General features: G+C 38.6%; 107 protein-coding genes, 3 pseudogenes and 1 other annotated feature (2 of these 111 running past the window's edge). Of the genes and pseudogenes, 35 read left to right on the top strand and 75 right to left on the bottom strand.

Annotated features, from left to right (window positions below):
• Positions 1-82, bottom strand: partial view of a solute symporter family protein gene (locus BN997_RS01620; RefSeq protein WP_042529062.1) — the 5' end (the start) only. It extends 1,460 nt beyond the left edge of the window; 82 of the gene's 1,542 nt are visible here — the first part of the coding sequence; the start codon lies at positions 80-82; its stop codon lies beyond the left edge, outside the window.
• Positions 83-341: 259 nt separating this feature from the next.
• Positions 342-731, bottom strand: coding sequence for an RDD family protein (locus BN997_RS01615; protein WP_042529060.1), 390 nt, complete (start codon positions 729-731; stop codon positions 342-344).
• Positions 732-976: 245 nt separating this feature from the next.
• Between BN997_RS01615 and BN997_RS01610 the strand changes: the two genes are divergently transcribed.
• Positions 977-1,864: a fructose bisphosphate aldolase gene (locus BN997_RS01610; protein ID WP_042529058.1), complete on the top strand. Its 888-nt coding sequence runs from the start codon at positions 977-979 to the stop codon at positions 1,862-1,864.
• A gap of 56 nt (positions 1,865-1,920) precedes the next feature.
• Here BN997_RS01610 and BN997_RS01605 read toward each other — a convergent pair whose 3' ends face one another.
• Both BN997_RS01605 and BN997_RS01600 read right to left on the bottom strand, forming a co-directional pair.
• Positions 1,921-3,360 carry a YfcC family protein gene (locus tag BN997_RS01605; protein ID WP_042529056.1) on the bottom strand — a complete coding sequence of 480 codons (1,440 nt, stop codon included), beginning with the start codon at positions 3,358-3,360 and terminating at the stop codon, positions 1,921-1,923.
• A 105-nt stretch (positions 3,361-3,465) separates the two neighbouring features.
• Complete coding sequence (locus BN997_RS01600) at positions 3,466-4,617, bottom strand: M20 family metallopeptidase (protein ID WP_042529054.1); 1,152 nt, start codon at positions 4,615-4,617, stop codon at positions 3,466-3,468.
• Positions 4,618-4,912: 295 nt separating this feature from the next.
• On the opposite strand from BN997_RS01600, the gene BN997_RS01595 reads away from it, so the two are divergent.
• Positions 4,913-5,500: a LysE family translocator gene (locus BN997_RS01595; protein WP_042529051.1), complete on the top strand. Its 588-nt coding sequence runs from the start codon at positions 4,913-4,915 to the stop codon at positions 5,498-5,500.
• Between the two features lie 228 nt (positions 5,501-5,728).
• Here BN997_RS01595 and BN997_RS01590 read toward each other — a convergent pair whose 3' ends face one another.
• The 4 genes and pseudogenes from BN997_RS01590 to BN997_RS01575 all read right to left on the bottom strand — a co-directional run bounded on the left by BN997_RS01590 (position 5,729) and on the right by BN997_RS01575 (position 10,351).
• A complete protein-coding gene (locus BN997_RS01590; protein WP_042529049.1) occupies positions 5,729-6,676 on the bottom strand; it encodes a nucleoside hydrolase in 948 nt (315 codons plus the stop codon).
• 1 nt (position 6,677) lies between these two features.
• Positions 6,678-7,618, bottom strand: a pseudogene (locus BN997_RS01585) (nucleoside hydrolase).
• Between the two features lie 132 nt (positions 7,619-7,750).
• Positions 7,751-9,334 carry a BCCT family transporter gene (locus tag BN997_RS01580; RefSeq protein ID WP_042529047.1) on the bottom strand — a complete coding sequence of 528 codons (1,584 nt, stop codon included), beginning with the start codon at positions 9,332-9,334 and terminating at the stop codon, positions 7,751-7,753.
• A gap of 156 nt (positions 9,335-9,490) precedes the next feature.
• Positions 9,491-10,351, bottom strand: coding sequence for an oxidoreductase (locus BN997_RS01575; protein ID WP_042529044.1), 861 nt, complete (start codon positions 10,349-10,351; stop codon positions 9,491-9,493).
• A 103-nt stretch (positions 10,352-10,454) separates the two neighbouring features.
• Between BN997_RS01575 and panB the strand changes: the two genes are divergently transcribed.
• From panB to BN997_RS23030, 6 genes are all read left to right on the top strand, one after another.
• Positions 10,455-11,267 (top strand): 3-methyl-2-oxobutanoate hydroxymethyltransferase, encoded by an 813-nt coding sequence (gene panB / locus BN997_RS01570; RefSeq protein ID WP_042529042.1) that lies wholly within the window; start codon positions 10,455-10,457, stop codon positions 11,265-11,267.
• On the top strand, positions 11,264-12,124 hold the full coding sequence (gene panC / locus BN997_RS01565; protein WP_042529040.1) for a pantoate--beta-alanine ligase: 861 nt from the start codon (positions 11,264-11,266) through the stop codon (positions 12,122-12,124). Before panB ends, panC begins: the two co-directional genes overlap by 4 nt.
• Entirely contained in the window at positions 12,117-12,500 is a 384-nt protein-coding gene (panD, locus tag BN997_RS01560; protein ID WP_042529038.1) for an aspartate 1-decarboxylase, read from the top strand. The genes panC and panD overlap by 8 nt, the downstream gene beginning before the upstream one ends.
• A gap of 210 nt (positions 12,501-12,710) precedes the next feature.
• Positions 12,711-13,085 (top strand): YbaN family protein, encoded by a 375-nt coding sequence (locus BN997_RS01555; RefSeq protein WP_244882318.1) that lies wholly within the window; start codon positions 12,711-12,713, stop codon positions 13,083-13,085.
• Positions 13,086-13,147: 62 nt separating this feature from the next.
• Positions 13,148-13,600, top strand: a complete 453-nt coding sequence (locus BN997_RS01550) for a DUF2269 family protein (protein ID WP_042529036.1) — start codon at positions 13,148-13,150, stop codon at positions 13,598-13,600.
• A 109-nt stretch (positions 13,601-13,709) separates the two neighbouring features.
• Positions 13,710-13,883: a hypothetical protein gene (locus tag BN997_RS23030; protein WP_175296991.1), complete on the top strand. Its 174-nt coding sequence runs from the start codon at positions 13,710-13,712 to the stop codon at positions 13,881-13,883.
• 1,301 nt (positions 13,884-15,184) lie between these two features.
• On the opposite strand, the gene BN997_RS01540 is transcribed toward BN997_RS23030, so the two are convergent.
• Together BN997_RS01540 and BN997_RS01535 are read right to left on the bottom strand one after the other, a co-directional pair.
• Positions 15,185-16,429 carry a dicarboxylate/amino acid:cation symporter gene (locus BN997_RS01540; protein WP_244882317.1) on the bottom strand — a complete coding sequence of 415 codons (1,245 nt, stop codon included), beginning with the start codon at positions 16,427-16,429 and terminating at the stop codon, positions 15,185-15,187.
• Positions 16,430-16,802: 373 nt separating this feature from the next.
• Positions 16,803-17,579 (bottom strand): MurR/RpiR family transcriptional regulator, encoded by a 777-nt coding sequence (locus BN997_RS01535; protein WP_042529032.1) that lies wholly within the window; start codon positions 17,577-17,579, stop codon positions 16,803-16,805.
• 129 nt (positions 17,580-17,708) lie between these two features.
• Here BN997_RS01535 and pfkB point away from each other — a divergent pair, with 129 nt between their 5' ends.
• From pfkB to BN997_RS01515, 4 genes are all read left to right on the top strand, one after another.
• Complete coding sequence (pfkB, locus tag BN997_RS01530; RefSeq protein WP_042529030.1) at positions 17,709-18,629, top strand: 1-phosphofructokinase; 921 nt, start codon at positions 17,709-17,711, stop codon at positions 18,627-18,629.
• A 17-nt stretch (positions 18,630-18,646) separates the two neighbouring features.
• The gene (locus BN997_RS01525; RefSeq protein ID WP_042529027.1) at positions 18,647-20,542 is read left to right on the top strand and encodes a fructose-specific PTS transporter subunit EIIC; all 1,896 of its coding nucleotides are present in this window, start codon (positions 18,647-18,649) and stop codon (positions 20,540-20,542) included.
• Entirely contained in the window at positions 20,539-21,477 is a 939-nt protein-coding gene (lacD, locus tag BN997_RS01520) for a tagatose-bisphosphate aldolase (RefSeq protein ID WP_042529025.1), read from the top strand. Before BN997_RS01525 ends, lacD begins: the two co-directional genes overlap by 4 nt.
• Positions 21,478-21,655: 178 nt before the next feature.
• Positions 21,656-22,159 (top strand): hypothetical protein, encoded by a 504-nt coding sequence (locus tag BN997_RS01515; RefSeq protein ID WP_042529022.1) that lies wholly within the window; start codon positions 21,656-21,658, stop codon positions 22,157-22,159.
• 185 nt (positions 22,160-22,344) lie between these two features.
• On the opposite strand, the gene BN997_RS01510 is transcribed toward BN997_RS01515, so the two are convergent.
• Complete coding sequence (locus BN997_RS01510) at positions 22,345-23,565, bottom strand: MFS transporter (RefSeq protein ID WP_042529020.1); 1,221 nt, start codon at positions 23,563-23,565, stop codon at positions 22,345-22,347.
• Positions 23,566-23,632: 67 nt separating this feature from the next.
• Positions 23,633-23,887 (bottom strand) — a binding site (T-box leader).
• Between the two features lie 215 nt (positions 23,888-24,102).
• On the opposite strand from BN997_RS01510, the gene BN997_RS01505 reads away from it, so the two are divergent.
• Positions 24,103-25,065: an L-lactate dehydrogenase gene (locus tag BN997_RS01505; RefSeq protein WP_042529018.1), complete on the top strand. Its 963-nt coding sequence runs from the start codon at positions 24,103-24,105 to the stop codon at positions 25,063-25,065.
• Positions 25,066-25,120: 55 nt separating this feature from the next.
• Here BN997_RS01505 and BN997_RS01500 read toward each other — a convergent pair whose 3' ends face one another.
• The gene (locus tag BN997_RS01500; protein WP_042529017.1) at positions 25,121-25,888 is read right to left on the bottom strand and encodes a 2OG-Fe dioxygenase family protein; all 768 of its coding nucleotides are present in this window, start codon (positions 25,886-25,888) and stop codon (positions 25,121-25,123) included.
• 331 nt (positions 25,889-26,219) lie between these two features.
• On the opposite strand from BN997_RS01500, the gene BN997_RS01495 reads away from it, so the two are divergent.
• Together BN997_RS01495 and BN997_RS01490 are read left to right on the top strand one after the other, a co-directional pair.
• Complete coding sequence (locus BN997_RS01495; RefSeq protein ID WP_042529014.1) at positions 26,220-26,963, top strand: spr1630 family ClpXP-sensitive toxin; 744 nt, start codon at positions 26,220-26,222, stop codon at positions 26,961-26,963.
• Positions 26,964-26,987: 24 nt separating this feature from the next.
• Positions 26,988-28,184 (top strand): spr1629 family repressor/antitoxin, encoded by a 1,197-nt coding sequence (locus BN997_RS01490; protein ID WP_042529012.1) that lies wholly within the window; start codon positions 26,988-26,990, stop codon positions 28,182-28,184.
• A gap of 100 nt (positions 28,185-28,284) precedes the next feature.
• Here the strand turns inward: BN997_RS01490 and BN997_RS01485 are convergent, their stop codons facing one another.
• From BN997_RS01485 to BN997_RS01370, 24 genes are all read right to left on the bottom strand, one after another.
• Positions 28,285-29,262: a Gfo/Idh/MocA family protein gene (locus BN997_RS01485; RefSeq protein ID WP_042529010.1), complete on the bottom strand. Its 978-nt coding sequence runs from the start codon at positions 29,260-29,262 to the stop codon at positions 28,285-28,287.
• Entirely contained in the window at positions 29,259-30,272 is a 1,014-nt protein-coding gene (locus BN997_RS01480; protein WP_042529007.1) for a Gfo/Idh/MocA family protein, read from the bottom strand. The genes BN997_RS01485 and BN997_RS01480 overlap by 4 nt, the downstream gene beginning before the upstream one ends.
• A 23-nt stretch (positions 30,273-30,295) precedes the next feature.
• On the bottom strand, positions 30,296-31,108 hold the full coding sequence (locus tag BN997_RS01475; RefSeq protein ID WP_042529005.1) for a carbohydrate ABC transporter permease: 813 nt from the start codon (positions 31,106-31,108) through the stop codon (positions 30,296-30,298).
• 14 nt (positions 31,109-31,122) lie between these two features.
• Entirely contained in the window at positions 31,123-32,043 is a 921-nt protein-coding gene (locus BN997_RS01470) for a carbohydrate ABC transporter permease (RefSeq protein ID WP_042529003.1), read from the bottom strand.
• Positions 32,044-32,075: 32 nt separating this feature from the next.
• Positions 32,076-33,338 carry an ABC transporter substrate-binding protein gene (locus tag BN997_RS01465; RefSeq protein WP_042529001.1) on the bottom strand — a complete coding sequence of 421 codons (1,263 nt, stop codon included), beginning with the start codon at positions 33,336-33,338 and terminating at the stop codon, positions 32,076-32,078.
• Between the two features lie 247 nt (positions 33,339-33,585).
• On the bottom strand, positions 33,586-34,569 hold the full coding sequence (locus BN997_RS01460; RefSeq protein ID WP_042528999.1) for a Gfo/Idh/MocA family protein: 984 nt from the start codon (positions 34,567-34,569) through the stop codon (positions 33,586-33,588).
• Positions 34,570-34,578: 9 nt separating this feature from the next.
• A complete protein-coding gene (locus BN997_RS01455; RefSeq protein ID WP_042528997.1) occupies positions 34,579-35,403 on the bottom strand; it encodes a sugar phosphate isomerase/epimerase family protein in 825 nt (274 codons plus the stop codon).
• 10 nt (positions 35,404-35,413) lie between these two features.
• A complete protein-coding gene (locus BN997_RS01450) occupies positions 35,414-36,649 on the bottom strand; it encodes an ROK family transcriptional regulator (protein ID WP_042528995.1) in 1,236 nt (411 codons plus the stop codon).
• A 460-nt stretch (positions 36,650-37,109) separates the two neighbouring features.
• Complete coding sequence (gene tnpC / locus BN997_RS01445) at positions 37,110-38,666, bottom strand: IS66 family transposase (protein ID WP_052484861.1); 1,557 nt, start codon at positions 38,664-38,666, stop codon at positions 37,110-37,112.
• A gap of 97 nt (positions 38,667-38,763) precedes the next feature.
• Positions 38,764-39,120: an IS66 family insertion sequence element accessory protein TnpB gene (gene tnpB, locus BN997_RS01440; protein WP_042528993.1), complete on the bottom strand. Its 357-nt coding sequence runs from the start codon at positions 39,118-39,120 to the stop codon at positions 38,764-38,766.
• Positions 39,121-39,572: 452 nt separating this feature from the next.
• On the bottom strand, positions 39,573-40,466 hold the full coding sequence (locus tag BN997_RS01435) for a dihydrodipicolinate synthase family protein (RefSeq protein WP_042528991.1): 894 nt from the start codon (positions 40,464-40,466) through the stop codon (positions 39,573-39,575).
• A 12-nt stretch (positions 40,467-40,478) separates the two neighbouring features.
• Positions 40,479-41,243, bottom strand: a complete 765-nt coding sequence (locus tag BN997_RS01430) for a creatininase family protein (RefSeq protein ID WP_042528989.1) — start codon at positions 41,241-41,243, stop codon at positions 40,479-40,481.
• Between the two features lie 12 nt (positions 41,244-41,255).
• The gene (locus tag BN997_RS01425) at positions 41,256-42,227 is read right to left on the bottom strand and encodes a threonine ammonia-lyase (RefSeq protein WP_052484860.1); all 972 of its coding nucleotides are present in this window, start codon (positions 42,225-42,227) and stop codon (positions 41,256-41,258) included.
• A 13-nt stretch (positions 42,228-42,240) separates the two neighbouring features.
• A complete protein-coding gene (gene thrC, locus BN997_RS01420) occupies positions 42,241-43,425 on the bottom strand; it encodes a threonine synthase (RefSeq protein WP_042528986.1) in 1,185 nt (394 codons plus the stop codon).
• Positions 43,426-43,429: 4 nt separating this feature from the next.
• Positions 43,430-44,608 carry a M20 family metallopeptidase gene (locus BN997_RS01415; protein ID WP_052484859.1) on the bottom strand — a complete coding sequence of 393 codons (1,179 nt, stop codon included), beginning with the start codon at positions 44,606-44,608 and terminating at the stop codon, positions 43,430-43,432.
• Positions 44,609-44,625: 17 nt separating this feature from the next.
• Positions 44,626-45,702, bottom strand: a complete 1,077-nt coding sequence (locus BN997_RS01410) for an alanine racemase (RefSeq protein WP_042528984.1) — start codon at positions 45,700-45,702, stop codon at positions 44,626-44,628.
• Positions 45,703-45,721: 19 nt separating this feature from the next.
• Positions 45,722-46,993: a TRAP transporter large permease gene (locus tag BN997_RS01405; protein WP_042528982.1), complete on the bottom strand. Its 1,272-nt coding sequence runs from the start codon at positions 46,991-46,993 to the stop codon at positions 45,722-45,724.
• Positions 46,971-47,486 (bottom strand): TRAP transporter small permease, encoded by a 516-nt coding sequence (locus BN997_RS01400; protein ID WP_052484858.1) that lies wholly within the window; start codon positions 47,484-47,486, stop codon positions 46,971-46,973. Before BN997_RS01400 ends, BN997_RS01405 begins: the two co-directional genes overlap by 23 nt.
• A gap of 71 nt (positions 47,487-47,557) precedes the next feature.
• Positions 47,558-48,583, bottom strand: a complete 1,026-nt coding sequence (locus BN997_RS01395) for a TRAP transporter substrate-binding protein (protein WP_042528980.1) — start codon at positions 48,581-48,583, stop codon at positions 47,558-47,560.
• 81 nt (positions 48,584-48,664) lie between these two features.
• Positions 48,665-49,126 carry a RidA family protein gene (locus BN997_RS01390; protein WP_042528979.1) on the bottom strand — a complete coding sequence of 154 codons (462 nt, stop codon included), beginning with the start codon at positions 49,124-49,126 and terminating at the stop codon, positions 48,665-48,667.
• Between the two features lie 120 nt (positions 49,127-49,246).
• Positions 49,247-50,008, bottom strand: a complete 762-nt coding sequence (locus tag BN997_RS01385; protein WP_042528977.1) for an IclR family transcriptional regulator — start codon at positions 50,006-50,008, stop codon at positions 49,247-49,249.
• 92 nt (positions 50,009-50,100) lie between these two features.
• On the bottom strand, positions 50,101-51,264 hold the full coding sequence (locus BN997_RS01380) for a pyridoxal phosphate-dependent aminotransferase (protein ID WP_042528975.1): 1,164 nt from the start codon (positions 51,262-51,264) through the stop codon (positions 50,101-50,103).
• The gene (locus tag BN997_RS01375) at positions 51,264-51,914 is read right to left on the bottom strand and encodes a bifunctional 4-hydroxy-2-oxoglutarate aldolase/2-dehydro-3-deoxy-phosphogluconate aldolase (RefSeq protein ID WP_042528974.1); all 651 of its coding nucleotides are present in this window, start codon (positions 51,912-51,914) and stop codon (positions 51,264-51,266) included. The genes BN997_RS01380 and BN997_RS01375 overlap by 1 nt, the downstream gene beginning before the upstream one ends.
• Positions 51,915-51,933: 19 nt before the next feature.
• A complete protein-coding gene (locus BN997_RS01370; protein ID WP_042528972.1) occupies positions 51,934-52,878 on the bottom strand; it encodes a sugar kinase in 945 nt (314 codons plus the stop codon).
• 490 nt (positions 52,879-53,368) lie between these two features.
• Here BN997_RS01370 and BN997_RS01360 point away from each other — a divergent pair, with 490 nt between their 5' ends.
• The gene (locus BN997_RS01360; RefSeq protein ID WP_042528968.1) at positions 53,369-53,800 is read left to right on the top strand and encodes a pyridoxamine 5'-phosphate oxidase family protein; all 432 of its coding nucleotides are present in this window, start codon (positions 53,369-53,371) and stop codon (positions 53,798-53,800) included.
• A 121-nt stretch (positions 53,801-53,921) separates the two neighbouring features.
• Here the strand turns inward: BN997_RS01360 and BN997_RS01355 are convergent, their stop codons facing one another.
• Positions 53,922-54,254, bottom strand: a complete 333-nt coding sequence (locus tag BN997_RS01355; protein ID WP_042528966.1) for a YflT domain-containing protein — start codon at positions 54,252-54,254, stop codon at positions 53,922-53,924.
• Positions 54,255-54,967: 713 nt separating this feature from the next.
• On the opposite strand from BN997_RS01355, the gene BN997_RS22815 reads away from it, so the two are divergent.
• Genes BN997_RS22815 through BN997_RS01345 form a run of 3 tightly spaced genes read left to right on the top strand, consistent with a single transcriptional unit; the run spans position 54,968 to position 57,883 of the window.
• Positions 54,968-55,381, top strand: coding sequence for a hypothetical protein (locus tag BN997_RS22815; protein WP_052484857.1), 414 nt, complete (start codon positions 54,968-54,970; stop codon positions 55,379-55,381).
• Positions 55,294-56,421 carry a Na+/H+ antiporter NhaC family protein gene (locus BN997_RS01350; protein WP_139088979.1) on the top strand — a complete coding sequence of 376 codons (1,128 nt, stop codon included), beginning with the start codon at positions 55,294-55,296 and terminating at the stop codon, positions 56,419-56,421. Before BN997_RS22815 ends, BN997_RS01350 begins: the two co-directional genes overlap by 88 nt.
• 34 nt (positions 56,422-56,455) lie before the next feature.
• Positions 56,456-57,883, top strand: a complete 1,428-nt coding sequence (locus BN997_RS01345; RefSeq protein WP_042528964.1) for an amidohydrolase family protein — start codon at positions 56,456-56,458, stop codon at positions 57,881-57,883.
• A 90-nt stretch (positions 57,884-57,973) separates the two neighbouring features.
• Here BN997_RS01345 and BN997_RS01340 read toward each other — a convergent pair whose 3' ends face one another.
• Both BN997_RS01340 and BN997_RS01335 read right to left on the bottom strand, forming a co-directional pair.
• Complete coding sequence (locus BN997_RS01340; protein ID WP_042528962.1) at positions 57,974-58,816, bottom strand: aldo/keto reductase; 843 nt, start codon at positions 58,814-58,816, stop codon at positions 57,974-57,976.
• Positions 58,817-59,449: 633 nt separating this feature from the next.
• Positions 59,450-60,346, bottom strand: coding sequence for a macrolide 2'-phosphotransferase (locus BN997_RS01335; RefSeq protein WP_042528961.1), 897 nt, complete (start codon positions 60,344-60,346; stop codon positions 59,450-59,452).
• Between the two features lie 450 nt (positions 60,347-60,796).
• Between BN997_RS01335 and BN997_RS23410 the strand changes: the two are divergent.
• From BN997_RS23410 to BN997_RS01290, 9 genes and pseudogenes are all read left to right on the top strand, one after another.
• Positions 60,797-61,084 (top strand): annotated as a pseudogene (locus BN997_RS23410) (ATP-binding cassette domain-containing protein); the annotation flags it as partial.
• Between the two features lie 511 nt (positions 61,085-61,595).
• Positions 61,596-62,387 (top strand): DeoR/GlpR family DNA-binding transcription regulator, encoded by a 792-nt coding sequence (locus tag BN997_RS01325; RefSeq protein WP_042528958.1) that lies wholly within the window; start codon positions 61,596-61,598, stop codon positions 62,385-62,387.
• A gap of 18 nt (positions 62,388-62,405) precedes the next feature.
• Positions 62,406-63,227: a BtpA/SgcQ family protein gene (locus BN997_RS01320; protein WP_042528956.1), complete on the top strand. Its 822-nt coding sequence runs from the start codon at positions 62,406-62,408 to the stop codon at positions 63,225-63,227.
• Positions 63,228-63,285: 58 nt separating this feature from the next.
• Positions 63,286-63,564 carry a PTS sugar transporter subunit IIB gene (locus tag BN997_RS01315; protein WP_042528953.1) on the top strand — a complete coding sequence of 93 codons (279 nt, stop codon included), beginning with the start codon at positions 63,286-63,288 and terminating at the stop codon, positions 63,562-63,564.
• Positions 63,565-63,584: 20 nt separating this feature from the next.
• Positions 63,585-64,928 carry a PTS galactitol transporter subunit IIC gene (locus tag BN997_RS01310; protein WP_042528951.1) on the top strand — a complete coding sequence of 448 codons (1,344 nt, stop codon included), beginning with the start codon at positions 63,585-63,587 and terminating at the stop codon, positions 64,926-64,928.
• Between the two features lie 43 nt (positions 64,929-64,971).
• Complete coding sequence (locus BN997_RS01305) at positions 64,972-65,460, top strand: PTS sugar transporter subunit IIA (RefSeq protein WP_052484855.1); 489 nt, start codon at positions 64,972-64,974, stop codon at positions 65,458-65,460.
• Between the two features lie 24 nt (positions 65,461-65,484).
• Entirely contained in the window at positions 65,485-66,168 is a 684-nt protein-coding gene (gene rpe, locus BN997_RS01300) for a ribulose-phosphate 3-epimerase (RefSeq protein WP_244882316.1), read from the top strand.
• Positions 66,165-67,259, top strand: coding sequence for a M42 family metallopeptidase (locus tag BN997_RS01295; RefSeq protein ID WP_042528949.1), 1,095 nt, complete (start codon positions 66,165-66,167; stop codon positions 67,257-67,259). Before rpe ends, BN997_RS01295 begins: the two co-directional genes overlap by 4 nt.
• Before the next feature lie 9 nt (positions 67,260-67,268).
• Positions 67,269-68,060 carry a Cof-type HAD-IIB family hydrolase gene (locus tag BN997_RS01290; RefSeq protein ID WP_042528946.1) on the top strand — a complete coding sequence of 264 codons (792 nt, stop codon included), beginning with the start codon at positions 67,269-67,271 and terminating at the stop codon, positions 68,058-68,060.
• A gap of 319 nt (positions 68,061-68,379) precedes the next feature.
• Here BN997_RS01290 and BN997_RS01285 read toward each other — a convergent pair whose 3' ends face one another.
• Both BN997_RS01285 and BN997_RS22045 read right to left on the bottom strand, forming a co-directional pair.
• The gene (locus tag BN997_RS01285) at positions 68,380-68,856 is read right to left on the bottom strand and encodes an IS30 family transposase (protein WP_052484854.1); all 477 of its coding nucleotides are present in this window, start codon (positions 68,854-68,856) and stop codon (positions 68,380-68,382) included.
• Between the two features lie 32 nt (positions 68,857-68,888).
• Complete coding sequence (locus BN997_RS22045) at positions 68,889-69,095, bottom strand: helix-turn-helix domain-containing protein (protein WP_052484853.1); 207 nt, start codon at positions 69,093-69,095, stop codon at positions 68,889-68,891.
• A gap of 347 nt (positions 69,096-69,442) precedes the next feature.
• Between BN997_RS22045 and BN997_RS23025 the strand changes: the two genes are divergently transcribed.
• Positions 69,443-69,685 carry a hypothetical protein gene (locus BN997_RS23025; protein ID WP_175296990.1) on the top strand — a complete coding sequence of 81 codons (243 nt, stop codon included), beginning with the start codon at positions 69,443-69,445 and terminating at the stop codon, positions 69,683-69,685.
• A 174-nt stretch (positions 69,686-69,859) separates the two neighbouring features.
• Here the strand turns inward: BN997_RS23025 and BN997_RS01275 are convergent, their stop codons facing one another.
• From BN997_RS01275 to tnpB (BN997_RS01220), 12 genes and pseudogenes are all read right to left on the bottom strand, one after another.
• On the bottom strand, positions 69,860-71,305 hold the full coding sequence (locus BN997_RS01275; RefSeq protein ID WP_139088977.1) for a glycoside hydrolase family 1 protein: 1,446 nt from the start codon (positions 71,303-71,305) through the stop codon (positions 69,860-69,862).
• 15 nt (positions 71,306-71,320) lie between these two features.
• Positions 71,321-73,213: a beta-glucoside-specific PTS transporter subunit IIABC gene (locus BN997_RS01270; RefSeq protein ID WP_042535638.1), complete on the bottom strand. Its 1,893-nt coding sequence runs from the start codon at positions 73,211-73,213 to the stop codon at positions 71,321-71,323.
• A 25-nt stretch (positions 73,214-73,238) separates the two neighbouring features.
• Positions 73,239-74,075, bottom strand: coding sequence for a BglG family transcription antiterminator LicT (gene licT / locus BN997_RS01265; RefSeq protein WP_042528940.1), 837 nt, complete (start codon positions 74,073-74,075; stop codon positions 73,239-73,241).
• Between the two features lie 253 nt (positions 74,076-74,328).
• The gene (locus BN997_RS01260) at positions 74,329-75,597 is read right to left on the bottom strand and encodes a cytosine deaminase (protein ID WP_042528938.1); all 1,269 of its coding nucleotides are present in this window, start codon (positions 75,595-75,597) and stop codon (positions 74,329-74,331) included.
• Complete coding sequence (gene codB / locus BN997_RS01255; RefSeq protein ID WP_042528936.1) at positions 75,587-76,861, bottom strand: cytosine permease; 1,275 nt, start codon at positions 76,859-76,861, stop codon at positions 75,587-75,589. The genes BN997_RS01260 and codB overlap by 11 nt, the downstream gene beginning before the upstream one ends.
• A 330-nt stretch (positions 76,862-77,191) precedes the next feature.
• Positions 77,192-77,722: a DinB family protein gene (locus BN997_RS01250; protein ID WP_042528934.1), complete on the bottom strand. Its 531-nt coding sequence runs from the start codon at positions 77,720-77,722 to the stop codon at positions 77,192-77,194.
• A gap of 74 nt (positions 77,723-77,796) precedes the next feature.
• On the bottom strand, positions 77,797-78,810 hold the full coding sequence (locus BN997_RS01245; RefSeq protein ID WP_042528932.1) for a sugar kinase: 1,014 nt from the start codon (positions 78,808-78,810) through the stop codon (positions 77,797-77,799).
• Positions 78,803-79,555: a 2-dehydro-3-deoxy-phosphogluconate aldolase gene (gene dagF, locus BN997_RS01240; RefSeq protein ID WP_374705753.1), complete on the bottom strand. Its 753-nt coding sequence runs from the start codon at positions 79,553-79,555 to the stop codon at positions 78,803-78,805. The genes BN997_RS01245 and dagF overlap by 8 nt, the downstream gene beginning before the upstream one ends.
• Positions 79,555-80,661 carry a DgaE family pyridoxal phosphate-dependent ammonia lyase gene (locus tag BN997_RS01235; protein ID WP_042528928.1) on the bottom strand — a complete coding sequence of 369 codons (1,107 nt, stop codon included), beginning with the start codon at positions 80,659-80,661 and terminating at the stop codon, positions 79,555-79,557. Before BN997_RS01235 ends, dagF begins: the two co-directional genes overlap by 1 nt.
• Positions 80,615-81,742: an amidohydrolase/deacetylase family metallohydrolase gene (locus BN997_RS01230; RefSeq protein ID WP_042535636.1), complete on the bottom strand. Its 1,128-nt coding sequence runs from the start codon at positions 81,740-81,742 to the stop codon at positions 80,615-80,617. Before BN997_RS01230 ends, BN997_RS01235 begins: the two co-directional genes overlap by 47 nt.
• A 253-nt stretch (positions 81,743-81,995) precedes the next feature.
• A complete protein-coding gene (locus tag BN997_RS01225) occupies positions 81,996-83,123 on the bottom strand; it encodes a M20 peptidase aminoacylase family protein (RefSeq protein WP_042528926.1) in 1,128 nt (375 codons plus the stop codon).
• A gap of 237 nt (positions 83,124-83,360) precedes the next feature.
• Positions 83,361-84,533: pseudogene (gene tnpB / locus BN997_RS01220) on the bottom strand (IS200/IS605 family element RNA-guided endonuclease TnpB).
• Between the two features lie 229 nt (positions 84,534-84,762).
• On the opposite strand from tnpB (BN997_RS01220), the gene BN997_RS01215 reads away from it, so the two are divergent.
• Positions 84,763-86,178 carry a YfcC family protein gene (locus BN997_RS01215; RefSeq protein WP_042528924.1) on the top strand — a complete coding sequence of 472 codons (1,416 nt, stop codon included), beginning with the start codon at positions 84,763-84,765 and terminating at the stop codon, positions 86,176-86,178.
• Between the two features lie 123 nt (positions 86,179-86,301).
• On the opposite strand, the gene BN997_RS01210 is transcribed toward BN997_RS01215, so the two are convergent.
• Genes BN997_RS01210 through BN997_RS01185 form a run of 6 tightly spaced genes read right to left on the bottom strand, consistent with a single transcriptional unit; the run spans position 86,302 to position 91,199 of the window.
• Complete coding sequence (locus BN997_RS01210) at positions 86,302-87,000, bottom strand: GntR family transcriptional regulator (RefSeq protein WP_052484852.1); 699 nt, start codon at positions 86,998-87,000, stop codon at positions 86,302-86,304.
• A gap of 16 nt (positions 87,001-87,016) precedes the next feature.
• Positions 87,017-88,300, bottom strand: a complete 1,284-nt coding sequence (locus BN997_RS01205; protein ID WP_042528923.1) for a TRAP transporter large permease — start codon at positions 88,298-88,300, stop codon at positions 87,017-87,019.
• Positions 88,297-88,755, bottom strand: coding sequence for a TRAP transporter small permease (locus BN997_RS01200; protein WP_042528921.1), 459 nt, complete (start codon positions 88,753-88,755; stop codon positions 88,297-88,299). The genes BN997_RS01205 and BN997_RS01200 overlap by 4 nt, the downstream gene beginning before the upstream one ends.
• Before the next feature lie 15 nt (positions 88,756-88,770).
• Positions 88,771-89,751: a DctP family TRAP transporter solute-binding subunit gene (locus BN997_RS01195; protein WP_052484851.1), complete on the bottom strand. Its 981-nt coding sequence runs from the start codon at positions 89,749-89,751 to the stop codon at positions 88,771-88,773.
• A gap of 21 nt (positions 89,752-89,772) precedes the next feature.
• Positions 89,773-90,567, bottom strand: a complete 795-nt coding sequence (locus BN997_RS01190; RefSeq protein ID WP_042528919.1) for a carbon-nitrogen family hydrolase — start codon at positions 90,565-90,567, stop codon at positions 89,773-89,775.
• 2 nt (positions 90,568-90,569) lie between these two features.
• Positions 90,570-91,199, bottom strand: a complete 630-nt coding sequence (locus tag BN997_RS01185; protein WP_042528917.1) for a DUF2848 family protein — start codon at positions 91,197-91,199, stop codon at positions 90,570-90,572.
• A gap of 268 nt (positions 91,200-91,467) precedes the next feature.
• Between BN997_RS01185 and BN997_RS01180 the strand changes: the two genes are divergently transcribed.
• On the top strand, positions 91,468-93,069 hold the full coding sequence (locus BN997_RS01180; protein WP_042528916.1) for an FMN-binding glutamate synthase family protein: 1,602 nt from the start codon (positions 91,468-91,470) through the stop codon (positions 93,067-93,069).
• A 225-nt stretch (positions 93,070-93,294) separates the two neighbouring features.
• Here the strand turns inward: BN997_RS01180 and BN997_RS01175 are convergent, their stop codons facing one another.
• Positions 93,295-94,374, bottom strand: a complete 1,080-nt coding sequence (locus BN997_RS01175; protein WP_042528914.1) for a tartrate dehydrogenase — start codon at positions 94,372-94,374, stop codon at positions 93,295-93,297.
• A gap of 292 nt (positions 94,375-94,666) precedes the next feature.
• Here BN997_RS01175 and BN997_RS01170 point away from each other — a divergent pair, with 292 nt between their 5' ends.
• Positions 94,667-95,581: a carbohydrate kinase family protein gene (locus tag BN997_RS01170; protein WP_042528912.1), complete on the top strand. Its 915-nt coding sequence runs from the start codon at positions 94,667-94,669 to the stop codon at positions 95,579-95,581.
• 103 nt (positions 95,582-95,684) lie between these two features.
• Here BN997_RS01170 and BN997_RS01165 read toward each other — a convergent pair whose 3' ends face one another.
• The 6 genes from BN997_RS01165 to BN997_RS01140 form a co-directional block, all read right to left on the bottom strand.
• On the bottom strand, positions 95,685-96,374 hold the full coding sequence (locus tag BN997_RS01165) for a copper homeostasis protein CutC (protein WP_042535630.1): 690 nt from the start codon (positions 96,372-96,374) through the stop codon (positions 95,685-95,687).
• Positions 96,375-96,811: 437 nt separating this feature from the next.
• Positions 96,812-97,606 (bottom strand): phosphonoacetaldehyde hydrolase, encoded by a 795-nt coding sequence (gene phnX / locus BN997_RS01160; RefSeq protein ID WP_042528910.1) that lies wholly within the window; start codon positions 97,604-97,606, stop codon positions 96,812-96,814.
• The gene (gene phnW, locus BN997_RS01155; protein WP_042528908.1) at positions 97,603-98,697 is read right to left on the bottom strand and encodes a 2-aminoethylphosphonate--pyruvate transaminase; all 1,095 of its coding nucleotides are present in this window, start codon (positions 98,695-98,697) and stop codon (positions 97,603-97,605) included. Before phnW ends, phnX begins: the two co-directional genes overlap by 4 nt.
• A gap of 84 nt (positions 98,698-98,781) precedes the next feature.
• The gene (locus BN997_RS01150; RefSeq protein ID WP_139088975.1) at positions 98,782-99,765 is read right to left on the bottom strand and encodes an extracellular solute-binding protein; all 984 of its coding nucleotides are present in this window, start codon (positions 99,763-99,765) and stop codon (positions 98,782-98,784) included.
• Between the two features lie 9 nt (positions 99,766-99,774).
• A complete protein-coding gene (locus tag BN997_RS01145; RefSeq protein ID WP_042528906.1) occupies positions 99,775-101,400 on the bottom strand; it encodes an ABC transporter permease subunit in 1,626 nt (541 codons plus the stop codon).
• On the bottom strand, positions 101,393-102,145 hold the full coding sequence (locus BN997_RS01140; RefSeq protein WP_042528904.1) for an ABC transporter ATP-binding protein: 753 nt from the start codon (positions 102,143-102,145) through the stop codon (positions 101,393-101,395). The genes BN997_RS01145 and BN997_RS01140 overlap by 8 nt, the downstream gene beginning before the upstream one ends.
• A gap of 247 nt (positions 102,146-102,392) precedes the next feature.
• Here BN997_RS01140 and BN997_RS01135 point away from each other — a divergent pair, with 247 nt between their 5' ends.
• Positions 102,393-103,157, top strand: a complete 765-nt coding sequence (locus tag BN997_RS01135) for a DeoR/GlpR family DNA-binding transcription regulator (RefSeq protein ID WP_042528902.1) — start codon at positions 102,393-102,395, stop codon at positions 103,155-103,157.
• A gap of 63 nt (positions 103,158-103,220) precedes the next feature.
• On the opposite strand, the gene BN997_RS01130 is transcribed toward BN997_RS01135, so the two are convergent.
• From BN997_RS01130 to BN997_RS01100, 7 genes are all read right to left on the bottom strand, one after another.
• Entirely contained in the window at positions 103,221-103,637 is a 417-nt protein-coding gene (locus tag BN997_RS01130; protein ID WP_139088973.1) for a hypothetical protein, read from the bottom strand.
• On the bottom strand, positions 103,600-103,800 hold the full coding sequence (locus BN997_RS01125) for a hypothetical protein (protein ID WP_042528898.1): 201 nt from the start codon (positions 103,798-103,800) through the stop codon (positions 103,600-103,602). Before BN997_RS01125 ends, BN997_RS01130 begins: the two co-directional genes overlap by 38 nt.
• A 272-nt stretch (positions 103,801-104,072) precedes the next feature.
• Positions 104,073-106,469 carry a penicillin acylase family protein gene (locus BN997_RS01120; protein WP_425311610.1) on the bottom strand — a complete coding sequence of 799 codons (2,397 nt, stop codon included), beginning with the start codon at positions 106,467-106,469 and terminating at the stop codon, positions 104,073-104,075.
• Complete coding sequence (locus tag BN997_RS01115; protein ID WP_042528894.1) at positions 106,466-106,732, bottom strand: hypothetical protein; 267 nt, start codon at positions 106,730-106,732, stop codon at positions 106,466-106,468. Before BN997_RS01115 ends, BN997_RS01120 begins: the two co-directional genes overlap by 4 nt.
• Positions 106,722-107,645, bottom strand: coding sequence for an RsiV family protein (locus BN997_RS01110; RefSeq protein WP_042528892.1), 924 nt, complete (start codon positions 107,643-107,645; stop codon positions 106,722-106,724). Before BN997_RS01110 ends, BN997_RS01115 begins: the two co-directional genes overlap by 11 nt.
• A gap of 235 nt (positions 107,646-107,880) precedes the next feature.
• Positions 107,881-109,206 (bottom strand): 6-phospho-alpha-glucosidase, encoded by a 1,326-nt coding sequence (locus tag BN997_RS01105; RefSeq protein WP_042528890.1) that lies wholly within the window; start codon positions 109,204-109,206, stop codon positions 107,881-107,883.
• Between the two features lie 24 nt (positions 109,207-109,230).
• Positions 109,231-110,820, bottom strand: a complete 1,590-nt coding sequence (locus BN997_RS01100) for an alpha-glucoside-specific PTS transporter subunit IIBC (RefSeq protein WP_042528888.1) — start codon at positions 110,818-110,820, stop codon at positions 109,231-109,233.
• Positions 110,821-110,971: 151 nt separating this feature from the next.
• On the opposite strand from BN997_RS01100, the gene BN997_RS01095 reads away from it, so the two are divergent.
• The gene (locus BN997_RS01095; RefSeq protein ID WP_042528886.1) at positions 110,972-111,730 is read left to right on the top strand and encodes a MurR/RpiR family transcriptional regulator; all 759 of its coding nucleotides are present in this window, start codon (positions 110,972-110,974) and stop codon (positions 111,728-111,730) included.
• 107 nt (positions 111,731-111,837) lie between these two features.
• On the opposite strand, the gene BN997_RS01090 is transcribed toward BN997_RS01095, so the two are convergent.
• A complete protein-coding gene (locus BN997_RS01090; protein WP_042528885.1) occupies positions 111,838-112,833 on the bottom strand; it encodes a zinc-dependent alcohol dehydrogenase family protein in 996 nt (331 codons plus the stop codon).
• 316 nt (positions 112,834-113,149) lie between these two features.
• The gene (locus BN997_RS01085) at positions 113,150-114,358 is read right to left on the bottom strand and encodes a hypothetical protein (protein ID WP_244882315.1); all 1,209 of its coding nucleotides are present in this window, start codon (positions 114,356-114,358) and stop codon (positions 113,150-113,152) included.
• 393 nt (positions 114,359-114,751) lie between these two features.
• Between BN997_RS01085 and BN997_RS01080 the strand changes: the two genes are divergently transcribed.
• Positions 114,752-115,343: the 5' portion of a MurR/RpiR family transcriptional regulator gene (locus BN997_RS01080; RefSeq protein WP_042528881.1), read on the top strand. 278 nt of this gene lie beyond the right edge of the window; only the first 592 of its 870 coding nucleotides appear in the window; the start codon lies at positions 114,752-114,754; the stop codon falls past the right edge of the window.

The raw sequence follows: 115,343 nt of genomic DNA, 5'->3' as shown, positions 1-115,343 counted from the left end.
TGCTTTGCCTCGCCGCCCAATAGGTAATAATCAGGGTGCAAATAACAATGCAGAGAAAGAAGAGCAGATAGGTAATGTTCATAGATTCACCTTCCATTTTCAAGGTAGCTATTTCACAGAATGACTCTATTGCTAACCTGATTGGTAACGTTTCAAAATATGTAAAAATTGTTTAAATTTCATCTTTTCATTTACTATAAATTGTATATTATGCGAGAAGAGAAGTAAAGGTATGCTTATCGGCTGATAACGTGTATTTTATTCAAATAAAAACCCAATAATATCCGCTTATTTCAAGCTTTATTATCGGGCCTTCACTCTATATTTTTTTGTTCAAATAATTATACTTCCTTCATCTTGACTCCAGCCGAATGGTCATAAGGAAATTGACTGCCATCCTTTCCTTCAAACTTTTCCCGATTCTTCCAATATCCGAATGTGCCCACCGTATCACGATACGCCATCCGTTTGATAATCTGACTTCCAGTTAAATCCCCGCCGTCTGTACGCTCCAGCTTTACCCCGGCTGCCCTGTGGCCCAGCGTCTGCCCGCCGCATTTTAACTGTGCGTATTCCAATGACCACATAATCAGCGTCGGGTTGACTAAATTAAAGAATACCGGGCTCTTGATTTTCTTTTCCAATAGACTCTCTGTTGCCAAAGTAACTGTTGTGGATACGGTTAAATCAATTAGATAAGCTTTCAACCTTTTTTTCGTGATAGCCTGCATCTTAACCACCTCTTTTCTTTTTATCCTATTAAAAGACTTGGAAGGTGTCTATTTTTAACTCCATTGCTGGCCTTCAAGAAAAAATATATGTTATTTTTGATAGCGTAAAGCTCCTTCTTATGCCTTTCCTTTCACGCAAAATACTATAATCTATCATTAATTAGTGCTACAATAGAAGTTGAGAGTTACTTCAGACTATTTTTTAATAGCCGATTATTGGCTCAACTAAAAAAGGAGTGAAAGTGATGCAGCAAAATCAATTAGAAAGAATGAAAAATGACAAAGGATTTATAGCAGCACTGGATCAAAGTGGAGGAAGTACACCAAAGGCTTTGGCTGCCTATGGAATCCCGGAAAACGCCTATCAGGGCGAAGATGAAATGTTTGACCTAGTTCACGAAATGCGGACAAGAATTATTACATCACCTTCCTTTAATGCCGATCAAATTATTGGCGCGATTCTTTTTGAACAAACGATGGACCGTAAAATCGAAGGAAAGTACACCGGCGATTATCTCGCTGAGGAAAAAGGAATTGTCCCATTCTTAAAAGTCGACAAAGGCCTTGCAGAAGAAGCAGACGGCGTTCAGCTGATGAAGCCAATCGATAATTTACAAGAAACATTAGAGCGTGCCAACGATCGTCATATTTTTGGTACAAAAATGCGCTCTGTGATTAAAGAGGATAACCGGGAAGGTATTAAAAAAGTGGTCGACCAGCAATTTGAAATTGGAAAACAAATCATTGCTGCCGGACTGGTACCGATTATTGAACCGGAAGTAGACATTCACAGTCCTTCTAAAGAAGACAGCGAAGAAATTTTAAAAGCAGAGATTTTAGAGCATTTAAACCAGCTTGATTCGGATCAGTTGGTTATGCTTAAGTTATCCATTCCAACACAGAATAATTTATATAGAGAATTAATTGATCACCCGAATGTTGTCCGGGTTGTTGCATTATCTGGTGGTTATTCTACAGATGATGCAAATGCGAAGCTAAAAGACAATAAAGGACTTATTGCCAGCTTCTCCAGAGCATTAAGTCAGGATCTAAACGCAAATCAATCTCAAGAAGAATTTGATGCAGCATTGAAAAAAGCGGTTGATTCTATCTATGAAGCTTCTATTTCTTAAGAATTAAAAAAAGGTTATGAGCAGACATTTTAGTTAACTGCTCATAGCCTTTTTTATTAACTCGTCCAAATAAACATATGCACGATGGTAAGAATAATCCCGCCGGCAAGATAGGATAGGAGGACCCATGGAATAATCCAGCGGAACCAAGTAGTCCATGGAATTTTAGCAATTGCCAAGGAAGCCATCAATACTCCCGATGTAGGCGTAATCGAGTTGGATATCCCATCCCCCAATTGGAAGGCCATTACCGCAGTCTGTCTGCTTACCCCGGTAAGGTCGGATAATGGTGTCATAATCGGCATGGTTAAAGCAGCCTGTCCGCTCCCTGATGGCACTAAGAAGTTTAGAATACTCTGGAATACATACATCCCTATCGCAGAAAAAGCCGTAGGAAGCTGGCTTACCAGATTGGATGCCGCAAATAGAATCGTATCAATCGTATTACTTTCCTCTAAAACAACTAAAATCCCGTAAGCAAAACCGACAACTAACGCTCCGACAATCAGCTCTTTACAGCCGTTGATAAAGGATTCGGCAATTTGATTCACACGCAGCTTGCCGACAAAACCGGCAATCACTCCCATAATTAAGAACAGCGAAGCAATCTCCAGAATAAACCAGTCAAAATAAATTACTCCGATAGCCAAAATAATAATCGTTGCTACTAATAATCCAATAATAACAGCTTGTCTGCCTGTCAGTTTTTTATATTGTCCATCTAAAGAATCATCCAAATTTCTTTGTTTATCAATCTTGTACATTAAGCTTTTCTCTGGATTTTTCTTTACTTTTTTCGCATAAATCATAACAAAAGCTATACTAAATGCAACAAAAATAATCCACATAGCAAAGCGTATCCCCATGCCAGAGAATGTCGGCAGCTCGGCAATCCCTTGTGCTACCCCGACTGTAAATGGATTCATAAAGGATGCTGTAAAACCTGCGCCAGAGCCGATAATAACCATAGCCGCTCCAGTTAAAGAATCAAAGCCTAATTTCATTGCTAACGGAACTAAAATCATAATAAATGGAATCGTTTCTTCTGACATCCCAAACGTCCCGCCGCCCAAAGCAAATAGCGTCATGATAACAGGAATCAGATATATTTCTTTATCCGCCATCTTCATTGATAGATTGGCGAGCCCTGTTTCGATTGCTTTCGTTGCATTTAAAATACCAAAAGCACCGCCCACAATAAAAATAAAGAAAATAATGTCTGCGCTTTGCGTCATTCCTTTATGTACCGTTTGAAAGACTTCAAAGAATCCAGTCGGGCTTCCTTCTGCTTCATGATATGTGTCATTAATAACAACCGTTCTTTCAGTCCCATTGACGACAGTTGTTTCCCGTTCGTATTCTCCAGCTGGAATAAAGTATGTCATTACCGCTGTAATAATAATCAGCCCAAACATGAGAGCAAAAACATGCGGAAATTCCCATTTTTTCTTCTGCTTCTGAGAGTTCTCCTCCGCCGTATTTACATTTCCGCTCATAGTAACCTCTCCTTTTGCCTGTTTTTAAAATAAAAAACAGGCAGTTTACTACTTTGTTAAAGAAATAAACTACCTGTTACAATGAGACCTTACCTCATTCTACCCTTACCGATTTTCAAATTCTTGTTTAATCGCATGTAGTAAATCTTTGTTGACTATAATATCATACCCAGTATGTGCCAAAGCCAGTACTGCATCATGAATTGCTGCTTCCCCATCTGGCGTGATTGTTTTTTCTGCAAACTCCTTCGTATGAAAAACAAGACCCGGCTCATTTAAACCGGCAAACGGATGGATCGATGGAACAACCTGACTGACATTCCCCATATCTGCTGACCCTGTCGCCGGAACAGCCGGATATACAGGATTCACACTATACGACTTCATATGCTTCGTAAATGTGTCTGACAGCGCTTGGTTTGTAATCATATTATCGTAGCTTAGCTCATAGTTGGAAATCTCTACCGAAGCGCCTGTCATCAAGCAAGCTCCTTCCGCAATATTTCTTACCTTCTCTCCAAGCTCATCCACCAGCTTCCGTTCATTGGCACGGATATAAAATTGTGCTGTAGCTTCTGCAGGTACGATGCCTGCTGCTTCTCCGCCTTTCGTGATAATGCCATGGATTCGCACATCATCCGGCACATGCTCCCGAAGCGCGTTTATCCCATTAAATAATTGAATCACAGCATCAAGAGCATTGATTCCCTGCTCCGGGGATGCCGCTGCATGGGCTGCTTTTCCTGTAAAATCAAACTGAAGGGCATCCATGGCCAGCATCGGACCGCTTTCAGAGGATACATCGGCGCCATGCACCATCATCGCGACATCAATATCTTCAAACGTCCCCTGCTCGCTCATCGGCACTTTTGCACCGCTTGTTTCCTCTGCAGGCGTGCCTAAGACAACGACCTTCCCGCCAATTTCTTCTATATGCTGACGTAGTATGACACCAGCTCCTACAGCAAACGCAGCAATTAAATTATGCCCGCAGCCATGTCCGATGCCAGGAAGCGCATCATATTCTGCCAAGTAAGCAATGGTCGGCCCCGGCTTACTGCTTGTATACTCCGCGCGAAAAGCAGTCGGCCGGTCAACAATGCCTGTCTCTACTTCAAAATCATAAGACTTTAAATAATTAACCAGTAACTTCATTGATTCAAATTCTTGATCTCCCAGCTCTGGATTCTCATATAATTGATTGCTGATTTGAATCAGCTCTTCTTGGATAGCTTCATAGTTTTTCTCTAATGACATTTGCTGATAAACCTCCTCATACTGAAAAAAACATTATATCACAAATGTATTTTCATGCAAAAATATGTGTTATTATGCATTATAACATAGTTCAAAAAAGAATGGTCGAAAAACAGAGAAATAGGCTGTTTATTTTTTATTATTTTTAAAGAGAAGCCGTGCTCTGATTATGTTTATTCAAGAAACAGTCCATAGAGGAACCTTTCCAAAATATGCAATAAAAGCCTGTATTTTTTGATTTTAATTATGTATAATAAGTTTTATTCTGACTCATTTTTAAAGGAGCTATTCATCCATGCCTATTTTGCCTTTTCTTACATTTGTTTTTGTCAGTAGCTTTACCCCTGGTCCAAATAATTTTATGGCCATCTCTTTCGCAAACCGCTATGGATTTAGAAATACCATATCCTTTTGTATAGGGGTAGGAGCAGGCTTCTTTCTTATCGCTTTACTTTGCAGCTTTTTCAATCGGGCACTTATTGAAGTCCTGCCAGTTATTGAAACACCGTTAAAATTTGCAGGTGTATTCTATATGCTCTATTTAGCTTATAAAACATTTACCAGTTCAGGAAGCAAGCAGGAATCTTCAGCCAAAGCAGATAAAAATCTGTTTATCATTGGTACACTGATTCAATTTATAAATCCCAAAGCGATTCTCTATGGCATTGCCGTTGTGTCTACATTTCTGCTGCCCTATTACCAATCCTATTTCAGCTATATCCTATTCTGTCTTTTCTTAGGGATTGTCGGTATTTGCAGCTCAATTACCTGGAGCCTGTTTGGTTCTGTTCTTCACAATTTCTTAGACCGTTATCAGAAGGTCTTTAACATAGTTATGGGCTTATTGCTTGTATATAGCGCTTTTGCTATTTTGATAGGATAAACCATTACCAGCCTTGCATCATCTTCTCTCTTTAGTACAATGATAGTAAGAACATACATCAGAGCGAGGAGAATGATTATGAAAAGAGCTATCCGGCTTATTTTGGGCTTCTCACTGGGAGTACTGATCTATTTTTTAATTTTTAATTAACCGCCCTTGTACATCGTTTTTACTGTAATGAAAAAGCCACGTCTCTCTCCTGAAAGACGTGGCTTTTTCATTACTTATCTACTTAATCGTCCCTAAAACATTTAACAAATTCTTCTTAAATCGTTCACGATCCACTGCTTCACAAACACGGACATTGGGCGCTTTCTCCAGACGGTTATTGATATCCACCAGACTGTAACCTCTGGTAAGCTCACCCTTTGTTTCGACATCTACATAATAATCATGCGCTTCCGTCATAATACGCTCATCTGCCGCAATCGCCACTAACAATGTATCCGGATGCGTTGTCCCATTCAGCCGGTGTACAGATTTATTAAACTGCATCACCACTTGATTAATATCTATAAAAAATTGGGAACCAGCTGTTTCCAGACCGGCAATTTCCGCATGGTCCTCGTCATCCATGATGGAATAATCGATACACATATCCCAGCCAACCATTGTAATCGGAATGCCTGAATGCAGGACAAGTCTTGCCGCTTCCGGATCCACATAGAAATTATACTCCGCTGCCGGTGTGATATTCCCTAATGTATTATTCGTACCGCCCATGATATAAATATGCGGAATATCCTTGATAATCGAAGGGTCCTTCTTGATGGCCATTGCAATATTCGTTAGCGGCGCAATCGCTAATAAACTCACTTCTCCCGAATATTCTTTTACTTTCTCAATGATAAAATCAACCGCATGTCCTTCCTCCGGACGCTGTGCTGCCTTTGGAAAATGCGCACCGCCCATACCATCATCGCCATGAACGTCTTCTACAGTCCGGTGCTTTTCCTGCCCTGTTGCAAGCAACGGCCGTTCCAGACCTTTATAGACAGGAACCTTCTCTTCCGGATTAGCGACCTGAATCGTATACAGCGCATTTTCCACCTCTTGATTAAACTCCACATTTCCGCCGGTTATCGTTACACCCTCCACTTTAAAATGATGCATTGCGGTCAAAAGGGCAATCGTGTCATCCCCGGCTGTATCAGTATCAATAATGATTTTTCTCATCTTATTTCTCCTGTCTGGCTAATGCTGTAATATAATCAAAGAACGCATCCCGGTCCACTTCATAAACAAACCGAACAGGGCGTCCAGCCTCTGAAATTTCTGTTTTTCCCTGACTGGCTCCGTTCGGGTGAACAATACTCTTCACTTCTTTTTTCTTCACCAGATCCGGTTTTCCAATCGTTGCAGTCGTCAGAACATCCCACAGGAAGTAAGTTGAATTTGTTTGAAAATGCACGAGCGGTGGTACCATTGCATAGCACTGTCCAAGGAAATCAATCCCGATATCCCGGCGTTCAGCAGCCCAATTATCTCTGACATCGGTCGTCAGCGGAACCATATTCGTGCTTTCCAAAGCAATTAAGTCAATCTCAATCGAGCTGTCCCATACCTTTTTCACAGCCTCTGGATCCCAGAAGGCATTCCATTCGGCAGTTCCATCATGCTCCGGCTCTTCCACATTTCCATTTTCTAAGAATGTTCCGCCCATCCAGACAAGCTTCTCAATTTTTTCTTCGATATCTGGAGCGATTTCCAAAGCTCTTGCTAAATCGGTCAATGGGCCGACAAACACAAGCGTTACTTTTCATCACTCTTACGAAGCACATTCACCAAATGCTCGTGTGCCGCTTCTTCTGCAAGCTTTGCTTCTATCTTTCCAGACTCATTTAATAGTGGCAGGGCATCTACAAAGAATGCATGCATACGCCAGTCTTTTGGAAAGTCATTTTTGCCGCGGGAAGTGGATGCAGCCACTTCTACATCCTGTCCTTTTCCAAAACGGTCAATAATTTTACGGCTCGCATATACAGCAGGCTCTAAGTAGCAGTCAGCCGGAATAACGCCGACACCAGCCAGCTCCACATCTTCCATTTGTAGTAATAAAAACAGGGAAATTAAATCATCTACTCCGCCGTCATGGTTTAAGTAAACTTTCTTTTGCATAGCTAAACTCCTCTTTGACTAAAGTTTCAAGAGCAACCAACGTACCCAGGCTCTTTACCACCTAGCATACCATGACTCAACAAAAGATTATATTTTTTTGAAGAACCGATTCGTACATTTTCTCCTTGCTGGTTAATCCTTTTGTTGGGTGGTAGAATACCTTGCTTTCCGGACATTTTTCACCCAGGCACGGTCCTCGTCCATCATTTTCTTTGCTGCAAAGACTGTCAGAATCTGAATAATAATAATCGGTATTCCCATCAGTCCCGAAAGCACTTCCAGCGGAGATAAGCCGCCTACACTCATCAGCGTCAAAGCAAGAACCGTAATCAGCACTGCTACTAAGATTCGTAATGATTTATACGGTGTAGACTTTGACATATCCTGATTAGACATATAGGTTGCTACGGTATAGGTTGTTGAATCTAATGTAGTAATCAGGAATATCGTCGCGATAACCGTAAAAAGAATCAGAACAATCGCTGAAATCGGCAGCGAACTCAAGACAGCCGGAATCGATGCTTCAATTCCTTGATTCTGCACAATATCCAGCACTGGCAAGATATCTGTCACTTGTCTGTGAACACTTAATCCGCCAAGAACTCCTGTCGCAAGCCAAGATAACAGCATAGGCGCCATCAGATATGTCAAAATCATTTCTTTTATCGTTCTGCCTTTCGACACAATCGCTGCAAATACACCGTGAAGCATAGCCCAGGTTGCATTATAAGCAAACCAGAAAACAGTATGACTCTCAATATGTGTCCCGCCTTCTAAATCCAGCGAATTCGTATATAGTGAAAAATTCATATAATTAGAGATTAAATAGCGTAAGGAATCTGAAAAGAAATTCATGATAAAGATTCCCGGTCCAATGACAATAATCAGGACAGCAAAAGCTCCTGCCAGATACATATTCCATGTGCTTAATCGTTTGATGCCTTTATCAATCCCGACATAAGCACTGATGGAGAAGCCCAAGACCCATACCAATGTAACAATAAGAGTAAAAGGAAAGGTGACGTCGATATTCAATAGTTCTGCCAGGTTATACGTAACAATCGGTGTACCAAGACCTAAGGTCACTGCACCTCCGGCCAAAATACTGACTAAGAAAAGAACGTCAAGGACAATACCGCCAATTCCGTCTGTAAATTTGTCACCGAATATCACGCGGCACGCTTCTGAAATACGCATTCTCGGTTTCTTCCGGACATACAGCAGATACCCCATTGCCGGGGCTACCATCACAAAGACGGCAAAGGTCTGGAAGGTCCATAAAAACATACTGTAGGAATTCCCGGCAAGAATCGCTTCCATCGATCCCGCATCCAGACCAAACGGCGGATCATTCGCAACCTCGCTCCATTGCGTCAAACCTGTCCGCATAACGGTTGAACCAAGACCCATGGCAATTAAAATAGATGCATATTCAAATAAGCTGTATCTCGGTTTCTGTGCCGGATCACCTAAAACTACTTTTCCATACTTAGAAAATGAAAATAACAATGCAGCTATCACAATGAGAAAGGCGTACCATAAATACCCCCACTTAAAGGTATCCACTAATGTATTAAAAATATTATCCAATAATTCCATGGACTCGCTCGTGTACATTGCAAATAAGGCACTGATAATCGCTATAATTACGATAGAAGGGATAACAATTTTCTTCTCAACGAAGCTTTTTTTCTTCTGCCGTTTCGGCACGTCCATTTTAATTTCTCCTCTCTGTTACTTTTTGATTAGAAATATATTTATTAAGATGGCGTTTGCGTTCACGTCTATGTAATTCCACAGAAGAAAAATTCCAAAACCTACGTATGGCAAAAAAATCACGTTACCATATTTTGGTTAATATATTGATTCATTTTATCCCCTCATCTCACTTGCCAGCAATAAACTGTATACTGCATCTAAACAGGGTGTATCCAAGCCGTACGTTTGACTTTTTTCATATAAATACCCTTGTATATAAGCTGTCTCCATTGTTTTTCCGGCTATAATATCATAATACATACTTGTCCCCATATACGGCGGGTATCCGGCATAGATGCGCATGATCTCCTCTGTAATCCCCTCTTGAAAATGAATCTCCTCTGCCGCAGCAATAGCTATGCCTTCCTGAATTAATCGTTTACATAAATGCTGTATTTTTTCCTCTTCTAAAATAAGCGCTGTATTTCTGCTGAGTGCAGTAACAGAATTGATTGCGAGATTAACAAGGAGCTTATACCAAACCTCATAACGATAATCCGGGCTTAATCGGATGTCGAGATTACTTGCGGCAATCCCTTCTTTTAATTTTTTCGTCACTGGATTCTCCGGTAAAATTAAGATTCTGTCACGAAAATGGGTAACAACCTTCTCTTTCTTCTGTCCGCTAATATAGACAACCGCCTGGTATGCATTGGGGATGTGAAATTTATCCAACTGTCCATAACCATTTTGACAAAGAATACATACTGTATTTTCATGCGTCAGCTTATCTAAATAAGGTATAATCCCCTCCAGCTGCGTTCCTTTCACAGTGATAAATAAATAGTCAAACACTGTTTCCGCTTCAGAAATAGCTTCGACAGGAAAAGCAGCCGTTTCCGATGCGGACGCTCTTTCTATATAAACTTCCCCTGCTTTCCTGCCCAAAAAAGTCACCTGATAGCCGCTGGTATGTAATGATTCCCCGATAACAGAACCAACGGCACCTGGACCAATAACTCCAAATGTATCCATTTTTAATCCTCCACCTTTTCCTCAAGCTAATAACTTGCCATTGTGAATCTATACAGATAATTTTATAATAAGAAGAACAATAAAAATAGTAGGTGATTTAGAAGTGAAATTCCTTCATGATTTCATGAACATGAAAAGTAACGGAGAAAAAATGACAATGCTTACAGCGTACGACTACCCAAGCGCGAAGCAGGCAGAGCAGGCTGGAATAGAGACGATTCTTGTCGGAGACTCTCTCGGCATGACCGTCCTTGGCTATGAAAGCACCGTCCAGGTGACGATGCAGGACATGAAACACCACGCGAAAGCCGTACGCAGAGGCGCAAGAGATACCTTTATGGTCGTAGATATGCCCTTTGGAACAGTTGGTGTAGATGATAAAACAGATATGGAAAATGCAGTGGAATTATATCAAGAAACAAATGCGAATGCATTGAAAATGGAAGGAGCTCATACTGCTCCCTTAATCAAAAGATGCACCCAAAGCGGCATCCCGGTCGTTGCTCATCTCGGACTGACGCCGCAGAGCTTCGGTATCACCGGCTATAAGCTTCAGGCAGCATCCAAAGAAGCAGCTGAGGAGCTTATTGCAGATGCCAAGCTGATGGAACAAAGCGGAGCCGTGATGCTGGTATTAGAAGCTATCCCAAGTGACCTGGCAGCGACCATCACAAAAACGTTATCCATTCCAGTTATCGGCATTGGCGCCGGGGCAGATACAGATGGACAGGTCCTTGTTTATCATGATGTGTTAAACTATGGCGTCGACCGCAAACCAAAATTTGTGAAGCGTTATGGAGACTTTACAACAGGTGTAGATGCATTAAAAGCTTATCATGAAGAAGTAAAAGCAGGATTGTTCCCTTCCCCTGAGTTTACGTATAAGAAACAAATTATGGATGAGGTAGACGCATGACGCAACGAATTACAACAATACAAGAAATGAACGCTATCATACGAACATTAAAAAAAGAACAAAAGCAAATCGGTCTGGTACCTACAATGGGCGCCCTACATGATGGCCATTTAACGATGGTAAAAACCTCGTTGAAAAACAATGATGTCACCGTCGTCAGTGTATTTGTAAACCCGCTTCAATTTGGCCCGAATGAAGATTTTGATGCCTATCCCAGAGATATCGAGAGTGACCAGGCAAAACTAGAACCGCTTAGTGTTGATTATGTATTTTATCCAAGTGTAGAGGAGATGTATCCGGACCCGCTGGCTATTTCCTTAAAGGTAAACCGCATGGCTGAAGTGCTGGAAGGAGCAAATCGTCCAGGACATTTCGACGGCGTTGTAACGGTCGTCAATAAGCTGTTCAATATCATTCGTCCCGATTTCGCTTATTTTGGTAAAAAGGATGCCCAGCAGCTTGCCATTATTGAAAAAATGGTTGCCGATTTTAATCACCCCATCGAAGTTATCGGTATTGATACGATACGGGAAGCAGACGGTCTTGCCAAAAGCTCCCGCAATGTCTATTTAACCGAACAGGAACGAAAAGAGGCCGTTCACTTATACCAAAGCTTAATCAAAGCAAAAGAATTGTATGACACCGGCGAAAGAAACAGCGCGGTTTTGATTAATACCATCCAAGCCCATCTAACCAAAAACACTTCTGGGAATGTAGAGGATATTGCTGTCTACAGTTACCCGGAGTTAGTGGAGCAGCCGCAAATCACCGGTCAGATTTTTATATCCCTGGCTGTGAAATTTTCCAAAGCCAGATTGATTGATAACATTATTTTAAAAGGAGACAACCATGATTAGAACAATGATGAATGGCAAGATTCACCGCGCACGCGTGACCGAAGCCAACTTAAATTATGTCGGCAGCATCACGATTGATGCCGACATTTTAGATGCTGTTGATATCCTGCCAAATGAAAAAGTGGCTATTGTAAACAATAACAATGGGGCACGCTTGGAGACCTATGTCATTGCCGGCGATCGCGGGAGCGGAAAAATCTGCTTGAACGGTGCAGCAGCCCGGCTCGTACAGATTGATGATGTGATTATTATTATCTCTTATGTGCAGTTAGATCAGGATGAAGTAAAAACACATACACCTAAAGTGGCTGTGATGAATGAGAAGAATGAAATTGTGGAATTGATTGAAGAGAAGGAAAATCAGCTGGTTTTATAATTGCTGCTTTGAAGGATTTGCCGATTGGTAAGTCCTTTTTTTGCAGTTACTTCACATTTCCCAGAGTCCTCTAGAATCTACACAAATTAGTCATTTTATTTTCCTTCACAGGCAGGAATTATATTGTAAAATAGAAGTAATCTCTTATGAAAAAACGTATTGGCTGCTGTTCTTGGCAGCATTTCATTTAAAGCTGAAGTAGGTGTTATGATGAAAAAAGCATTTTTTGTCAGCTGTGGATCCTTATCACTGGGACTGGGTATCATCGGTATAATTTTACCCCTATTACCTACGACACCATTTTTATTATTATCTGCAGCATGTTACGCGAAAAGCTCAGAAAGATTATATCATTGGCTGCTTGAAAATAAATATTTTGGCTCTTATATCAAGAATTACCGCGCAGGAAAAGGCATCCCATTAAAAGTAAAAATCACTGCTGTATCGGTTTTATGGTTATCCTTATCCTTTACCATCGTTTTTGTTGTTCCACTCGTTGCCGTAAAAATCCTGCTTGCACTGATTGGAGCCTACTTTACAGGATTTATCCTGAAACAAAAAACACTTCAAAAGCATGCTGTCTAGAAATGGCGTACCTGTTGCCATAAAGGATGGCATGCTGTTTGTATTTGGAGGTGACAGACAGTATGACATTTTATGAAATACTCGTATTTATACATATCTTTTCTGCCATTTTAGGGATGGGACCTGGTTTTGTGATGACGCCAATTGCTAAAAAGGCTTCTAACATGACAGAACTGCGGCATGCGTATGCCCTCCGTAACAAATTGCATCAATTCGTCATGATTGGCGGTACCTTGTTACTCGTTACCGGATTATGGATGGGGTTTTTAAATACATACCTCTTTCAGCAAGGATGGTTTTGGATCAGCCTCATTCTTTTTTTACTTGCTCTCGTGTCTGGTCCGACGGTATTAGTTTCCAGCTCTAAGCCGATTAAGGCATTGTTGAAGGAGCATAAAGGAGAAGACATTCCAGCAGAATACTTCATTTTGTCTAAACGGCTATTTTTTTATGAGCATCTTATCAATACGCTGTTTTTAATTATTATTGCATTGATGATTACCAAGCCTTTTTGAGTTTTATAGAAAAGGGGGTATTTTTCTATCTGACTGGGATTTCCTCAGTCTTTTTTCATGTTTGAAAAAGGAAAGATGCGGGGTACTTTTATATAAAAGGAGGTATATAGTGGGAAAAAGTATAAAGATAACTCTATCCGCTGTCATTTTAATTGGAATCATCGGCGCCGTTTATTATTTCTTTTACTACACTTCAAACATGACAATGGATGAAGTCATTTATGAAGAAAGCATCGACAGTAATGAAGACGGTCTGGATATGGAAGCAGGATGGTTTGATTAAAAACTTTAAAGCCATGGGGCATAACCGTATTGCTTTAAATATGTATAACATCAAAAGAAGAAAATAATCTTAAATACTTCTTTTGATTGGGTTTGTATATATTAATAAAGGGAAGTAAATAAAAAGGATTAATTTAAAGAGGGAACATGTATCGCCTATTTAAGGACGCTTGCAAAAATATTGTGCGGTGCAATCATAGGATTTACATTACTTCTCATCTATCATTGGTTGACTGACCTGGCGCTTGCTCTTCAAGACACAGTAACGACCGGGATTATTGCTATAGTTTTAATTTCTATTATAGGAATAATTTATACATTTATAAAAAATAAAGTTACTGATTAGCTTTTTTCATGAATTTCCCAATAGTTAATGTAAATGAATAAAAATTTAATTTTAAGACTGTAAACCCCAACTCTATTTACACCTATTCTTTTTAAATCACCAACTATTAAATTTTCATGAATTAAGAAGGAACTGCTACACAATCGGTTACCCTGATTATGCAAAAGCCCCTTCTTCTAAAAATAATTCTACAGTCGCTTTAACAATTCCGCCGGTTCCACCAGTTACAATAGCAATTTTCCCATCTAGTTTACCACTCATTTGGATGCCTCCATAAAATGATTCCTATCGTTTCACCGTAACACTTCACAAATATTCCTACAAATAGTAAGGGTTCTATCAGCTTCATCTTGAGCAAGTATCATCTTGAATGAAATGCAATCAATTTACAGAGAATAATTAGAGGGTATACAATAAAAATAGGAAAACATTTAACTTCTTGGACAAAGTTATAACGAATCACTTGAATAGGAGAGGATTTCACATGAAGTCTACTTCAGAAAATAAATTACAAGGAAGCAACAATCGCTCCTTTCTGCTCTATTTCATCATAACGGGATTTATCACCACCATCTTATCTTTCTTTTTCATGGGGAGAGCTATTGCTGAGGGAGATAATGATTATTTTGGCCTGAATTTCTTTTTACTCATTGCTGTCTGGGGTTTGGGAGCAATTTTATACTATTTATTTAAAATTAAAAGAGTCGGCCTCTTTATTTCAATCCTTCCCATTGTTTTTTATATATGCAGGTTTATACTCTCTTTTTTCATATAAAGTGAAACTGCAATCAGCGGGGTTTTCTTTTCATCCCCCACTGCGATAAAATATACCGTCGACTTTATAAAGGAAAAGCAGCGTACTCTCTATTGGGAGTACGCTGTTTTTCCACACTACTTCTTCTTAAAACAATTCCTGAGAAGATACAGATAAGTGAAGAAGGTTTTATTCTATATTCCTAGCCCTTCACTTGCTTGTTCTCTCTCCGCTTTTCCCGTTCAGATAAAATATACGCACATGCCGCATCTCCAGAGATATTAAGAGATGTTCGCAGCATATCAAGAATACGGTCGATACCAATAATTAATGCGATACCCTCCACAGGCAGACCGACCTGATTCAGCACCATGGCCAGCATGATCAAACCAACTCCCGGCACACCAGCCGTACCGACACTTGCTAAGGTAGCAACAAGCACGACCATTAATAGATCAACCATCGTAAGCGGCAAATCATATACCTGGGCAATAAATACGGTCGCAACAGCCTGCATAATTGCCGTACCATCCATATTAATGGTTGCTCCCAGCGGCTGGACAAAGCTGCTGATTTCTTTCTTTACACCAAGATTTTCTTGTGCAGCTTTTAAAGATACAGGAAGCGTTGCATTGGAACTGGCTGTGCTAAATGCTACTGTCATCGCAGGAAAGAAGCCTTTATAGAATGTAATTGGATTCCTTCGCCCCAAGAACCAGATAGCCAGAGAGTAAATAAGCAACGCATGTAGAAGCAGCCCTGCAATAACGGTTAACATATAACTTAACATGGAATCAACTGCATCCAGTCCGGCACCGCCAATTGCTGATGCAATAAGCGCAAAAGCACCATATGGAGCAAATCGCATTATCAGCATAACAAGCCAGCCTAAAATATCGTTTGCTTGTTCAAATAAGTTAAAAATACCTTTTGTCTTTTCATTTAAATAAGCTAAGGCCACCCCGATAAACACGGCAAAGGCAATAATTTGCAGCATCTCTCCAGCAGACATAGCCGCTATCGGATTAGCCGGAATGATACTAACTAATGTTTCCATAATCGGCGGTGCCTCGCTCGGTGTAAAGTCACCCAGGTTAGATGTTTCAAATATACCCGTTCTCCCTGGCTTTACCAGGTAAGCTAATGCTAAACCGATACTGATGGCAAACGCCGTAGTTGTTAAAAAGAAAGTAATCGTAAAAACACCGATTTTCCCCAATTTTGCCGGCTCGCCTAGACCTGCCGTCCCCAAAACAATGGACACAAATACCAACGGGACAACCAGCATCATAATGAGATTAATAAATATTTGACCAACCGGGTCCAGCACATATCTGTCCAAAGGACCAAAAAAACTTTCAGGAGCAAATGTCAGAGCCATCCCGGCCACGGCACCAGCTACTAATGCGATAAGTATATTTCTGGTTAGGTTGTTAGCTTTCATCATCAGACACCCTCTCTAATCAAATTGAACTCCACAAAAAAGAAAGCGCCTATCATAAAATAAAAAGCTAAATGATTCCATTTAAAGCCTATCACCTGAAACAGTCGCTGCCAGATTCAACTAATGACTACATAAAGTATTAAAATTTGTTTCCATATAACAAAAAAAATGTAGCCTCACTCTAGATGACGAGTGTTTCTACATTTTATGAATATCTTTTGTCATATATTCCGGTTCTAATCATTAACATTTAGAAAATGCTTATCTGCTCTCCAATGGTTTTTATTAATATAAAACATTAACCAATCTGATTCACGAGTTTTTTAAATTATTCAGCTTATACTGGATTGTTACTACTCCAGTTCCCCCCAAAAAACTACTTAAACCGAATCACATAAGCATCCAGAAATATCCGGGCCAGAACCTGCAGCGGCAGACGCGAACGCACCTCATAGTCCGGGAAAAAGCTCTGCTTCGACTTATAGCCCAGCAAATTAATATCACATAACTGAAACAGACTGCTTTCCTTATTTGTCGTCAGCAAAATCGTTTTTACATTATTTCGCTTGCAAAATTGTGCCGCTTCTACTAATTCTTCTGTTTCCCCATTTAGCGATACAAAGATAACTAAATCATCACGCGTAAACTTTTTCGATTTAATACGAATAATATTCGGGTCGGTATGCTCTTCACAATGCTTTTCCAGCAGCTGCAGCTTTACCGCCATCTCATTGGAGATATGCTCCGAGAAGCCTCTGGCAAATATCGTAATTTTTTTACTATATTTAACTGCAACTAAAGCATCTTCGATAATGGAGGAATCCAGATAATTAATGGTATTCGTTACTTCCTCCTGATTCTTGAAAATAGCAGATTGGATTTGAGAATCAATATTTTTTATTTTCTCCAATGCTCCCGGGAATTGCTGTGACTTCTCAGAAACAAATTGAAATTTAAAATCTGTAAACCCCCGATAGTGGAGTTTTTTCATGCATCGGACAATCGTGGATGTGGAAACATTTGCTTTCTCACTTAACTGGGTGATGGAAATCTCCCCCATTGTCGCATGATGTGATTCAATATAATCCAATAAATGCTTGTCACTGCTGCTTAATTCATTGTAATAATGCTGAATCCGCTGTTGGAAATTCACGCTTAACACCCGCCCTTTTCAAATATCCTTTTGAAATCTTTTTCATCTATTTTCTAACTATACCACATATAATGCAAACATTTTCATTTCATGACGTGTCATACTTTAAGTAAGGAAGGATGATGAACCATGATTTATACATGCACGTTAAATACAGCGATTGACATGTTCATCGAAATGGAAGATTTTCTTCCGGATAAGGTGAACCGAAGCATATACGATGAATTCCAGCCAAATGGCAAAGGAGTCAATATATCCATTATTTTAAAAAAGCTTGGCGTCCCCTCGACAGCTATCGGTTATATAGCAGGGTTCAGCGGGCATTATATTCAGGATGAACTAAACCAAATGAATATCGACACTGATTTTACGGAAGTTGATGGTGTCACAAGAATTAATGCATTTGTAAAATCCAATCAGGGTGAGTACAAAATTGTTAATGGCGGTCCGGAAATTACAGATGTAAAAATTGATGAATTAATAACTAAAATTGCCGGATTTACAAAGGATGACGTGTTATTTGTGTCAGGCAGCCTGCCGAAGGGCGTAAATCCATCCATTCTGGTTTCCATCGCAAAGCATGCTTCTGATATTGGATTTCGATTGATTTTAGATATAAGTCATCCGATCTTAAGTGAATTAGTTCACTACCGGCCTTACTTGATCAAACCGAATGACGAAGAGCTGCAAGCCCTGTTTCCAGAGGAGGAACTCGACTCAGAACAAGCAATATTGAGAGCAGCTCAAAAATTAGTAGATCAAGGCTGTCAAAATATATTAGTTTCTCTGGGAGGCGAAGGTGCTTACTTTGTTAATAAAGACACAATGCTCTACTGTCCAGCACCAAAGGGGGAGGTCGTGAACACCGCCTGCTCTGGCGATACGATGCTGGCTACCTTTTACAGCACCTTACAGACAAGTTCCCCCGAAGCAGCATTGAAAAAAGCTGTAGCGGCAGGTTCTTCAACGGCTTTCCGCTCTGGATTAACCGATTTTGAGGATGTCGATCAATTGATGCAAAACTTAAAAGTACAAGTAGTAACCATTTAAAAGAAAGGATGAACATCATGACATATCGTTTTTTAGGCGTTACTGGCTGTCCAACAGGAATTGCGCATACGTTTATGGCTGCGGAAGCACTTGAAAAAACAGCAGCAGAAAAAGGCGTTTCCATCAAAGTCGAAACACATGGACAAAGAGGAACAGAAAATCAGTTTACTGCTCAAGAAATCAAAGACGCAGAAGTCATTATTATTGCTGCAGATAAAAACGTGGATATCGACCGTTTTCATGGCAAAAAAGTAATCAATGTTTCCGTTTCAAAAGGTATTAAAAACCCTGAGGAATTAATAGATAGAGCTATATCGGGGAATGTAGCGGTCTATAAAGGATCTGGGGAAACCACTCAATCAAATGGCGACAGCAATCAAGAATCAGCCAGCATATGGCATCAGCTTTATGTACATCTGATGAATGGTGTCAGCCATATGCTTCCTTTAGTTGTTGCCGGCGGGGTGATGATTGCTGTTTCCTTTATGTTTGGAATTTATTCAGCTGACCCTGAATCGTCTCAATATAATGTTATTGCCGAACAAATGAATACCATCGGCGGATTAGCAATGGGATTGATGGTTCCTGTTTTAAGTGCTTATATTGCACAATCCATCGGTAATCGACCCGGCCTTATTATTGGTTTTATTGTCGGTATGATTGCTGATACAAACGGCACCGGATTTTTAGGAGGAATTGTTGGCGGCTTCTTAGCTGGAGGCCTTGTTTTACTGCTTATGAAAGCACTAAAGAACCTGCCAAAATCATTAGATGGTTTAAAAGCTATTTTTTTAATTCCGGTTCTCGGTATCTTTATCGGCGGATTTGCGATGTGGTATCTGTCTGTTCCGATGGAAGCAATCAACCAGGGAATGATGGACTTCCTAAGCAGTTTCCAGGATTCTAACCCGATCTTATTAGGGTTGATTGTAGGTATTATGAGTGCATTTGATATGGGCGGCCCCGTCAATAAAGCGGCCTATGTAACAGGTACAGCACTTCTGGCACAAGGTAATTTCTTATTTATGGCAGGTGTTTCTGCGGCGTGTATCGTTCCGCCGCTCGCAACCGGATTCTCGGTATTATTTGCGAGACGCAGCTATAACCAGGCAGAAGCAAGTGCCGGCTATGTCAACTTTCTATTAGGTTCAACGCATATTACAGAAGGCGCGATACCTTTTGCAGCAAAACGTCCGTTTACCATTATCCCAATTATCATGGTAGGTTCTTCTATCGCTGCCATGCTGACGTATATGTTTAAAGTAGAAGTCCCTGCACCGCATGGCGGATTTATCGTTCTGCCTGTTGTCACTCATGCCTTCTTATGGGTCTTGGCAATTCTGATTGGTGCGGTGATTTCCGGATTCTTAATGGCATTAGAACAAAAAAGACATCAACGAAAAAGCAATCCTGAGCAAGCGGCTGCGCCAGTACAACAAGAAACACCTGCGCCACGTGAACAGGGGGAGCTTTTAGAAACAAACCAAATTTATCTGCAGCAAAAGCTTCACTCAAAAGAGGAGGTTCTGGCGTTTATAGCAGATAAAGCTGCAGCATTAAATATTGCAACAGATGCAGAAAAAGCAGCAAGCGGTCTGCAAAAAAGAGAAGCAGAAGGCTCGACAGGTATGGAAAACGGAATCGCTATTCCTCATGTAAAAAGTGAAGTAATCCAACAAGCAAAATTAATGGTCGTTCAATTGACAGAAGGCATTGATTGGCCTGCAATGGACGGAAAACCAACAGACTTTGTTATCAGTATTCTCGTACCAGATGGAAGCAGCAACGAACATTTAGATATCTTATCGGCTCTTTCCAGAAAACTGATGAATCAAGATTGTATTAACCAGCTAAAAGCTTCTCAATCCGAAGCGGAGATAAAAGAATTATTACTTGGAGGCGTTAAAAAATGAAAAATTTAAAAAAACTCATAAATGATCAGGGGATTATTTCTGCACTTGCTATTGACCAGCGTGGTGCACTAAGAAGAATGATGGGCGAGGATATTTCCGGCGAGCAGATTTCAGCCTTCAAACAGATTGTTTCTGAAGAACTGACTCCTTACGCTTCTTCTATCCTGCTTGACCCTGAATATGGATTAGCAGCAGCAAGGAAAAGAGATGAAAATTGCGGATTAATATTGGCTTATGAACAAACAGGCTACGACAAACAAGAGCCTGGACGTTTTCCGGATTTAATTCCGAATTGCTCTGTCAAAAACCTGAAAGCTGCAGGCGCTGACGCAATTAAATTATTGATCTATGTGGATGTAGATGAAAGTAAAGAAATCAATGAAGCTAAAGAAGCTTTTGTAGAACGCGTCGGCAGTGAATGTGTCGCAGAGGAGATTCCATTTTTCTTAGAAATTCTTACCTATGATGATTCGATTGGCAATGAAAAGGGATTGGAATTTGCTAAAGTAAAACCGAAAAAAGTGATTGAAGCAATGAAACGCTACAGCGAGTCAAGATTTAACGTGGATGTGTTAAAAGTAGAGGTTCCTGTCAATATGAACTTTGTGGAAGGCTATGCAGAAGGAGATACAGCTCAAACCCAAGCGGAAGCAAAAGCTGTTTTCAAAGAACAGTCTGAAGCGACCAGCCTGCCATTCATCTTTTTAAGTGCAGGCGTTACACCGGAATTATTCCAGGAAACATTGCGTTTTGCCAAAGAAGCGGAATCTGCCTTTAACGGTGTTCTATGCGGCAGAGCAACTTGGAGCGGCGCAACATCTGAATTCAAAAACGTGGATGGAGAAGCTGCTGCGAAATGGCTGCAGACAGAAGGCATTAAAAATATTCAGGAACTGGATAAAGTGGTTCAAGAAACAGCTACATCTATTTCCTAACAAAGGTAGAAAAAGCTCAGTGTGCACACTGGGTTTTTTCGTCATATCCTTTCTGCTTCTTATTGATAGTATGTTATTATTCAGTTTGTTGCATGCTACTAACGATGGAATGATATTATCGCACGTGTTAAACGGATCATTTTGATTTTTGAACTTCCTATTATAAGGAGCGGAATCCATGCCTAAAAAATACATTATTATCAGCAGCATCCTTGCTGTTATCATCATTATCCTGCTTGCACTTATTTTCTTCTTTAAAATATCCTTTACTTCCCTGCCAACAAATCTGCCCGTTGTTTTAACAGAAGTTCTGACCACGGAAGGGGAACGGAGACATGTTGATTCGATTCGTCTTACAAAATCGGACTCCAGTCACTTAGATAGCGATGAGCCTGTACAATCAGAGAATGAGAAAGAAATTGTATTGGATCAATCAAATGATATCACCCGAATGCTGATTGAAGATGTCCATATTTATCAGGGCGGACGGATTACAAGCGACAGCCCGGAATATACCGCAGAAATGAACCTGTCTGATGGAGATACGCTCTATCTATACCTCTCCAATGAATACATACGGGTTGTTCCGTCAGATCAGGAAGGAAGGCTATACAAAGTATTGGATACGGAAAATGCTGTTTATGCCTATTTTCACGCTTTCTTTGAAGAAGACGAAGGCTAGTTTGCTCGGCTGCGGCATAATCGATGTCTTCTTTTCTGTGACCAGTCTTATTGAATATATCGAATGAAGGTCCCTGCATAAGCAAATAATGATATGTTTATACCGGTTTCCCCTCTTTGTACGAGGTAATTATAATGTTATTTTAATTACCTCGTACACCATTACTTGCAGAAAAAACAAATATATTACCCTTCATTTAATTGATAATATTTTCTTTTCTTCTTTCCTTGCACCAGCATATTGGAGAATAGACCCAGACCTAAAAACAAGAACGAACCCACGATATAAACCAATCTAATGTCCATCATTTCAGCTGCTATTCCAATAATTAATGTCAACAATATAATACATGCCGCTTCGATTAGTCCAAAAATCGTTGAAAAACGCCCCATAATCTCTACAGGAATATTATTTTGATAAAAGGTCAGGAAGCCCGTGTTGGCAAAAGAAAGCGCAAATGTCAGCAGGAAGAAACCGATTGCTGCTGTTGTAAAATCTGTTGAGAAAGCAAAAAACAAATAACCAGCGGGCGTACCTATTACCCCGAGCCCCATCAGCATATTAATTTTTAAGTACTTTGCAAACATTGCATTTATCAAAGAACCAGCTATAATCCCTGCGCCCGCAATACTAACTAAAAAGCCATAGGTGCTTTCATCCAACAATAGCACCTCTATTGCAAAAGCTGCCTCTAACGAGTCCAGCCCTGTCATAAAAACTGTTACGCCCCCAAACAGAATATAAATCAAGGTAATATATTTGTGATTGCCGCTATATGCAAGGATCTTCTTCCAATCCTGGATGACAGAATGGATATCGATTCTATCACTTATTTTTCCCTGTTCATGCAAATTGGGAAGGAAAAGGATTATCATGGCAGAAATACATAATGCAGCAGCATTTATAAATATAGCTAAGGAAGGACTGCCGACCATAAACAATGCCCCTGCAATCGACGGTCCTAAAATAAACCCGCAGGAATTAATAAAGTTACGAAGGGCATTGAACCGCTGACGGTCTCCTTTTGGAACCAATTTGGTCATGTAGACAATAGAGGCCGGCTCAAACACCGCACTGGCTACATTAATTCCAAATACCAACACATAGATGAGCAATAAGGAATCTAAAAAAGGAAGTATACCTATAAGGCCTGCCCGAAATACATCTAATCCAATCATCATGTTCTTTTGATTCCAACGGTCAATCATGGTACCGGCCCAAAAATTGGTGAACATTGCTGCCAACGGTATCAAAATATATAACACAGAAACCGCAAGCGGAGAGCCCGTCATTTCCAAAACAATTAAATTTAATGCAATCAGGTATATCCATGCTCCCAGATTAGATACACCAATTCCCGTTAACAATAATGAGGTGTTTTTCCACCTTTCCCAAGTCCCTTCCATTCCATCTCTCCTTTTTTAAGCTTTTTTATAAAATAAAAAAAGCCCGCGCCCTCAAAGTTATCTCAACTTTGAGGACGGGACTTCTTATATCACAGAAGATCGTGGTGCCACCTCATTCTGTTTCTGCATCGCTGCAGAAACCTCCATAAGCAACAGCAAATCATTGCTTTTCTCGATAACGGGAGCACCGGCACATCATCATATAACAATCCAATGTGCAGCTACGAGGCTTGCTTCAATATAGTTCCGCATCCTCCTTTTCAGCTTCCGGAGTTCTCTGTTATGCTTCCCTTATATTTACTCTTCTCTTCAACGCTTTTGATAGGATGTATCTCGAGTTTAGAAATATTATACATGGTTCCATAAAAATGACAAGTGTTATTTTATCACAGAGAAGAACAAAAACTCCGACTGAACGAAGTTTCGTTTCAAACTTCTATTTCCGAAATATTATAAAACTATTGACTTAAATTGTGTAATGGCTCACTGTTTAAGTATAGAATGATTCGTATACTACTTTAAAGGATGTGTTTATACATGACAGCAAATCATGGAAAAGTAAATCGCGTTGTATTGATTGGAGCCGGGTCTGTCGGTGTCAGCTATGCATTTTCACTTATAAACCAGGGTATTACAGAGGAATTAGCTATTATTGATTTATTCGCTGATAAAGCGCTTGGAGATGTATGGGATCTCAACCACGGGAAAGCGTTCGCTCCTTCTCCAACCAATGTTTGGCTGGGAGAATATCAAGACTGTAAAGATGCAGATATTGTTTGTATTTGTGCGGGAGCAAACCAAAAACCGGGTGAAACACGCTTAGACCTCGTTGAAAAAAACATGAAGATATTTAAAGGGATTGTGGATGATGTGATGGAGAGCGGCTTTGACGGCATTTTCCTTATCGCAACCAATCCTGTAGATGTCTTAACACAGGCAGTTATTGAATTCAGCGGTTTCCCTGCTCACCGTGTTGTCGGAAGCGGAACAACCTTAGACTCTTCCCGTCTTCGTTATAAGCTTGGAGAGTATTTCGATATTTCTCCAAAAGCAGTTCATGCCTATATCGTCGGTGAACACGGGGATACAGAGCTTCCGCTTTGGAGCAGAGTAACCATTGGTCCTGTTCCCCTGCAAACGTATTTAGATAATCATGACGATTATAACGCAGAAGACCTTGATCAGATCTTTGAAGAGGTTCGGGATGCAGCTTATCATATTATTGAGAAAAAAGGCGCCACCTTCTATGGTATTGCCATGAGCTTAGCACGAATTACCGAAGCCATTCTAAGAAACGAAAATATCGTGTTAACAACGAGCAGTTATTTACAAGGACAATATGGTGCAGAAGACGTATGCATCGGTGTTCCATCTATCATTAACCGTTCCGGCATCCGTGAAATTATTGAAGTGCCAATGAATGAAGAAGAACAGGAAAAATTTGCTCATAGTGTTCAAACGTTGAAATCTATTTATGAGCCTGCGATGAAGCGCATATAAAGTTTAAAAAACGTAATGTGAGAAAGGTTTTCCCGCCTCACATTACGTTTTTTATTTACTCCTCATCTACATCAGCTACAACGGTTTGCTGATAATCAATTAAAATAACAGAACGTACTCCAGCTTCTTCCGCATCTCCCTTTTCAATCGGACTGACATAATGCGATACTGCCGAATCCTCCACACCGTAGGATTCTAAAGGCTTCGTAATCTCAAAAATCTCTATCACATCATCCTGATTGACCGTATCAAACGTTTCTCCTGCCGCTTTAGGAATACCAATGGCGTTCGTACCGCCTTTGACATTTTCTCTTTTAATTAAATGGGCAAAGGTAAATGGCTCCCCATCCTGATGAAAACAGTTTGGTGAAGAAACAGCCTTATCCCAATCATTTTCTACGTACAGCTTCACAAAATGCACCCCGGCATGAATCGGCATGATCCGGTCTTCTTCCTTCCAGAACGTTTCCTGATAATCAAACAGAATTATTTTTTGCAATAGCTTATTATTCTGTATTTCTTTATCTATATAAGGGAATTCCCGATAAGAACCCGGATATTCCGGATTAAATTTCCCCTGGAAGTACGCAGCGTATTCCTCCCCATCCTTCGTCAGCGTCGGCAGCCATTCAATCTGACCAGAAGTTGGCAATACCAAAGCGCGTGAATATCTTCTATAACGATTTAAGTCTTTTGCATATTCATCGATAGGCAGATCCTCGAAATAATCCAATAAAGCTTGGTAATCTGCTTCTATCCCTTCATAGTCTAATTGCTGCATTAAATCATACCGCGCATAGCCATTCTTTTTTAAATTGCTCATCTATATTACTCCTTTTATCTTCATCGGTTTGCTTAAAAAATGGAATCCAAGTTATTATTTTAGATGATTTGGGTTGAAAAGACAAATGGAGTAAGGGGTATGTAGGTTTATGTATGGTGGCACAAAAAGAAAGCGTCGAATTCATAAAAGGACTATTAGCACCTTTACACAATAAAAAGAATTAAAAACCAAGTATCTTAATCATCCTTCAAAGTATAAATATATTTTCATATTTACTTTAAAAAATATTCGTTTTATCATAGATTTATTTTAATTACTCTATTATTATAGAGTTAGATGTTATTTAAAATTATGTCTTAGGGGTGATTTAATGGAGCAGCATAAATTTGATTCAAATGACAGTCTATTTATTGTAGAAGCTATTGTAGAAGGTTACCGAGATTATGTCGACCACCGGAAAGAACGACATCGCAATATGAAAATCAGCTCTGCTTTCGCTTGGACAAAAGGAAACTTTATAGAAAGCAAACTTGCTGAAAATAGTGGGAGCCTTCACTTATCATATAGACGTGCTAAAGCAGGTTTGACCTGGGATTATTTACAATTCATTCATGGGGATACAAAAAAACTCTTCTTAATTAAAAATGCAGCCTATTTTAATAAAGATCGTTTTTCTCAAGCGGTACTTCCAGGGAACATCAATCATAAAAAACCACAGAGAACTTACCTTCATGAGCTTTCAAAAATAAATAAGCATCTCGATTTTGCGGATACATCTAAGACTACGTACTATTCAAATGAAATGAGTGAACAACTTTCTTTATTTATACCCGATACCCAAGCAAAGGATGAGTTGACCCACTTACAAACATCTTATAATGAATTTCATATTCTTACTTATAAAATTGATGAAGCTTATCAAATATCTGAGATAATGCACTATCTTCCAAACCCTAACGATAACAGGGCTTATCTCATAGAAGACCTTTCGCAATATATCTCAGGAGCTGAATTAACGGATGAAGAAAGAGACATCATTGCCCCGGAACAGGATAATGATATAATTGACCCGGCAGCATTTGATATTGGCATCTTAGAAGAGGATCAAGAATAATTTTTACGACAAGGAGGGCAATAGATGTTTCAGGGTGAAAATCTAACCAATTTACGTATGATGCATGGATATTCACGCAAACAGCTCTCTGATATGTTAGGTATAACGGAGCAGGCAGTGTGGCAATACGAAAATAATTATACGTCACCAAAAATGCAGATAGTTAATGACTTAAAGAATATATTTCACGTGAAAAGTAAATATTTTTATAAAACGGATGTACTTCAAAACGCGAATAACCAGCCAAATATCAACATGATGAATATTGCTTATCGGTCAAAAGAAATCAATCTGATGTCCAAAACACAAACCGAAGCAAAACATATGGAATTTCTTGATCGATTCGTAGACTATTTATCCAATAAGATTTCTTATCCAACCCAGAAAATCATTCAGCTAAGAAACGAGATTATTCACGATTTAAATACTGCAACGGAGAGTAGACAAGAACAAATAACTGCAGCAGCTAATCTGGCACGCAAAAAACTAGGGCTTGATGAGATGACGAACAACAACCTGATGTTCCTAATTGAAAAAAGTGGTGTTTTTATTTTTGAAAAAGCCATCGGTAAAGAAATTGATGCCTATAGCTTATGGACGAAACAGGATAGACCTTTTATTATTTTGGGAAATTTAAAACGTTCTGCTGCTCGTCGTAATTTTGATATTGCTCATGAACTTGGTCATTTATTACTTCATTATCGTGTAGAGTTTACAAACTTAGATCGTACAGAGTATAAAGCGATAGAGAATGAAGCCAACCAATTTGCAGGAGCCTTTCTGCTTCCTGAACATGTAATGCAAGGAGAATTCCAGACAATTGCTAGACCAACAAACCCAGATGCTTATATCGATTTAAAGAAGAAATGGCTTGTATCTATTCAAGTTTTAGGGTATCAGGCATTGAATTTAGGCTTTTTAGATGCAAAAAAACATCGTAACTTCTATGCCGCGCTTCATCGAAAAGGTTATTTAAAGCAAGAACCGCTGGATGAGGAACTGCCTATCCAAAAACCCCAGAAAATCAAATCCATTATGGATTACGCTGTGAAGAACAGTATCATTGATATACAGCGTATGATGGATATCGATTGGATGGCTGAAATAGGTTTCTTTTACCAGCTAACAGGGATGGAAGAAAGCTTTTTTAGTCAGTACTTGCAGAAGAAGCAGGATTTTGAATTGGCTGATGTTGCTGAGATTACGTCGCATACAAGATAATCCTCGATAAGGTCTATAATTTCTGAAATTCTCTATAGTTCCTTAAAGTGAAACAAGACCTCATACAAAATGAATGTGTGAGGTCTTGTCAGCATTAAAATCATAATTCACTTAGCATTACTGCGGTTTTTCTAGCGGATGAGCGGTAGGCAGCCATAGCTACTTCCAAAGCTCTTAATCCATCTTCTCCTGTAATAAATGGATCTTTGTTTTCTTTGACAGCCTGGATAAAATTCTCTATCAATCCCTCATCCATATCATCTCCCCAGAAATTCCATTTAACGCCCTCTGAACTATATACATCCAGCTTCTGGGCAAAAGCATCCACAGAGAGCGTTCCTTTCGTTCCTATTATTTCTAAGGTAACGTCTCCCCAAGTTGGATAATCCTTATTACGAGACCAGCTGCAATCCAATGTCGCAAACATACCGTTATCAAATTCCATGGTTAACAGCCCAGTATCATCTATCTCCCCATCGGATAGTTTATCATCTATTTCAGCATACACCTCTGTTACTTCTGCGTTAGTAAACCAACGAATAAGGTCGACTACATGAACAGTATGGTCGATAACTGCCCCTCCGCCAGATTTCTCTTTCTGCACAAACCATCCTCCAGGATTAGTCCCTCTATTTGTACCTTTAACGGCAATAATATTACCTAAATCGCCCGTGTCTATCGTTTGTTTCGCATTTTGCACAGGCTTATTAAATCTTACCGGAAATGCCGTTTGTAAAATCACGCCTTTTTCCCGGCAAATCTTAATCATTTCTTCCGCATCCTTCACATTAGAAGACAAAGGTTTTTCGCAAAGTACATGCTTATTATGATTCGCTGCAGCTTTGACGTGTTCAAAATGTTTTTGATTCTCTGATGTAATAATTACAGCATCAATCGGTTCCTTTAATAAGTCATGATAATCCGAAAAGTATTTGGTATTAAACTGTTCTGCTGCGTCTTTCCCTCTCACTTCTTCTTCATCAGCAATACCATATAACTCTATCTCCGGCAAATTGTTTAAAGCATTTGCATAGCTATACGCATGTCCATGAGCAAAACTAATAATACCTACCTTCATTTTACTCCCTCCAAACTGGAATATTGTTTAAGATAAACCGGCTCTCCCGACTCAATCGATTGTAAAGCAGCTAATGAAATCTCTAGCGCTTTATAGGCGTCTTCTGCGGTCACTCTCGCTTCCTTTCCTTCTTTAATACAAGAAATAAAATGCTCTATTTCAAGATAATATGGACTATGCTGCGTTGGGCTGGATGGAACCGCTACCCCTACAACCTCATCAACTGATGCGCTTTTCTCTACTACAACAGGGCTGGCTGAAGTACTATCATGTTGAATAATCCCTTCCTTTCCGGCAATTTCTAACTTCGTATGGAAGTTCTGATGTGCCCAGGTGCCTTCCACATGAGCAATCACCCCGTTCTCAAACCGAAGTGTGATTAAGGAATATTCTAATTTTCCAGCCGCTCTTCCTCTGCTTGTTTTTGCATATACACGCTCTACTTCTCCAAAGCACCATCTTAAAAAATCAAAATCATGAATAACTGTGTCTAAAATCAAACCGCCGCTTTTAATAAAGTTTGCATACCAATCATTGGAGGCATTTGGAAATGCTCCTCCTCTCGTTGTTCTTGCAATTACCGGCTGGCCTATTTTTTGTGAATCGACTACTTCTTTTGCCTGGACATATTCTGGGAAAAAGCGTACCACATGGCCTACGAATAAGCGAACTCCCTGCTGTTCACAGAAATCGATCATCTCTCTGGCATCAGCCAGATGGCGGGCCAAAGGCTTCTCGCAAATAACGTGAAATTTATCTCTCGCCGCTTGCAAGACTGTCTCTTTGTGTAAAGGGGTAGGCAAACAAACAGATATGACATCAATATCTACAATCTGCTGCTTCGCTTCTTCATAAGAAGAAAACGCTTTAGTCCCACACTTGTCAGCCAATTGAGCAGCCTTTTCAAAATTCACATCAACAATTCCACATAATGTTACATCTTTCATTTCTGTATAAGCAGCAGCGTGGGCATTTCCCATTGTCCCTGCACCTAAAACTAAAATATTCATTTTTGTGCACCTCTTTCTATTAATTATCTTCTAACGCCTTGTAAAGCAATTCCTGAAACTAGATGTTTCTGTAAAAGAACAAACATAATCAGCATCGGAATAGTAGACAGTACAGCACTCGCCATCAGCAATGGATAATCCGTCGAATATTGCCCCTGAAATGCTGCAATACCTACTGACAGCATTCTCGTTTCTTCTGAATTCGTCATAACTAAAGGCCAAAGAAAATCATTCCAAGAAGCGAGGACCGTAAATATACCTAATGCAATTAATCCTGGTGTCGCGTTCGGCAAAATAATGCGCCAATAGATTCCAAAAAAGGAACACCCATCAATCGTTGCCGCCTCATCCAGCTCTTTCGGTATTCCTAAGAAAAATTGCCTTAACAGGAAGACGCCGAATGCGCTGAACATACCAGGAACAATCAAAGCATAGAAGGTGTCAATCCAGCCCAGAGACGTTAAAATTCCGTAGTTTGGAATTAGAATAATTTGCATTGGCACCATCAAAACAGATAGGACTACAATAAATATGACATTTTTTCCCGGAAAATCCATTCTTGCAAAGGCAAATGCAGCCAATGAGCACAAAATTAACTGTCCCAATGTTCTTCCTAAGGTGACCATCAGCGTATTAAAGTAATATCTCATCATATCGATACTTGCAAAAACGTCAAGGTAATTCTCTACTAGCCACTCTTCAGGAAAAATGGTAATCGGCACTTGCATTGCTTCTCCAAATGATTTTAGAGAAGTTAACACCATCCAAAGAAATGGTGTTACCATAATCACTGCACCAATAATCAGCACCAAATGAATCAACCACTTCTTATTCATACGCTTCCTCCTTATTATCCGTCATAATGCACCCATTTCTTTTGGAACGCGAACTGGAAAATAGTAATGAGTAGTATCATTAAAAACAGCAAAAATGCTTGTGCAGAAGCATAGCCCATTTGCGAATACTCAAACCCTGACTCATAAACTCCATATACAAGTGTACGCAATGGTTCTAATAAGACATGGCTGTCGCCGATCATGATGAATATCAGATCAAACACTTGTAAAGAGCTGATTATTCCAGTGATAAACACGAAGAACAATGTCGGTGTTAACAGAGGAATGGTTATCGTAAATAATTGTTTTAATTTTGAAGCGCCATCCATTTCGGCAGCTTCATAATAGGTTTCTGAAATCCCCTGCAAACCTGCCAGGATTAAAATAATGTTGTTTCCTACTGTCATCCAAACATACACAACAATAACCGATATTAACGCAATATTAGGATTGAACAGCCATGCAGGCTGCGGTAAATGGAGTAAGCCTAGTATATAATTAAGCAATCCATAATCTGTGTTGTATAACCACTTCCAGACCATCCCAACAGCAACCGGCATCGTTACCACCGGCAGAAAATAAAGGGTTCTATAGACGATCATTCCTTTAATTTTTTGATTCAGCAATATGGCAATCCCCGTGGCCAGCATCACCGCTAACGGCACGGAAACCAGCGTAAATACGAGTGTGTTAACCATGCTTCTGATAAAAGAATCTGTTTGAACCAGCCTTATCAGGTTGTCCAAACCAATAAACTCGGGAGGGTTAATCCCATTCCAGCTAGTGAAAGACAAGCCAAAAGAAGCAAGAGCCGGCATCAAATAAAATAGGAAGAGCCCTATTACAACAGGAGCGATAAATAGATAAGCCCACATCGCTTCCTTACGCTTACGCCTGCTTCTTTTCGGTTTCATAAGCACGTTTGAATCACTCATTCATTAGAAACTCCCTTCTTACAGAAAGATTTTTATTCATTTATCTGTTCTGATTCCAAGATGATATCCATCTCTCTGGCAACATTGTCCAAAGCTTCCTTCATTGATTTATAGCCCAAAAATGCTCCTTGAATTTCTGCCTGCTCAATATCCTGCCACTGTATTGTGTTTTGGGAGACAGGGTAGGGAAATGAAACTTCCTGTGCGTCGATAAATACCTGTAAATCCAATTCAGGCATGGAATCTACCCATAAATCACTCATGGATTCCTGCGCAGGGATACTAAAGCCTGATTCAGCAATAAACTGATTCCCTTTTTCGCCAGTCAAATGCTTGATTAAATCCCAAGCCAACTCTTCTTGCTCGGTGTCCCCATTCATAGCCCAGCCAATCCCATGTGCAATAGAGCCCTCTTCCTTTCCTGCCGGTAATGGAGCTACTCCTAACTCATCCCCAAGCTCACTGTAAAACATCTCCGCGTTCACAGAGATTTCAGGATGCATTGCTATCATTCCTGACATAAACATATCGCGGGGATGGTTTTCAATTTGTGTCTGTACAGATGGTGAAATCCCCTTATCTATCAAATCCTGTGTAAAAGTAAGTGCTTCTTGCGCTTCTGGTGAATTAAAACCTGAATGGGTCTTGTCTTCATCAATCATGTAGCCGCCAGCCTGTGGAATTAAGTTATAATAGCCAGCCTGGTTACTTACAACATAGGCTGTATATCCATAAACTCCCTCCTCCTGATCAGCCAAGATATCTCCCTTTTCTTCAATATCCTCCCATGTCCAGGTTTCATCCGGATATTCCAGACCAGCCTCATCAAATAGTCTTTTATTATAAAACAAACCTACAATATCCGAGAAATATGGTGCAGCGTATAAGTGATCTTCATGAGAATATAAATCTATCATAGAATCGAAATAGGCATCCTTGGAAAAATCACTATCTTCTTCAATAAATGGCTCCAAATCTTTGATTAGCCCATAAGAGGCATATTCAGAAAAATTAGGTCCATTCATCCAAAAGACATCTGGTCCGCTCCCTCCCCCTATACTGGTTCGTAATTTCGTGAAATAGTTGGCATAAGGTGTATAGGTTACGTTCACCTCAACATCTGGATGCTCCTTATTAAATTCTTCAATAGAGGCATCCACTGCACCGCTTATGTTTTCATCCCACAAGGCTACTTCCAGCGTTTTTTTACTGCCGCCTTCTGTATCATTTCCACAACCTGTTAAGATACCGACTAATGTAATCATTAGAAATATGGTGCATACTCTTTTCCCCATTCTATCTCCTCCAAAAGGGTTTAATAATGTTTTGCCAGGAATATAATGAGCCACAACTTGCTTGACAGCATTTTCAAATCACAGCCTTCGACAGAAAAAAATGAATGTCCTCCTTCATAGCAAATTCACACGCTTTTGTGAAGCGCTTTCAAAATACGTTTATAACCTTTTAAATCACTCTTTCAAAATCTTTTAACATGGTGACAGCCTCTATTGATTATCACTTCGATAAAACAGAATTACTTATTCAGCTTCCTGTTTTAGTGATTGGAATTACATTGTCTGTTTTTTGAGATTCATTAGCCGCCAGAGTTGCCTCTAAAGTTTTCAAGCCATTCGTATAATCTGATAGAATGTTTTCTGTCCTTCCAGTCAAAATCGCTTCAATAAACGCATTATCTTGTTCTTCATAGAAATCAACTTCTGAACTATAGGTGATTACATTCTCCTCTTCAAAGATAGTAAGCTTTGTTCCATCAATCATTACGCGAAAATTCTTCCCTAATAATTCTACGCCCATACGATGATCCTTTTGAGTGAAGGAACAGTCTAAATGTCCAATAGCACCATTTTCGAATGTAAAGTTGACGGAACTCACATCTGGAATATCAATATTCTCAATATCCTCTGATACTCTTAATGCCATATTGGCATAAACCTTCTTAAAATCTCCGTTTAAGTAACGAATAAGGTCCACGATATGTGTAGCCTGCTCTACCAATTGTCCTCCTGACTTTGACATCGTACGGTACCAGGGAGTTTCCACAAAAGAAGATAGGTAATACCCGCGTACCATAGCTATTTCTTTACCTGCTAAATATTCTTTGGCCTTCTGCACAGTATCCAAGTATCGTAAGCAATAACCTGTAGCACAAATAACACCTGATTTCCGAATAACCTTCTGTTTCGCGTACACCTCTTTCATATTTAGCCCGACAGGTTTCTCAACCATTAAATGAATTCCTTTTCTCACTATTTTTTGCTCCAAGTCTTTGTGGGCAAATGGTGGAACACAAAGGAAAACAACATCCAGCGTTTCTTTTTCTAACATATCATCCGCATCCGTATAAGCTCTTGCTCCTATTTCTTCAGCTGCCCTAACTGCATTTACTTCGGCAATATCGCAGACTGAAATAATATCTACACTTTTGTGCTTTTTCAAAATATTTAAATGAGTAGCTGCAACTCCTCCTATTCCAATAAACCCTGCTTTTAATTTCTTTATTTTCATCTCCTCCTATCAACCTGCGTCAATAATTAATTCAATATGTTTGGCAGTATCGTCTGCTAATGCTTTCGTATCCAGCTTATATGGAGATAATTCTGCGGTAAGCGGACCCTTATAACCTAATTCTTTTAATGCTTTGCTAACTGCCTGCCAATTAACATCTCCAGCTAATAACGGAACAAATCCTGTAATATTTCCCACGCTTGTATTGAAATCTTTGACATGAACTTTACAGATGCGGCTGCCTAAAATTCGTATCCACTGCTCTGGATAACCAAACTGAAGAACATTTCCTATATCAAAATATACGCCAGCATATTCAGAATCTAATTCATCCACATAACGGGACATCTCTAGCGGAGAAAGTAAAAATTTATTCCACACATTTTCAATCCCTATATGTACCTGGTGCTTTTCTGCCAGCGGCAACACTTTCCGCAGCTCCTTTTGACTGCGTTGATAGCATTGATCATAAGTAACTTCCTCAGATACAATGCCTGGTACAACAAGTACTGTATCCACATCCATTGCAGTTGCTAATTCAATTTGTTTTTCAACGATGGCTCTACCCTGTGCTCTGACAGCCTCATCTGGTGAAGATAACGGAAACTGCCATAATAATGCTGTAGATATACTTTTAATTTCCAAATCATATGTTTCTATGAGACTTTTAATTTTTTTGGCATCATCTGAACTTGAGTCCACCGTTAAACCAATTCCACCTGAGGGATTCACATTTAATTCAACTGTTTCAAAACCAGCTTCTTTGCTATATTCCAGTACTTTCTCCAAACTAGTCTCTTCCGGATAACACCATTGATTAATACCCTTTAACATACGATTCCTCCTACAAATTTGTTTTTAATCCACGATTGTCATGTGTAAGCTTAAATTGAAATTTATCTTGAAGTAAAACAGAAGCAGCACCAACCATTTCAAATTCTTTTCCTAATGATGATGTGGTAATATCCACATCTTGATAAAGCGTTTTTAACGTTTTGTCTTTGATTTTTTGCTGTACAGCGTCTATCAATATTTGATTTTGGTTGGTAACATCTCCACCTAATATAATTACTTCCGGATTAAAGAGGTGAACTAAATTAACTACTCCCGCTGATAAGTATTCAGCAATTTCATCATTAATTGCAACAGCCAAGCCATCCCCAGTGTGCACTGCCTCAACAAATTCAGACGGGGTAATAAACAGCTTGTCACTTGTTAAATAAGTTGTTAAAATAGTTTCTTTTCCTGCCTCAATCTCTTTCATTATTTTCTTCGATGTAGCTGGCCAGCTTATATAATTTTCGATGCATCCTTTATTTCCACAACTGCAAAGCTCACCATGATAATCAATACTGGTATGGCCAAATTCACCAGCTCCTCCACTTTCACCGCGGGACAGCATGTTGTTTACAATAACGCCGGAACCAACACCTTCGCCAATCGTTATATAAATGAGATTCTCCACCTCTTGAAAATGACCAAAATTCTTCTCAGCTAAAACGTATGCATTTGTATCATTATCAAGCCAAGTTGGCAGATTAAAATGCGCTTCAACCGAATCCCGCAGGTAAACATCCTCTAATAACAAAACTGGATTATAATGGACTACACCTTTTTTAGAATCAACAATTCCTTGAATAATCAGCGAAATACCAATACATTGTCTATCGTCCTGCTGTGCAGCGTAGAAATCCTCCAATAATTGAAGCAGATAATTTATTAAAGCTGCACCTGTATAACCGTTAGTAGGATATACCTTTTTCATATTTATCTTTGCTTCTAAATTCATATCCGCAATTGTTATTTTAGAATAAGAAATAGATACACCGATTAAATAGTGGTTATCTGGTGAAAAGTTTAAAAGAATCGGCTTTCTCCCTCCACTGGACGTTCCTGTGCCACCTTCTACTACATAGCCTTCATTGATGAGCTCAGCTACAGCAGATGTGACAGTGGTAGGGCTGAGCTCATTCTTTTTAGCAATTTCACTTCTCGATATAGAGCCATATTTTCGAATTGTTTCTAAGATGATAGAACGATTTAATTCTTGTATCAGCTTCAGATCTCCAGTCCTCTTCATAGTTATTCACATTCCTATCTATATTGAAATAATCACTTTTATAAATTTGAATTCCCCCAAGATTCATCTAAGCTAAATGCTATTGTTTTATAAACCCTTAAGAATAAATTCACTTTAAATATATGAACAAACATTACTTTTTCCAATGGAATTATTAAGTATAGAAACTATAGCATTTAATTGTAAGCGTTGTCAATTAATTTTTAGAATTTTTTAATCAGTCAATTATTTGAGTTAATTAATGCCTGCTATAGTAGCAGATCAGAGAAGGATATAGCAGCATCATAATGAGGTTGAGATTCTGAGCAATAAAATACTAAAACAACTCCATCTGTTCCGAATCATTTTCCCCATCTTTTTTTACTCAATCTTTTTTAAAAGTAAGCGGGAAATAATATGACGCCATGACAAATAGCCCTAAAAGGAGTAAACTTTTTGTAAAGAAGCTCCATTAGGGCTATTATGCTCGTTTTATATGTTTTGAAAGTGGCTTCACCTTGGCTTGGATATAAGGACTCCATGGAAAATAGTTTTCCCATTGTTCCGAGTCTTGAAAAATATTAAGCTGGGGAAGTTCCGTAAATAAAACGGTTAAGTATTCAAACGGATCAATTCCATTTTCTTTAGCTGTTTGGATAACACTGTATCCAATGGTATTCGCATGAGCTCCAGCTACGCTGGTTGAAAAATACCAGTTTTTACGTCCGACGGTGACAGGCCGAATGGAACGTTCTGCGAGATTATTACTAATGAAAAGGCGTCCGTCTGTTAAAAAGCGTTGAAGGGAATCCCTTAACTTTTGTGTATAATCCACAGCTTTTTGTAAAGGACCTTTCATTGTAACGAGAGCGTCCAGCCATCCCCAAAACTCCTTCAGTAACGGCTTGCTTTCCAGCTGGCGTTGCTGCAGGCGTTCCTCTGGAGATAAATCTTTCCATTGCCTTTCCAGCTTGAAAAGCTGGTCACAGTAATGGACGCCGACAGCGCCTTGTCCATTTGAATCATTGGTCTCTAAAAACTTTCTCCGAACATGCGCCCAGCACGTTTGAAGCTGCACATCTTCTAATTTTTGATAGACGGAATATCCATCACAATGAAGAAGTCCTTGAAATCCTTTGAGAAAGGTTTCTGCTACTTCAAACCGGCGTGTCTCAGAAGAATGATAAAGAATAATGGGATGTTTTGCGGTTTCCGCTGTTCGAAATAACCATATCCTCGCATCGGCTGTAGCTGGCTTTTCATCTGGTCGGCGTAAAATTTGATAGGTCGTTTCATCAGCGGAGAGCACAGGTTCCAGAAGCAATTTTTCTCTCATTTGTTGGTACAATGGCTCCAGCCATTCTTCGGAACTTCGAATCGCCCAGTTTGCCAACGTTCGCCGGGAAACCTTCAACCCATATCTTGCCCATTCTTTTTCCTGACGATGATAAGGAATACTCATCTCTAATTTTTGATAGAAATTCCAAGCTAAAACGCTTGGTCCAGCTAAGCTTTTGGCTAAGGCAGGTTCCGGTGCTTTTTGTCGGAGAATGTGATTTTGACCGGTTTTCTTACAGGCTAAGCATTCATAAGCATGTTCATAATGTACATGTTTTACTAAATGAGCTGGGATAAACTCTAACTCCGTTCGAGCTTCTCGCTTCCCAAGATGTTTTAATGGGCTGGCACAGCACGAACAGACCTGGCTATCGGACGGAAGAGTGTGTTCTTCCACCACGATAGGCAAGTCTCTTGTGATATCGGCCCGCTGCCCTTGATATTTTTTTCGCTGATAAGAGATGGTCTCTATTTCAACGGCTTTGTCTGCAGGTTGCTCTGCCTCGCTAAAAGGGGAATTATTGTCTTCTTCGAAGAAGGAGAGTTGACCTTGAGGATTCTTTTCGGATGATGTTCCAAATAGTCGACGATTCATATTGGTCAGCTGGTTAATCAGCTGTTCAATTTGTTTTGCTTGTTTTTCATTTTGAATTGTCAAATGTTCGATTTGTTTCATCAGCTTCTTTTCCAATTCTGTCAACGTATTCACCCCCTGTGTCCAAATAATTTCTTTTATCGTACCACACTTTATCAAAAAGGGAAGAAAAAATTTTTAAAAAAATTTCTCTCCCCCATGATTAAGTGAGGACACCTAATTTGGCAGGTTGAATTTTTTGTTTTTGATAGATGGAAAAACCGTCAAACAGCCACTCGATTTGTTTTGGTGTCAGTTTTTCAACGTCGGTTTGCGAACGCGGCCAAGTTAGCTTTCCCTGATCGTATCGCTTATAAAGTAAATAAAAACCTTCTCCATCAAACCAGAGAGCTTTAAATCGATCCGTCCTTCTCCCGCAGAATAGGAAAACAGATTCATCTAAAATATCTAATTGAAATTGACTGGTGATTACGGAAGCCAGACCATCAATGCCTTTGCGAAGATCTGTATAGCCACAGACTAAATAACAATTTTTCATCTGGGAGAAGTCAACCAGCATGGTGGCACACCTCCTTTATCAAGGCTACTGCCAACGTTTCCTGACACCCTTCAAAAATTGTTAGCTGTAGAGAATGACAAGAAACTTCCGCTACTGGATTTATAGGCGTAGAGGAAGATGATGCTGGGATCGTTACGGGAACAATCGGGTTTTCCTTCATGAAAAAACTACCTCCTGTTACTTGTTAAATCCAAGTATAGAGGTAGTTCCGTTATAATAGAATGCGGTCTATTATTTCCCGCTTACTTTTAAAACGATAGGTGTAGACAAAAATGGTATAAAATCATTAAAAACTACCTCTATACTTGGTAAATCCAAGTATAGAGGTAGTTCAGGAAAAATACTGTATATTCTATTTTTCTTAGCTCGTCATTCAACACTTTGATAAAACTTAAATCTATTACTTATCTTTTAAAGTGATACAATAATTACCATTTCACAATTTTTGAATACTAGGATATATTTTTTAATGCTCTTTCTATAAAATTTTTACTTTCTTGATTCAGACTTTCATACGGTCCGAGAGAATCACTCTGTATATCAAAACCTTTGAGTTTAAGGCCTTCTTTTATCACAGATAGTATTTGATAATCCTGATTGTATATCTTAGTCAGTTGAATAATCTGCTGACTATAAATCTTTATTTTTTCTAAATCATTAGATTTAAAAGCCTCGTATAATCCAACAAATAATTCTGGGGCTATATTTCCGGTACCAATAATTCCACCATCTCCTCCAAAAAATAACGTACTAGTTAAATGCTCATCATACCCGCATAGAACAGAGAAATATGGGAACTCATTCTTAACTTGAGTGATAACATCTTTTATATGTGTTATCGAGTTAACAGTTTCTTTTATTCCAACGATATTAGAATTCCTCTTTACTAACGTCTTTATTAAAGAAGGGGAAAGATCCTGACCAGTTCTATCAGGGAAATTATATAATATCATAGGAATAGAAATACTATCAGCTATAGATTCAAAATAATTTAAGAGCTCTACATTATTCAATTTAAAATAGTATGGATTAATAGATACAACACCATCTCCTCCAACTTTTTCCACAAACTTGCTTAAGTGAATTGATTCAGTAATTGTATTGCTTCCTGTACCAATTAATACAGGCACTCTTTTATTTACGTAATTCACAACAAAATCTGTAATTTCTTCTTTCATTTTTAAACTCATTTGGCTAAACTCGCCAATACTTCCCAGAAAGAACAGACTATCTACATTAGAATCAATTAAATAGTCAATTATTAGCTTGGCTACATCTTGGTCAAAGTTTCCTTCCTTACTAATTGGCGTTACTACTGGAGGAATAATCCCGGAGAACTTATCCATTTTCTCAACTCCTCAAACAAAATAGAAGTTTATTAAATCGCTAAATTCTTTACATAGGTTTTCTACAATCTTTTTACCAGTTTCTTTATTTGCTACAGAAGGTTTTCCAATTTGTCCGCCTTTACTATAACTTTCAAAGGGCTTGTATATACTAATTTTATTTGGAGCAAACATATCTACATTATGAAACGGCTGAACAGGCAACATCACATCTTGAATAGAATCCCTTCTCACATCATCTTCATTAAAGTAATACTTTAATGAAGTTTCCAGTTCTCCTGCATGCGCCATTCCATTTACTGGCGACTGTCTTATTTCACCTATCTTATCACTAAGCAAATCCCAATAAGTAAAATACACCATCTGAAGATTTTTATACTTTAATTGGATTTCATCTAGAATAGTTTTCAAAATTGAAATATTTCCACCATGACCATTGAGTAATATAATCTTATTTATTTTATGTTTCAATAAACTTTCAACAATATCAGTAATAACGTATACCATTGTTTTTTGTCTAATACTTATGGTACCGCAAAAATCCAAATGATGGTGAGAAAACCCGGTCCATACAGTTGGCGTAACTATTATATCTTGTATACAATTTTCCGCTAAAGATTTTGCAACTTTTTCTACCAAGTCCATATCTGTGTCCAAAGGTAAATGGGCGCCATGCTGTTCCAGTGCACCAACTGGAATAATTATTATGGGGTCTTTTTTATTAATAACATTCTGTAGCTCATATGTGGTATAGTCACTTAATAAGTACTTATCCAAGATTATCACCCCCTAATTTAGTAAAGCTTTAAAACGCTGCTCATCAATATTGGAGCCACTTCCTATCAAAACGGTTTTTTTCTCTATATTGATTTTACTTTCTATTATGCTAGCTAAAGTAACTGCCCCCGCTCCTTCAATTAATAGTTTTCCTAAAAATAAAAATTCCTTTATTGCCTTCTCAATTGTATCTTCTTTCACAGTTACAATATCATCTACCCAATGTTTCATCATATTGAATAGATATTTTTCAGGTTGTTTTAATGAAAGCCCATCTGCAATCGTATTGGGCTTCTCTATGTTAACAAGATAGCTTCTTTTCCAACTTTTGTAATAAGCGTTCGATTTTTCGGGCTGTACACCTATAACTTTCATTTCTGGTTTTAATGATTTAAGAGCAATAGCTATTCCAGATATAAGGCCTCCACCGCCAATTGGTACAATCACTTGATCTATATCTGGCATCTCTTCCAATATCTCCAAGCCAATTGTACCTTGACCTGCAACAATTTCACAATCTGCGACGGGGTGTATATAATAATAGTTTTTTTCACTAGATATTTTCTGAGCCTCTTTGTAAGCTTCATCATAATTTTCCCCATGAATAATAACCTCTGCGCCTAGTCTTTCACAAGTCAAAATTTTAATTTGTGGCGTTTGTTCTGACATTACTACCGTGGATTTTAAGCCTAACAGCAAGCTGGAAGATGCCAGACTAATGGCATGGTTCCCAGCTGAAGCGGTAATACAATGGCTAACCTGTCCATCTTCTTTTGCCTTTAAAATCTTGTTTAATGCCCCTCTTATTTTAAAAGAACCAGTAGGCTGTAATCCTTCTGGTTTTATATAAATAGGAAAGCCATACTTCATATTTAATATTTCTGAAGTTATCACTTTTGTAGACACATCCACATATTTTTTTATCCTTGTTTCTGCTTTCTTAATATCATTAATTGTAGGATTTTCTAAGCTCTGACCTAGCACGTTAAGCATCCTCCTAAATCAATCGGTTAAGTTCTTCCATAACTGGTTCAATAATCGGAATGGTATAACTTTCATTAATAGTATTCATATCCTTTAGCCCATTTCCAGTTAACAGCAATGTTACTGAAGCATTTTTTATATTTTCCAATTTTGAAAATTTTTCAAACCCAGCAAGTGCAGCTGCTCCAGATGGTTCAACAAATATCCCTTCATCCTTAGCAAGATTTTCTTGTGCCCTTATGATTTCTTCATCCGTAATACTTAAACATGCCCCATTGGATTTACGAATCGTATTCAACGTATAAGTCCCATCCTTCGCATATCCTCTTAAACCGTCTCCAATCCCGCCAGCAATAGTTTTAGGATCTGGTTCAGAAATTACATATACTTCATTATTTTCAAAAGCTCTTGAAATTGGTGAACATCCTTCTGCTTGGATACCAACCATTTTGGGGATGGGGTCATTTTTTCCATATATCTCTTTTAACTCCTTAAAACCTTTATAAATACCGACTAACAGTGGTCCGGCACCGATAGGAACAATAACATAATCAGGCCAATTATCTGATTGTTGATTAATTTCATAAGCTACACCTTTATCTCCCTCCCACGTATAAGGATTGATAAAAGTTGTTGTTAAATTATATACTTTTTCTTCCTCACTGTATTTCAGAGCCAATTCAAAACTATTACTATATGGTCCTTTAACTTTAATAATATTAGCTCCGTAAAACTGAGATTGTTTTACTTTCTCATCAGGTGTACCCTCCGGGACTAAAATAGTGGAGCTCAAACCGAATTTAGCAGAATAGGCAGCAACAGATGCTGCACCGTTTCCACTTGATGCAACAATTACTTTTTTATAACCAAAATCTAAAGCTTTCTGTATGCCTGCCGCAACAGGCCTGTCTTTAAAAGACCCTGTCGGGTTCATAAATTCACACTTGCCAAAAATCTTATTTTCTCTTAATCGATTAGAAGTCTTACTAAGCTCTAACAGGGGAGTATTTCCTTCTCCAAGAAGACTTTCAATTTTTTCATCGTGAAAAATATATTCTTGTTTCATTCCAGCTATAGACTTTGTCAGGTTTTTGTATTGAACTTCCAGAATTCCATTGCATGACAGACAATTATAAATAGGTCTTGGATTAAATTCTCTTTTACATTCAGTACAGCTTAAAAAGTAATTCAAAGACATATAATCATCCCTTATTGTTTAATAGACTTATACAAATCTCAATAAATAGTTTCCCAGCCTTGATTACCTCTGATTTGTGAACACGTTCATTAACAACATGAGCTTGACTTAAAGAGCCAGGCCCAAATATAATTGTAGGTATTCCTTTATTTATGGAAAAAAAAGGCGCTTCACATGTTGCTTCAAATGATTTAATTTTAACTTTTTCATTATATTTTTTTGTAGTATCATAAATAAATTTCACAAAATGATGATCTTTTTCAATCAGGCTAGCAGGTAAAAAAATATAATTTTCCAGTTCAAAATCTACTTCGCCCTCGTGGGTTAATATTTTTGTATATTCTTCATTTACTTCCTCTATGGTTTCCCCAGGAAGTAATCTTCTGTCTATCTCAACAATACACTCATCGGGTATAATATTACCTGCTGTACCACCATGAATAGTGGTGACATTACTTAATGCGCTCCCTAAAAATTTATTTATCTTCTCTTTCTTTATTCTTCTTCCCCAATCAAATAAAAGAGGCAACAAGCTATTCATTTTTTCGATTGCATTATCTGGATGCGCAACATAACAGGAGTGACCTGCAATTCCTCTCGTTTTTAAATTATATCTTGCTGTTCCTCGGTGTCCAATTGCAATATCAAGGTTAGTCGGTTCACTTATGATTGCATAATCCGCTGAAATATCTTCTTCTAAAAATTGTTTCATTCCTAAATTACTTATTTCTTCGTCTATATTAAAAAAAAGTATTAGTTTTCCTTCTTTTGGATAGCCTGATTTTTTTAAACATATAGCAGCATATAACATGGAAGATACTCCCGCCTTCATATCTGATGCGCCTCTCCCATAAATATACCCTTCTTCATCTTCGTAAGCGCTAAAAGGATTATGCTCCCAACCTTCTCCTACCGGTACTGTATCAATATGGCCGTTATAAATTAAAGTTTTCCCTTCCACTGAACCTTCTAATTCCGCATAAACATTTGGCCTTTTATCATTAATATAAACAAGTTTATTTTTAATTCCCTCATTATTTAATATATTTTGAATTTTTTTCGCTATCCCCTCTTCATAATTCCCTGGATTTTCACTTGGTATTTGAACAAGTTCTTTAAAAATTCTAATCTGTTCCTTTTCATTATAATCGTCTATAAGCTTTTCAATAGTTAGATTCAACACGTATGAAAGACTCCTTTTTAATAATTTCTTCCTCTTGCATCCACTTCTATTGATTTTAATCCTTTTCCATCATCTATAAACACTTGATTAAATAGATTGGGAACAACACAAGCATGATTAGGAATTATTTCGATTTCATCTCCAATTTCCAATTTTTCTTTATTTGAATCATATTCAATAAAACCATGTTCTTCATTTAATTTTAGAAGCTTTAAATTGGGTCTATTATATATATAGCCGTATTCATCACCTTTTAATGGCTGATCAGATGTCAATGCTTTTGATCCTGCATCTATAGTCGCTTTACCGGGTAAAGGCTTGCTAACAACTTTAGCTATAACTTTAAGTGCACACTGTTCTATTTCTACTATTCCTAAATGAACCGCATTCATATCGAAAAAGATATAGTTTCCTGCTCTGGATTCTGTTATACCCTCAAGTTGTTCAGCCTCCATGGATGAGACAGTTGATCCACCTGATAAAACGTCCACTTTTATACCATGTTTTTCTAGCTTTTCTCTTTCACTTATTAGAATAGAAGCTTCTTTTTTGGCATGTTTTGCATGCAAACTATTTTCATATTGATAAATATGACCATAGTAAGTAAAAAGACCTTTAAAAGTTAACCATGGGTTACTGTTTATTTCTTCCACAAAAGATAATACATCTTCCGATTGGATGCCTTCCCGATGACCTCCGCTATCAACATCCACAAGGATATGAAGAGGGCGTTCGAGACGTTCTCCCACCTTCGCTAATCCTTCTATCCCAAGTTTGCTGTCAACAATTGTTATAAACTCAACATCATGGCTATGGAGAACATTGTAAAGCTTTTCCCAATGTTCATCTCCTATTAAAGGCATAGCTAAAAGGATATTCTTTATCCCTCCTTTAACCATGACTTCCATCTCAGATAAAGAAGCACAAGTAACTCCTATCGCTCCCATATCCAGTTGTAATTTAGCTAATTCAATATTTTTGTGTGGCTTTATATGTGGTCTATGATCAATATCATATTTTCTTAATTGATTAATCATAAACTGAATATTGGCTTTTACTTTATTTAAATTAATTTTCACATAAGGGGTAATCATATAAAATCCATACTCCTCTCTATAATAATAAATTTGGAATCCATAAAGTTAGTTCGGGTATAAAGGTTATCAACATTACTACTGCAATACCTGTTACACCAAAAGGTATTAAATCTTTTATGGTATCTTCCATTTCTACTTTTGCTAAGTGTAATGAAATAAATAGTGTGGTCCCCACAGGAGGTGTAAATAGACCTAATGCTAATGTTACCAACATAATCAACGAGAATTGAATAGGTTCCATCCCCATACCAGTTGCAATCGGAAAAAATATTGGGATAAAAATAAACAAGTTAGGTACTAAATCCATAACCATTCCAAATAAAAACATAATTAACACCATAATTATCAATAAAGTCCAGTTCGGCAACCCAGAATCAAGTAAAGCATTCGATATTAATTGTGGGACTCCTTCATTAATCAATACCCAAGTGAAAATAGAAGCTGCACAAACAATAATCATTACTGACGCCGTAGAATATACACTATCTCTTAATGCAGCTAAAAAATCTCTCCATTTTAATGAACGATAAACAAAAAACGCAATTATAGCTGCATAGATCGCTGCTACTGCAGATGCCTCAGTTGCTGTTGCCACCCCCATCACAATTACTGCTATTAAAACTAGCGGTAACAATAATGCCCATAAAGCATTTACAAATGATAAAACAATTTCCTTAACAGTAGTTTTTTCACCCTTCGGATATCCTCTTCTAATTGCTATAATAATTGTGACGGCTAGGTATGTAAAACCTATTAGAAATCCAGGAATGATACCTGCTAAGAACATTTCTGCTACGGAAAGGTTTGCTAACCATGCAAGAATAATCATTGTACTGCTAGGTGGAATAATAATACCTACAACAGAGCTAGTTGCATTAATAGCCGCTGAAAAAGAAGCAGAATATCCTTTTTTCTTCATTTCTGGAATCAATACACTTCCTACAGAAGCCGCATCAGCTACTGACGAACCTGATACACCGGCCATTCCCATACTTGTCACAACAGATACGCATCCTAGCCCACCCGGGAGTCTTCTAACCAAAGAGTCTGCTACGTTAATTAATTTTTGAGCTATCCCTCCATACACCATCAAATTCCCAGCTAATACAAAAAAGGGTACTGCCAGAAAAGCGAAGGATTGAGTATTAGAAAAGAATCTCTGTGCCACAGTAGAAAGCGGAATCCCTTCAACCAAAATGAAAAAAATCGATGAAGCACCCATTGCAAACGCAATTGGAGTTCCAATTACGATGAGAAGGAAAAAACTAATTATCATTAACCAAATCATCGAGCTCCTCCTCCTTGTCTTTATTCAATATAATTTGAACAATCTGTGCTATTATTACTAAGGAACTACCGGCAAATGATACAACCATGGAAAAGTATAGCCAAAATCTCGAAACATTAATGATTGGTTCCATAATGTTTGCCACATCATTCGATAATCTATAACTTGAAAATAACATCAATACTGAGAAAAAAAGCATCACTAACTTATTAATCAATTTAACACCTTTTTTAGTCTTAGAAGGAAGTTTATTTAACAAGAAATTAACGGAAATATGCTCGTTGTTTCTAGTTGCACCAACAATTGCTAAAAATACCATCCAGGGGAAAACTACTCCTGTTAACGGTGTTACAAAAATTAAAGAAGTATTAAATAAGGCCCTGCTAAGAACTTCAAAAGCTACAAGTAATGTTAAAATCACTAATAATATATTAGAAGCACCGAGCAGAATTTTGAATATTCCATCAATAATTGGTTTCAACTTTGATATCATTTTTAAATCTCTCCTTATTGAAACCCATCTTTGGCCGAATAAGCTATATTCAGCCAAAGTGTGATCAAATTTTAATTAGCTCTATAATCATCTAAAAATTCTTGGGTTCTCTCAATAATATCTCCACCTACAAATTCGTGGAATGCTTCATAATCTATAGCCTCCTGAAAAGCTTCCAGGTCTGGATCTGTAACTATATCTTCAAACTCATCCTCGAGAATAGACAGCATTTCTTCATCTTTTTCCTGTGTATATTCTCTCGATGCTTTCTCAGCCTCTTCCGCTGCGTTTAGAACAATTTCTTGCAGTTCAGAATCTAAACTATTAAATAAATCATTATTCATAATAAAATTAACATGATAATAGAAATGGTTTGTCAAAGTTAAATAATCTTGTACTTCGTGAATATTATTCTCATAAATCGCATCTAAGGGATTAAACTGCCCATCAATAACTCCTTGCTGTAGACCCATATAAACCTCTGTAAATGCCATAGTTGATACATTTGCACCTAATTGCGTGAATGCCTCAATGGAAGTTGGCTCTTCAGGACTTCTGATTTGAACTCCAGCTAAGTCTTCCGGCATACTTATTGGTCTTACATTATTCGTTATTTGCGCAAACCCAAGATCTGTATGAGCAAGTACTTTAAATCCTTGTTCTTCTGCCAATCCCCGTAATTCATCACCTATCTCACCATCAAGGACAGCATATGCTTCATCAAAGTCTTCTACCATAAAAGGCAAAGCTAGTACTGAATATTCTGGAATATAATTCTGCATTCCACCTCCACCAGCCAACTGCATTGCTAATGCACCTGAATTAACTTGTTCCAACATTTCTGCTTCCGAACCAAGTGTTTCCCCAGCATAAATACTTATTGAAACTCTCCCATCTGTTTCTTCCTCAACAATTTCCTTAAAGGTTTCTGCAGCTACTCCTCTAACAGAATCTTCAGCTGTGTTAAATCCTAAATTCCACTCATAAGTTTCATCATTATCTCCTGAACCTTCTGCATCCCCATTAGTATCATTTCCGCATGCGACCAAGACAAGTGTTAATAGTGTAAACAACAAAATCTTTACAGTTTTTTTCATCTGGACCCTCCTAAGTTCCATAATAAGGAACACCATTCTATTAAATATGTTTAAATTGCTCACTTAAGTGATTAAAAATAATTAATCTTCCAATTCGACAATCATTTCAATTTCAACTGGTGTATTAAATGGAAGTTCATTGGAAGCTAATGCACTCCTAGCATGTTTTCCTTTTTCTCCAAACACATCAACCAAAAATTCAGAAGCGCCATTAATAACATAAGGCTGCTCAACAAAACCTGGTGCAGAATTAACAAAAGCTAGTAATTTTACAACTTGCTTGATCTTGTTTAAGTCTCCTATTTCTTCTTGCAAGACGGCCAAACAGTTAATCATTACTTGTCTTGACGCCTCATATCCCTGCTCTATCGATAGATCAGTTCCTATTTTCCCTTCATATATTAGTTTTCCCTCCTTTCTGCAATCTTGTCCGGAAGTATATACTAAATTACCAAACCTTTTAGCAGGAACATAAACCGCAGCAGGTTTAGGCGCATCAGGCAATTCAATTCCTAATTTCTCTAATTTTTTATAAACACTCATTTAATCTGCCTCCTGTAAAGAAAATTTTAATAATAGTGCTTCCTTTAAACTCAAGAACCATTTTCTTGAAAATATCATGATTTATTCGTCGTTGCGCATATTATTTGATCAATGCTTTCTTTACCCGGTATATCCCATTTTCCAAGATATGTTTTTACTAGTTTCTAATACTAAATCTACCAGTTCAGATTTTATACGTTCTAATCGCATCCTATTTTCAGGACCCGAAACACTAAATGCAGCAATCATTTTCCCTCTGTAATCATATATTGGAGCTGCTACACAACGTATTCCATCTTCATTTTCAATATCATCAATCTCATATCCCAACTCTCTAATCTTATTTAATCTTTTAATTAATATTTCTTCATCTGTAATCGTGCGATGTGTTTTAGCAGGCATCCCTTTTGCTGTGATAATATTTCGTACTTGCTCATCTGTCATGCCAGATAAAATAACCTTACCTACCCCTGTGCTATGCATCATTCCTCTATTTCCAATTTTTGAATGCATTCTTATCGTCTGGTCGCTCTCAAATTTATCAATGTAAACAACTTCTCCATTTTCATGAATGCACAAATGAACTACTTCATTAATTTTTTGCCCTAATTCTTCAAGGTCTTTTTTTGCGATAGATCTTATATTCATATCCTCCAGCATTAAACTTGATAATTCTATAATTTTCATTCCTAAGGTATAGTTCTTTGTTTCTTCGTCTTGTATAACAAATCCTTTGTTCATAAGCGTAGTCAATAGCCTGTGTGTTGTGCTTTTAGCTATATCCAACTGATTCGCTAGTTCTGTTATTCCCATACCTTTAGGGTTCTTTGATAACTTTTCTAAAATGATAAGTGAACGTTCTACTGATTGAATTATTGCCAAATTGATCCCCTCCTAAATACATACTATCTTTAATTTATCATACAATAATCAGCTTATTATTAACTAAAGGGGATATTTATAAGACTTTCAAATTAATAATTGTTCACTATATATCGTTCTAAACGATATATAGCTTTTTCTAATTCCTCTTCTCCACATGCAAAGGATAATCTCAAATACCCTTCACCCATGCTTCCAAATGCTGAACCAGGAACCACAGCTACACCTGCATTTTTAAGTAATTTTATCGCAAAACACTCAGATGATTCAGAAAACTGTTTTATATTTGCAAATGCATAGAAAGCACCTTCAGTTTTTATACAGGAAATACCCGGAATATGATTTAAACTCTCATAAACGAGCTGACGTTTCCATGAATATTCTTTAACCATCTTCTCTATAACCGTTTGGGAACCTGTCATTGCTTCTATTGCAGCCATTTGTATAAATTCTGGAATACAAGAAACTATACCTTCTTGTAATTTTGGCATAACAGATATCACTTCTTCGTTTCCTATCACAAACCCAACTCTCCAGCCTGTCATTGCATATGTTTTAGACAAGCTGTTTACCACAATAACTTGATTCTTTACTTCTTTTATTTCTGCCATACTAAAGTGAAGCTTTCCATCATATATTATTTTGTCATAGACTTCATCTGAAATAACATATAGGTTATATTTTTTTACTATTTTTGCTAGTTCTCTTATTTCCTTCTCTTCCAACACTGTTCCTAAAGGATTACTTGGCGAATTTAAAATAAGTACTTTAGTGTTGATAGTAATTGCTTTTTCTACATCTTTTGCTTGTAATTTAAATTTATTTTCTTCTAAAACCTTTACAGGTACAGCTTTAGCACCAAGCATTTCAATTTGTCCTATATAATTTGGGTAACCGGGATTGGTTATTAGAACTTCATCTCCTGGATTAACTGTGGCATATAAAGCTAATAAAATCCCCTCCATCCCTCCAGTTGTAACCATTACTTGGTCTTTACTTATATTTCTTTTTAAACTCTCTGTATATTTTTCTGCAATTACTTCCCTTAATTGGGCTAAACCTGCATTCGAAGTGTATTTAGTATATCCTTTGTCAATAGCAACTTTCGCCGCTTTTTTAATATGATCAGGAGTCTCAAAGTTTGGTTCCCCAACTGTAAGTTTAATTACTCCTTCATAGTCATTAGCTAATTCAAACATTTTGCGAATCACAGAAGCAGGATAATTTTTAGATGTGTCTGATAATTCCAAACCCATCACTCACTTTCTTTATTTTTAAAATTACGAAAGTTATGAACGAAATCTTTCGCCTTCATCTCAATATTCTTAAAAAAAACGGGTTCATTTTTCAAATGTAAATCAACCAATGAACTTCCAACTCCAACAGCTACCGCACCAGCTTCGAAATATTCTTGAATATTATGAATGTCTATGCCTCCAGTAGGAACAAGAGGAATATGGGGCAATGGTCCTTTTATATCTTTTAAATAACTTGGGCCAAGCGTTTTCACAGGAAAAACCTTTACTGCATCTGCCCCATTCTCATATGCTTCTAAAATTTCTGTAGGAGTTAGGGCTCCTGGTATACTAACCAGTCCATACCTCTTTGTCATCCGAATCGTCTCTATGTTGACAGTAGGTGAAAATATAAACTGCGCTCCTGCGATAATTGCTGTTCGTGCTGTCTCAGAGTCTAAAACTGTCCCCGCTCCTACTACAGCAGTCTTTTGAAATTCTGAATTTATACTCTCAATGATGGAAATAGCATTAGGAGTTTCCATTGTTATTTCTAATACATTTACACCGTTATTAACCAATGTTTTGGCTACTTCAATTGCATTATCTGGATCTAAATTTCTTAATACTGCTATAATTCCAGTGTCTTTTATTTTTTCAAATGTATTCACTCTAGCCCTCCTCTTATGATCACCTTCTCACATCTTCTTCCTTATCTGAAAGGAAATCATGTATTTCTTGTTTATCAGGTAAGCCTTCCACATCTCCATGTTGAGTTATAACAAAAGCACCAATCACATTACCTCTTTTAACAGCTTCCTCTGTAGAAAGTTTATCAATTAAACCAGATAGGAACCCTGCGGCAAATCCATCACCTGCCCCTACAGGGTCAACTTCATCATCAACTTTAATACCCTTTATATGCTTAAAAACTTTATCGCACATCAAGTAAGCTCCATCTTTTCCTGCTTTAACTACCACTGTAGATACACCTAAATTTGTAAAATACTCACAGATATCTTTAGGATTTTCATATCCTGTTAGGAACTTTCCTTCGTTTAAACCAGGTAAAAATATATCTGATTGTAATGCAATTTCTAGTAAAATCTTTTTTGCTCTATCTTCTTTCCATAATTGCTTTCTTAAGTTGGGATCAAATACAACGCTAACTCCATGAAGTTTAGCAATTGAAATTGCTTCTAAAATCATTTTGTAACAGTTATCACTTAAGGCTGGGGTAATACCTGTTATGTGAAGGTATGTGGCACGTTTAATATAGTTCTTATCGAGATCATTTTTATCCATCTTACTTGCAGCAGAACCTTTTCGATAATATTGAATTCGTACATCATTAGGTTTTCTTAATTCTTTGAAATAAATTCCAGTAGGTGCCTGGTTATCAAATTGAACTTTGCTAATATCTACCCCTTCCCCACGAATAACAGAAAGAATATATTTACCAAACTCGTCATTACCTAAACGACTAATCCAACCGACTTTATGATTTAATCGTGCTAACCCGATAGCTACATTGCTTTCAGCCCCCCCTATTCCCATTGAAAAATTATTAGCATACCTTAATCTTGTATTAGTTGAAAGTAAAATCATTGTTTCACCAATTGTTACAACATCCAATTAATATCCACCTTCCTCTAAACACTCTTCGTTCCTTATTAAGGAACATCGTTCCTCAATAAGGGTAAAAAATATATAATTATCAAATTTTCTTAAATTTCTTTTTATTAATGTAAGCGATATCATCGGAGTTGTCAACCCTTTTTTAAGTTTTATTTCCTGTTTTGTAGTAAATCTTTTCTCAATATTCAAGAACTCTTCCGTGTGAAATGTATTAAATTTCTTACTAAAACAATCGGCGTCCTTCAGCAATGGTTCTGTCATCAGTATCTTGGGTGAATGCCAAATGCCAGCTGTTATATTAGTGGAAATATTAGACGCTCAGTTGTTTCAAAAATAATAATCTAAAGCTGAAACTGCACTATTTTACACAATAGTCCTCTAACGTTAAGATTTAAAATCATTGCATGATGACGTATATCTTTTTATCGCAAAGGGAAACTTAATCTTGGAATCAAACTATATGAGCTCATTTAAAAGAGGTGACAACATGAATAAAGCAAAAGTAATAAAAGAAATTCAAAAGATCTTAGATATTTCAAAGGTCGGCGTTCTATCTACTTCCCATAATAATGTACCAAACAGCCGATATATGGTCTTTTACCATGATGAAGCGGTATTATACACAAAAACAGATGAGGATTCCCCAAAGGTAGAAGAAGTGGAAAGCAACCCACAGGCGCATATTTTGCTGGGATACGAAGAAACCAAAAATAAAAGCTTCTTAGAAATCAGAGCCAAGGTCGAGGTTATTAATGATCAAGAAACCATTGACTGGTTATGGGAAACGCAGGATAAAACGTACTTTGACTCTAAAAATGACCCTGATTTAACTGTTCTTAAACTAATCCCTGAACAAATTAAAATCATGAATAGTGATAACTTTGATACGCCTGAAATAATTAACATGGAAGATATTTAAGAGTTATCACATAGAAAAGTCCTTCTTTAAAACACCAAAATCCGGGCCCCTCCCTTCTCCATAGAGATTAGGATTGGTCCGGATTTATGCTTAACTGCTTCGTTTATTATGGTGCTTACAGTTAACCCACAATACTTTTCGCTGATTCATCTTTTACAATTAAAAAGACTTTTCCTTCATCCATATCTTCTTCATATTCATGGGCATCTGCATCAGCAACTCCCAGTTCACGGAGTTTTTCTCTTAACTCATCACCTGGTTTTTCAAAATCTCCTCCGATATCCTGCTTATTGTAATCAATACCTGATGCTTCCGTATTATTTACAATACGTGCAGTGCGATCATCATCGTGAGAGAGGATGAAAATATTATTGGAGCTGATGTTATTATCCTTTAGCTTGTTCACATCTTTTTCTAACATTTCATCGTTTGTATAAGATTTTACGAATGTCATATCTTAACTACCTCCTATAAAATGCTACATTAGATGTCTTCCCGACTCACATAAAACTAATCATTTTTTTTGAAAAAAATTTAAAGCCTACATCATTTCTAGTGACATTTTCCGCTTCAGCGAAGGTTTTTAATCAGCTGCAATGCTCTTGAAACACTTTTTACTATGTTATTTAAAAACTTGACCCTCTGCCCTTCAACTGAATGTTTAGTCGCTCCCATTGACTATCACATTGCGTTCACTGTTTCAATTAAAATATGATTTACCTAAAATAATTAATAAATATTCAAAAAATAAAAACTATACAATCAATTACGCCTCCTATATAATTATAAAATATACGCTTTGGGGAACGGAGAATGAAGAAAGATTATCAGCAGGCACATAAATGAAATGCTTACTTTTGATTAAAATCTGGTTGAAGTGATTATATTATCCTTCCATACCTATCCATATCAAATAACTCTCTTGATTCGCCGAATCGAAAGAATTATGGTCAAAGCTGATTCAAACGCAAGGTTTTGTGCTGATAGATAAAGGTTATAAATTATTATAGAAAATGGAAAACCACATCCGTTCTCTACAAACAGCCAATCGCACAAATAAAGCGCTTCCGCCAAATATTTTTCATGTTATATTGGCTGAACTCTCTGGCAGTTGCTTGTTTCACCACTCAATTGAAAGCGCTAATAAACAAAAAGGAGATGGAACATATGGAATATGGTTTTTTATCGCTGTTACCTCCGATACTCGCAATTATTATTGCCATCATAACAAAGCAAACGATTATATCTTTATTTATCGGTGTCTGGCTCGGCGCAACCATCATCAATAGTTGGAATCCGCTTGTGGGTTTTACATATACCATTACAGACACCATGATTCCCTCTATCGCAGATCCATGGAATGCCAGCCTGTTACTGCTAGTTACAACGACAGGAGGATTTGTTAATATCCTTCGCACTACCGGAGCTGCGCAGGCGTTTGCTGAAGCTGCTACGAAAAAGATCAATACCAGAAGGAAGGCTCAAAATTTTGTTTGGGGAAGTACATACTCGATTCCATGGGAAGTCCGCTGGCTGCCATGTCCCCCATCAGCAGTTACGGCCCATTTATTACAGGATTAATCGCCACCCAATTAGCTGCACTAAGCTTGAGTGATAATCCATGGGGGTTGTTCATACAGATGATTCCTTATAATTTATATGGCGTTTTTGCGATGATTGGTGTGCTGTTCGTCATTAACTTAAATTTAGATATCGGCCCCATGTATCAGGCAGAGAAAAAAGCAATAACGGCCGGGAAATTGTATGGAGATCAGGATAAATTGATGATGGATGAAGACGATGAAACAGAAAAAGGAAATAAAAGGACCGATGCAGATATATTCAGCTTTTTGATTCCGATGATACTGTTGCTGGGAACCATATTTTCAGTCATTTTCTGGACAGGCAATATTGGAGAAAATGGGTTTAGAGGCGCCTTTTTAAATGCGGATATTGTACTTGGTATCATTAGCGGGTTTATTTGCGGTTCTGCTGGCGGCATTATCTATGCAAGACTGCGTTATGGCAAATCCTTAGTGAATTTATTTGAAGATTTCACCAATGGCCTTTTAAAATTAATGATCGTAACATTAATTCTTATTATGGCTTGGTCGATTGGTTCCATAGCCACTACGATGGGGTTAGGAGAATATATCGCTCATATTACCGGCAGCTACCTGCCATCCTTTATCGTTCCGGCAATTATCTTTCTGGTTGGAGCTTTCATTGCTTTTTCTACCGGAAGTTCTTGGGGCGTATTCTCTATTATGATGCCAATTGCCCTGCCTATGGCTGCTGCAATAGACATCAGTCTGCCTATAGCTATTGGTGCGGTTATTAGCGGCGGCCTGTTCGGAGATCATTGCTCTCCTATATCAGATACAACCATCATGGCTTCAACAGGAGCAGCTGCAGACCATATTGAGCATGTAAAAACCCAGTTACCCTATGCCATTATTATTGGAATTTCAGCTGCGACCGGATTTCTTTCTGCAGGATTAACACAAAATGCGATTGTAAGCATGGTTATTACGGCAGCAGTATTATTATCCATTCTATATTTCTTAAATCGGAAAGCGAAGAAAGAGAATTTGAAAGTTTTCTTAGAGAAGACCTCCTAAGGCATAAAATCATACGGTACAAGGAGTTGCTCACATGAAAGTCGATATTATCATTCACAATGGACACCTGATGACAATGGAAGGAAAAGGAGTCGGCTACATTGCGGACGGAGCAGTTGCCATAAAACATAATAAAATCGAAGCAGTCGGACAAACACAGGAAATTTTACGGGAATATACAGCTGAAAGACATATTGATGCTGCAAACAAGTTAATTATGCCAGGCTTTATTGATGCGCATATCCATACAGGTATTGCTATCTTTAGAGGAGTCGCACAGGATATGTCAAACTGGATGCAGAAGGGCCTGTGGCCATTCCAAAAACACCTCCGCCCTGACGAAAGTGCTATCGGTTCTATGGTGAATATTATCGAGGGGATAAAAGCAGGCACCACAACATTTTGTGACTATGACGGAAGAATGGACCTCATCGTAAACAACTATAAAAAAATCGGCGCCCGTGCCCGAGTCGCTGAGCTGGTCAATGAAATCCCGGATAACATCGGCGACCTCCCAGTAGGAGAATTATATACATTTGAGTCGTCTATTGGGGAGACAAAATTAAATCGAAACCTTGAATTATATGAGAAACACCATGATACAGAAGACGGACGCATTACGGTTATTCTTGGCCCGCATGGTCCGGATATGATGAGCTTAGAGTTGTTGAAGGAAGTAAAAAATCACGCAGAGAAATTAGACACCAAGCTGCACATGCATGTAGCCCAGGGTGACCGGGAAATCAATCAGATGGAAAAACGTTATGGAAAAAGAAGTATTGAATTTCTGGATGAGCATGATTTCTTAAATGAGCGATTAATTGCGGTACATCTTACCGAGGCCACAGACGAAGAGACTGCATTTATAGCCAAAAGCGGTGCCAGTATGATTTACTGTGCTGGAAGTATTGGCATCATCGATGGAATGGTCCCGCCCGTACAGCATTTTCTAGATGCCGGAGGAACAGCTTGCTTAGGATCAGATCAAGCACCAGGAAACAACAGCAATAACATGCTCAACGAAATGAAATTTGCAGCCATATTGAACAAAGTAAAATATAAAAATCCGCAAGCCTTCCATGCCACACAAGCACTTCGGATGGCTACCATTGAAGCTGCTAAAGTCATGGGCATCGATCATGAAGCGGGAAGTCTGCGCAGCGGGAAAAAAGCAGATATCATCTTAGTAGATTTAACTGCTCCTGCCTTCTATCCTGTGCTAACCAAGCCCATTCGTAATATCGTTCCAAACCTGGTATATTCCGCAAGAGGAGACGAAGTAGATACAGCCATCATTGATGGGAAAGTAATTATGGAAAATAAACAAATCTTAACCATCCATGAAAAAGAGGAAATCTCGAAGGCGCAGCAAACAGCAGAGAATATCGCCTCCCGCGCAGAAGAAGATATACTTAAAGCAGACAGCGACATCTTACAAATGGTCAGAGATGGATTATTATAGTGAAAATAGAAACCAATGAAAAAATCCGAACTTATCCGGGTTTTTCATTGGTTTCTTTTCCTATCATCATTAAAGAACGGGCAGCCGGCCTCAGATAATATCTAACGGCATCTTCCGCTTCGGCGCAGGAAATTCTTTTTCAATGAGCTGCAGCTCTTCTTCAGAAAGCTTTATCGATGCGGCATCTATATTTTCCTGAATATGCTTTTTATCACTGGATTGCGGGATAGCCAGTACATCATCGTGACGAATCGTCCATGCCAGCATCACCTGAAATACAGTTGCATCATGTTGCTTTGCTATCTTTTGCAGGACTTTGTTCGATGTGATTTTATCGCCTCTCGTATCCCCTTGCGCAGTTGGGGAATAGGCAATGGTTGGCAATCCCTTTTCTCTCTGCATCGGCAGTAAACCATATTCAATCCCTCTGCTCGCTATATTATATAATACTTGATTCGCAGTACTGTTTTCCCCGCCAGCAGTCTGCCTCATTTCTTCAACGTCTTTTGTATCGAAATTGGAAACACCCCACGCACGAATGCGCCCGTCCTTTACATACTTTTCAAGCGATTCGATTGTTTCCTCCAGTGGTGTACTGCTTTTCCAATGCAATAAATATAAATCCAGATAATCTGTACCTAGCCGTTTCAATGAATTCTCCAGCGAGCGCTCCAAATCCGGCTCCTGTGCATGAAACGGATAGAACTTGGAAATCAGGTAAATATCCTCCCTCTTTACATCTTGAATCGCCTCGCCAATAAGGTTTTCTGAATTTCCTTCCCCGTACATTTCCGCCGTATCAATTACTTCAATGCCGCTTTCCATTCCGTATCTTAGGGCTTCTATTTCTTGCTTCCTTTTTTCTGGATAATCTCCCATATGCCAGGTTCCCATTCCAATTGGAAACAATTCTTTTTTTCCTAATTGAACCATTCAGCAGCACCTCTTTTCGCTTTCGTTTATTTTTAATATTCCCTTATGAAAATGCAAATAAACGACGAAGCATCTTGCTTCCGCCGAGAGTTATCAGACTTACAGTTTTTTATACTATTCCTTATTAAAAATATAACCATTCTATCTGTTAGATAATTAATTTGTGTTATAATAGTTGCATCAATAAGCTGGCTTCACATGAGGGTTATGGTAGCACTTGTCGTCCTGTCGGTAGTCTTTATTAGGAGACTTCCTAGGGAGGGAGGTGTTTGCCTATGGATCTAGAAAGCGTGTTAACGCTAATGATATCTTTTGGGATGTTAATAGCGTTCATCATGTCTGATAAAGACCATAAAAAATAATCCCTCATGCCTTGTCGTAGGAAAGTGAGGGATTATTTTTCCCGCTACCTAGCCCCTCTTGATGGGGTTCAGTCTATTGTGACCGTTTCATGTACCAGCATGGAACGGTCTTTTAATTATATGTCTTTCTACTGATAGTATACCCTATTTACATATTTAAAAACAAGTCATTTTCACATGAATAACCTTATTACTATGGAAGCGAAATAAATTCAGTTCTTCGGGTTAAAATGAATCTATCGCTCAAAGTTAGACGTGATTATCCTTATATTTATCTTCCAACACCCAACGCTTCCTTCGCCATCTGCTCATATTCCTCCACACCAGAAACAATCGCAAACTCCGCAATCGCTACAGCATACGCAGCATCCAGCTCTATGATATGCTCCTTCATTCTTGGCCAGTAAATACCTCCAGCTTCTTTATAGTGATGAAGAAGCTTCTCCAGCGCATCTTCTCCAAATGCTTTATATTGGAAGACAAAATCATTGGAAACATCTGTTACTTTCGCTTCTGTCCAGTCAATTAAACCAATAACCCTTGAATCGTTATCGATCATCGTATGGCCGGCATGCATATCACCATGCATCAATCCTGTTTGCTTTGGCCATACTTCATCATTATTCAACCAGTCCTGCCAGCGATTCCAAAGGGCATCAGCCACGCCAAAATGTTTCTTTACCTTTTCCATTCGTTCTTTCATGGAGGCCTTTGCTTCCTCTGCCGTTTGGACAGGAATTCCAGCTTTTTCTGCGTCTTTTACAGGAACTGTGTGTAAAGATGCTAAAACCGCTCCCTGGCTCTGGTGAAAGGCTTCAGGTATGTTTTCAATATCCATTTCCCAGACATAGTTTTGAATTTCTGGGTCAATCGTGCCTGCTGGAACCCCGCTCAATTTTTTATAGGCGATTACATCCTCTTCATAAATGGACCAGACAGGAACCTGAAAGGATACATGCTGATGAACGAACGCTAACACTTTCCCTTCATCGACTGTTCTTCCCATCACATCATCGCGTCTCGGTATTCTTAAGACCCATTCCGCTCCATCTGAATCCTCTGCAAAAGCAGCGAGAAAATCCAATCCGGATTCATTAAAGCGGATAGAATCCTCTTTCAATTCTAACCCGTATTTGTGAGCTAATCCTGACACAGTTTGTTTATCCAAATCCGTCACCTCCTCCTTTTTTATTCTGCTTTATACATGCCAGCCAGGGAAGGATACTCTGTAAAACTAAAAAAGCAGGGACAGATTAGACTCCACCCCCTGCTCTTACTTTTCACCGTATAGGGCTCCTAAAAAAAGATAGACCAATCCTTCATCTGGGCACATATCGTGTCTCGAGTCTGAAGCTTCTGCATTAGCGATGCAAAGATTGGTTATCGATCAAAAGAATCCCTCCTCCCTATTAATTACATTCATCCTAGCATAACGATGGTTGATTCGCAACATCATTCCTGACGTATTGCTTTAGGACTGCATGGCAAGAAGGAATAGAAAGAAATTCGACGATGACCATGACATTTCTTCAATCCATTTCATTCAATGTCTATTACGTTCTATTATCTACCTTTTGCTAACCAAATGCTATTATTTCGGTTGATATTTAAAAGTTGACCGCATGAAATTTCCGGAGGAATGCTGCAGCGTGCAATGATTGCGATGGCTTTAATTTGCCTGCCAAAATTATTAATTGCTGATGAGCCAACAACCGCATTAGATGTCCGCATTCAAGCACTAATTCCGCAACTAATGAAAAATTTACAGGATAAATTTAATATGAGTATCATTTTAATCACCCATGATTTCGGTATTGTTGCTGGCATGTGTGATCGTATTGTCGTGATGAAGGATGGACAAATTGTTGAACAAAACGATACAACAGCCACTTTCACTCAACCACGTGCGATGGTAAAACATATATGTGACCAGATTGCAGTGATGTATTCCGGAAAAAGTGTTGAGGTATCAGAGAGTGAGGAGCTCTATGAAATCCGCTTCACCCATATACCAATCGCGGCTCGATGCTGTACTTATTCCACACCCTGGTATTGAATCGAAAAAGATCCAGGAGCATGCTATTAAGACAGAGACATATCATTTTGAAAAAAATCGGTTAGAAGAAGTGAGACCAGAGCATTGGATGCTTGTATAAAGAAGATATCATTAGAAAATCTCAAGTTATTCTGAAATGAATAGCTGGAGATTTTTTATTTTCATGGATTAAAACAGCTTGGGTTGATTTTTTGTGAAGTATTTTTTAATATTATTCAACTTTTTAAGGAAAACAGGTCTAAAAAGCGGCAATAATAAATAAAAATTACTATCACGATACAAATCACCTCATGTTCCTACTATAAAAAATCATCATAAGTCATAACTAATCAAATGAAATCATACATTATACAAGGAGTGGATGGAGATTTTACCAGCAGAAAGATTAGAGTTAATTTTAGAATTTATAGATGATAAAGGAACTGTAAACATCATCGATTTAACAAATAAATTTAATGTTTCCAAGCCAACAATTTTACGAGATTTAAAAGAATTAGAGAAGCAAAATCTTATTATCAGGATTCATGGTGGAGCTAAAAGTAAAAAATTAAAAGGAACCCGTTTTGAGCCTCGCCATGTTATCAAAGAACAAGAAGCAATTCAAGAGAAAGAAGAAATTGCACAACTGGCTTTCAAACACATCTATTCTGGAGAAACGGTCCTCCTGGATTCCGGTACAACAACCTTATTACTAGCTAAAAAACTTGCAGCTCAATGCACTGAAAATATAACAGCTATTACAAATGACATCAAAAACGCCATGGTTCTCAGTGAAAATGACCTCATAGATATTGTTGTTGTCGGCGGACAAAAACGAAAGGGGGTGTATAGCCTAAATGGACCTTTTGCAGAAGACATGCTGCGTCAGCTCAATGTAGATAAAGTGTTTTTAGGAACAGATGCTATTGATGCGGATAAAGGATTAACGAATTCCAATATTGATGAAACCAACATTAAAAAAACGATGATGAAAATCGCCAATGAAATCATACTATTAGCGGATGATAGAAAGTTCAACCAAGTAGCATTTTCATCCGTCGCCGGAATAGATGCACTAGATAGAATTATAACGAATAAACCTCTATCGGATGCGGAAATGAAAGAGTATAAAAAAGCGGGAATCTCTATCGATATCCCTCAAGCAAAAAACTGAAAAGAGAGGAAGTTATTGATGACTTGGTTAAAAGAAGTAATTGGAACAGAAAAAGCAATTATCGCAATGTGTCACCTGCAGCCTTTACCTGGAGACCCGTCTTATGACTATAAAAAAGGAATGGATTATGTCATAGAAGTGGCCCGCAAGGATTTAAAGGCATTACAGGATGGCGGTGTAGATGCTGTTATGTTTTCTAATGAATTCAGCCTTCCTTATTTAACAGAGGTAAAAACCGAAACAGTTTCTGCGATGGCCAGAGTAATCGGGGAACTGATGAATGATATAAGAATACCTTATGGCGTTAACGTATTATGGGATGCAAAACGATCACTTGATTTAGCCGCTGCCACCGGGGCTCAATTTGTCCGGGAAATATTTACCGGTGTATATGCAAGTGACTTTGGACTATGGGACACAAAAGTTGGTGAAACCGTCAGACATCAGTATCACCTGCATGCCCAGGATGTGAAGCTGCTATTTAATATCCTGCCTGAAGCAGCAAAATATGTTGCTGACAGAGATATCAAAGACATAGCCAAGTCTACTGTATTTAATAATCGCCCCGATGCGCTTTGCGTTTCCGGATTAACGGCTGGAGAACAAACCGATTCACAAATCTTGAAAAAAGTAAAAGATACCGTTCCTGATTGCGTCGTATTGGCAAATACCGGTGTACGCATTGAAAATTTAGAACAGCAACTATCAATTGCGGATGGCGCGGTAGTAGGAACAGCATTTAAATATGAAGGGAAATTTGAAAATAAGGTTGAGCAAAAACGTGTAAAAGAATTTATGAATAAAGTAAAAGCCTTTCGGGAGACAGCTATAAAAGCTTAACACTGGATAGATGTCTATTTAGTAACAAATCAATCTCAATTAAAGGAGAGGTCAATATATGAAAAAAGTAATCGTAGCATGTGGCGGCGGTATTGCAACTTCAACATTAATAGCGGATAAAGTCCGCCAGACACTGGATGAAGCAGGAATTGATTATCAACTCACACAAACTACTTTATCTGAATTAGTCTACGAGGTTAGTGATGCAGACTTGATCGTGACAAGCATGAAGGTAGAATCTGACTTCGGGGTTCCTGCCCTTTCAGGTGCCGGTTTCTTAACAGGAATTAATGAGAAAGGTATTAAAGAGCAAATTATAAGCGCTTTATCTGACTAAAGTATAAAGGAGAGCTTAACATGCAAAGTGTTGTCGATTATATATTATCCTTAGGCGCAACCATTTTTGTTCCTATTGTCCTGTTTATCGTTGGTTTGGCATTCCGTTTAAGCGTACTACGGGCAATTAAAGCTGCTGTAACAGTTGGAGTTGGCTTTTTAGGCTTGAATTTGGTCGTCAGCTTAATAGGCGATTATCTTTCACCGTCCGTTCAAACCATGGTTGATCGGTTTGGCTTAAATCTATCTGTTATTGATTTAGGGTCAGGAACCTCTGCCGGCATTGCTTTTTCAACAACTGTAGGAGCTCTTATCATCCCGATTATTTTTGGTTTAAACGTTCTTCTATTAATCAGCAAGCTTACCAAAACGATGAATATTGATATTTTCAATTACTCTCATTATGCATTGACGGGATCTGTAGTTGCTCTTATTACCTCAAATTTATTTTATGGTATTATGGCCGCAATTTCTCACGCTATCTTCTCGCTTATCGTTGCTGATTTAACAGCTAAAAAGGTTCAAAAGGTTATCGGTATTGAAGGGATATCCATCAGTCAGGGATTCGCTACTTCTACCGTCCCCTTCTATGCTTTGATGGATAAAATATTCAATAAAATACCGGCACTAAATAACCGGAAAATAGATACAAACTTTATCCAAAAGAAGTTTGGTATGTTTGGGGACCCAGTAATTATAGGAGTTATACTGGGTGTAATTATCGCTATATTAGCAAGCACAAGCTTCGTGGACGGCAGTCAGCTGGTCATTGTAATCACGGGTATCATGATCCTGTTCCCGCGTGTTATCCGAATTATTGTAGAAGGACTGATGCCCATTTCAGATGCTGCGAAAAAATTCTTTCAAACAAAATTTAAAGGCAAAGAATTCTTTATAGGATTAGACTCAGCAGTTACATTAGGGCATCCGACAACGATTACAGTAGGTATCTTAATTATTCCCATCACACTCGTCTTAGCTGCCATCCTGCCGGGCAATAAGGTACTCCCTCTGGCAGATTTAGCTTTTGCTCCTTTCTTTATCTGTATGGCAACTATTATGCATAAGGGAGATGTTATCCGAACACTTATCAGCTCTACATTCTATATGGTGTTAGTTCTTTATATAGCTACCTTCTTTTCTTCTTACTATACAGACTTAGCCGGTGCCGGAGGATTTATCGAATCTGCGGGCGGAACAGAAGTATCTGCATTATATATTGGAAATGTATTTAACTTTATTATTACCATCTTAATGAGAATGGAAGTATTAGGATTTATTGTCCTGGCACTATTTATAATCGTGCTGTACTACTTTGTATTTAAAAAGATAAATAGAAAAGAAGAGCCTGAAAAGACGTCATAAAGGCAATAATCCAATAGACTAAAGTACTGCTGGAGGTTCCAAAATGAATCAAGATAAAAACAGAAACAAATTAAAATTTGATGAAGATATGATTATGCTGAATATCTGCGCTAGTTCATCGAAAGAATTATTGAAGGAATTGAGTCAAGTATTCTATGACAGGGGTTACGTGCAGGATTCTTTTAAACAAGCAATTGTAAAACGTGAAGAACAATATCCGACCGGGCTGAAGACGACTTCTATAGGCGTCGCTATTCCACATGCAGATCCAGTCCATGTGAAGCAGGAAAGCTTAGCTGTAGGAATCTTAAGTGATGCGGTTATCTTTAATGAAATGACCTCAAGTGAATCTCTAAACGTGGAAATCATTTTTATGTTAGCAATTACTGATTCAGGACAGCATTTAATCATGCTGCAGGCACTTTCGGAAATATTAAAAGATAAAGAAAAATTATCGAGCATTCGATATGCAGCTACCAAAGAGGAAGTCTTTCAATGTATTCTTCCTTATATAAAGGAATTATTAGAATAAATAAGCAGGAGGCTTCGAATAAAGTTGAAAAAACAAATCCTGGCTCCGTCCATTTTAAACGCAGATTTTCTACATTTAAGCAAAGAAATTGATATCGCTGAAAAAGGCGGAGCGAGATTTTTACACTTGGATGTAATAGATGGTGTATTTGCGCCCAGTATTTCATTTGGTGCTAATATTATCTACTCGATAAGAACCTATACAAATCTGTTCCTGGATGTACATTTAATGATTGAAAATCCAAGTCAATATATAGCTGATTTTGTTCATGCCGGTGCTGATAGCATCACTATTCACGCAGAGGGAGCCATTCATCTGCACCGATTAATCTATCAAATAAAAGGGCATGGCATAAAAGCGGGCGTTGCTTTAAACCCAGCGACACCAATTTCTTTGATAGAACCTATCTTATCAGATATTGATATGGTACTCCTAATGACCGTAAATCCCGGTTTTGGAGGACAGTCCTTTATTAAAGAAGTTTTATCGAAAATGACAATGTTAAGCCATTTAAAATCTAGCAAAAAGTATTCTTTTGCTATCGAAGTCGATGGAGGGATTACACCGCGAGAAGCATTGTGGTGCTCTCAACAGGGAGCAAATATCTTTGTTGTTGGATCGTATATCTATTACAAAGAAACCGACTCAGAAAAATTACAGGCGATGAAAAATATAAAAAAGTCTTTAGGAATAGGTGATTCTAAATGAATATCAGCGAGCACCTGAAGGAATTATCCATGATAAATGCTGTCAGCTCACAAGAAGATTCGGTCATTGATTATATGTATCATTATTTTTCTAAATATATGGATTACGTTGAAGTAGATACAATAGGCAATGTGATTGGTTTCTTACCTTCTAACAAGCCAAACAGGAAAAGAATAATGATTTTTGCTCATATGGATGAAGTAGGCTTTATTGTAAGACATATTGATGAAAATGGTTTCTTATTTTTCGAAAGAATTGGCGGCGCTAATGTAAATGTTCTTCCAGGAAACCAGCTTCAGATATTGGGGGATAAAGGAACGATTACGGGGGTTGTCGGAACAAAAGCATATCATTTCTTAAAATCCGAAGAAAAAGGGAGATTCCCTGCACAAGATCAGCTATATATTGATATTGGCGCAGCTTCTAAAGAAGAAGCACATAAAAAAGGAGTACAGATTGGAAGCACTATCTGCTATCAAGCAAACTATCTGGAAAGAGAAAATGGATGGGTAACAGGAAAAGCGATGGATAACCGGGTTGCCTGCACAGTTTTATTAGAATTAGCAGAACAACTAAGTTCATCTCACACACCGTTAGAGTGGGATATATATCTGGTTGCATGTGTTCAGGAGGAATTTAATATCAGAGGTGTCCTGCCAGCAGTAAGGAAAATAAAACCACATGTCTCTATCGGTCTAGATGTAACACCAGCTTGTGATACGCCAGAACTAACGAATTATTCCGATGTCGGCTTAGATAAAGGCCCTGCACTTACATTTCTGAATTATCATGGAAAAGGAACACTTGCAGGTGTTTTGCCAGATTCAAAATTAATACAATCTCTGATAAATACATGCCAAGTAAATAAAATCAATTACCAGAGAGAGGTAGCTGTAGGGGTAATCACTGAAAATGCTTTTATTGTTTTTGAAAATGCCGGTATCGCTACCGCAAATATTTCTATTCCGACACGTTATACACATACACCAGTAGAAACAGTCAGTCTTCAGGACGTGAAAAAAACCATTCATTTATTATATGAATTTTTGACAAGCTTAACAAAAGAAAATACTTTTGGAAAAGCAAGGTAGGTTATAGTCATGCAGACAAAGAACAATGATTATAAAGTTTGTTTTCTGGATATTGATGGCACACTGGTTAATGATAATAAGCAAATTTCTAATCAAACCAGGAAATCCCTGGATCAAATAAGAAATACAGGAGTAGAAGTGATTATTGCTACAGGACGTCCTCCCTATCACTTTTCTGGCATCGCAGAGGAACTAAAGGTCGATTCCTTTGTCAGTTTTAACGGAGCTTATTCCGTTTATAAAGGAAAAGTTGTTCATAAGCATTCCATGGATACATCCGCTTTGCAAAAACTTGTTGAATATGCCGGAACGAAACAGCATCCATTAGTTTTTTCCAGCGAACAGAAGTCTGTCAGTAATATTTTTGATCATAATGAAGTTATGCAGACTTTTAAAGACTTACATTTGAACTATAAACCAGAATACCATCCTGATTATTGGAAAAAAGCGACCTTGTTTCAAGCTATAGTATATTGTAAAAACGGCGAAGAAATTGATTATATTCAACAATTTCCGGACTTATCTTTTGTCAGATGGCATGAATTCGCCATTGATGTCATGCCTCACTCCATTTCAAAAGCATCTGGCGTTAAAGAAATGCTTCAGTTTTTAAATGTAGTACCTGAAGAAGCTATTGCTTTTGGAGATGGATTGAATGATAAGGAAATGCTAGATTTTGTAGGTGTAGGGATAGCTATGGAGAATGCACATAAAGACCTCTATCCTTATGCAGATATCATTACAAAATCAAATGAAAATGAAGGAATTACACATGGTTTAAAGCTGTTAAAATTATTATAAATGTATATAAAATAACCCCGTCTATATATAGTAGACAGGGGTTATTTTTATATTTTCCGTTTTTATTAACTACTCGATTCAAAGAATTATTTTAAAGTCTGGAAATTACTTTTTCCAGTTATATCGCTATAACTTTTCATTTAAGTCATTCGCACACAATAACCTGATGAATATCATTTCCAATTGCACTCTCAATAAGAGATATCGCTCATATAGAAATCCATATATTCTGCTTCATTGAACTTCGCAAAATGCTGCATTTAAAAATTTAAAATTTTCCTAAATTGCAATAGTAAATGCAACACTTTATCTGAAACTACTATATAGGGCTGGAATGGCATTGCTTGATAAACCTTCTAATTAGTCCGTTATGTCTCTCATTTGTCCCTCTTTCCCAAGAGGAGTAAGGTTGGGCGAAATAAATGTCTATTCCTTTTTCCTCTCCCCATTCAGCCAGTTCACTGAACTCGGAACCATTATCGGCTGTGATGCTTTTAAAAGCACATTGAAGCTTTGGAGATTCCTCTAATAATTGTTCTAATGCCCTCGTTACTTCTGGTGCTTTTTTAGCTCGTATCTTCCGAACAATTTCATGGCGCGTTTTCCGCTCTGTCAGGGTGAGTAATACATCGTCTTTGGAGCGATAACCAATCACCGTATCAATCTCCCAGTGTCCCATTTCTTCCCTTGCATCAACAACTGCTGGACGATCATCGATGCTTTTTCCGAGCAGTTTTTTATGTTTTCGATTCGTTTTCTTTTTGGTGGAGCGACGAAGCTTCAGCTCTAAATCCACATTTCTAACCTAGTAATCCGGCATCAATCCAGTTATATACGGTCTTTGCGACGGGTATCCATTTGTTTCACCGAACCTCGCTGTTTCTCTCGGGAAATCGTACTTACATTTCGTCCTATTCTTCTCGCTATTTCCCTTATAGATAAGCCTTCTTCCAGATACGCTGCGATTTGTCCTCTCTCTATTTCGGTTAAATGTGTAAATGTCCGTGTTTTCGTGCTAGAATGTACTTGGGTCATCGTGAATTGCCTCCGTATTGTTTTGTGTTTTGGTCGACTTTAACTATACGTGGTTTCACGATGACTTTCTATTTTTTTAGCTGTTGCATTTCATTTTACAATGAAGCTTAGTAATATCATATGATAATAATTCAAATTTTTTATTTACATTAATTACTGTTGTTTTTACTTTTATCTATTCCCTCTCTTTAATTGCAAATGTATTAAAAGATTTTAATAATAAATGGTTCCACTTAATTAATATCATTTTTGTTATATGTCTAATCATTTCCGTTACAGGAATGTCTTTTGGAGGCTATTATTTTTCCCAAAATGAAATTTTTGGATTTTTCTCATCCAGGGAGATTATGTTGATTTCAAATATGGAAGAGGCCGACGGGAAGTTTTTACTTTTTCTAATTTATAAGGGACTGATTCCTTTCCATTTCAGTTTTGAACAACTGCAATTATCTTTAGAGCAACCAGAAACCTTTATGCTTCTATTTGAAAAATTCTTAGGATTTATTTTTTATGCTGTTATTATAAGTTTCTTTATCTCTTATTTTACTTCTTTAATTCAACCAAAAAAATATAAAAATCCAACCATTTAATGATGAGCAATTAATTTTATAATTAGTATTATAGAGCTTATTTATTGAATAGCGTTATTAACAACTGCATTTTATTTCACAAGTACTTTTATAGAGATATTAAAAATCACAGCATTACCCAACTTCCCCTCAAAAACCAAAGAGGCTGACTCAAAAGCCAGCCTCTCCCATTCATTATTCTTCCGTAATCATCGCACCATCGGATTGAATAACATCCTTATACCAATAAAAACTATCTTTCTTATAACGATCCAATGATCCGCCTTCTTCATCTCGATCAACATATACAAAACCGTAACGTTTTTGATAGCCGTTCAACCAGCTTAATAAGTCTGTAAAGGACCATGTACAATAAGCCCATACGTCGCATCCTTCATCGACCGCCTTCATCAGCTCATAGACATGGGCATTTAAATAAGCAATACGATAATCATCATGGATCTGATTATCCTCTGTCTTATCATCAAATGCGCCCAATCCATTTTCTGAGATAATGATTGGCAGGTTATAGCGGCTCGTTATTTCTTTACAAGCATACCGCAGCCCCATTGGGTCGATTGTCCAGTCCCAATCTGTCGTTTCCAGATGCGGGTTGGATGGATTTTTAAACAGACCAGGAATACCAGTGATTTCACCTGTTCCTTTTTTGCCGGAAGTGTTCATTTCACCATAAGGGCCGACGCCGTCTAATGGGTTATACTCTGTTACACTCGTTTGATAATAATTTACTCCCATAAAATCAATTTGTTTTGCAGCAGCTTCTAAAAGGACTGCATCTTCGGAAGTAACGGTTGGAGCTACCCCTTTTTTCTGCAAGTAGCGATACGTATTCTTCGGATAGCGTCCATAAGCATATACATCCATCCACCAGAAGTTTTTCAAGTTATCAAAATCTACCTTAGACATGGCATGGATTGGATCAGCGTTTATCGCATAGCTTGGGCTATACGCAAAGCTTGCACCGATTTTACCGTCAGGAATCATTTCTTTAAACTTTAATACTGTTTTAGCATGTGCTAAAAAGGCATGGTGGTTTACTAAATAGTACATCTTTTCATCATCAAATTTACCTGGTGGATGCTGTGCAGTCATCCAGCCTAGTGTTGTGAAGATATTTTGCTCATTCATCGTGATCCAATATTTCACTTTCTCTTTAAACGCCTCAAATAGAACGACCGCATAGTTCACATAATCATCAATGACCTGCTCACTCTCCCAGCCGCCATATTCATCTACAAGCGCTTGCGGCAGGTCCCAATGGTATAATGTAACCATTGGTTCTATTCCGTATTTCAGACATTCATCAATGATATTTTGGTAGAACTCTAAACCGGATTCGTTTACTTCTCCACGGCCATTGGGGAAAATTCTTGTCCAGGCAATGGAGAAACGATACGTTTTCAATCCCATTTCCGCCATTAAAGCAATGTCTTCTTTATAGCGATGATAATGATCTACGGCAACTTCACCAGTTGTTTCTTTAAATGTTTTGCCAGGGATTTGCACGAACTCATCCCAATTGGATATACCTTTACCGTCTTCCAAGTGTGCTCCTTCAATTTGATACGCAGCGGATGCACTTCCCCAGAGGAAATCTTTCGGCATTCTTAATTCTGTCATTTTCATCTCTCCTCTTTAAACAATTGTTATTATGTTTTCCAATTTTTCTACTTTCTCTTTTTCTTGTCCAACAATATCCATAAACTCATTGCTGTTGGTAACAATTATAGGCGTTGTTATATCGTATCCGGCATCTTTGATTTTATCGATATCAAACTCTAGTAATGTTTCGCCTTTTTTAACCGTTTCTCCTGCTTTCTTTTTAGGGTTAAAATATTTTCCTTCTAAGTTTACTGTATCTAATCCTACATGGATAAGCAACTCTACTCCCGACTCTGATTTCAAACCGATTGCATGCCCCGTTTCAAAAAATACATCTATCCTTCCATCAAAAGGAGCGACAATTTCTCCTTGATCGGGTACAATGGCTATCCCTTTTCCTAAGAGTTCATTTGAAAAAGTCTGATCGTTTACTTCTTTTAACGAAAAGGCGCGCCCTTCTGCCGGACTGCCGATTTTGATGCCTGTATTTAAAGCATGCTTCGTATGCGGTTCTTTTTTCTCGTCGTTTTCTTCCTCTTCTTCATCGTTACTTGGAATATCTTCAAAGCCGATGATATACGTTGCTATAAAAGATATAACGATGGTAACCAACATTGTAATGATGACATAAAGCAGGGTTATCGCACGATCGTCTTCAATATATTGAGGTATCGTTACAATCGCAGGAGTTGCCACACCGAAAGATTTCAGCTGGAACAATCCGCCGACTAAACCGCCCGCAGCTGCACCAATACATGCTCCTAACATTGGTTTTTTCAAGCGCAGGGTAACCCCATATAGTGCCGGTTCTGTAATACCAGCTAATAATGCTGAAAACGCAGAAGAACCTGCAGTCTGTTTCAAGTCTTTATTTTTTGATTTAATCGAAACTGCTAAGGAAGCAGCACCTTGAGCCATATTCGAGCATAACTCAGCGATACTGATAAATGCTTCGTAGCCAGTTTGGGCAATGGCACTCAATTTTACTGGAGTAAACGCATGGTGCATTCCGGTGATAACAATAAACGGAAAAATACCAGCAATTAATCCAACCGCAATAAAGCCTAAATAGTCATGTATCATAAAGACAACATCGGATAAACCTTCTCCGATAATAGCGCCAATTGGTCCAACAATTATCATAACAATTGGCATAGTGATTAAAAGAACCAGCATTGGTTTTAAGAAATTTTTCGTAATCGCTGGAGTTATTTTATCGACCAGCGGTTCTATATAAGATAATAACCAAACCGATAGAATAATCGGGATGACAGAGTAAGCATACGTAGCATCCGTTACTGGGATGACGTTAAAAAACTTAACGGTTTCCCCTGCCTCAGTTGCGTCACCCATAAAGGATATAAAGTCCGGATGAAGCAGAATCAGGGCAATACTTGCTGCATAATACTGATTGGTTCCAAATTTTTTCGCAGCAGATATCCCTATTAACACAGGCATAAAGTAGAATGCCCCATCACCAATGACTGTTAATAATTGATATGTTTGGCTTGATTCACTTAACAGGCCAATCATCGGGAGGACAATCAAAAGTACCTTGATCATCGCCGCACCAATCAATGCGGGGATAACAGGCGCCATACATCCTGCGATGACATCTAAAACTCTTGAAAATATGTTCTGTTTTTTCTTATTCTCAGGCGGCTTATCATCTGAAGAACCAAAATTCCCCAGCTTGTTCAACTCTTTATAAACAGCGCCTACCTCATTACCGATAATAATTTGGTATTGTCCGTTTTTTTTCATGACGTCCAGAACACCTTTTGTTTTTTTAACGTCCTCGTCATCCACGATAGACTCATCATTTAATGTGAATCGCAGTCTGGTCATGCAATGTACGAGACTTTGCACATTTTCTGGACCGCCTACAGTTTTCAATATCTGTTCAGCAACTTTTTGAGCATCCATTGTTTTCCTGTACACCCCTTACTTCCTAATTTTTATACGATTTGTTCGTAATTTTTTCAATGTGTATCATAAAATAAAGCTGTTCGTCTGTGTTTAAACGGTAGTTATAATTTGCTTGGATATGATGTGCAATTCTGACAACACATTCATAGCTTTTAATATACTTTGCTTTAAATATTTCAAATAAATCCTCGTTCTCATCCTGATAGCTCTGTCCGCTGATGACACGCTGGGCAAAAAATTTCAAATGGGTAATGAAGCGGTGATAATAAATGGAATCCTCATTAAAATCCATTCGGAAAAAGTATTTAATGATATCGATGATTTCTTTCATCAGCTTGGAAATATTCGTGATATCTGCCATATTATCTAATTGGGCATTGATCAGATGCTGCGCAATATAAGCAGCTTCGTTTTCATCGAATTTCATACCAAATTGACGTTCAATATCATCTAAAGCGATTAAACCGGTTTCAAACTCATCCTTAAACAACCTCTTTATATCCATTAACATGGGGTTTGTTACTTGAATATCCTTTTTTAATCGTTCCACGGCGCCATGAATATGCTCTGTTAAGGAAATATAGATGACATCATCTACTGTTTTATCAAACTGTTTTTCCAATATATAAACAATCCGTTCCGTGATTTTCATATACTCCTCAGGAATCTCTGAAACAATCGCTTTCAATCGTTCATTAATCATGGAATCATTCGAAAATATTTTGTAACGCCCTGTCAGTTCAATTTGTTCCCCATTCTTTTTACCAAAAGCCAGTCCAACTCCCATGACAATGACTTCCTTGCCATGCTCATCATGCGAGATGAATGCATTATTATTTAATATTTTTTCAATTTTCATACGTTCTCCCTCCGAACACACAAAAAAGCAGGCAAAACCACAAAAAATCCCCTCTACCCTTCGATAGACGCGATGACAATTTGAGGTTTTGCCTGCCTGACAGTTACAATCCTTATTTTATACTAGCGATATTACCATAATTAAAAATAGGAATCAATACCTTTTTCACAAAGTTGTAAAGTGCGGCGTTTTTAAACCATTCATTTATCCATAGAAAAAGCGCACCAGTCAAGGGTACGCTTTTTCATTCACATTATCTATCAAAGGTTACTTTTTCCTCTATATCATTTAAAACAATAGCTGACTCACTTGGTTTTGTATGAGCAATCACTTTTCCATCTCTGAAGGAATGTGTCACTGTTGCCTGCTTGCGAACGGCATCATACTCATTATCAGCGGATAAGACGATGAAATTCGCCGGCTTGCCTGCTTCAATACCATATTTATCTTCAATATGAAGTGTTTTTGCACTGTTTTGAGTAACCAGATCAATGGAATTAACGATTTGCTCATAGCCCATTAGCTGGGATGCATGGATACCCATATGCAATACCTGAAGCATATTGCCCGTTCCCAGCGGATACCATGGATCAAAAATATCATCATGGCCAAAGCAGATATTCATTCCCGCTTCCTGCAATTCTTTGACCCGGGTTAAGCCGCGGCGTTTTGGATACGTATCGAATCGGCCTTGAAGATGAATATTCACAAGCGGATTAGATACAAAGTTAATTTCAGACATCTTCAGCAGACGGAATAGCTTTGATGTATAGGCATCGTTATAAGAACCCATTGCTGTCGTATGGCTAGCTGTTGTACGTTCGCCCCAGCCGCGCTCATAAGCTTCTTTGGCGACTACTTCTACAAAGCGAGACTGCTCATCATCGATTTCATCACAATGAATATCTACTAATTTATCGTATTTCTCAGCAAGATCAAATGCGACTCTCATTGAATCGACGCCGTATTCTCTTGTGAATTCAAAATGCGGGATACCCCCGACAACATCGGCGCCCATTTTTAGCGCCTCCTCCAAAAGCTCTTTTCCATTGGGATAGGATAGAATGCCCTCCTGCGGAAAAGCAACCAGCTGGATATCTACATAAGGAGCCATTTCCTGCTTCACTTCCAGCATTGCTTTTAAGGCAGTCAGTTCTGGATCGGTCACATCCACATGCGTACGGACATGCTGGATACCTTGAGCAATCTGCCATTTCAATGCTGTTTTAGATCTTTTTTTTACATCTTCTATGGTTAGTGTTTCTTTGCGTTCCGACCAGCGCTGAATCCCTTCAAATAAGGTTCCGCTTTGGTTCCATGCAGGCTCACCTGCTGTTAATGTGGTATCTAAATGAATATGCGGTTCAATAAAAGGCGGGAGAACCTGCGCACCATGTACATCCATCACTTCTTTATCTTCAGATTGCGGAAGCTCCTGCGTTACTGCGTTAAATTTACCATTTTCTATAACGATGTGCCAAAGGCCATCTTTTCCTCTAAGCTTTGCATTTTTAATAATCACTGACTATCTCATCCTTCTCTTTTAATGGTACGGTGACCGTTTCTTTTTGTGACACTATTTTCATTCCGGCCACATAAATGATTGATGTTCCTAACAATGCATTGATTGGCGGAATTCCCGGGGCAAAATTAGCAATAGCGACACCGCCTGCCCAAGCAATAATTGCTACCCAGTTTACAGATTTAAATGTCATTGTTTCAAAGGGTTCATATTTTCTGCGGCGGACCAGATAATAATCTGCTAATATGATTGCTCCAATCGATGGCAGTGCAGATCCGAGAACATTTAAGAATCCGACAAAATTATTGTATAACCACATGGCAGCAATTGTCCCGACAATTCCGTTGAACACAACGATTTTCTTCTTGGAAAACTTGGTGATGTTCGCAAACCCTAAACCAGACGCATACAATGCACTGTCATTAGTTGTCCAAATGTTTAATCCTAATACAATAATAGCAGGAATCATCAGCCCTTGTAAAAACATCACATCCGAAATATCTGCCATACCAAAGGCCATCGCGCCAACTGCTCCAAATAAAAACATCAATGAATTTCCAAGGAAGAAAGCAATAATATTTGCGGTTACTGCCGATTTCGCTGATTTTGCAAAGCGGGCAAAGTCAGGCGTAAGCGTTCCGGCACTGATAAATGACCCTACACAAATCGTTAACGCTAATCCGACACTGATTACCTGTGCTGGTTCATAAGCAAATAGTTCATGGATTCCTCCCATTGTATTTGCCGAGTTAACCATGGAGTAGCTTCCAAAAATAGCGATCGCCGGAACTGCAATAAATCCCAGCAGTGTTAAAGTTTTCATGCCAAAGATTGCCGAAACAGTCATTAATATGCCAAAAATCCCGATTAACAGATAGACATTTGCCCCTGTTGCTTTGGCAGCTGGAATAGCAAACATCGCCAGACCTACTCCAAACCAGCACACTTGTGTAGAAGCAAGTAAGAAGGAGGTTAAATAAGAACCTTTTTCTCCAAATGCATAACGTGCTAATAAATGCGTAGATAATCCTGTTTTAGAAGCAATATAAGCTAAGGAACCTGTATAAAGCCCAAGAATCAGGTTACCAGCCAGTACAATCCAAATAAACGTAGAAAAAGAAAGCCCTGTTCCTAATGTTCCTCCAGACATCATACTCGCTGAGAAAAAGCTGAGCGACAGCATAACCGCTAAAATCTTCCAAAATCCATTTCGATGCGTCTGCGGCACTGCCTGCAATGAAAATTCTTTATCTGTTTGTGACATACCAATTCCTCCAATATTTTCAAATATAAGAAACTGGCACCGAAAAACTTGATTCTTTCGAGATTATAGACAAGAAAAAAGCTTCCTGTCCAATCCCTGACAAGAAGCTTTTCCTAAATAGCATACATTTAGATATACCTTTCCCAAAGGTACTCCACATGGTAACTATTCTATTCGCGCTGTCCTTGTCAGCCTCTCTGGACTGATTTAAAGGTACCAGTATATTTATCAAAATATATTATGGCATAAAATCGCCGGGTTGTCACCTTGGAAATATTGGCAAGATGTATTTATGGTATTTCGTACATGTCTCATCCAATGGATTGATTCTTATTTCCTAGACTTCGCCTCTCGTTCCAACACCACCCTATAATGATGCTCCTCATGAATCCTTAATAGCTTCACCACTTGTATCACATTCGGATAGCCAGGCACAGGATCCGGGTACCTTATCCAGTAACATTGTTCTTTGGTAAGTGATGCTATACATGTCTTCACCTTCTCCGTTTCTTCTTCCAATAAATCTCGGAGTTCCAGCAGCGTGTATTCCCGCTTCATTTTCGGCTTCAAAATAGAGGGCGCCTTCATTGTTTTTCCGCTATATATATTAGACATATCATCCATATACCGCTTCACCTTTGGCCGACGAACCTTCATATAAGCACAAGCTATAGGCAAATAATAGGCAGATATTATCCGCGTAAGCTTCAGCAATAAATAGCAATGATAAATCGATTCTGCAACACTCCATTTATCAGGAACTGCTCTAATGTGAATCGATGAGTTGAAAATTTCTGTATGGAAATAATTATCCCGCATTGTCTGGAGTTCATCAAAAAGAGGAGGGAGGTTTTTGTACATGGTTATCACCTAATTAGAGTTATATTTTGTTGATTCCGGAAGTTGCTTCTCTTCACTCTAACATAACTCCGCCCTTAACGCTCGACATCTCCCACGCCTCCAGCCATCGCCGCTGCAATCTCCGCTTCCGTTGACATCGGGGTATCCCCTACAATCGTACACGCCAGCATACCAGCAGCCGCTGCAAATGCCACCGTTTTTCCCGTTGTAAAACCGGACAGTTCTCCATGTAAAATACCACTCGTATATGCATCTCCAGCACCAATACGATCGTACACAGAAAAGGTCAGCTTTTTCGAAAACACAAATTTCCCCTGCTTAAACAAATAGCCTTGTAAAGAATGCGTATTATCCGCATTGATTTCCCGGTGAGTACCTGCAATTACCGAAATACGAAACTGTTCCGCTGCTTTGGGAATAACATCCTGAAGCTGTTCTTTCCTTTCCAACTTCTTTGATTCCATTCCTAAGATATACATCGCATCTTTTTCATTCATCATCACGATGTCTGCCAGCGAAAGCATCTCCTCATAATGCGGCTTGGCTGCTTCATAACCACCTTTCCATAAAGAAGGACGGTAATTACAATCAAAGCAAACTTTTCCGCCTTTTTCTTTAACCTTTGCAGCCAGCTTTTTCATACTGGCACGGACTGTATCTGTCATCGCGAGACTGATTCCGCAAAAATGAATAATGTCTGTATGGGCTGCAATCACATCCAGATTATAATCGGAAATATCCGCGGTATTAAATGTGCTTTCTAAGCGGTTGGTATACGTGACACGACTTGCACGCTGACCAAAGCCATTTTCTAAAAAATACATTCCAATATATTTCCCGTCTCTTGCAATGAAGTCCTGCTCTATTCCTAAGCGCTGCAAGAAGGTAATAGCGGCATCCCCCAGCGGGTTATCCGGTAATTTGGTAATCAGGTATCCCTTATGTCCCAGCTTTGTCATCGCCGAAGCAACATTTACACCGGTGCCTGAAAAGGAGTACTGTAAATGATTGGCCTGCGTGAGTAATTCGTATCCTGGCACCTGCAAACGCATCATGACTTCGCCAAAAGCAACTATATTCCTACGCATCTTTATCAACCAATTCTTTGATGATAGCCAGGAGCTTTCTAACATCTTCCACATTCGTTTTTCCTGTCTCCTTATTAACAATAGATGAATAGACATGAGGAATGACTTTAGGCACGTTTGCTTCTAAGGCAATTTCTAAAATAGCAGCGAAATTAGCCAAATCAATGCCGCCTGTTGGTTCTAACGCAAAGCTTTCTTCCCCGCAGGCCTTGGCAACTGCCCGGTATTCTTCTTCTGATTGCAGCCCTTTCATAGGAAAATACTTCAATGCATTGCCGCCCATATCACGAACAAGTGCAATGGCAGCTTTCACCGGGACAATAGCGGTTTCACTGGCTTCTGCACTTAATGGACCCGTAGAAATATTGACATAGCCTGCTTTTCCCGTTGGCGAAACAAGCGCATTGATCCAGCTGTCTTTTTCTCGCAAATTAGCACGTGTTGCTCCTACCACAGGGAAAACCTGATTAATATGAGAACCCGAATAATAGTTGGCAATCTCCGCCACAACCGCTGCTTGCCGGTTATCACCTGCACCTAAGCCAATGGAAACAGCGTCTTCAATTGCTTCTCCATATTCCTTCATAGCTGCAACAGCTGCATCCACTGTCGGGTAGTCTTTGGAAAGCACACCAACCAGCACATGCCCCTCTGCTGCATCAAAGACTTCCTTCGCATTTTCCATACCGCTTGCTAATACATTTAATGCTACTCGATTTTTATAAAAGCGAGAATCCATATTCATTATTTATTTCCTCCCAAAATGGATTTTAATTCCGACGCAATCACGTGAATGTCATCCCCCTGAAGCGGGCGTGGATCAATATCAAAGAACCCCTGGCGAATTCCATAATCCCGTGTGTAAATAGCTATATCGCCATGACGAAGTTTATCATTTACCTCTTTAGCGGTGCACCCAGTCACAGCAGAATCAATGTGGATCCGGGCTCTGAAAATAGCACGGCCTGCTTCATCCTGTACGATACTTACCGTTACACCATCGATTGTATTTAATGATTGCAATTCATCTAAGCACTTTTTTTCCGCTTCACTATGATTGGTTTTCACAGTATATTCGTCCAATGCCTGCAGCAGGCCAAAGGTTGTTTCCTTTCCCACCTTCATACTTCTTCCGATAAAATACAGCTGTGTTTTTACCCACTCTACATATTTTCTCTTCCCGGCCACGATTCCAGATGTCGGTCCTTTGATAGCTTTCGAGCCGCTGTAAATCGCTAAATCTGAAAGCAGCACATATTTTTTCAAATCCTCTTCTGCAGCTGCGTCAATGATTAATGGTACATGGTTTTCCTGGGCAATCTCCCAGGCCTCCTCCACAGAAATCATATTTTTCTGAACAGCATGATGTGATTTTATAAATAAAACAGCAGCTGTATTTTCATTGATTGCATCCGCTATATGCTCTTTTCTTCCTTCATTGGCGTAACCCGTTTCCACAAGCTTTCCGCCGCCAAGAGCAACCATGGTTTCCACTGGCGCACCATACTGCACGTTATGTCCCTTCAGCATCACAATTTCATTTTTTTTGATTGCTTCCTGATGCAGCTTGGCACTCTTTCTATGATTTCCTTCCGTTATCAGCGCAGCGACAGAAAGCGCGATACCGCTTGAAGCGGAATTAACAACGACAGCAGCTTCTGATTGAAGCAGGCCTGCAATATGCTTTCCTGCTTTATCCACTAAATCTGAGATTTCCACATAGTTCTGTCCGCCTGTTTTCATTGCCTCCATCACGGTATCCGAGGGAGCAGAAACACCTAAAATACTCATTCTTCCGCTTGCATTAATAACCCGCTTCAGCCCATACCTTGCATGCATGGTATCCGCCATTGACCACCACTCCCTTTACCTCGATTCTCTGCTTCGCTTCCCGCTTTTCACCGTCTGAATCTATCAAATCGATTGTCTCATCTTCTACGGAAAACAGGGTAAGATTTGCAATATCCCCTTTTGTGATACGACCAAGCTCGGGTTTATTTAACCATGCTGCTGCATCCACCGTTACTCCATTTATAGTTTCTTTCAGGGAGTAACCTAAACATAAGAACTTATTTAAAACATTTGCCATACTATACACTGGTCCGTGCAGCCGGTTTTTCCGATAAATATCTGTACTGATGGTGTGGAAATGAATCCCATATTCCTTTGCCTGTTCTGCTGTTTTAAAAGAAAAGCTTGCATTGCCATGACCGACATCTAAATGAATCCCGCGTTTTATTGCTTTTAAAAAAGCAGGAAGCGGTTTGCCCCTATCATCAAATAAATTATTCGCCTTCCCGTTTAAGAAATGTGTCATGACATCTTTTTTCTTCAGTAAACCTAATACATCGTTAATATCTGGAGGGCCGGAGCCGATATGAACCATCAATGGCAGCTTCGTTTCTTTAGAAAATTCACGTGCAATTTTTAATGGTTCTATATCGTTTTCACCTACTACACTGTTACTGATTCTTGCTTTTAGTCCAACGATAAAATCTTTATATTTCTTCACAGCTTGTTTTAATGCTTCTTTATTTAATAAAGATAAGTCCGATAATTCATCTACTCTCTCTAAACCAATTCGAGAGACATTTAAGAAAGCGAATACATTTGTTTTCGCGTTTTGTGCTCGCTCAGCTAATTCATGGACCCGGTCAGCTCCTGTACTTCCCGCATCAACAATGGTCGTGACTCCTGTTTTATAGCCTATTTCGTCAATATCATCTCCATAGGGCTTGAATTCCGAAAAGGCATGGACATGCATATCAATCCAGCCGCTGGAAGCATAAGCTTTGTTTTGATAATCAATTACATTCTCCCCAGCCGCCGTTCCTGGCAACGCAATCTCCACAATTTTTCTACTCTCTATCACAATATCTGCCGAGGTCCCATCCAGCATTTTTATATTCCGCAGAACGACATTGTCTGCCATTTCCATCATCCCTTTGGTCAGCGTCCATCTCATCATAATCGTGAACAAGTCCTAACGCAACCTGATTATTTAACTCTATATAAAATAGATTAGCATTGATTTTCGCATTAGTAAACATAAGGTTATAACGTTTAAACAAAAAGAAGAACTTTTATTTATAAGTAACCAAGCTAACCCAGACCTTAATACATCGTTAAAAGCCAGTTCTCGCCAAACAAAGCAAGAACTGGCTATCCCTTAATCTAACAATCTATCACGCATCTCCATACACATTCAAAATAGCCTTCGTTAAAATATCCACTCCCGTTTGAAGCGCATCCTTATCAAAGGTCATATTAGGATGATGTAAACCAGGTCCCAAATTACAGCCCAAGCCCAGCATCGTGGCTTTTAATTCCGGCTTCTTCACCGTATAAAAATGAAAATCATCTCCGCCTGGCGTCAGGAGCGGCCCTACTACATTTTCTTCACCCAATACGTCTGTAATCGCTGTACGCATAAAGCTCGTTGCTTCTTCACTTGTTTCAGCTGCAGGTACGCCATGATAGTTAGTCACATCAATATCTATATCATACAGATTCCGTACAGACTCTAAAATACCGTCGACTTTCTTCACAAGCAGTTCCATTACTTCATTGGATTGCGCACGTAAATCCAAGCTGAATGCGGCGTTCCCCGGGATAATATTCGAGCTTTTCGCCCCTGCCTGGAATTTCGTCATTTTCGCTGAGTGCGGAACTCTTGGATCCATATGGATTTGACCCAGCATATTGACGATCTGCATGCCAATTTCAATCGCATTATCATTCAAATGTGGACGCGCTCCATGTGCATCTTCCCCTTTAATGACTGCTTCATATGTTTTTGTTGCACCGTGCACAATCACAGGAGCAGCCTGCCCTGCATCAACTTCTTGTTTGGGTCTGAGGTGAACACCGAATAAATAATCGACGTCTTCCACCACTTTTTCTTCCACCATTTTCAATGCACCGCTGCCTTCTTCTTCTGCAGGCTGATAAATAAATTTAATCGCTACCTTATCTTTGATGTCAGGCATCTGCTGCAATGTCCAAAGGACGCCCAATACCATCGACATATGCGCATCATGACCGCAGGAATGGTTTGGCTGGAATTCACCGTTCACTTCCTGCCATAACGCATCCATATCTGCACGGACACCAATTACCGGCAGGCCTTTATCAAAGCTGCCAAACTTTCCGATGACGCCTGTATGGTCTGGAAATGTGATTGTTTCACACCCAGCTTCCTCTAATTTTTCTTTAATATATTTTGTTGTCTCTACTTCTTCCCAGCTGATTTCAGCATGTGTGTGTAAATGTTGAAAAACCTCTAACACACTTTTTTCTATATTTTTTCCCATTTGTCTTCTCCATCCTTCATCTAGTAAGCTCTTTTTTTACGCACGAAGGTCATTCATATACAACCGCTTTCCAATAAGTCCTATTTTTGACAAGATAAGCAAGCAGCAGCCTTCTATTAAAAGTATTCTTAATTATTTTATATTGCTTTGAAGTTTGAACTACCCCCGCTTATTAACCTTAAAGGTTAATTGAAGTGGGAGCTTCCTAAGAACACCAACCCATCGGTCAGTTATGGATTAGGCTAGCCCCGCAGTTCCTGCGGTTATTCGTAATGCTTCTTTACGAAGATTCCTGCTTGCGTTCCTATCTCTTTGGTGATGGCATTGACAGCTATCACACGTCCATGCACGCAAAGCGAGATTTTTAACGTCTTGGTTTTGGTGTCCACAATGAGAACATAACTGACTGGATGGAAAGTTTTTGGCAACCGTAACAACCTGTTTTCCATACCAGCAGCTTTATATTCCAACATCGTTCGGAACGTTGACCAGGATACTTCGCTAATAGCTTTCGCAAGATTTTGATTTTTTTAACATGTTTTTCACAGATAAATTTTTTATTCCGATGATATCGTGGTTTTTGACTATCTCGGTGGAGATTTTATCTAACATGTCTTTTCTTTTATTCGCAATTTTTTCGTGAAGCCGGGCTACTTTTCGTTTTTGTTTCTGCTAATTCGCCGAGCCCATCTGTCGCCTTGAAAGAATCACCTGCGCTTTTGCCAATTTTCCTTCTAATTTCCGGAAGAATCTTGGATTTTCATACACCGTTCCATCAGAAAGGGTTGCAAAATCGGTTAATCCAACATCGATACCTACAGAGGAACCTGTCTTTTCATCGTATTTAATTTCCGTTTCAGCTACAATCGAAACAAAGTATTTTCCTGATGCGTTGCGCCTAACTGTTACATTGATAATTCGCCCTTCCACTTCCCGACTTTTGGCAAAACGGACAAGCCCGAGTTTGGGCAGTTTAATATGTTTATCCAATACAGCAATATTTCCATTGACATGTTTGGTAGTATACGATTGAATAGGGTTCTTCTTTGATTTAAAACGAGGCGCCTTGTTCTGATTCTTATAATAGCGCGTATAAGAATCATTCACGTTTTCAACAGCTTTTTGAAGGGCAATACTATCGACTTCTTTGAGGAAGGGGTAGTTTTTCTTTAATTCCCGAACTGCTTTAATCGCCTTATTTTTATTGAAAAATGCGCCCTTCCAATTATTTTGAAGAAGCTGTCCGTTTTGTACCATTTCATTCACCGTATGCCAATAGTGGTCTTTTTCTTTTTGTTTTCCTGTAAAATAGTTATAGACAAAGTGGGAGCAGCCGATTGTCTTATGGATGAAGGTGATTTGTTTTTTGTTCGGATAGATACGAAAACGAAATGCTTTTTTTACTTTCATAGCTTCTTACCTCCTCTTGTCTATTATATCAGAAGAAGGATGTTTTTGGAACGTTCGTTCGATTTAATATTGAACAGTCGAGACACTCAAAAGTAATCTTTTGTGCATAGGAGATTCATCTCCCCCTTATCTGTACACGCTTGAAGAGGGAGTTTTCCCTCCTTTTTTTGATAAACTCTTATATAATCAATTTCAAGTTTAAGATTTTCAAAGAAAGAAGGCTTCTTCTATGTCACAGCAAGAAAAAACAAAGCAAAAAAAGAAATTTCAGCTTCCAGATGCATATGTTATATTGTTTGTCATTCTATTGCTTGCCGCAATCCTTACATATATCATTCCAGCCGGGAGTTACGAACGAGAAACAACGGAAGATGGAATGGATGTCATTGTTCCAGACAGCTACAGTCAAATCGACCAGCAGCCTGTTAGCTTGATTGATTTATTTAGCTCGATTCAAGAAGGATTGATTGGCGGCGCCGGGCTAATTTTTCTTGTATTGACAATTGGCGGAACTTTCGCTGTTATTGAAAAAACAGGTGCGATTGACAGCATGATCATGAAAACCATCAAACGGACACAAAACCGCGAATGGCTCTTAATTTTAATGGTCGCTGCACTCTTTTCTGTTTTTGGAGGATTGGGAATTATCGCTAACTCCTCCATTGCTTTTATTCCAATTGGAATTATCCTGGCTAGAGCTATGAGAATGGACGCCATTGTCGGTGTATCAATTATTTACTTAGGAGCTTACTCCGGATTTGCAGTTGGATTCCTGGATCCGCAAACAACAGGGTTTGCACAGCAGATAGCACAGATCCCATTATTTTCTGGTCTATCTTTAAGATTAGTTCTCTATGTCATTATTGTTGGTGCAACCATTGCTTATATCATCTGGTATGCCAACCGCGTTAAAAATGACCCGCAAAAAAGTATTCTGAGTGATAATCCATTCCCGAAGCTGGAAGAAAAATCCATGGACGATGTAGATGAAAAATTAACATCTACACAGCTCACTGTATTGCTTGTTCTGGTAGCCGGTATTGCTATTTATGTTTATGGTGTTTTCCAATTAGATTGGGACATCAATGAAATGGCAGGGATTTTCGTTGCTTTATCAGTTATTACCGCACTTATTTCAAAAATGGGCGCTAACCAAATGGTAGAAGAATTTTTGAATGGTGCCAAAAGAGTATTATATGGCGCTTTAATTATCGGAATGGCTCGTTCGATTGTAGTTGTTTTGGAAAATGGACAAGTACTGGATACGGTCGTACATAGTATGGCTGTTGTTTTAGAACCGTTTTCCAGTGTCATGGGTGCCATAGCTATGTTTATCGGAAATGGGCTATTCAACCTTGTTGTTACTTCTGGGAGCGGACAAGCTGCCATTGTCATGCCAATTATGACACCACTTGCCGATTTAATGGATATCCCGCGTCAGGTTGCTGTACAAGCCTACACGCTTGGAGATGGCTTTACTAATATTATTACGCCGCTATCCGGTGTCTTAATGGCCAATTTAGCCATTGCCGGTATTCCTTGGACAAAGTGGCTGAAATTCGCACTGCCGCTTGTGGGAATTTGGTATGTTATTGGTACGATCTTTATTGTGATTACTGTTTTGATTAATTGGGGACCGGTGTGATAGCTACATGGTGAGAGGATAATATATTACGTAAGAACAAGGAGAACAACTCATGGATGAATTGTCTCCTTGTTTTTTGTAATTTCATTTAAAAATCCACTGCAAAATGAGACTGTCATCCATTCAACAGTTCTTATCTTCATGCTGAAAATCAGTCTCTTTGTTCTGAACATCTGTATACATATTTTTTGTTCTAGATAAATGATAACGAATAGCATTTTCTACGATTTCTTTATCTTTTTGTTCCAGCCCCTTAATAATTTGATTATGTTCTTGTATTACTTCTTCCATCCGTCCTTTTTTTCGAATTGCTTGCGATCCAATTAATATAGTTAAATTATGAAATACATCATAGGATTTAAGAAAAATATTGTAGTCAGCTATTAAAAACATTTGCCGATGGAATTCTTTATCCAGCTTCATAAACCCATAACTGTCTCCAGATTCAGCAAGTTCTTTTTGCTGCTCAACAATAGATTTTAATTTAATTATATTTTTATCCGTTATATTATTAAAAATAGGCGATATAATCTCCGTTTCGATAACTTCTCTTAAAAGGAATATTTGCTGAACTTCTTTTTCTGTATGAGTTCGCACTTTATAACCTTTTCTTGGTTTAAATTCTATTAAGTCTTCATTCACTAAATCTAACATCGCTTCTCTCAAAGGAGTTCTAGAAACTTCTAGTTTTTTAGCCAGTGTTTGTTCCGTGATATAGTCAGTAGAAGGAAAATTATTATTTAAAATAATATCTTTCAAGTTATTGTATATGATATCTTTTAATGTTTTCGTTTTTATTCCTTTTAATTGAAAGTCTTCCATGTTCAATCCCTCCAAGCTATTTACTTAGCATTTCTACTGGTGCCATAATCAGTGATGGTAAATACGTAACAACTAATAATACTACTATTAGTATAGCAACTTGTGGGAATAGATGCTTGAACATTGTAGGAACTTTCTGCTTCGCAATGGATGAAACTACAAATAAGCAAACGCCTAAAGGCGGTGTAACCATACCTATTGTTAAGTTTACTGCCAAAATAATTCCAAAGTGAACCGGGTCTATACCTGCATTTAATGCCATTGGCAAAAATAACGGTGTAAAAATCGTAACCGCACTAACCGTATCAATAAATGTACCTGCAATAAGCAAGATAATATTAACTATTAATAACAATAGCACTGGATTATCTGCTGCAAATCCTAATATATTTATTAGTTGGTTTGGAATACTTTCAAAATTGATATACCAAATAAAAATAGATGCAGACCCAATTAGAAAGATAATTCCGGTTGTCGTCGCCGCAGCATTTTTAAGTATGTCCAGAAAATCCTTAATATTGATTTCCTTATATACAAATATTCCAATAATAAGAGCATATACTACTGCAACCACTCCTGATTCTGTCGCTGTAAATATACCAGAGATAATACCACCTATAATAATAATAGGCATAAGTAAAGCAAGAATTGCGTCTTTAAAGTATTTAAGAAAAGTTTTTAAATCTGTTTTATTATCTTTTATAACATAATTGTTTTTCTTTCCAATATAAATACTATATATAATTAACCCTGCAGCCATCAATATTCCAGGTAAAACTCCAGCGATAAATAAATCACTTATCGATGTACTTGCCATTACCCCATATAATATTAGAACAATACTAGGCGGTATAATAGGCCCTATCGTGGAAGCACTGGCAATAAGAGACGTTGTAAATCCCTTGTCATAGCCTTCCTTAAGCATTGTTGGAATTAACATTCCCCCAATGGCGGCGGCTGCAGCTATTGCAGTACCCGTTAACGCTGCAAAAAATACGCTACTGATAATAACAACCAACGCTAGCCCACCAGGTATCGGACCAACTATTACCTTTGAAAAATTAACAAGTCGCTGCGATATGCCGCCTTTAGCCATAATCTCGCCGGCTAGAATAAACAACGGTATTGCTACCAGTGTAAAACTATTTATACCACTAAATAGATTTCTTGGAACATTCGAAAGGAGGCTTATATCATTTAGTCCTATACCAATTATTGAGATAAAACCCATCGCAAAAACAATAGGAACTCTTAGTACTATCAGTAAAAACATTAAAATGATCAATATTATCCAAGTCATATATTAAACAGCCTCCTTATATAAAAATAAACCATGAAGGCAGAGGAAACAGGAATTGCTAAATATAAATATGCTCTTTGGATTGGTATTAACCCTAAAGTTTGCCCTGAAGCAAAGTTCTGATTAACCAGCTCCATTCCAAAATAAATAAACACACATAGAACAATAATTGCTACAATACATTCAAGAATTTTTAGTATCTTATCTTTTTTTGCACTCATATTATCAAATAAATCTACGACAAGATGCTCCTTCCGATAAACCAGGAATGCTGCTCCAGCAAAGATACTATACACAAAAAAGACCATTAGAAGTTCTTGTGCCCAGGGTAATGGGATTTGAAATACATACCGAGATACGACTTGTAGAAAAGTAATTATGACAGTCATTAAAAGACTAACTGTCATAATTACTTCCATTACTTTAGCTAAAAGGTAATCTACTTTTTTTAACATATCATCACTACCTTCTTACTTAGAATCAATAAGACTTTGAATTATCTCTTCAGGAACTTCGTTAGAAACAGCATCCTTTACATCGATCGTTGCTTCGGTGAACGCTTCTCTATCCGGCTCTGTTACAGTTACTCCCTGTTCCTCTAACATAGATAAAATTTCATCTTCTTTTTCATCGAGAGCATTACGCTGATATTCTTTCGCTTGATTAAAAGCCTCTTCGACAGCTGTTTTTTCTTCATCACTTAACTCATCATAAAAGCTGCTGCTCATTAAAGTAACAGCTGGTGTATAAGTATGCCCTGTCAGCGAAACATATTGCTGTACTTCATAAAGATTCATGGAATCAATCGTAGCTAACGGGTTTTCTTGACCATCTACTACCCCTTGGTCTAAAGCAGAATACAATTCATTGAAATCTACTGGTGTCGGACTCCCGCCTAATGCTGCAATATGGTCTTCCCATACAGCAGCTGGCTGTACTCTAATTTTCATACCGTTGACATCTTCTGGATTGACAATTTCTGTAGAGCTATTTGTTAGATGACGAAAACCTACTTCCCAGTAACCTAACCCTTTCATCCCTTTATCTTCTGCCAAATCTAATAACTGCTGTCCTGCATCTCCATCTAATGCATTATATACATGATCTTTATCCTCAAAAATATATGGAATCCCAAAAACGTTCATCTCCGGAATGGTATTAGAAAGATTACTATCTGCTGCAACCGTTGTCATTTCAATAGACCCTGTACTTACTTGCTCAATTACATCTCCTTCAGAACCAAGCGAAGCATTCGGATGAATTTCAACTGTAAAATTAACGTTTTCATTACCTTCAAGCTCTTCTTTAAATTTTTCAGCAGCAATATGATACTGATGACTTTCTGAACCAGAGTGTGCTAGCTTAATAACTCTATTTTCACCACCAGCATCACCACTCCCACAACCTGCAAGAATGAACAACAGCACTAAAATGAAAATTACTTTTTTCACAAAAAACAGCTCCTTTTCAAGCTAATTAAATTTATAGTAATTTGTTCTGCGACTTTCAAAAATAGGTATTTCTTTTCTTATTCTATTTATATATTCCATATCTAATTGCTCCAATAATACTTCTTCTTCATTACTTGTTGCTTGTTTCATAATTTCGCCAAATGGATTAATTATGATAGATTTTCCTGCAAACTCAGTACCTGTCGGCTGTTTTCCAATAATATTCGAAGCAACAATGTAACACTGGTTTTCAATTGCCCTTGCTTGCAATAACGTTAACCAATGAGCCGTTCTCTCTATCGGCCATTCAGCAACAACAAAAATAATCTTAGCTCCATCTAAAGCTAAATCTCTAAATAGCTCCGGAAAACGCAAGTCATAGCATATAACGGCCCCCATTTTTTCTCCATCTAACTCAAATACCTCTGCTTTGTTCTTACCACCTACTAGATATTTGGGTTCATTCAACATAGGGACTAAATGAATCTTAGAGTATTCGTGGATGAATTCCCCGTCTCGGTTAACAACAAAAGAGGTGTTTAATACTCCTTCTCCCTTTGTGTTCGCTACAGATCCAGCAACAATATTTACACTATATTTTTTGGCAAGCCTTTGAATAACCCCCTTAATCGGTTCAAGGTTGTCCATAGCAAGCTTTTGTATATTTTCTAAATCATAGCCTGTCGTCCACATTTCCGGTAAAACAACTGTATCAATATCATTTAAATCTGTGTTTAGAAATACCTTCTCCACGTGTTCTATATTTGCTTCAACGTCTCCAAACTCAACTTCAAATTGTAAAACTGCTATTTTCATCATTACACCTTCAACTTTTCTACTTTATATTCTAATTCAATTGTCTTATCCATCTTTTCACTGTAAATACCACATCTAAAACCATCTCCATAGATAAAACCATTTAGAAGTGGAACCGTGCCACAGTAAACAACATAGTTTTGACTTTCTATATCATTTCTTTTTAAAAAGTCCATTATTTGTTCAAAAGGTATAATAGAAGAAACTTTATCATGCTGGTACTTGACCCAGTTACCTTCAGATAATACTTCAGAATATAGAACTAAATCGTCCCATTCATCCTGAACATCTTCAAAGTCCCACTTTTCACCAGCAATTGGTTTTGCACATACTTGTTTAGATTTATGAATCGATACCGTTTCTAAACCTCTATCCGTATGGTCACTTCCAACTGTTACAAATAAATTTCCTTCCTTATCACATATAAGGACTATTTCTACTTCACCGCTTGTTTGATTACCAATAACACTGATTGCTCCACTGTTATCAATCAAGTAATCGCTTAAATGATATAACTCCGGCACTGATTTAGGTTCCGGGACCCCTATTTTCTTTAACTCTTCAACATGCTCCCAAGTTTTCTTTTTATCTCTGCCTGCATATCCAATACAATAGAACTGTTTTTTACTCATAAGTACTTTTACCACCTCTTTAATGTATTATGCATACATTATAATTTATAAAATATTTATTGTAAAGGCTTACAGGGGGTATATTTTTTCAATTCAATCTTAAATATTGGATGTTATCTTCATGCTTTCTATAAATAAATTTCCAAAAATTAATAAAAGTTTTTTTAAAAGTGTAATCATTTTCAAAACGGGTATGTATATCTTATAGGCACATATCAAGTTTTACATATACAGTTTGATACTTTGATGTGAAAGGAGATATTTGAAAATGGAATTTTCTGCACTTACTTTTATTTTGATAGCATTGAGTATTCTGGTGATAGCTATTATTGTTATCCCGCTGGGACTGTTCAGCTACATATATTGGAAGGACAGGAGGCAGTCACAACATGCCATTCTACGTAACTATCCGCTGCTTGGTAAAATAAGATATACCGCAGAAAAAGCTGGTCCCGAGCTGAGACAATACTTATTTGATGCAGATACTGCCGGGAAACCATTTTCCCGCGATGATTATCGTGATGTGGTAATTCCAGCAAAATATCAGAAAAATATGATTGGTTTTGGTTCCCGCCGTGATTTTGAGAAAGCGGACTTTTATGTAAAAAATGCGATGTTTCCTAAACAGCAAGAAGAACTGGAGGCAGATAATACAAGAATCATTGATTCCAAAGTTTATGAAGTGAAAGAGGATAATTTGCTGAGCCGGAAAGAAAAATTAAAGGACCAAAGGATTCAGCCATGGCTTTTAAATGATGAACATGCAGTCGTTATTGGTCCTTCCTGCAGGCAGCCCTTCTGCGTAAAAGGGCTGGTCGGGATGTCTGCAATGAGCTACGGAGCGTTGGGAGAGAATGCAATTACCGCTCTGTCCAAGGGGATTGGCATGGCAGGCGGTTCCTGGATGAACACGGGAGAAGGAGGGCTCTCCGATTACCATTTAGCGGGAGATACTGACATCATAGCCCAAATTGGCCCCGGTCTTTTTGGCGTCCGTACAAAATCAGGTGCTTTTAACTGGGATTTATTGAAAGAAAAAAGCGAAATCCCACAGGTCAAAGCCTTTGAACTAAAGCTTGCACAAGGCGCAAAAACTCGCGGTGGGCATGTCGATGCAGAGAAAGTAACAGAAGAAATCGCTTCTATACGAAATGTCGCTCCTTACCAAGAAATTGACAGTCCAAACCGTTTTAACGAGTTCGGTGACGTTCCATCCATGTTCTCTTTTATCGAACAGATTCGGAATCATACTGGTCTTCCAGTCGGCATTAAATTGGTCATTGGCAGCCCCCATGATTTAGAAGAGGTTGCCAGTTATATGAAGGAAACTGGTGCCGGCCCGGATTTCATTACTGTAGATGGCTCCGAAGGCGGAACAGGGGCAACCTTCCAAGAGCTTGCTGATAGCGTTGGACTCCCTATAAAATCAGCAGTCACCATCGCTAATCAGACGTTAAAAAAATATGGCGTTCGCGACCGCGTTACACTGATTGCATCAGGAAAACTTTTTACAGCTGATCGAATCGCTGTCATCCTCGGAATGGGCGCGGACCTTGTCCAGATTGCTCGTGCATTTATGATTACAGTCGGCTGCATTATGGCACAAATTTGTCATACAAACCGTTGTCCCGTGGGTGTAGCAACAACCGATCCTAAGCTGCAGAAAGCTCTCGTCGTGGATGAAAAAGCTTATCGGGCTTTGAATTATCTGGTCACCCTTCGTGAAAGCCTGTTCCGTATTTCCGCGGCGGCAGGCGTCACTACTCCGACGGACATTCGTGCATCACATATTCAATATAAGGATGAATATCAGCGGGTATGGTCGCTGGATGAATTAATTGATAAAGAAAGCTTCTCTGTGACTTTATAGTCCCAATCGAACTGCCTGCTCCATGTGCTGTTTAAAATAAATAAAAAGAAGCTCACAGCTGAAATAATAATTTTCCGTGAGCTTCTTTTTATTTATGCTTAACCATTTCTTTAACTCTATTGCAAAATAAACACACCATCGTCCATTCATGTGAAGCTAGGCAGACCTCATCTTAAGCAACTTCTTCATACGTAATCAGATAGCGATTTACCCTTATTAAACCAGTTACTTATGATGCAGCTTCCCCGCTATTTTCTCAACAAAATAATCTCCAACTTCTGAAGTACTATGCTTTCCTCCTAAATCTGGTGTGAGCACTTTCTTTTCATCAATTATTTCTTTTATCGTTTCAACAACGACACTTCCCCATTCTTCCTCACCAAAATGCTCTAACATTTGCGCAACCGACCAGATAGCTGCAATAGGATTAGCAATCCCTTGCCCGGCTATATCAGGTGCTGAACCATGAACCGGCTCAAACATGGAAGGATAATTTCTTTCCGGATTTACATTCGCCCCTGTCGCTAGCCCCATCCCGCCAGTAATTGCAGCGCCGATATCTGTCAAGATATCTCCAAACAGATTGGAGGTTACTACAATTTCAAAACGTTCCGGCTGCATAACAAAAAACATACTTGCCGCGTCGACTAAATAGGATTCTGTTTTGACATCTGGATATTCCTTCCCTACTTCTTCAAATACTTCATCCCAGAAAACCATCGAATAGTTCAAGGCATTCGCTTTACTGATACTTGTCAGTGATTTTTGTTGCTTACGTGCTTCCTCGAAGGCATATCGGATAATCCGTTCTGTCCCTTTCCGGGAAAAAACACCGGTTTGCAAAACAACCTCTTCTTTTTTCCCTTTAAATAACCAATCCCCGGCGCCGGCATATTCCCCTTCACTATTTTCCCGGATAACAAGGAAATCAATATCTTTCTCTGATTTATTTTTAATTGGCGTCAGTTCTTCATTTAATAACCGCACGGGGCGCAGATTCACATATTGATCAAAACCCTTACGAATTTTCAATAGTAAATCCCAAAGTGAAATATGATCAGGAACCCCAGGATAGCCTACAGCTCCGAGATAAATCGCATCAAATTCTTTCAATTGCTCTATCCCATCATCCGCCATCATTTTTTGATGTTCTATGTAGTACTCACATCCCCAAGGAAAACGTTCAAATTCAAAAGAAAGTGTATTATCCAGCTTCTCGATGGCCTGCAGCACTTTTACACCCTCTGCTACAACTTCCGGTCCTATTCCATCTCCTGGAACAAGCGCTATTTTCCATTTTTTCATTAAAAACCCTCCACCCTATCGTTAATCTATTCATTTTATCTTGACCTGGCTTTTTCCAAGGAAAAAACCTGTTTTTCATTCCTTCACTTCTCAAAAAAGTTATATAGTTATTATACCACCCAAGGATGCGTTTACATAATAAAGATAAGATAATCCTTGTTTCTCTGACCACACATTCTCTGAACGATGATAGAATATATAGATAAATAGATATCAGCTTTTTTATTTGTTGTAAGATGACATACAAAAGGAATTGCCATCAGATATCGTCTTATATAATGGAGGGGATAAAATGAGTATTCTATGTATCGGTCAAGCTGTTTATGATATAACTTTTCCTATCGACAAGCCGATTGTTGAAAATCAAAAATACCGCATTCCGGAACGAATAGAATGTATGGGAGGCCCGGCTGCAAACGCGGCTTACTTGTGCGCACTCTGGGGAAGTAAAACATCTCTTATCAGCAGGATTGGAAATGACTTATTTGGAAAGAAAATTCTAGAACAATTAGAAAATACCGGAGTCGATACCACCTCTTTAAAAGTAGATGATCAGCTGGCTACCAGCATCAGCTCCATTATAGTTAACCAAGAAAATGGACATCGAACCATTCTAAATACTCCCTTACCTCTCGAAAATTATGAGCCGGATTGGTCAGTCCATTCGCCCGATGTGATTCTTATGGACGGCTATGAAAAAGCATGCGCTCTTCAAGCATTTCAAAAGTATCCAAAAGCTATTACGTTAATGGATGCCGGAACGTTTAAGCCGGAGCTTTTAGATATTATTGAAGCTGTTGATTATCTTGTCTGTTCGAAGGATTTCGCCTATCAATATTCTGGAATAACGATTGATATGAGTCATAAAGAGACCTGGCGGGATACTTTTTCAAAACTGGAGAAAATCAACCCAAATACCATTGTGATAACCTTAGGAAGCGATGGGTCTATTTATAAAAAGGAAGATACAATCTATCACATTCCTGCCTTTCATGCAGACACAATGGATACTACTGGCGCAGGGGATATATTCCACGGTGCTTTTGCTTATTGCTTAGAGAATCATTTTTCGCTAAAAGATACGGTACGGATTGCTTCGCTGACAGCATCGATTTCTGTTGAAACCCTTGGCGGACAACTCTCCATCCCGAGTTTGGAAAGCGTGAGAAACAGAAGAGATGAGTTAGGTTTGGAGATGGATATCTAATCGCCTTCTATTGGATATTTTAAAAACGGTTAAGACAGGATATGAACTGCCTTAACCGTTTTTATTTCATGATGCATGCAGCTTCAACCAAGCTTGCTGATGATTACTTGCTTAACGCTTTCCGGATCCTCGCTATCTTTCCTTGATCCATCCCTTCTTCAAATGACTGATTATATCTGACACCACTGCCAAAATGATATTCCTTTGCTTGAATCACCTCATGCAGGAAGGCTATATTCTCTGCTCCCAGACCGCTTCCCGGCAAAATATTCGGACCCTGTAACGCGTTCTGTAATTGAACCAGCTCATGCAGCATATCCTTTCCGCCAGTACAATCCGCTGCACCGCCAGAAGTTAGGATTCGCTTAATATTTTTTCGATAAGGTACCAGTGTCCGGTAAGCTTCTATTTGATTGCGAGTATCATCAAAAGCACGATGAAACGTCACATCCAAATCAGGGAATTGGCTGCATAAATCATCTAAAAAGACAGTATCTATTGTTTTATGTTCTGTCAGCGCACCAATTACAATCCGCTTATACCCCATCTCATAGAGTAAAGAAATATCCTTTTTCATTGCCAATTTATCTTCTGCACGATACATAAATCCATAAGGATGCGGTCTAATCATTACTTGAACAGGTATTTCTACGCTGTTCATTACGTGGTGGACCGTTCCATAAGAAGGTGTCAGGCCGCCTAATTCAATAGCCGAAACCAGCTCTAATCTTGTGACACCAAGCTTTTCAGCTTCTTTTGCATCTGCTGCATGTTGAACGATACATTCTATCATGTTAGAGGTCCTTTCTGTGTTTTGTTTTGGGTTTATGCGGGTCGTCAATTCTAAAGCATCACCCTCCATTATCTTTAACTGCTTCCGTCTTCTGATATCGGTTTAATCAGATTTGATAAATATTTTGCTTTTATAAACGACGTTAACGCGCATTCATCCGCTTTTCTAAATTCATGTTACAGTCCCACCTTGCTGGTCTGATTATAACACGGCTGAGAATGGGAGCGTGTTGTAAAAGCTTCTTAATTATTTTTGCCGAATATGAAATAAGTTATATTTATTTCTTGAAATGATAATTATCAATAGCGGGGCAAAAAGTCCGTTGTCCCTTTGAAAAGAGATATAAAAATAGCCGTGTTCCATACTTTGAGAAAAGTAAAACACAGCTATTTTAAAATTTATATTCTATTTAAAAAAATCACAAACCTAAAGCATATTCATTCCATAAACCGCCGTTCAATCTCCCCAATAACCCCAGGCAGCTCACCAATAGTCCGGATCGTAAAATCAGCCCCGCGCTCTATAAAGGTATTCTCTACCCGAGCAATCCATTCCTCCTGCTCCGCTTCAGATAACGCGTCAAATTCTTCTTCACTTAGTCCCATTTCTGAGCTGCCGACAACAACCGCAACAGCCCAAACACCAGCATTTAACGCCTCATCGATATCCGGAATCGTATCTCCCACTTTGACGACATGACCAGCTGCTGTTAATTTCAATGCTTCCATATTTCGGTAAATCATATATGGATATGGTCTTCCCATTCCGCTTGTCCCGTCTGCTGTCATATAAAAGTCTGGATGATATCCCTTTTTCTCTGCTTCTGGAGCAACGATATCCATCATTTTTTGCGTATAGCCAGAGGTAGAGCCGATTTTTAGGCCTTGACTTCTTAACTGTTCTATCGTTTCCAGTACCTCTGGTTTCGGATCTGTGTACATTGCTAATGTTTCTAAGAGAGCAGCTTCAAAACCAACATATAAGTTCTCTACATCTTGTTCGGTGAATTCCTGGCCGTACTTTTCATTCCATAATGCTGTAATTCTCGGCATAGATAACATCGTCCGAATATGATCAATCTTTGTTAATCCCATTGGTTCTCTCGCCTCTTCTATGGTAACTTCAATGCCCGCATTTTCAAAAACTGTTACAAATGCGTGTACCGGTGCAAAACAGCCAAAATCAATCGTTGTCCCTGCCCAATCAAATATAATGCCTTCTACTTTTTTCATTTTACCACTGCTCCCATATATTGTTGGATGACATTGCATAATCTTTTTATATCCTCTTCATAGACTTCTCCGATATTGCCTACTCGGAATGTATTTATTTCTGTCAACTTGCCTGGATAAAGTACAAAGCCTCTTTCCTTCACATAATGATAAAAGTCTGCAAATTCAAATGTATCGTTTGGAAATAGAAATGTCGTAATAATTGGTGACTGTCTCTCCCCCGGGATATACGGTTGGAATCCAAGCTGTTCTAAACCTTCTCGCAGCAGCTGATTATTCCGCTGATAGCGCTGGAACCTGGCCGGTATTCCTCCCTCTGCCATTAATTCGTCGATGGCTTTAGAAAATGCTGCTACTACATGGGTTGGCGAGGTATAACGCCATTTTCCGTCCTTATTCATTTCCTTCCATTGATCATATAAATCTAAGGATAGACTGTTTGCATTCCCTTCACAGGCCTGTAATTTATCCAATTTCGCAATAACAAATCCAAATCCAGGCACTCCCTGAATACATTTATTTGCGCTGCTGATCAAAAAATCTATTCCTAACGCCGGAATATCCATCTCAATACCTCCGAAACTGCTCATCGCATCAACAATCAGTGTTTTCTGATAAGCTTTAGCAAGTCTGGATACCCTTTCCAATGGATTCAATATGCCGGTTGTTGTTTCACAATGCACCATCACCACGTGCGTAATTGCAGCATCATTCTCTAAAATGTACTTTAACTCCAATTCATCGGGATAGGCATTGTAAGCAACATCGTAATGCTTATAATGTAAACCGATATAATCTGCCATTTTCACGATTCTTTCCCCATACGTACCATTCGTGATAATCAATGCTTTATCCTGATTATTCATGGCTGTGGTCATCACTGATTCCACAGTAAATGTTCCGCTTCCCTGCATCAATACCGTTGTATAATCCTCTGGGGAAGCCTTCGCAAGCTGAAGCAGCTGCATAAGGATTTTCTGAGTGATATCCTTGTAGTCCTGGTCCCATGTGCAGCGGTCAAAGAGCATCTCCTCTTTCACCGTATTTGTGGTTGTTAATGGACCCGGTGTTAATAATTTATATTGTTCCAAAATACATCGCTCCTTGTTCACAGATTAGGAAGGCTTTAACTTTGTAATCCCTTTGTGATTTTCTTAATAACTTCATTCAATTCCCTACTTGGCAAAGTTAAATAATGCTTGATGCTGCTCCAATAGTTCTACATTTAATGGCTGGTCAAATGTTTTAGGATGCGCCGGTTCATGCGTTTCATCAACCGTTTCTCCTTTATAAAGTGCTACCGGATAATAAGTTAACAGCTCTTCTCTTGCATCTGTTGAAATGACCTCTGCCATTTCCATTGCTTTTTGTGATTTTTCGTCATCCTCCTTGTTTACAACTGCTGCTGCTTCTGTCAGTGAAAAGTTCCCTTCTGCCGGATCAACAAAATCAATTGGTGCTCCAGATTCCTTCGCTGCAACTGCCTGATGTCTCAGTCCGAACCCGGCAGCAACTTCCCCTGCCTGTACTTTGCTGATTGGACCTGAACCAGAGCTTTCCAGATGTGGTCCTACATTTGCGATTAAATCTTGGAGAATTGCTTTCCCCTCTTCTTCTCCATATTCACTGATTACCGCCTGTACCATCAGCCATGCTGTGGAAGAGTCCTCAATGTTCGGAATCGATACAAGACCTTCATATTCAGGCTTTGCTAAATCGGCAATACTTTCTGGAGACTCCAAACCATGCTGTTTGAGTACTTCCGTGTTTACAAAAATAGCACCTGTATTTCCTAAAACCGGCGTATAATAAGACGGGTGCTCTTCTAATGCCTCTGCTTCAAAGGTTAAGTCCGCAAACATCTCATTCTGTTCCTGGGCACTGTCCAGGAAATAAGAGCTCATGGTAACCACATCTGCTTCTATTTGATCTCCTTCTGCCAGCAGCTTACCTCCCAGTTCGGATGTACCTTGCGATTGCAAAATATATTCTCCTTCATAGCCTGCAGCGTCCAATGCTGTTTCCATTGATGCGGTTGCTTCCTCATCTGCATTGGTATAAATCACAACATCGTCACTTCCTTGCGCACCACATCCCGCTAAGGTAAACGCTAAAGCCATTCCTGCTCCGATGATCGATTTTTTCATGGTGTTCAACATGTTTTCCCCTCACTTCTTATAAATTTCTACTTTTTTTTGAAGAACTTCACATACCGATCTAACTAATAAATTGGTTAAGAATATAAGCACCGATAAAACGAATATTTCATTGAACTGGGCAAAATGCTGCAGTTCATTAATTTTACTTGCGACAACCGTTGTCTGAGCGGATACCAGAAAGATAACACCGCTGATTGTAACCATTGCATTCATAAAATAGTAGCTGAACATCTCTAAAACGGTAGATATGGAGTTTGGCAGAATAACGCGATATACCGTTTTGACCCAGCTGTCCCCCAATAATTCTCCGGAGGTCTCCCAGCCAGGATTCATTTTTGTTAAGGCATTTTTCGCCATTAAATAGGGCGTTGTAAAGTAATGCATGATATTACATAAAACAATAATCAGAAAGGTTCCTTTTAAACTGCTCCCATTAAAGAGCAGCAAATAGGATAAACCAAGAACCATACCAGGCACTGTATTGGTAATCATCGAAAAGACATCGACGGTTTGCCTCCCTTTTACTTTGGTACGTGCATTAAGAAGCGCTGACCCATAGGCGATAACCGTTCCCAATACAGCTGTTAAAACAGCAACAATCAGTGAATTTTTATACACCGAAACGAGGTCATTGGACTGGAAAACACCAGCGATATGCTCCCATGTAAAGCTTAAATCATAAGGGAAAGCCGTCACGAATGGTGTAATAAACATGACTGCAAATATAGAAAGCATCCCCAGCAAAATAATCGCAGAAATAACGCCATAAAAGCTGTCTCTAAATTTGCTTGACGTTATTTCTGTTTCACTGAACTTATCATAATGAAAATTAAATCTCTCCAGATAGTTCAGCAGAAAAATTCCGATGACAGCAGGAAATAACATCAGTACAGCAATCACAGCACCTTCACTAAAGTCAGGAATTGATCCAAGCATCGCTTGATAAAGCTGTGTGGCAACAACATCATACGTACCGCCTAAAGACGCCGGGATGCCGAAGTCTGTGAAACTGAGAATAAACGATAAAACAAACGCTCCCCCCAAGGCACCTAACAATGGACGGGTAACGGTGTTCCAAAAGCTTCTTAAGGTTCTGTCGCCCATTAGCTTCGACACAATGATAAATTTCTTATCGATATATTTAAACGAATTATGGATTAATAGAAAAGCCGCCGGCAATGTATAGATAACATATCCAATCAGCAGCCCATTGAAGCCATAGATTTCAAATAAATTTCTGCCAAAAAGCTTTGTCAGTAACCCCTGATTTCCAAAGGTGTACATAATAGCAAACCCGTAAGTAATCGTAGGAATCAGCATGGGAATAAGAATACCGATTTTGACAGCACCCTTTAAAGGCTGATAGATTTTCGTACAGTTCACTGCATATGCTAAAGCAAATGCCAGCGTCGTTGTGATAATCGCTGTAACACCGGAAACCTTGAAACTATTTCCTATTGCATGGATTAAGGCGTCATTGGTCAAAGATGCTATATAATTTGAAAGCCCTATCCCTCCGTCTTCCATCATAAATGAACGAAGAAATAAAACAATCAATGGAATGAACAGAAAAGCAAAAAAGAGTAATAGGATGATGATAAAGATAATCCGTATTTCTGGTTTTGCATTACGCATACTTTTCACCAAACAGATGAAAGATATTTTGCCGCTTAATTTGAAGCTGTCTCAGGATAAACTCCTTTACAAAATCATTTTTCGGCTGGTTAATAATTTCAAATGGTGTTCCAAACTGTGAGATATTTCCTTGATTTATAATCAAAATCTTATCGGAGATCGTTAAAGCTTCCTCCGGGTCATGCGTCACGATAATCGTTGTCAGGTTAAATTCCTTGGCAATCGACTTAATTCTTTCTTTAATTGATTCCTTAATTACACCATCTAACGCACTTAACGGCTCATCCAAAAGCAGCAGCTTCGGCTTCGTTACAAGCGTTCTTGCCAAGGCAACCCGCTGCTTCTGTCCGCCTGACAGCTCGCCAATTCTCTTTTTCAAATGCGGCTTCAGCTCTAAGAAATCAATATACTCCCTGACGTCCTCTGCTGAAGCACCCTCTTTTTTATTGCGTAATCCATAGACGATATTTTCATAAGCGTTTAAATGTGGAAATAACGCGTAATCTTGAAAGACAATATTAAAACCGCGATTTTTCATAGCTACATGACTTACATCCTCGTCATTAAAAATAACTTTTCCCTGCTCAATCTTAGTCAATCCCAAGATAATATTTAATAAAGTTGTCTTTCCGCTTCCACTCGGTCCAAGCAGTGATACAATTTCACCGCTATTAATTGTAAGGTTGATATTTTCTAATACGACTTTCTGGTCGAATTGTTTGCTGATATTCTGTAATTCTAACAACATGACCACCTCCTCTGAGTTACCCCTATCATATAAAATAAGTATTAAGATAAATCAGTTATTTTATTAAGAGTATGTAAATTATATATAAATTAAGCATAATTTGTGCATAATTAATAACTATATACTTTTATACTTATGCATGTTTCATTCAATTTTTTGTAAAAACCGATTGATTATCCTGCAAATTATCCGTAAACTAGCTTTAAAGAATAGACTAATAACAACGTTACATGAGGAGGATAAAATGCTTCCAGTTGAGAGACAAAAGAAAATAATTGATTTGTTAACAGTTAAAAAAGTACTGAAAATGCCTGAGCTTCGGGAAGAAATGGGAATTTCTATTGATACATTGCGAAGAGATATCAGTGCGCTTGCCGAACAGGGAAAAATCAAAAAAATATACGGCGGCGTCAAATTGGCAGAACCAAAGTTTGGTGAAGTTTCCATGGAAGAACGCATGATCAGCCATCTAGAGGAAAAGACAGCAATTGCAAAAACATGCGATGAACATATCGAGGATGGAGACTGTATTTATTTGGACAGCGGTTCGACGACGTATCAAATTGCAAGATATATTAAAGAGAAACGAAACCTGACTGTCATTACAAACTCTGTCCCTGTCATACTTGAATTAATGAACAGCAATGTCGAGCTCATCGTTATTGGGGGAAAGGTCAGAAAGAATGAACGCTCTGTTGTCACCTATGATTATTTATTTAACTTTCATCAGTTAAACATACAAAAAGCATTCATCTGTGCAAGCGGCATTACAATGGAAAAAGGAATTTCGGATTACAATGTGGAAGAAGCGCTTGCCCGTAAAAAGATTATTGATATTTCTCATGAAGTCTATGTTGCTTCGGACAGTTCAAAATTTGGAAGGAATGTAACGGTGAATATTGCCGGACTGGATGAGGTTGATTATGTTGTGACGGATCAGAAAGTGAGAGAAGAGGTGATAAGGGGATTTGACGAGGTTAAGACAGAGTTGATTATTTCTAAGGAATAACTGAAAGCACCTATCAGCATGAAACGTCCAAATGCAATTTGATAGGTGCTTTTCCCCTGACTACTATTCTAATTCTCCAATCTCAGCTAAACAAGAATCCAGCACATCCCTATCCAGACTCTCCCAATCAAATTGCTCCATCAGCGTTTTTTCAGAACTTCCCTTAACAGCATCCTCTATTAACATAACATCATCATCCCCTATAGAAAATCTGGCGACGATATTCGTTTCTGTAAATAGCGTTTCCTCCTGTTGTCCCCATTCCTCCTCCAGCAGAGAAACATCCAGAACTTGAAAAGGAATTTCTTCAAAAAGCATATCTATACCGTCCCTCTGTAGACATGCATTTAATAAATCCGTTTTCATTTTATTATTCTGATTCAGCGGCTGCATATTCTCCCCCTCATCATTCCGCTGCTCTGCTATAGACGACGTCATATTCTTAAGTGGAAGGATACCGTTTTTCTCTGTCAAAACCATATAAAAACTGCTCGATACTAAAATAAAGCATGAATAATAAACTTGCTGTGCCAGGTGTAATTGCCTCTTTTTTTACAAAAAATAACCTGCTGACTACGACTGATAAATAGATGATGAATGCCATTAATCCTGCTGTAAGCAAAAGGATTGGCCAAATATCCATTGCTCTCTCCTTTCTCCTCGCATAAGTATGAGAGGAGTACTTTTATAATTTGCATCGATTAACCTACTACAATTATACTATAATACAGATTAATTATTTCATTATTTTCATAATTAAAGCCTTTGTGATCTTAAAAAACCACAGCACAAGGAGATTAAACCTAGTAATGTATCTATTTTTGATGATTTCCATCAACAAAAAAATAATGACTCCTCCGTACAGAAACAGCTAGCGGAGGATCATTATTTTTCATTCTAATCGCTCATTCTATTTCATTCCTCTGGAGTCAACGTCAGCTCCAGACCCGAAGTCTCATCCAGCCTCGTCTCATGATAATTCCCTTCCACCCAGTCGCTCATTTGATTCTGATACCATTCACTCTTGAAATGACCATCCTGACCTGGACCGACAATATGATACCCGGCATGCATATCGTTCGTATCTATTACAAACCGCCAGGAAGCACCGTGGTCGACCTCGCCTGTTTCGGAATGATAGCTGGCAGCCATGGGCGTCACGCCGCTTCCTCCAACGGGCAGAGCATCTTCACGATTAAAGAAAAACGCTAAAAATGGGCTGATGCCTGATAATGGGTGGTTAAATTGCACCTGATGATAATCACCCCATGTCCAGGCAGACATATCTTCTCCATGTTCCTCCGTCAGTTTTTCTACAGTTGTTTTCAGCGAATTGGCCAACACTTCTTCCAATCCGCCGTTTTCTTCTATCCATATGGAATCCTCTCCATGAAAAGCTGTGCGCAGCAGATTTTCCGTTGCTTGGGATTGGGTGGAGAATAACCCCCGCATGGTGCCTGGTATTTCTTGACGGTAGATATGATTTTGAATTTCCCGCATCCAACGTTCAAAGATAAGCGGCTGCGGTGCGTCCTTATCCATAACAAAATCCCAGTCAGCCAATAATTGGACCGCATCCTGCTCTTGCTCTGTTAATGCTTCATCCGCTAGGACGTCTTGAAATAAAGGAACAAATTCCCGTGCTCTTAAGTCAGTCTGGTCCATTTGCAAATCCTGCATTTCTTCTATGGTGAAATCATCCCCTGATTCCAGTACCTCCGCAATCCGCTCATAGCGATAAGGCTGTGCCCACACGTTACTGATATGATAAGGATAATCATCTGGATCAACCTTATTATTAGCCGTTGCAATAAAACCCTTCTCCGGATTAACAACCGAAGGCAATTCATCGAATGGAATAAAGTCCTGCCACTCATTCTCAGCTTCCCAGCCATTCAGCGGCAGTAAAGCATCTTTCCCATCTTCATAAACAGGGATTTTGCCATTTGCTTTAAAGGCAATCGTGCCATCATTCGATGCAAACACAAAATTCTGTGCGGGAACAAGAAACTTCTCCAGCCCTTCTTCAAATTCCTCCCAATCGGCAGCACGGTTCATCTCCATAATTGCCTCTAATTCGGTACTTGGATCCAATGCCGTCCATCTTAAAGAAAGCACGGTCTCCGCACCGGTATCTTCCGCAAATTCGGAAACAATGGGACCATGACGTGTTTCAGTCACTTCATAAGCAATGGTTTCTGCGTCTTTTACTTTGATGGGCTCTTCAATCATTACTGCTTCTTCCCATTCATCTTCGTATAAAAATTCATTTGGATTATCAGGGTTGCGCTTTTCAATATATAACTGCTGTACATCTGGACCTGTATTGGTCACGCCCCAGGCTATCTGGTCATTATGACCAAGAATAATCCCCGGCACCCCGGCAAAAATAACACCGCCCACATTCAACCCGTCATGAGATTCTAAATGCATTTGCAGCCAAATCGACGGAGTAGCGAGCCCAAGATGTGGATCATCTGCCAATAGCGGCATGCCAGATGCTGTTTTATCTCCGCTGACCACCCAGTTATTACTGCCATTAAAAGGATGGGGGATTACCGCATTCTCAAAGCTCGCTGCAATATCCAGTTCATCCTCTTGGATGATTGTCGGCCTGTTTTCCGGATAAGCAGGGAATAATTCATATGCCTTTTCCGCGTCATATTTATTCAACAAATAATAATTAAAAGCCTGCTGCTCCCAGTGTCCGCCAAGATCAAACGCCATAAATTTTCCAATCGTTAACGAATCCACCGGCGTCCATTCTTCCGGTTCAAAGTCCATTAATGTGAACTCAATCGGCAGGCTGTTACTTTCCTTCGCTTCTTCCATATACGCATTTACTCCATCGGCAAAGGCTTCCAAAACTTCTATTGACTCATCCGCATACACTTCATACGATTCCTCCGCTGCTCTTCTTAATCCCAGCGTTCGGAAATACTTATCCTGATTGACCGCATCCTCCCCAACGACTTCACTCAACGTCCCCGATGCCTGCCTTCGAGAGAGCTCCATTTGAAACATTCGCCGATCTGCCTGAATATAGCCCTGTGCAATATATAAATCACGGGCGTTATCTGCTTGAATATGCGGAACCCCGTCTTCATCCGTTATCACCGTTACTTCCTTCTCAAGAATGGAAAGCTCCACCGTCCCCTCTGTGGTTGGCAGTGATTTATTTATGTATCCGTTTACAAACAAAGTAACAGCAAGACCCAGGACAACAATAAATCCTAATATACCGATTGATATTTTCTTTTTACTGAATCTTTTTTTCTTAGGTAATGTTTCGTAGACTTTCTTTCTCTTCACCAATTAATAAATCCCCCTTTGCAATGCACTATTTCATGTCTCTCTTTAAAGAAAATCATAGCATGGTGGGTTAGGATGTCAAGACTGCTATAATCTGGAATAGATACAGCATGGTTTGTGTTGTATATAGATATGCTTGCTTTAGAAATAAATTCTCTTGAAAGATATACAAAAAGAGAACCAAACAAATTCACCTCTCCAACAAAGCTAACTGGCATTCTATTCTCCAGCCAATAGAATGCCAGTTTTTCATCAAAGTTCATTCAGTTCATCAAATGTTACCTCTACATCAAACACTCCGTAAGCATATGGTCCAAGCTCATAGTGCTCGTAATGAAAAATAATCGAATCTTCCATTAGAATAAAGCGCTGAAAATTATCCCATTCCGGCTGTGTTGCCTCTTCCAGCATATCTAATTCCGGCCCCTCATTTTCCAGCTTATTATATATTAAATCACCAAGATTACTAAGCTGGGATTCATTTTTCACAAAATCTTGTATCGATAATTCCCTTTGGTTCTTTAAATCATAATTAAAAGGATATTGATACGTATATGGATGCGGCCCGCCAAAATCCATAACATGTCCAAACATAAAGGAGATATAATCATCCGTTACAGTCGGTTCCCAAAAATAAAGACTTTCTCCTCCTTCATACGAAATTTCTGCAAGCAGCTTCTCGTTTTCTTCAAATTCCGTCTCAAATTCTTCAAAATGCTTCTTGGCTTCCATCTCAATCGCTTTATCTGCTTCTTCTGTGCCAAACACGGGATATTCTGCAGAAATCTCAGCCCACTCCCCATGTTTTTCTACCTTTTCTATATCGTATTCTGTGGAAGTTGGTGATAGAAATGCTGCATCCTCCTGTTCTTCACCATTTGTTTCAGCTTCACCCATTCCCGTCTCTATGTCGGCTTCTAGCGTTTTCTCATCTGTCATGTCTTCCTTTAATTCTTCGTCTGCATCTTGGCTTTTAACATCAGCTTTATTTCCCTCTGGTTCTTCTGCTTTTTGGTCTGCATCATTTGATACTTCTTCTTTTTCCGTCACTGTTTCACGTGAATCATCCGCTGCAGCTTCCTGCGTCTCCTTGCTGGCATGATTATTATTGCTGCTGCATCCAATCAGCCCAAAAATAAGTATAGCAAGCCCTAGAATAATACATTTTCTCTGCATTACTTTTTCTCTCCCCATATGATATATTGACTGTGGTTGAATTGAATATTCTGCTTTATTTAATAATACCTTTTATTTTACCATAACTAGACATACGTTCGGGCAGCAACTTTTTGGTGTATTGTAACTTTTCAATGATGAAAATGCGTACAGGCGAAAAAATTTAAAAGCCCGACAATACCACATAAAACAAGCAATAGGAGCGTCTCCACTCCTATTGCCTGTATGTCAGAAACTATTTCAACTCTGGCCAGAACGCTTTATTCGCTTCAATCAAATCATCTAAAATATCCTTCGCTACTTTGGCACTTGGCACGGTTTTAGATAAGGTGATTGCCTGCCATAATTTTTGGTAAGAACCCTCTTCAAACGCTTCTACTACTAATTTTTCTACGCCTACCTGCTGCTCCATCAGGCTTTTTTGGAATCTCGGAATCTCGCCGACAACCAGTTTTTCTGGACCATTGCTGCCAACGATACAAGGAACCTCTACCATTGCAGTTGGATCAAAGTTAACGATGGCTCCATTATTTTCTACAATCATCAGCATGCGCTCTTTTGTATTAAAGGCAATTGCTTTTGCCAAGTCAACGATGTAGGAAGCATGATCATCCGTTTCAAGCCTGGTATCCTCCGCACTTCCTTTGTCAATGATTGCCTGACATTCTCCGAATACAAACTTCTCACGGCCCTCCATCACTTCATTCGCACGTGTATGGTTCTTATCGGAATGTGCTACTTCATAATCAGGGTATAAATAATATTTTAAATACGTGTTAGGTACTGTTGCTGCGTCTAATGCTTGTACATCTTTCGCCTTTTTAAATGTACTGTTCCAGCTCGCTTCTTCTCCAGGGATATCCTGTCCGCCCATGGTATATCCATACTTGCTGACATGCTCTGTCACCTGAGGCATCAAGCTGTTTCCTTCTTTATCACGAATATCTGTCCACCAGCCAAAGTGATTCAGGCCATAATAGTTTACCTCCATCTCTTTACGAGAGGACAAACCTAAGCTTTTGGCAATTAATTCTTCAATCCCGATTGGCATATCACAAATATTTAAAATCTTAGAATTAGGTCTTAATTTGCGAGTCGCCTCGGCAACAATGGCAGCCGGATTAGAGTAGTTCAGCATCCAGGCATCTGGAGAGTACTTTTCCATATAATCGACCAGTTCCAATACTCCCGGAATCGAACGCATTCCATAAGCAATTCCGCCAGGGCCACATGTTTCCTGTCCTACCACTCCATGCTTCAATGGAATTTTCTCATCCTGTTCACGCATCGCATATTTGCCGACCCGGATATGAGCCATTACAAAATCAACATTGGTAAATGCCTCTTCTGGATTGGTACTAGCCAGCAAACTCACTTCCGGCGCACGTTCTTTTAATAAAATCTCACATGCATCTGCAATTGTTTTTTGTCTGTCTCCATCATTATCATAGAGTTTGATTGTATCAATCGGGAATTCATCCAGATAATCCAGCAGCATCAAAATAATCCCCGGTGTAAATGTACTTCCGCCTCCAGCAATCGTAATGTTAAATTTTTTCATTTTAAAACGCCTCCTGATATATTTTTAAAGTTTTGTTTCAAAGGAATCTCTCACTTGCGGTACACTCAAGCCTACAATGACCTGTATACTTTGGCCGCTTTGAGCTATTCCATGAGCCATCTGATTTTTGGTAAAGTAATCATTTCCTTTGACCAAGTCAGGATCCTTTACTGTGACACGCAGACGTGTTGCACAATTGGTGACATCTTTAATATTTTCTTTACCGCCAAGTCCTTCTAAATAATAGACCGCCTTCTCTTCATATTCAGAATCATATGTTGCAGCTGCAATTTCTTGATTATCAGTCTCTTCTTCTTTTTTAGCATTTTGATAATCCTGTTTCGTGTACAATTTAGCCTCCTCATCCGTTTTCCGACCTGGCAAGGCAATATCGAACTTCAAAATAATCCACCTGAATAGGACAAAGTACAGTGCTACAAAGATCAACCCGATAATCGCTTGGACTATATAAATCCCTCCATGATTAGAAGAGAGCGGAATCCAGTTCAATGCTGCTATCTCAATAAATCCAGAACCCATCATTCCAACAACACCAAACATGTTCATAATCGTAACCATGGTCGCTCCAAGAAGCGCATGAATCACAAATAGGTATGGTGCGATAAACAGGAATGTAAATTCAAGCGGTTCAGTAATACCTGCAAATACGGCTGTTAATGTGGCTGGCAATACAAGCGCAAGTACCTTCTTTCGGTTCGCTTTCGGTGTAGAATAGTACATTGCCAGCGCAATACCCAGACAGCCGAACATCTTAATATTTCCTTGCATTAAGAATCCATATGGATAAAGATCCTTTAATGCTGCAGTTGAATTGGCAAACTCATTTAAATGCGTAATCCAATATGGTTTTAACCCTTCATTGACAGCTGCCGGCCCATATTCAAACGGCGTATAGATAAAATGATGCAGCCCTGTTGGAATTAAAACACGTTCCAGGAAATGAAACAGCCAAACACCGATATAGCCTGCCTGTGTAATGAACCCCTGTAAGGAACCAATCCCCTGCTGAACATACGGCCATACAAATGCAATAAGGAAAGCAAACGGAATCATAACGAAAAATCCAATAATGGTAACGAATACAAGTCCCTGGAAAATACCCAGCATGTCAGGTAGTTTCTTATCATAAAAACGATTATGAATCCAAATCACGATACCAGATATGGCAATGGCTCCAATGATATTTGTATCTAATGTAGGGATACCAGCAATCTCTTTCACACCTGTTAAATTTTCAACGCCCTGGGATAAATCAACACCAAACGTTGATGGCCAAAGTGTCAGAATCGCATTGATATAATTATTAAAAACAAGATAAACCATCAATGCCGCAAGTGTTGCACGTGCTTGCGCTTTCTTTGCAAGTGAAATCGGCAAACCAATCACAAAAGCCAATTCCATGTGATCAAAAATCGTCCACCCGCCACTTTCAATAATGGTCCAGATGTTATACCACATTGTTCCTTCTTCAGCGATACCTCCCATAATAGCGGGATTTTTAAATAATGTTGCCAGTCCGACAACAATACCGAAGAACGCAAATAAAAGAACGGGAACAATCATTGCACTGCCAAATCGCTTGATTGCATTCATGAACAAAAACTCCTTTGTTTTAATCTCTAATTCCAATATATAGGGAGCGCTTTCAAATTCCAATAGGTTTGACGCATTCAGAAATAACGTAGTAACATTAGATTATATTTTCATAGAATGAAAACATTTTCATTACAAGGAGATGAATCAAATGATTCTGGATAAATTGGTGAATGAATACTATGAGGACTTGAATGAGAATGATTTGCATATCATTAATACCATTCACAACCATATTGATGAAATGAAAGCAATGAAAATTCAGGACTTGGCAGATTATGCCCATACCTCTATCTCTTCCATTCATCGGCTGGCTAGAAAAATTGGTCTAGACGGCTACAGCGATTTGAAAGCGTATATTAAATTAAATATTTACACTGAAGATACTTCCAAGGATTTAATGGAATTGCTGAACCAGGATATACAACAGACCATGAAATATATGGAACAGTTAAATTTCCACAAATTAAATGAGTTGATCGACGAAGCAAGTTTTATTTATATTTATGGTACGGGGACGGCTCAGCAGGATATAGCCAATAACGTACAAAGACAGTTATGGTCTCTCCATAAGAAGTCTCTCATATTGCGAAGTGAACGAGACTTAACAGATGGCATTGATGAATTTGGGGAAGAGGACCTTATATTTATTATTTCTCTATCTGGAGAATCGAAAAATCTGGACGAAATCATCCATATGTTCAAAACAAGAAATATTAAATATATCAGCGTGACGACATTGCGAAATAATTTCCTGGCACAAAATGCCATGTTTAATATCTATGTAAACAGTACACCGTTTTATTTATATAACAAGGTAGACAACTCCAGCTTTCTGCCCTTTCATATTGTTTTTGATATTATTGTCCGGAAATTTAGTGAGTGGAAGATGGAGCAGCAAGAGGAATAATCAGTTATTAAAAAACGCAAAGAAAAGCCTCTCAGCTGCCTCAATAATTCAGGGGGAAATGAAAGGCTTTGTCATAAATAGGAATTAGTTTTAAAGTAATAAATGGATTACAGCTTTACAATAGCCTTCGTAATCCCGTAATCCCCATAATTCTCTAAAACAGCTGGTACTTCCTCTAAACGCAGCGTATGTGAAATCAGCGGTGTAACCTGCACTTTTTGTTGATTTAACAAGGAAACAGCTTCTTCTACTGTAAAAGGATTGATAAAGGAACCGGCCATTTTTAACTCTTTGCTGAACACATCAAAAGCAGGGAACTCAACAAGCGTTTCTGGTGACGGCACTCCAAAAAGAAGTACCTCACCGCCTTTTCCAGTTTTATGGATACCTGCCTCTATGGTCTGTTTTTTGCCGATACATTCAATCACGAGGTCATACTCTGCCGCTACATCATCTGTCGATTGAAATAGATGGTCCGCACCCAACTCACTCAGCTGCGCATGTTTATTTACATCAATTTCACAGACGTCGACTTTAGCAGGATTCTTTAGCTGGACAGTCTGTAAAAATAAAGATCCAATAAACCCTCCGCCAATAATCAATACCTTCGTACGCGCCTGAATCTCGCTGATTTGATGAAATCCATGAAGTACACAGCTTAATGGTTCTGCCAAAGCGCCAACTTCCAAAGGCAGCTCTTTATCTAAAAGATGACAAGCAGTCTCTGGAACAGCACAAAATTGTTCCATCCCGCCATTTCGCGTTACCCCAACAGCAGAGAGGTCTTCGCATAGCTGTACCCTCCCTTGGCGGCAATACGTACATTTACCACAATAAATATTGGGATCCACAGCAACATGGTCTCCCAGTTTTAAGCGGGAGACGGATGCACCAATTTCAACAACTTCTCCAGAAAATTCATGCCCTAAGACAATCGGAGGTGTAACTTCAGCAGAACCTGGTTCCCCATGAAAAATATGTACATCCGTTCCACAGATACCGCAATATTTTACTTCAATCAATACTTCTTCCGGTTGAATCACTGGTTTTTCAGTTTCTTGAATGGACATATCCTCTTTTTCTTTCAACAACAAAGCTTTCATACATACACGCTCCTTTTGATTCTCATTCTCATCGTATTTTTAAGGTGGAACATACAAGTTAAAAAAATGAATTTCTATAAGCTTTTTTCCAGCTAGTGTAATGAACCAGCTCAATTCGAAACTATTATTTCAAAATATGAAAGCAATTACAACAGCTATCTGTTTTTTCTAAAGACAGTAATGTAAACAAATCGATTGATATTAAAATAAAATCCCTATTCATACTCAGGAGAAAAATAATAACCATTCTTTCCTGTTTTGAATAGGGATTATCAAACAGAAGACCTGCTTTGAAAAAAACAGTCTCTTTTTTATATCATTTAGACAGAGATTCCTTCTCTTTATCTTCATCCTCTTCGTTCTCTTTTTTCTTCTTCAGCTGTTCATGGCGCTGCCGCTGACGATAGCCATACGTCGCATTCAGCACAACATCCTCATCCTCTAACGCTGTACCAAGCGCCCCGATTACCGTGGATACACTGGCAGCAATCCAGGCAATATAGAAGTAATTAATTAAGCCAGGGTCACTCGTAAGCTGCTCCTCCAGCATTCCCATTGGAATAAAAACAAATACGCCGACAAGGAATAAACAGAACAGCATGACATAATAAATACAAACGGTGATCAATAACGTTAAAAACGTTGTTGCGTTATAAAGCTTCCGTGTGTAATCATTACTCTGATCCCGCTTCCTCTCCCATAATCGGTGAATCAAAATAATCCATAGCGTCATCGCTATGACAGAAAATATAGTAAGCAGACACATCCTTAAAATCGTATAATGCTCACTTAACAGCCACAATGTCGGAAAAACCAACGCATAAGAACCCGTGGCAAAAGCAATAGTCAGGATTTTCAAAAATGCGGGAAACATATTCCATGGACGATTTGCGCGCACCATTCCACCCATTAAGCGGATAGAAATACTGCCTCCACGCCCTACTGTAAAACGAACATCCATATAATCTTCTTCCCTATCATCCGGTGCTTCACGCTTGATTGGGGATAGCCAACCAAAAAATTTATTCGTCATCAGGTTTTTAGAGTCATCTATATCTACGTCCTTGTGCTTGCTGCGCTTTGATTCAATCCGTTCTGCAGAACGCTCTCTTGCCTCATCCGAGCTCCCATAATACATTTCGTTGACCAGCTGCATGATAGATTCCCGCAAACGTCTGATCATTAAAGTAGAACCGAAGCTGGGCATGCTGATCAATGAAATATTTTCATCTTCATTTGCTTCTGCAACAATCATACGCTTTTCTATAAACAAAGGAATGTCAGTTAAACAAATAGCATAATCCCATTCCTTTTCTTCTTTCTTCTTCTTGGTAGCTTCCAGTATTTCCTTTGATTCGGCGCCACCGCCAATCAAGGGATCTTCTATATAATCAATTTTCCAATCGATTTCTTCTTTTACGTAATACTCCAATAAAGACGGTAATTCCTCTCGCAGTCTTGCCCCTATTTCATTTGGATAACCTGGTGCAGTTATTAGACCGATATATCTTGTTGTTTCACTCAAGTTGGTTTCACCTCGATTTATTTTTTGTTTTTTTTGCATATCTATGTACTTTTAGCCGAAAAATGAAATGTTTAAACCCTCCGCTTATCAAATAAGATGATTAGGACGCTTCTATGATTTTATCTACAATGTTAATACGTATGAATTATTTCTTAGTAAATGCAACTTTTTAAAAGTATGAACGACGTATTAAAAATCACGAAAAAACAGTTTCTCTTTCTATCAGATAAGTATTGCACTTTTTTCTCCAGCTTCATTGCCAAGCAACTATACTGTCATAATAATGTTTCTATATTATTTTTTCTGAAAATTACTTGTTATCCTTTCTTATTTATGATATGGTTTTAAAAAGTTTAAACTTCTTTTTATTCAAAATGAAGGAGGGACTTCTTTTTGGAAGATATCCAGCCAATTAAAGAGTTAATCGAGGCTCATTTTAATGCTTTATCAAAGAAACAACAGAAGGTAGCAAACTTCGTGTTAAATAACCCAACCTTTGTCGGGACACATTCTGCAGCTGAAGTTGGAAAGAAAGCTGAAACAAGTGAAACAACTGTTATCCGCTTCTGCTATGCGCTTGGACTCGAAGGCTATGCCGAACTGCAGAAAAAGATTACCTTATTTGTTTTTAATCAAAATACAGTCAGCACACTTGGGAATTATTTTTCAGCAAAAAAGAAGCTGTTTAATGATCAGCATCTCATTGAGAAGGCGATGCAAAAAGATATCACTCAAATTGACAGAATTGCTGAACAAATAGATAAAGAATTATTTTATAAAGCAACACAACAATTACATGAAGCAAAAAATATCTATATTATCGGGGCTGGCGCATCACAATTCCCCGCTCATTGGCTCCATTTCACCTTAAATATTTTACGGCCAAATGTATCCATTATTCATACAGAAACGCCAGAGCTTATCCGGACAATGCAGGAAATAGATGAAGATGATGTCGTCATCACAATCTCCTTACACCGTTACT

Source organism: Oceanobacillus oncorhynchi (genome assembly GCF_000821065.1).
Taxonomy (GTDB): Bacteria; Bacillota; Bacilli; order Bacillales; family Amphibacillaceae; genus Oceanobacillus; species Oceanobacillus oncorhynchi.
This window is presented reverse-complemented; position numbering and strand designations above follow the sequence as displayed.

Coding starts and splice junctions, on each gene's coding strand:
- BN997_RS01615 (WP_042529060.1), bottom strand. CDS start 731: ATGCAGGCTATCACGAAAAAAAGGTTGAAAGCTTATCTAATTGATTTA.
- BN997_RS01610 (WP_042529058.1), top strand. CDS start 977: ATGCAGCAAAATCAATTAGAAAGAATGAAAAATGACAAAGGATTTATA.
- BN997_RS01605 (WP_042529056.1), bottom strand. CDS start 3,360: ATGAGCGGAAATGTAAATACGGCGGAGGAGAACTCTCAGAAGCAGAAG.
- BN997_RS01600 (WP_042529054.1), bottom strand. CDS start 4,617: ATGTCATTAGAGAAAAACTATGAAGCTATCCAAGAAGAGCTGATTCAA.
- BN997_RS01595 (WP_042529051.1), top strand. CDS start 4,913: ATGCCTATTTTGCCTTTTCTTACATTTGTTTTTGTCAGTAGCTTTACC.
- BN997_RS01590 (WP_042529049.1), bottom strand. CDS start 6,676: ATGAGAAAAATCATTATTGATACTGATACAGCCGGGGATGACACGATT.
- BN997_RS01580 (WP_042529047.1), bottom strand. CDS start 9,334: ATGGACGTGCCGAAACGGCAGAAGAAAAAAAGCTTCGTTGAGAAGAAA.
- BN997_RS01575 (WP_042529044.1), bottom strand. CDS start 10,351: ATGGATACATTTGGAGTTATTGGTCCAGGTGCCGTTGGTTCTGTTATC.
- panC (WP_042529040.1), top strand. CDS start 11,264: ATGACGCAACGAATTACAACAATACAAGAAATGAACGCTATCATACGA.
- panD (WP_042529038.1), top strand. CDS start 12,117: ATGATTAGAACAATGATGAATGGCAAGATTCACCGCGCACGCGTGACC.
- BN997_RS01555 (WP_244882318.1), top strand. CDS start 12,711: ATGAAAAAAGCATTTTTTGTCAGCTGTGGATCCTTATCACTGGGACTG.
- BN997_RS01550 (WP_042529036.1), top strand. CDS start 13,148: ATGACATTTTATGAAATACTCGTATTTATACATATCTTTTCTGCCATT.
- BN997_RS01540 (WP_244882317.1), bottom strand. CDS start 16,429: ATGATGAAAGCTAACAACCTAACCAGAAATATACTTATCGCATTAGTA.
- pfkB (WP_042529030.1), top strand. CDS start 17,709: ATGATTTATACATGCACGTTAAATACAGCGATTGACATGTTCATCGAA.
- BN997_RS01525 (WP_042529027.1), top strand. CDS start 18,647: ATGACATATCGTTTTTTAGGCGTTACTGGCTGTCCAACAGGAATTGCG.
- lacD (WP_042529025.1), top strand. CDS start 20,539: ATGAAAAATTTAAAAAAACTCATAAATGATCAGGGGATTATTTCTGCA.
- BN997_RS01515 (WP_042529022.1), top strand. CDS start 21,656: ATGCCTAAAAAATACATTATTATCAGCAGCATCCTTGCTGTTATCATC.
- BN997_RS01510 (WP_042529020.1), bottom strand. CDS start 23,565: ATGGAAGGGACTTGGGAAAGGTGGAAAAACACCTCATTATTGTTAACG.
- BN997_RS01505 (WP_042529018.1), top strand. CDS start 24,103: ATGACAGCAAATCATGGAAAAGTAAATCGCGTTGTATTGATTGGAGCC.
- BN997_RS01500 (WP_042529017.1), bottom strand. CDS start 25,888: ATGAGCAATTTAAAAAAGAATGGCTATGCGCGGTATGATTTAATGCAG.
- BN997_RS01495 (WP_042529014.1), top strand. CDS start 26,220: ATGGAGCAGCATAAATTTGATTCAAATGACAGTCTATTTATTGTAGAA.
- BN997_RS01490 (WP_042529012.1), top strand. CDS start 26,988: ATGTTTCAGGGTGAAAATCTAACCAATTTACGTATGATGCATGGATAT.
- BN997_RS01485 (WP_042529010.1), bottom strand. CDS start 29,262: ATGAAGGTAGGTATTATTAGTTTTGCTCATGGACATGCGTATAGCTAT.
- BN997_RS01480 (WP_042529007.1), bottom strand. CDS start 30,272: ATGAATATTTTAGTTTTAGGTGCAGGGACAATGGGAAATGCCCACGCT.
- BN997_RS01475 (WP_042529005.1), bottom strand. CDS start 31,108: ATGAATAAGAAGTGGTTGATTCATTTGGTGCTGATTATTGGTGCAGTG.
- BN997_RS01470 (WP_042529003.1), bottom strand. CDS start 32,043: ATGAGTGATTCAAACGTGCTTATGAAACCGAAAAGAAGCAGGCGTAAG.
- BN997_RS01465 (WP_042529001.1), bottom strand. CDS start 33,338: ATGGGGAAAAGAGTATGCACCATATTTCTAATGATTACATTAGTCGGT.
- BN997_RS01460 (WP_042528999.1), bottom strand. CDS start 34,569: ATGAAAATAAAGAAATTAAAAGCAGGGTTTATTGGAATAGGAGGAGTT.
- BN997_RS01455 (WP_042528997.1), bottom strand. CDS start 35,403: ATGTTAAAGGGTATTAATCAATGGTGTTATCCGGAAGAGACTAGTTTG.
- BN997_RS01450 (WP_042528995.1), bottom strand. CDS start 36,649: ATGAAGAGGACTGGAGATCTGAAGCTGATACAAGAATTAAATCGTTCT.
- tnpB (WP_042528993.1), bottom strand. CDS start 39,120: ATGCTGGTTGACTTCTCCCAGATGAAAAATTGTTATTTAGTCTGTGGC.
- BN997_RS01435 (WP_042528991.1), bottom strand. CDS start 40,466: ATGGATAAGTTCTCCGGGATTATTCCTCCAGTAGTAACGCCAATTAGT.
- thrC (WP_042528986.1), bottom strand. CDS start 43,425: ATGTCTTTGAATTACTTTTTAAGCTGTACTGAATGTAAAAGAGAATTT.
- BN997_RS01410 (WP_042528984.1), bottom strand. CDS start 45,702: ATGATTACCCCTTATGTGAAAATTAATTTAAATAAAGTAAAAGCCAAT.
- BN997_RS01405 (WP_042528982.1), bottom strand. CDS start 46,993: ATGATTTGGTTAATGATAATTAGTTTTTTCCTTCTCATCGTAATTGGA.
- BN997_RS01400 (WP_052484858.1), bottom strand. CDS start 47,486: ATGATATCAAAGTTGAAACCAATTATTGATGGAATATTCAAAATTCTG.
- BN997_RS01395 (WP_042528980.1), bottom strand. CDS start 48,583: ATGAAAAAAACTGTAAAGATTTTGTTGTTTACACTATTAACACTTGTC.
- BN997_RS01390 (WP_042528979.1), bottom strand. CDS start 49,126: ATGAGTGTTTATAAAAAATTAGAGAAATTAGGAATTGAATTGCCTGAT.
- BN997_RS01380 (WP_042528975.1), bottom strand. CDS start 51,264: ATGGGTTTGGAATTATCAGACACATCTAAAAATTATCCTGCTTCTGTG.
- BN997_RS01360 (WP_042528968.1), top strand. CDS start 53,369: ATGAATAAAGCAAAAGTAATAAAAGAAATTCAAAAGATCTTAGATATT.
- BN997_RS01355 (WP_042528966.1), bottom strand. CDS start 54,254: ATGACATTCGTAAAATCTTATACAAACGATGAAATGTTAGAAAAAGAT.
- BN997_RS22815 (WP_052484857.1), top strand. CDS start 54,968: ATGGAATATGGTTTTTTATCGCTGTTACCTCCGATACTCGCAATTATT.
- BN997_RS01345 (WP_042528964.1), top strand. CDS start 56,456: ATGAAAGTCGATATTATCATTCACAATGGACACCTGATGACAATGGAA.
- BN997_RS01340 (WP_042528962.1), bottom strand. CDS start 58,816: ATGGTTCAATTAGGAAAAAAAGAATTGTTTCCAATTGGAATGGGAACC.
- BN997_RS01325 (WP_042528958.1), top strand. CDS start 61,596: ATGGAGATTTTACCAGCAGAAAGATTAGAGTTAATTTTAGAATTTATA.
- BN997_RS01320 (WP_042528956.1), top strand. CDS start 62,406: ATGACTTGGTTAAAAGAAGTAATTGGAACAGAAAAAGCAATTATCGCA.
- BN997_RS01315 (WP_042528953.1), top strand. CDS start 63,286: ATGAAAAAAGTAATCGTAGCATGTGGCGGCGGTATTGCAACTTCAACA.
- BN997_RS01310 (WP_042528951.1), top strand. CDS start 63,585: ATGCAAAGTGTTGTCGATTATATATTATCCTTAGGCGCAACCATTTTT.
- BN997_RS01305 (WP_052484855.1), top strand. CDS start 64,972: ATGAATCAAGATAAAAACAGAAACAAATTAAAATTTGATGAAGATATG.
- BN997_RS01295 (WP_042528949.1), top strand. CDS start 66,165: ATGAATATCAGCGAGCACCTGAAGGAATTATCCATGATAAATGCTGTC.
- BN997_RS01290 (WP_042528946.1), top strand. CDS start 67,269: ATGCAGACAAAGAACAATGATTATAAAGTTTGTTTTCTGGATATTGAT.
- BN997_RS22045 (WP_052484853.1), bottom strand. CDS start 69,095: ATGACCCAAGTACATTCTAGCACGAAAACACGGACATTTACACATTTA.
- BN997_RS23025 (WP_175296990.1), top strand. CDS start 69,443: ATGTTGATTTCAAATATGGAAGAGGCCGACGGGAAGTTTTTACTTTTT.
- BN997_RS01275 (WP_139088977.1), bottom strand. CDS start 71,305: ATGACAGAATTAAGAATGCCGAAAGATTTCCTCTGGGGAAGTGCATCC.
- BN997_RS01270 (WP_042535638.1), bottom strand. CDS start 73,213: ATGGATGCTCAAAAAGTTGCTGAACAGATATTGAAAACTGTAGGCGGT.
- licT (WP_042528940.1), bottom strand. CDS start 74,075: ATGAAAATTGAAAAAATATTAAATAATAATGCATTCATCTCGCATGAT.
- codB (WP_042528936.1), bottom strand. CDS start 76,861: ATGTCACAAACAGATAAAGAATTTTCATTGCAGGCAGTGCCGCAGACG.
- BN997_RS01250 (WP_042528934.1), bottom strand. CDS start 77,722: ATGTACAAAAACCTCCCTCCTCTTTTTGATGAACTCCAGACAATGCGG.
- BN997_RS01245 (WP_042528932.1), bottom strand. CDS start 78,810: ATGCGTAGGAATATAGTTGCTTTTGGCGAAGTCATGATGCGTTTGCAG.
- dagF (WP_374705753.1), bottom strand. CDS start 79,555: ATGAATATGGATTCTCGCTTTTATAAAAATCGAGTAGCATTAAATGTA.
- BN997_RS01235 (WP_042528928.1), bottom strand. CDS start 80,661: ATGGCGGATACCATGCATGCAAGGTATGGGCTGAAGCGGGTTATTAAT.
- BN997_RS01230 (WP_042535636.1), bottom strand. CDS start 81,742: ATGGCAGACAATGTCGTTCTGCGGAATATAAAAATGCTGGATGGGACC.
- BN997_RS01225 (WP_042528926.1), bottom strand. CDS start 83,123: ATGGGAAAAAATATAGAAAAAAGTGTGTTAGAGGTTTTTCAACATTTA.
- BN997_RS01215 (WP_042528924.1), top strand. CDS start 84,763: ATGTCACAGCAAGAAAAAACAAAGCAAAAAAAGAAATTTCAGCTTCCA.
- BN997_RS01210 (WP_052484852.1), bottom strand. CDS start 87,000: ATGGAAGACTTTCAATTAAAAGGAATAAAAACGAAAACATTAAAAGAT.
- BN997_RS01205 (WP_042528923.1), bottom strand. CDS start 88,300: ATGACTTGGATAATATTGATCATTTTAATGTTTTTACTGATAGTACTA.
- BN997_RS01200 (WP_042528921.1), bottom strand. CDS start 88,755: ATGTTAAAAAAAGTAGATTACCTTTTAGCTAAAGTAATGGAAGTAATT.
- BN997_RS01190 (WP_042528919.1), bottom strand. CDS start 90,567: ATGAAAATAGCAGTTTTACAATTTGAAGTTGAGTTTGGAGACGTTGAA.
- BN997_RS01185 (WP_042528917.1), bottom strand. CDS start 91,199: ATGAGTAAAAAACAGTTCTATTGTATTGGATATGCAGGCAGAGATAAA.
- BN997_RS01180 (WP_042528916.1), top strand. CDS start 91,468: ATGGAATTTTCTGCACTTACTTTTATTTTGATAGCATTGAGTATTCTG.
- BN997_RS01175 (WP_042528914.1), bottom strand. CDS start 94,374: ATGAAAAAATGGAAAATAGCGCTTGTTCCAGGAGATGGAATAGGACCG.
- BN997_RS01170 (WP_042528912.1), top strand. CDS start 94,667: ATGAGTATTCTATGTATCGGTCAAGCTGTTTATGATATAACTTTTCCT.
- BN997_RS01165 (WP_042535630.1), bottom strand. CDS start 96,374: ATGATAGAATGTATCGTTCAACATGCAGCAGATGCAAAAGAAGCTGAA.
- phnX (WP_042528910.1), bottom strand. CDS start 97,606: ATGAAAAAAGTAGAAGGCATTATATTTGATTGGGCAGGGACAACGATT.
- BN997_RS01150 (WP_139088975.1), bottom strand. CDS start 99,765: ATGTTGAACACCATGAAAAAATCGATCATCGGAGCAGGAATGGCTTTA.
- BN997_RS01145 (WP_042528906.1), bottom strand. CDS start 101,400: ATGCGTAATGCAAAACCAGAAATACGGATTATCTTTATCATCATCCTA.
- BN997_RS01135 (WP_042528902.1), top strand. CDS start 102,393: ATGCTTCCAGTTGAGAGACAAAAGAAAATAATTGATTTGTTAACAGTT.
- BN997_RS01130 (WP_139088973.1), bottom strand. CDS start 103,637: ATGGTTTTGACAGAGAAAAACGGTATCCTTCCACTTAAGAATATGACG.
- BN997_RS01125 (WP_042528898.1), bottom strand. CDS start 103,800: ATGGATATTTGGCCAATCCTTTTGCTTACAGCAGGATTAATGGCATTC.
- BN997_RS01115 (WP_042528894.1), bottom strand. CDS start 106,732: ATGAACTTTGATGAAAAACTGGCATTCTATTGGCTGGAGAATAGAATG.
- BN997_RS01110 (WP_042528892.1), bottom strand. CDS start 107,645: ATGCAGAGAAAATGTATTATTCTAGGGCTTGCTATACTTATTTTTGGG.
- BN997_RS01105 (WP_042528890.1), bottom strand. CDS start 109,206: ATGAAAAAATTTAACATTACGATTGCTGGAGGCGGAAGTACATTTACA.
- BN997_RS01100 (WP_042528888.1), bottom strand. CDS start 110,820: ATGAATGCAATCAAGCGATTTGGCAGTGCAATGATTGTTCCCGTTCTT.
- BN997_RS01095 (WP_042528886.1), top strand. CDS start 110,972: ATGATTCTGGATAAATTGGTGAATGAATACTATGAGGACTTGAATGAG.
- BN997_RS01090 (WP_042528885.1), bottom strand. CDS start 112,833: ATGAAAGCTTTGTTGTTGAAAGAAAAAGAGGATATGTCCATTCAAGAA.